The 113,858-nt window shown below is 65.3% G+C and carries 101 protein-coding genes and 2 pseudogenes (1 of these 103 running past the window's edge); 32 read left to right on the top strand and 71 right to left on the bottom strand.

From position 1 onward, the window contains the following. From QTI04_RS27980 to QTI04_RS27990, 3 genes are all read left to right on the top strand, one after another. A partial coding sequence (locus QTI04_RS27980; RefSeq protein ID WP_286618434.1) for an OmpA family protein occupies positions 1-232 on the top strand: 232 nt, incomplete at its 5' end. Positions 233-413: 181 nt separating this feature from the next. Then, positions 414-1,097, top strand: a complete 684-nt coding sequence (locus tag QTI04_RS27985; protein WP_286618436.1) for an ion channel — start codon at positions 414-416, stop codon at positions 1,095-1,097. 1,393 nt (positions 1,098-2,490) lie between these two features. Continuing rightward, positions 2,491-2,961 carry a cupin domain-containing protein gene (locus QTI04_RS27990; protein ID WP_286618438.1) on the top strand — a complete coding sequence of 157 codons (471 nt, stop codon included), beginning with the start codon at positions 2,491-2,493 and terminating at the stop codon, positions 2,959-2,961. A 217-nt stretch (positions 2,962-3,178) separates the two neighbouring features. Here the strand turns inward: QTI04_RS27990 and QTI04_RS27995 are convergent, their stop codons facing one another. The 6 genes from QTI04_RS27995 to QTI04_RS28020 all read right to left on the bottom strand — a co-directional run bounded on the left by QTI04_RS27995 (position 3,179) and on the right by QTI04_RS28020 (position 9,289). Continuing rightward, positions 3,179-4,333: a hypothetical protein gene (locus tag QTI04_RS27995; protein ID WP_286618439.1), complete on the bottom strand. Its 1,155-nt coding sequence runs from the start codon at positions 4,331-4,333 to the stop codon at positions 3,179-3,181. 486 nt (positions 4,334-4,819) lie between these two features. Next, the gene (locus tag QTI04_RS28000) at positions 4,820-5,788 is read right to left on the bottom strand and encodes a tripartite tricarboxylate transporter substrate binding protein (protein WP_286618440.1); all 969 of its coding nucleotides are present in this window, start codon (positions 5,786-5,788) and stop codon (positions 4,820-4,822) included. Beyond that, positions 5,785-6,741: an NAD(P)-dependent oxidoreductase gene (locus QTI04_RS28005; protein WP_286618442.1), complete on the bottom strand. Its 957-nt coding sequence runs from the start codon at positions 6,739-6,741 to the stop codon at positions 5,785-5,787. Before QTI04_RS28005 ends, QTI04_RS28000 begins: the two co-directional genes overlap by 4 nt. Further along, positions 6,738-7,118, bottom strand: a complete 381-nt coding sequence (locus QTI04_RS28010) for a VOC family protein (RefSeq protein ID WP_286618444.1) — start codon at positions 7,116-7,118, stop codon at positions 6,738-6,740. Before QTI04_RS28010 ends, QTI04_RS28005 begins: the two co-directional genes overlap by 4 nt. Further along, a complete protein-coding gene (locus tag QTI04_RS28015; protein ID WP_286618445.1) occupies positions 7,115-8,113 on the bottom strand; it encodes a hydroxymethylglutaryl-CoA lyase in 999 nt (332 codons plus the stop codon). The genes QTI04_RS28010 and QTI04_RS28015 overlap by 4 nt, the downstream gene beginning before the upstream one ends. Positions 8,114-8,131: 18 nt before the next feature. Next, entirely contained in the window at positions 8,132-9,289 is a 1,158-nt protein-coding gene (locus QTI04_RS28020) for a CaiB/BaiF CoA-transferase family protein (RefSeq protein ID WP_286618446.1), read from the bottom strand. Positions 9,290-9,405: 116 nt separating this feature from the next. Here QTI04_RS28020 and QTI04_RS28025 point away from each other — a divergent pair, with 116 nt between their 5' ends. After that, complete coding sequence (locus tag QTI04_RS28025; protein ID WP_286618448.1) at positions 9,406-10,347, top strand: LysR family transcriptional regulator; 942 nt, start codon at positions 9,406-9,408, stop codon at positions 10,345-10,347. Between the two features lie 105 nt (positions 10,348-10,452). On the opposite strand, the gene QTI04_RS28030 is transcribed toward QTI04_RS28025, so the two are convergent. Further along, positions 10,453-11,349: a LysR family transcriptional regulator gene (locus QTI04_RS28030; RefSeq protein ID WP_286602455.1), complete on the bottom strand. Its 897-nt coding sequence runs from the start codon at positions 11,347-11,349 to the stop codon at positions 10,453-10,455. Between QTI04_RS28030 and QTI04_RS28035 the strand changes: the two genes are divergently transcribed. From QTI04_RS28035 to QTI04_RS28045, 3 genes are all read left to right on the top strand, one after another. After that, a complete protein-coding gene (locus QTI04_RS28035) occupies positions 11,249-12,127 on the top strand; it encodes an RraA family protein (protein ID WP_336621910.1) in 879 nt (292 codons plus the stop codon). The genes QTI04_RS28030 and QTI04_RS28035 overlap by 101 nt on opposite strands. A 48-nt stretch (positions 12,128-12,175) precedes the next feature. Next, a complete protein-coding gene (locus tag QTI04_RS28040; protein WP_286618449.1) occupies positions 12,176-13,159 on the top strand; it encodes a tripartite tricarboxylate transporter substrate binding protein in 984 nt (327 codons plus the stop codon). A 75-nt stretch (positions 13,160-13,234) separates the two neighbouring features. Then, entirely contained in the window at positions 13,235-13,873 is a 639-nt protein-coding gene (locus QTI04_RS28045) for a 4-carboxy-4-hydroxy-2-oxoadipate aldolase/oxaloacetate decarboxylase (RefSeq protein WP_286618581.1), read from the top strand. A gap of 154 nt (positions 13,874-14,027) precedes the next feature. On the opposite strand, the gene QTI04_RS28050 is transcribed toward QTI04_RS28045, so the two are convergent. The 3 genes from QTI04_RS28050 to QTI04_RS28060 are packed head-to-tail and all read right to left on the bottom strand — an operon-like array spanning position 14,028 to position 14,826. Then, positions 14,028-14,219, bottom strand: a complete 192-nt coding sequence (locus QTI04_RS28050; protein ID WP_286602671.1) for a hypothetical protein — start codon at positions 14,217-14,219, stop codon at positions 14,028-14,030. A 17-nt stretch (positions 14,220-14,236) separates the two neighbouring features. Continuing rightward, a complete protein-coding gene (locus QTI04_RS28055) occupies positions 14,237-14,431 on the bottom strand; it encodes a DUF1289 domain-containing protein (protein ID WP_286602449.1) in 195 nt (64 codons plus the stop codon). Then, positions 14,428-14,826 (bottom strand): carboxymuconolactone decarboxylase family protein, encoded by a 399-nt coding sequence (locus QTI04_RS28060; protein ID WP_286618450.1) that lies wholly within the window; start codon positions 14,824-14,826, stop codon positions 14,428-14,430. Before QTI04_RS28060 ends, QTI04_RS28055 begins: the two co-directional genes overlap by 4 nt. 141 nt (positions 14,827-14,967) lie before the next feature. On the opposite strand from QTI04_RS28060, the gene QTI04_RS28065 reads away from it, so the two are divergent. Then, on the top strand, positions 14,968-15,975 hold the full coding sequence (locus tag QTI04_RS28065; RefSeq protein WP_286618451.1) for an AraC family transcriptional regulator: 1,008 nt from the start codon (positions 14,968-14,970) through the stop codon (positions 15,973-15,975). A 25-nt stretch (positions 15,976-16,000) separates the two neighbouring features. Here the strand turns inward: QTI04_RS28065 and QTI04_RS28070 are convergent, their stop codons facing one another. The 5 genes from QTI04_RS28070 to QTI04_RS28090 form a co-directional block, all read right to left on the bottom strand. Next, positions 16,001-17,035 carry a YeiH family protein gene (locus tag QTI04_RS28070; protein WP_286618452.1) on the bottom strand — a complete coding sequence of 345 codons (1,035 nt, stop codon included), beginning with the start codon at positions 17,033-17,035 and terminating at the stop codon, positions 16,001-16,003. 174 nt (positions 17,036-17,209) lie between these two features. After that, a complete protein-coding gene (locus QTI04_RS28075; RefSeq protein WP_286618453.1) occupies positions 17,210-18,205 on the bottom strand; it encodes a tripartite tricarboxylate transporter substrate binding protein in 996 nt (331 codons plus the stop codon). 28 nt (positions 18,206-18,233) lie between these two features. Beyond that, the gene (locus tag QTI04_RS28080; RefSeq protein WP_286618455.1) at positions 18,234-19,289 is read right to left on the bottom strand and encodes a 3-keto-5-aminohexanoate cleavage protein; all 1,056 of its coding nucleotides are present in this window, start codon (positions 19,287-19,289) and stop codon (positions 18,234-18,236) included. A gap of 165 nt (positions 19,290-19,454) precedes the next feature. Further along, positions 19,455-20,300 (bottom strand): tetratricopeptide repeat protein, encoded by an 846-nt coding sequence (locus QTI04_RS28085; RefSeq protein ID WP_286618456.1) that lies wholly within the window; start codon positions 20,298-20,300, stop codon positions 19,455-19,457. Further along, entirely contained in the window at positions 20,297-21,244 is a 948-nt protein-coding gene (locus QTI04_RS28090; RefSeq protein ID WP_286618458.1) for an MlaD family protein, read from the bottom strand. The genes QTI04_RS28085 and QTI04_RS28090 overlap by 4 nt, the downstream gene beginning before the upstream one ends. Positions 21,245-21,487: 243 nt before the next feature. Here QTI04_RS28090 and QTI04_RS28095 point away from each other — a divergent pair, with 243 nt between their 5' ends. The 6 genes from QTI04_RS28095 to cax all read left to right on the top strand — a co-directional run bounded on the left by QTI04_RS28095 (position 21,488) and on the right by cax (position 28,901). Then, positions 21,488-22,741, top strand: a complete 1,254-nt coding sequence (locus QTI04_RS28095) for an acyl-CoA dehydrogenase family protein (RefSeq protein WP_286618460.1) — start codon at positions 21,488-21,490, stop codon at positions 22,739-22,741. Between the two features lie 11 nt (positions 22,742-22,752). Beyond that, the gene (locus tag QTI04_RS28100) at positions 22,753-23,685 is read left to right on the top strand and encodes a 3-keto-5-aminohexanoate cleavage protein (protein ID WP_286618461.1); all 933 of its coding nucleotides are present in this window, start codon (positions 22,753-22,755) and stop codon (positions 23,683-23,685) included. Positions 23,686-23,727: 42 nt separating this feature from the next. Continuing rightward, the gene (locus QTI04_RS28105) at positions 23,728-24,579 is read left to right on the top strand and encodes an SDR family NAD(P)-dependent oxidoreductase (RefSeq protein WP_286618462.1); all 852 of its coding nucleotides are present in this window, start codon (positions 23,728-23,730) and stop codon (positions 24,577-24,579) included. Positions 24,580-25,078: 499 nt separating this feature from the next. Next, the gene (locus tag QTI04_RS28110) at positions 25,079-26,542 is read left to right on the top strand and encodes a DUF3300 domain-containing protein (protein WP_286618464.1); all 1,464 of its coding nucleotides are present in this window, start codon (positions 25,079-25,081) and stop codon (positions 26,540-26,542) included. A 15-nt stretch (positions 26,543-26,557) separates the two neighbouring features. Continuing rightward, positions 26,558-27,481, top strand: a complete 924-nt coding sequence (locus tag QTI04_RS28115; RefSeq protein ID WP_286618466.1) for a DUF2950 domain-containing protein — start codon at positions 26,558-26,560, stop codon at positions 27,479-27,481. Positions 27,482-27,809: 328 nt separating this feature from the next. Next, entirely contained in the window at positions 27,810-28,901 is a 1,092-nt protein-coding gene (gene cax, locus QTI04_RS28120; protein WP_286618467.1) for a calcium/proton exchanger, read from the top strand. Between the two features lie 61 nt (positions 28,902-28,962). Here cax and QTI04_RS28125 read toward each other — a convergent pair whose 3' ends face one another. The 7 genes from QTI04_RS28125 to QTI04_RS28155 form a co-directional block, all read right to left on the bottom strand. Beyond that, complete coding sequence (locus tag QTI04_RS28125; protein ID WP_286618468.1) at positions 28,963-30,228, bottom strand: porin; 1,266 nt, start codon at positions 30,226-30,228, stop codon at positions 28,963-28,965. A 56-nt stretch (positions 30,229-30,284) separates the two neighbouring features. After that, on the bottom strand, positions 30,285-31,292 hold the full coding sequence (locus QTI04_RS28130) for a YeiH family protein (RefSeq protein ID WP_286602424.1): 1,008 nt from the start codon (positions 31,290-31,292) through the stop codon (positions 30,285-30,287). 68 nt (positions 31,293-31,360) lie between these two features. Further along, entirely contained in the window at positions 31,361-32,074 is a 714-nt protein-coding gene (locus tag QTI04_RS28135; protein WP_336621911.1) for a DsbA family oxidoreductase, read from the bottom strand. Further along, entirely contained in the window at positions 32,022-33,329 is a 1,308-nt protein-coding gene (locus QTI04_RS28140; protein ID WP_286618583.1) for an MFS transporter, read from the bottom strand. Before QTI04_RS28140 ends, QTI04_RS28135 begins: the two co-directional genes overlap by 53 nt. 47 nt (positions 33,330-33,376) lie before the next feature. Further along, complete coding sequence (locus QTI04_RS28145) at positions 33,377-34,444, bottom strand: 3-keto-5-aminohexanoate cleavage protein (RefSeq protein WP_286602420.1); 1,068 nt, start codon at positions 34,442-34,444, stop codon at positions 33,377-33,379. Between the two features lie 55 nt (positions 34,445-34,499). Continuing rightward, complete coding sequence (locus tag QTI04_RS28150; RefSeq protein ID WP_286618470.1) at positions 34,500-35,348, bottom strand: TauD/TfdA family dioxygenase; 849 nt, start codon at positions 35,346-35,348, stop codon at positions 34,500-34,502. A 28-nt stretch (positions 35,349-35,376) separates the two neighbouring features. Then, positions 35,377-36,357 carry a quinone oxidoreductase gene (locus tag QTI04_RS28155; RefSeq protein WP_286618471.1) on the bottom strand — a complete coding sequence of 327 codons (981 nt, stop codon included), beginning with the start codon at positions 36,355-36,357 and terminating at the stop codon, positions 35,377-35,379. 113 nt (positions 36,358-36,470) lie between these two features. Between QTI04_RS28155 and QTI04_RS28160 the strand changes: the two genes are divergently transcribed. After that, positions 36,471-37,487, top strand: coding sequence for an AraC family transcriptional regulator (locus tag QTI04_RS28160; RefSeq protein ID WP_336621912.1), 1,017 nt, complete (start codon positions 36,471-36,473; stop codon positions 37,485-37,487). 48 nt (positions 37,488-37,535) lie between these two features. Here QTI04_RS28160 and QTI04_RS28165 read toward each other — a convergent pair whose 3' ends face one another. Next, entirely contained in the window at positions 37,536-39,170 is a 1,635-nt protein-coding gene (locus QTI04_RS28165) for an AMP-binding protein (RefSeq protein WP_286618473.1), read from the bottom strand. A gap of 279 nt (positions 39,171-39,449) precedes the next feature. On the opposite strand from QTI04_RS28165, the gene QTI04_RS28170 reads away from it, so the two are divergent. Next, a complete protein-coding gene (locus QTI04_RS28170; protein WP_286618475.1) occupies positions 39,450-41,270 on the top strand; it encodes an acyl-CoA dehydrogenase in 1,821 nt (606 codons plus the stop codon). A 180-nt stretch (positions 41,271-41,450) separates the two neighbouring features. On the opposite strand, the gene QTI04_RS28175 is transcribed toward QTI04_RS28170, so the two are convergent. From QTI04_RS28175 to QTI04_RS28190, 4 genes are all read right to left on the bottom strand, one after another. After that, a complete protein-coding gene (locus tag QTI04_RS28175) occupies positions 41,451-42,008 on the bottom strand; it encodes a dihydrofolate reductase family protein (protein WP_286618477.1) in 558 nt (185 codons plus the stop codon). Between the two features lie 711 nt (positions 42,009-42,719). Continuing rightward, a complete protein-coding gene (locus QTI04_RS28180; protein WP_286618478.1) occupies positions 42,720-43,172 on the bottom strand; it encodes a hypothetical protein in 453 nt (150 codons plus the stop codon). A 297-nt stretch (positions 43,173-43,469) separates the two neighbouring features. Further along, on the bottom strand, positions 43,470-44,594 hold the full coding sequence (locus QTI04_RS28185; protein WP_286602404.1) for a sensor histidine kinase KdpD: 1,125 nt from the start codon (positions 44,592-44,594) through the stop codon (positions 43,470-43,472). Between the two features lie 217 nt (positions 44,595-44,811). Continuing rightward, a complete protein-coding gene (locus tag QTI04_RS28190; RefSeq protein WP_286618480.1) occupies positions 44,812-44,937 on the bottom strand; it encodes a hypothetical protein in 126 nt (41 codons plus the stop codon). A gap of 355 nt (positions 44,938-45,292) precedes the next feature. Here QTI04_RS28190 and QTI04_RS28195 point away from each other — a divergent pair, with 355 nt between their 5' ends. Beyond that, complete coding sequence (locus QTI04_RS28195) at positions 45,293-45,619, top strand: hypothetical protein (protein ID WP_286618481.1); 327 nt, start codon at positions 45,293-45,295, stop codon at positions 45,617-45,619. Positions 45,620-45,651: 32 nt separating this feature from the next. Here QTI04_RS28195 and QTI04_RS28200 read toward each other — a convergent pair. From QTI04_RS28200 to QTI04_RS28280, 17 genes and pseudogenes are all read right to left on the bottom strand, one after another. Continuing rightward, a pseudogene (locus QTI04_RS28200) lies at positions 45,652-45,836 on the bottom strand (transposase); the annotation flags it as partial. Between the two features lie 737 nt (positions 45,837-46,573). After that, on the bottom strand, positions 46,574-47,215 hold the full coding sequence (locus tag QTI04_RS28205) for an EthD domain-containing protein (protein ID WP_336621913.1): 642 nt from the start codon (positions 47,213-47,215) through the stop codon (positions 46,574-46,576). A 16-nt stretch (positions 47,216-47,231) separates the two neighbouring features. Continuing rightward, a complete protein-coding gene (locus tag QTI04_RS28210) occupies positions 47,232-47,927 on the bottom strand; it encodes an EthD domain-containing protein (RefSeq protein ID WP_286618484.1) in 696 nt (231 codons plus the stop codon). A gap of 3 nt (positions 47,928-47,930) precedes the next feature. Continuing rightward, the gene (locus tag QTI04_RS28215; protein WP_336621914.1) at positions 47,931-49,112 is read right to left on the bottom strand and encodes an NADH:flavin oxidoreductase/NADH oxidase; all 1,182 of its coding nucleotides are present in this window, start codon (positions 49,110-49,112) and stop codon (positions 47,931-47,933) included. A 10-nt stretch (positions 49,113-49,122) separates the two neighbouring features. Next, positions 49,123-50,046, bottom strand: coding sequence for a DMT family transporter (locus QTI04_RS28220; protein ID WP_286618485.1), 924 nt, complete (start codon positions 50,044-50,046; stop codon positions 49,123-49,125). Positions 50,047-50,049: 3 nt separating this feature from the next. Continuing rightward, positions 50,050-51,234 (bottom strand): MFS transporter, encoded by a 1,185-nt coding sequence (locus QTI04_RS28225; protein WP_286618486.1) that lies wholly within the window; start codon positions 51,232-51,234, stop codon positions 50,050-50,052. A 23-nt stretch (positions 51,235-51,257) separates the two neighbouring features. Further along, on the bottom strand, positions 51,258-51,905 hold the full coding sequence (locus QTI04_RS28230; protein ID WP_286618487.1) for a 3-oxoacid CoA-transferase subunit B: 648 nt from the start codon (positions 51,903-51,905) through the stop codon (positions 51,258-51,260). Then, entirely contained in the window at positions 51,902-52,561 is a 660-nt protein-coding gene (locus tag QTI04_RS28235; RefSeq protein WP_286618489.1) for a CoA transferase subunit A, read from the bottom strand. Before QTI04_RS28235 ends, QTI04_RS28230 begins: the two co-directional genes overlap by 4 nt. Next, on the bottom strand, positions 52,558-53,826 hold the full coding sequence (gene fahA, locus QTI04_RS28240; RefSeq protein WP_286618490.1) for a fumarylacetoacetase: 1,269 nt from the start codon (positions 53,824-53,826) through the stop codon (positions 52,558-52,560). Before fahA ends, QTI04_RS28235 begins: the two co-directional genes overlap by 4 nt. Next, positions 53,823-55,127: a homogentisate 1,2-dioxygenase gene (gene hmgA, locus QTI04_RS28245; protein WP_286618491.1), complete on the bottom strand. Its 1,305-nt coding sequence runs from the start codon at positions 55,125-55,127 to the stop codon at positions 53,823-53,825. The genes fahA and hmgA overlap by 4 nt, the downstream gene beginning before the upstream one ends. A 139-nt stretch (positions 55,128-55,266) precedes the next feature. Continuing rightward, positions 55,267-56,226, bottom strand: coding sequence for an MBL fold metallo-hydrolase (locus QTI04_RS28250; RefSeq protein WP_286618492.1), 960 nt, complete (start codon positions 56,224-56,226; stop codon positions 55,267-55,269). 35 nt (positions 56,227-56,261) lie between these two features. Then, the gene (locus QTI04_RS28255) at positions 56,262-56,972 is read right to left on the bottom strand and encodes an ABC transporter ATP-binding protein (RefSeq protein WP_286618494.1); all 711 of its coding nucleotides are present in this window, start codon (positions 56,970-56,972) and stop codon (positions 56,262-56,264) included. A gap of 15 nt (positions 56,973-56,987) precedes the next feature. Further along, positions 56,988-58,766, bottom strand: a complete 1,779-nt coding sequence (locus QTI04_RS28260) for a branched-chain amino acid ABC transporter ATP-binding protein/permease (RefSeq protein ID WP_286618496.1) — start codon at positions 58,764-58,766, stop codon at positions 56,988-56,990. Then, the gene (locus QTI04_RS28265) at positions 58,763-59,686 is read right to left on the bottom strand and encodes a branched-chain amino acid ABC transporter permease (protein WP_028250709.1); all 924 of its coding nucleotides are present in this window, start codon (positions 59,684-59,686) and stop codon (positions 58,763-58,765) included. Before QTI04_RS28265 ends, QTI04_RS28260 begins: the two co-directional genes overlap by 4 nt. Positions 59,687-59,744: 58 nt before the next feature. Next, positions 59,745-60,941: an ABC transporter substrate-binding protein gene (locus QTI04_RS28270; RefSeq protein WP_286618498.1), complete on the bottom strand. Its 1,197-nt coding sequence runs from the start codon at positions 60,939-60,941 to the stop codon at positions 59,745-59,747. Between the two features lie 68 nt (positions 60,942-61,009). Further along, on the bottom strand, positions 61,010-61,786 hold the full coding sequence (locus tag QTI04_RS28275) for an SDR family NAD(P)-dependent oxidoreductase (protein ID WP_286618499.1): 777 nt from the start codon (positions 61,784-61,786) through the stop codon (positions 61,010-61,012). 27 nt (positions 61,787-61,813) lie between these two features. Further along, positions 61,814-63,574, bottom strand: coding sequence for an FAD-dependent oxidoreductase (locus tag QTI04_RS28280; protein ID WP_286618500.1), 1,761 nt, complete (start codon positions 63,572-63,574; stop codon positions 61,814-61,816). A gap of 133 nt (positions 63,575-63,707) precedes the next feature. On the opposite strand from QTI04_RS28280, the gene QTI04_RS28285 reads away from it, so the two are divergent. Beyond that, entirely contained in the window at positions 63,708-64,502 is a 795-nt protein-coding gene (locus QTI04_RS28285) for an IclR family transcriptional regulator (RefSeq protein WP_286618502.1), read from the top strand. A 216-nt stretch (positions 64,503-64,718) separates the two neighbouring features. Here the strand turns inward: QTI04_RS28285 and QTI04_RS28290 are convergent, their stop codons facing one another. The 3 genes from QTI04_RS28290 to QTI04_RS28300 all read right to left on the bottom strand — a co-directional run bounded on the left by QTI04_RS28290 (position 64,719) and on the right by QTI04_RS28300 (position 67,786). After that, the gene (locus QTI04_RS28290) at positions 64,719-66,059 is read right to left on the bottom strand and encodes an amidohydrolase family protein (protein ID WP_286618504.1); all 1,341 of its coding nucleotides are present in this window, start codon (positions 66,057-66,059) and stop codon (positions 64,719-64,721) included. Positions 66,060-66,122: 63 nt separating this feature from the next. Further along, the gene (locus QTI04_RS28295) at positions 66,123-66,905 is read right to left on the bottom strand and encodes an alpha/beta fold hydrolase (RefSeq protein WP_286618506.1); all 783 of its coding nucleotides are present in this window, start codon (positions 66,903-66,905) and stop codon (positions 66,123-66,125) included. An 11-nt stretch (positions 66,906-66,916) separates the two neighbouring features. Beyond that, the gene (locus QTI04_RS28300) at positions 66,917-67,786 is read right to left on the bottom strand and encodes a fumarylacetoacetate hydrolase family protein (RefSeq protein ID WP_286602393.1); all 870 of its coding nucleotides are present in this window, start codon (positions 67,784-67,786) and stop codon (positions 66,917-66,919) included. Between the two features lie 224 nt (positions 67,787-68,010). On the opposite strand from QTI04_RS28300, the gene QTI04_RS28305 reads away from it, so the two are divergent. Beyond that, positions 68,011-68,868 (top strand): AraC family transcriptional regulator, encoded by an 858-nt coding sequence (locus QTI04_RS28305; protein ID WP_286602391.1) that lies wholly within the window; start codon positions 68,011-68,013, stop codon positions 68,866-68,868. Between the two features lie 360 nt (positions 68,869-69,228). Here QTI04_RS28305 and QTI04_RS28310 read toward each other — a convergent pair whose 3' ends face one another. Then, positions 69,229-69,357: a hypothetical protein gene (locus QTI04_RS28310; protein ID WP_286618507.1), complete on the bottom strand. Its 129-nt coding sequence runs from the start codon at positions 69,355-69,357 to the stop codon at positions 69,229-69,231. Here QTI04_RS28310 and QTI04_RS28315 point away from each other — a divergent pair. After that, on the top strand, positions 69,356-70,324 hold the full coding sequence (locus QTI04_RS28315) for a tripartite tricarboxylate transporter substrate binding protein (RefSeq protein ID WP_286618509.1): 969 nt from the start codon (positions 69,356-69,358) through the stop codon (positions 70,322-70,324). The two genes, QTI04_RS28310 and QTI04_RS28315, sit on opposite strands and share 2 nt — an antisense overlap. Positions 70,325-70,352: 28 nt before the next feature. On the opposite strand, the gene QTI04_RS28320 is transcribed toward QTI04_RS28315, so the two are convergent. Then, the gene (locus tag QTI04_RS28320; RefSeq protein WP_286618510.1) at positions 70,353-71,552 is read right to left on the bottom strand and encodes an FAD-dependent monooxygenase; all 1,200 of its coding nucleotides are present in this window, start codon (positions 71,550-71,552) and stop codon (positions 70,353-70,355) included. Positions 71,553-72,148: 596 nt separating this feature from the next. Between QTI04_RS28320 and QTI04_RS28325 the strand changes: the two genes are divergently transcribed. Further along, entirely contained in the window at positions 72,149-72,610 is a 462-nt protein-coding gene (locus QTI04_RS28325) for a GAF domain-containing protein (protein ID WP_286602388.1), read from the top strand. A gap of 210 nt (positions 72,611-72,820) precedes the next feature. Here QTI04_RS28325 and QTI04_RS28330 read toward each other — a convergent pair whose 3' ends face one another. Continuing rightward, positions 72,821-73,246: a DUF3597 domain-containing protein gene (locus tag QTI04_RS28330; protein ID WP_286618512.1), complete on the bottom strand. Its 426-nt coding sequence runs from the start codon at positions 73,244-73,246 to the stop codon at positions 72,821-72,823. A 293-nt stretch (positions 73,247-73,539) separates the two neighbouring features. On the opposite strand from QTI04_RS28330, the gene QTI04_RS28335 reads away from it, so the two are divergent. After that, entirely contained in the window at positions 73,540-73,986 is a 447-nt protein-coding gene (locus QTI04_RS28335) for a hypothetical protein (protein ID WP_286618513.1), read from the top strand. A gap of 475 nt (positions 73,987-74,461) precedes the next feature. Here the strand turns inward: QTI04_RS28335 and QTI04_RS28340 are convergent, their stop codons facing one another. The 3 genes from QTI04_RS28340 to QTI04_RS28350 all read right to left on the bottom strand — a co-directional run bounded on the left by QTI04_RS28340 (position 74,462) and on the right by QTI04_RS28350 (position 76,608). Beyond that, a complete protein-coding gene (locus QTI04_RS28340) occupies positions 74,462-74,947 on the bottom strand; it encodes a DUF421 domain-containing protein (protein ID WP_286618514.1) in 486 nt (161 codons plus the stop codon). A 5-nt stretch (positions 74,948-74,952) separates the two neighbouring features. Further along, positions 74,953-75,663 (bottom strand): glycosyltransferase family 2 protein, encoded by a 711-nt coding sequence (locus QTI04_RS28345; RefSeq protein ID WP_286618515.1) that lies wholly within the window; start codon positions 75,661-75,663, stop codon positions 74,953-74,955. 108 nt (positions 75,664-75,771) lie between these two features. Next, positions 75,772-76,608 (bottom strand): PHB depolymerase family esterase, encoded by an 837-nt coding sequence (locus tag QTI04_RS28350; RefSeq protein WP_286618517.1) that lies wholly within the window; start codon positions 76,606-76,608, stop codon positions 75,772-75,774. A gap of 1,220 nt (positions 76,609-77,828) precedes the next feature. Here QTI04_RS28350 and QTI04_RS28355 point away from each other — a divergent pair. Next, positions 77,829-78,136, top strand: a pseudogene (locus tag QTI04_RS28355) (LysR family transcriptional regulator); the annotation flags it as partial. Positions 78,137-78,178: 42 nt separating this feature from the next. Here the strand turns inward: QTI04_RS28355 and QTI04_RS28360 are convergent. From QTI04_RS28360 to QTI04_RS28370, 3 genes are all read right to left on the bottom strand, one after another. Continuing rightward, complete coding sequence (locus QTI04_RS28360; RefSeq protein WP_286618518.1) at positions 78,179-78,580, bottom strand: hypothetical protein; 402 nt, start codon at positions 78,578-78,580, stop codon at positions 78,179-78,181. Continuing rightward, the gene (locus tag QTI04_RS28365; RefSeq protein WP_286618519.1) at positions 78,577-78,966 is read right to left on the bottom strand and encodes a hypothetical protein; all 390 of its coding nucleotides are present in this window, start codon (positions 78,964-78,966) and stop codon (positions 78,577-78,579) included. Before QTI04_RS28365 ends, QTI04_RS28360 begins: the two co-directional genes overlap by 4 nt. A gap of 68 nt (positions 78,967-79,034) precedes the next feature. Next, the gene (locus tag QTI04_RS28370) at positions 79,035-79,958 is read right to left on the bottom strand and encodes a LysR family transcriptional regulator (protein ID WP_286618520.1); all 924 of its coding nucleotides are present in this window, start codon (positions 79,956-79,958) and stop codon (positions 79,035-79,037) included. A 73-nt stretch (positions 79,959-80,031) separates the two neighbouring features. On the opposite strand from QTI04_RS28370, the gene metE reads away from it, so the two are divergent. Further along, positions 80,032-82,347, top strand: coding sequence for a 5-methyltetrahydropteroyltriglutamate--homocysteine S-methyltransferase (gene metE, locus QTI04_RS28375; protein ID WP_286618521.1), 2,316 nt, complete (start codon positions 80,032-80,034; stop codon positions 82,345-82,347). Positions 82,348-82,353: 6 nt separating this feature from the next. Here the strand turns inward: metE and QTI04_RS28380 are convergent, their stop codons facing one another. From QTI04_RS28380 to paoA, 4 genes are all read right to left on the bottom strand, one after another. Next, positions 82,354-82,761, bottom strand: a complete 408-nt coding sequence (locus tag QTI04_RS28380; protein ID WP_286618522.1) for an EF-hand domain-containing protein — start codon at positions 82,759-82,761, stop codon at positions 82,354-82,356. Positions 82,762-82,897: 136 nt separating this feature from the next. Continuing rightward, positions 82,898-85,090 carry an aldehyde oxidoreductase molybdenum-binding subunit PaoC gene (paoC, locus tag QTI04_RS28385; RefSeq protein ID WP_286618524.1) on the bottom strand — a complete coding sequence of 731 codons (2,193 nt, stop codon included), beginning with the start codon at positions 85,088-85,090 and terminating at the stop codon, positions 82,898-82,900. Between the two features lie 3 nt (positions 85,091-85,093). Further along, a complete protein-coding gene (locus QTI04_RS28390; protein WP_286618525.1) occupies positions 85,094-86,038 on the bottom strand; it encodes a xanthine dehydrogenase family protein subunit M in 945 nt (314 codons plus the stop codon). Further along, positions 86,035-86,694, bottom strand: a complete 660-nt coding sequence (paoA, locus tag QTI04_RS28395; RefSeq protein ID WP_286618527.1) for an aldehyde dehydrogenase iron-sulfur subunit PaoA — start codon at positions 86,692-86,694, stop codon at positions 86,035-86,037. The genes QTI04_RS28390 and paoA overlap by 4 nt, the downstream gene beginning before the upstream one ends. Positions 86,695-86,924: 230 nt before the next feature. Here paoA and QTI04_RS28400 point away from each other — a divergent pair, with 230 nt between their 5' ends. Both QTI04_RS28400 and QTI04_RS28405 read left to right on the top strand, forming a co-directional pair. Then, positions 86,925-87,731: an alpha/beta fold hydrolase gene (locus QTI04_RS28400; RefSeq protein WP_286618529.1), complete on the top strand. Its 807-nt coding sequence runs from the start codon at positions 86,925-86,927 to the stop codon at positions 87,729-87,731. Continuing rightward, complete coding sequence (locus tag QTI04_RS28405; RefSeq protein WP_286618531.1) at positions 87,732-89,249, top strand: PAS domain-containing sensor histidine kinase; 1,518 nt, start codon at positions 87,732-87,734, stop codon at positions 89,247-89,249. 18 nt (positions 89,250-89,267) lie between these two features. On the opposite strand, the gene QTI04_RS28410 is transcribed toward QTI04_RS28405, so the two are convergent. The 8 genes from QTI04_RS28410 to QTI04_RS28445 form a co-directional block, all read right to left on the bottom strand. Further along, on the bottom strand, positions 89,268-89,534 hold the full coding sequence (locus QTI04_RS28410) for a hypothetical protein (protein ID WP_286618532.1): 267 nt from the start codon (positions 89,532-89,534) through the stop codon (positions 89,268-89,270). Positions 89,535-89,764: 230 nt separating this feature from the next. Beyond that, positions 89,765-89,959, bottom strand: a complete 195-nt coding sequence (locus QTI04_RS28415; protein ID WP_286618534.1) for a hypothetical protein — start codon at positions 89,957-89,959, stop codon at positions 89,765-89,767. A 50-nt stretch (positions 89,960-90,009) separates the two neighbouring features. Then, positions 90,010-90,867 (bottom strand): DUF2272 domain-containing protein, encoded by an 858-nt coding sequence (locus QTI04_RS28420; protein ID WP_286618536.1) that lies wholly within the window; start codon positions 90,865-90,867, stop codon positions 90,010-90,012. Between the two features lie 253 nt (positions 90,868-91,120). After that, complete coding sequence (locus QTI04_RS28425; RefSeq protein WP_286602357.1) at positions 91,121-91,390, bottom strand: hypothetical protein; 270 nt, start codon at positions 91,388-91,390, stop codon at positions 91,121-91,123. 70 nt (positions 91,391-91,460) lie between these two features. Beyond that, positions 91,461-91,718 carry a hypothetical protein gene (locus tag QTI04_RS28430; RefSeq protein ID WP_286618537.1) on the bottom strand — a complete coding sequence of 86 codons (258 nt, stop codon included), beginning with the start codon at positions 91,716-91,718 and terminating at the stop codon, positions 91,461-91,463. Positions 91,719-91,843: 125 nt separating this feature from the next. Next, entirely contained in the window at positions 91,844-93,733 is a 1,890-nt protein-coding gene (locus QTI04_RS28435) for a phage integrase family protein (RefSeq protein WP_286618538.1), read from the bottom strand. 396 nt (positions 93,734-94,129) lie between these two features. Continuing rightward, positions 94,130-95,215 (bottom strand): ParB/RepB/Spo0J family partition protein, encoded by a 1,086-nt coding sequence (locus QTI04_RS28440; RefSeq protein ID WP_286618539.1) that lies wholly within the window; start codon positions 95,213-95,215, stop codon positions 94,130-94,132. A 372-nt stretch (positions 95,216-95,587) separates the two neighbouring features. After that, a complete protein-coding gene (locus QTI04_RS28445) occupies positions 95,588-96,823 on the bottom strand; it encodes an AAA family ATPase (protein WP_286602351.1) in 1,236 nt (411 codons plus the stop codon). Between the two features lie 539 nt (positions 96,824-97,362). Here QTI04_RS28445 and QTI04_RS28450 point away from each other — a divergent pair. Further along, a complete protein-coding gene (locus QTI04_RS28450; RefSeq protein WP_286602350.1) occupies positions 97,363-98,733 on the top strand; it encodes a replication initiation protein in 1,371 nt (456 codons plus the stop codon). Positions 98,734-99,087: 354 nt separating this feature from the next. Then, on the top strand, positions 99,088-107,337 hold the full coding sequence (locus QTI04_RS28455) for a non-ribosomal peptide synthetase (protein WP_286618541.1): 8,250 nt from the start codon (positions 99,088-99,090) through the stop codon (positions 107,335-107,337). A gap of 368 nt (positions 107,338-107,705) precedes the next feature. Here the strand turns inward: QTI04_RS28455 and QTI04_RS28460 are convergent, their stop codons facing one another. From QTI04_RS28460 to QTI04_RS28470, 3 genes are all read right to left on the bottom strand, one after another. After that, a complete protein-coding gene (locus tag QTI04_RS28460; protein WP_286618542.1) occupies positions 107,706-109,589 on the bottom strand; it encodes a hypothetical protein in 1,884 nt (627 codons plus the stop codon). A 130-nt stretch (positions 109,590-109,719) separates the two neighbouring features. Further along, positions 109,720-109,992 carry a hypothetical protein gene (locus tag QTI04_RS28465; RefSeq protein WP_286618544.1) on the bottom strand — a complete coding sequence of 91 codons (273 nt, stop codon included), beginning with the start codon at positions 109,990-109,992 and terminating at the stop codon, positions 109,720-109,722. Between the two features lie 81 nt (positions 109,993-110,073). Continuing rightward, positions 110,074-110,637, bottom strand: a complete 564-nt coding sequence (locus QTI04_RS28470; protein ID WP_286618545.1) for a phospholipase D family protein — start codon at positions 110,635-110,637, stop codon at positions 110,074-110,076. Positions 110,638-110,853: 216 nt separating this feature from the next. On the opposite strand from QTI04_RS28470, the gene QTI04_RS28475 reads away from it, so the two are divergent. The 4 genes from QTI04_RS28475 to QTI04_RS28490 form a co-directional block, all read left to right on the top strand. Next, a complete protein-coding gene (locus QTI04_RS28475) occupies positions 110,854-111,327 on the top strand; it encodes a hypothetical protein (RefSeq protein WP_286618548.1) in 474 nt (157 codons plus the stop codon). A 268-nt stretch (positions 111,328-111,595) separates the two neighbouring features. Next, positions 111,596-112,369 (top strand): exodeoxyribonuclease III, encoded by a 774-nt coding sequence (locus tag QTI04_RS28480; RefSeq protein WP_286618550.1) that lies wholly within the window; start codon positions 111,596-111,598, stop codon positions 112,367-112,369. 388 nt (positions 112,370-112,757) lie between these two features. Continuing rightward, positions 112,758-113,123 carry a DUF2958 domain-containing protein gene (locus tag QTI04_RS28485; RefSeq protein ID WP_286618552.1) on the top strand — a complete coding sequence of 122 codons (366 nt, stop codon included), beginning with the start codon at positions 112,758-112,760 and terminating at the stop codon, positions 113,121-113,123. Between the two features lie 598 nt (positions 113,124-113,721). After that, positions 113,722-113,858, top strand: partial view of an ArdC family protein gene (locus tag QTI04_RS28490; protein ID WP_286618553.1) — the start only. Its footprint extends 808 nt past the window's final position; 137 of the gene's 945 nt are visible here — the first part of the coding sequence; it begins with the start codon at positions 113,722-113,724; its stop codon lies off the right edge, out of view.

Consider the following 113,858-nt stretch of genomic DNA (forward strand, 5'->3'; position numbering starts at 1 on the left):
GTTCAACCAGCGCCTGTCCGTGGCACGGGCCAACTCCGTGCGCGACTACCTGGTCGCCCAAGGCGTGCCGGCCAACATCATCACGACCGAAGGCCGCGGTTTCTCGGAGCTGAAGATCACCGAAGCCGATTGCAGGGCCCAGGGCAAGGCCAGGAACCGCACTGCGCTCATTGCCTGCTTCGAGCCGAATCGCCGAGTGGACATCCGCGCCACGGGCGAGCAGCCGGGCTAAGGGTGCGCGAGCTTGAGTGATCTGCAGAGATGAGGATCACTCGACAGCGACCGACGTGAATCTGTTGGCTTGATCGGCTGGCGATCAGCTGGAGCCGCCACGGAGACGGCTGCTATGGCTTGGGGAGGGCGCCGCGGCGAAACGCGTTCGCCCTCTGTCATGGGCTCCTAGGGGCAGGGAAATGACAATCGGCCGGGCGCGCACGACTCTCGCGCAGGTGTTCTACCAGCGCTGCTTCTATCTCTTCGTCGCGATGCTCGCGCTCATCATGGCGATGCTGCTGCTCGAGCCCACGCCGCGCGGACGGATCATGCTGAACGGCGGCAACCTCCTCGTCGTGATCGCAGCGGTCGCCGCGATAGGGCGCACCCAGCTGTCGTTCGTGATCGCGCTTCTCCTGGCGACGCCGGCCCTGGTATTTCAGCTGCTCGCAATAGACGGAAGCGACTCGCGGTTTCTCCTGCACTCCTGGATGTTCGGCGCCGCGCTCTACGCGGCAACGATCGGATACCTGCTGCGCTACGTCTTTCAGCATGACGTCATGACGGCAGACAAGCTCTACGGCGCCGCGGCGGCCTACCTCATGCTCGGCGCGCTGTGGGCGTATCTCTACGCGATGGCGAACCATATTCAGCCGGGGTCGTTCGCGTTCGGCGGTGCCGTCATTTCGCCGCCGATCGGCGACTTGCTCTATTTCAGTTTCACCGTGCTGACCAGCACCGGCTTCGGGGACGCCGTACCGGTACAGCGGTACGCGCGCGGGCTGTGCGTGCTCGAGCAGCTTGTAGGGGGCCTCTTCCTTGCGATCCTGATCGCCCGCCTGGCCGGCGTCTACCCTCCGCGCAGAGAGGATTCCGGGACGTAGTGGCGGTCCAAGAATGGTGTTCCCGATTCACCTCTGAGCCCAGGGCCATGGATCCCGTGGCAAGATGTGTACTCCGCGCACACGACCACTTTTCGGTGCCTTCGGCTGCTTGGCAGTGGCGAGCCGTCAAGAAGATGCGATCAACATAATCGAGTCGAGCCAGAATTCCAGCGAGTTTTTCAACAGAATGCAGCGGCTGCGGACAACGGCCCGCCATGATGGACATTCGACAGGCCGCTTTGTGAAGCAGCTGCGAACTCGCGGTCCCGGCCATGAACGGAAGTACACGACCGTCGGCTTCGGGGTAGTCCACCTTGAATGTCAACCACTCGACTGGCGTCTACTGCGACAAGCAATGGCAAGCGGGCTTGGAACTGCGCTTGCACCCCTGTCGTGAAGCAAACAGGCCTCACAAGGGGCCGAGCCGGGTCACTGGTCATTCGAGTCTCCATGCCGGTGTGCACGACATCCTCCAGCCGAGCACCCTTTGCGGACGACCGCGCGCGAATACGAAGCCCGCCTTCGTCGCCGACCACACGACATCGCGGAAACACCCGCCTCGGCGAAGTGGCGTCCCCGAAAGATGCAGAGCGTCGAACCGAAGTTCAGCGAAGGTTCTCGGTGAACACCTGGGCCCGCACGCATCCTCATTTTCCCAACCCAAATACTTCAATCTCCACTCTCCGGTTCTTTGGCTGACCTTCCTTCGTGCCGTTGTCAGCGACCGGGTTCGCGTGGGCCGCCCCAATGGCCCGCCTCCATCTTCTTGGCATCGACTCCCGCGCTCCCGAGCTTCATTTCAATGCTCCTTTAGATGGCTGGCACAGCACTCACACGACGCATCGTCCAAGGCACCAAGGTTCCGGGATGTCCAGCTACTCGCCGGGTTCATTGCTATGGATGACCAGATTTCGGGACCGACGGGGCTCACATGTAGCGGGACCCGGTCGACCCCAAGAAATACCTTTTCGAACAGATTTCCGGTCGCGACCCGGATAAAGTGAAATGGCGAGTTGGAACTCCTCCCCGGGCCCCTTGGTCGGGTTCAGATCCGGCGCGGTGTGAGCTGCGTCGGATTTTCTTTACGCCCCAGGCTCGAAGCACCACGGCAAAGTATGCGAGGCCGACCGTTGTTCAAGTTGTGTGGCGAGCAGCGCGCCGATCTTCGACGGCGCGAGGTATCGTGTGCGAATGGCGGCAATGTTTTACGCGCATTGGCCGATGGCGCCATCCGCACTGACCGCAGGACCGCGGAAACTTACTGCCGAGCCTGTGCCACTAGGGGCTGGTCGTACGAGCGCAGCCGAGCCGCTTGGCGGTTGCTGGCCTGGAACGAAGACGTCGAACGCTGTCTCGTTTGCGTAAACGTACTGAATCACGGCCGTCTCTCTCCATGCGCTACACCGCGACCACCCTCGGCTTTGCCATCATCACTTCCTTCGTTGCCGGCGTCGCCATGTCGCCGCTGGCGCGCCACGCGATGTCGCAGGCGCACGCTCAATCGACTCCGCTGGCGCCGGTCGTGATCGACCTGATGGCGCTGAATCACGGCGATCTTCCTACCACGCCAAATGCCGAGATGAACGCCAAGGGCTTGGTCGCCACGGACAACGCCACGGTCGGCATCCAGTCCGGCAATGTGGGAAAGCACATGCACCCGAAGACGGACGAGCTTCAGTACATCATCGAGGGAAGCGGAGCGATGTGGCTGGGCGGCGAGCGCAAGGATTTCAAGCCGGGGACCTTGATCGTCATCCCCAAGGGCACGGCGCACGGCGACAGCGTGGTGACCAGCGGTCCGGTCAAGGCCATCGCCATAAAAATCCCGCCACAGCCAGCGGGCGACACGGTGTTTCTCAACTGAACGGCCGCAGCTCAGCGCCGCGCCCAGCAGCATCCGCATCACCCCGGTAGCAATCGCGCGTACGGCCCAAAGTGGTCGATCTCGGCGCTTCAGTTCGAGCCGTCGGCCACATCGTGCGGTTGTTGGCCAGCACCGGACGTTCGACCTGCTCGCCGATTTGCGACCGCCGTCCGTACATACTCGCGGTGAGATGGAGTTGAGCGCGCGCCGCGCGCGCTCAGTCGGCCGGACGCAGATGGTCGATCGCCAGCGGGCACTGCGGCAGCCGGCCCAGGTTGTTGCTCGGGTCGTTGTCGGCCACCGTGGTGACAGACGGGAATTGCGGATTGAACGGGTCGGGCTGGATGATTACGTCGGCCTCTGCGCCCGACTCGCCGCGCACGAAGAAGGTGTGCGTTTTCGCGCTCAGCATGTTCATCACCTGACCGCGGGTCAACAGCCAGGGCGATCCGTCCGCAAAGCGCCCGCCCAGGTGCGCGATGAAGAGCCTGGGCGGGCGTCCCTGGCGGTTGATGCCGGTGACCTGCCGGCGCCCCGGCGGCACCTGGTCGGTGATCGGCGTCGTGAACTTCTCGACGCGGCGCCAAGCCTCGCCATGGATGTTGTAGTTGAAGTCCGAGGCCTCGGGGTGGACCTCGGGCTGCGTGATGCGGTCGGCGATCTCGCGACGTCGGCTATGCGTGGTCTGGTCGAGATCGGCTAGGTTGAAGATGTTGACGCTCACGCCCAGGAACTCGTCCGGGTCTGCGCCTTCGACGATCGCGCCGGGGAAACTGAGCTTGGAGACGATCGCGTCGACCGCGGTGGAGCGCGCATAGCGCTGGATGCGCTGGACCAGTCGGTCGACGCGCCCCTCGAAGATCGCGCTCGCGGCGGCCTCGGGCGATTTGCCGGCGGCCATGGCCTGCAGGACCTCTGCACCGACGCCGGCCATGCTGATGTCGTCGAGGGCCTCCTGCATCTCGATGCGCACGAGCTCGTTGATCGCCGCATGGGCGGCATCGGCGCCTTCATCGGACGTGGCGTCCTCCTCGAGCAGGATGCCGATGAGGCCCACCGTGCCCGGCACCTCGATCGTGCGGCCCGCCGCGTTGAGCACGATAGGCTCCAGCGTCGTGTTGAAGCGCCCCACCGAGGGGGGGATGATGCGGTTCGCGCCGATGCCGATCGGGCCGCCGATGCTGCCGTGGCTGCCGGGCGAGAAGAAGAATTCGGGCGAGCCGCTGAGCCGCGGCGCGTCTGGCGCGTGGGTGATGGTGCGCCCGCCCAGCGAGAAGCCGATGCACCACAGATATGGTTCGGAATCGCTCTCGTCAGAGCCGTGGAAGCAGAAGAGGCTGTGGAACGCGACGGCGATGGGGACGGCGGACATGGTCACCTAGTGCCCCTGCTGCAAAGCGACGCCCAACTCAGCGCCGCCGCGAGATGCTGCGTCGCCACGCCGGCGAGTCTGGCGCCGGAATACTGCGCAACCTGCAGCGGCGCGCTTGCTGTGGCGCACCTGGCGCACGGTGCTCGGGAAGCGGTGCCGCAGGGGGACAAGCTGCCGCTGCGACAAAGACGCGTGTAGGCCATGGATCGGATCCCCTTGCGGTAGACGTCTGAGCGACTCAAGCGGGCAATCTAGCATCACTGCTGCGAATCGCGCATCCCAAGGAGTGGGGAGCTTCATCGCTCGACCAGCGCCACCTTTGGACTCGCAACCGTGTGCGTGAACTGCCCGGGAGCTGCCGTTCGCCAAGGGCCGCTCGTGGCCGATCAAAGTCGTAGGTCAGCGCGAAGCGAAGGACCGCTCGGTTGGCGATTCCGAAGCAAGATTATTTACCTCTTCATCTTTCGGGTCTCGTCAAAGTGTGGCTCAGTCCGGCTTGATGTTTCCGTCCTTAATCACCTTCGCCCAAAGGGCTGTTTCCTGGTCGACGAACTTGCCGAGCGCCGGCGGGTCCATGTAGGCAGCAAAGGCGCCCTGGTCTTCGACCTTCTTCCTGAAGGCCTCGCTTTCAACGATGGTCTTGACCTGAGCGGTCAGGCGCGCGACGACTTCAGGAGGCGTCTTCGCAGGGGCAAACAAGGCGAACCACGACTCGACCTCGTACCCGGGCAGGCCCGCTTCGGCCGTCGTAGGAACCGTCGGCATCGATGGATGGCGCTTGGGTCCGGCATAGGCCATCGCCTTGATCTTGCCGGCCTGCACCTGCCCGATGACCGAAGGCGGTGTGGTGATGAACATGTCGACCTGCCCGCTGATCAGGTCGGTCACGACCGGACCGGCACCCTTGTAGGGAACATGCGTAGCCTGCACCTTGGCCTGGCGCGCGAACATCTCGCCGGCGATGTGCTGGATCGAGCCATTGCCTGACGACGCAAAGAAGAGCCCCTTGCCGTTCTTCTGACCGTTGGAGATCAACTCCTTGAGGTTCGTGGCCGGCAGCGTGCCGCTCACTGCGATCACGTGTGGCGCCCGCATGACCAGCGCGATCGGCGCGAAGTCGCTCGTCTTCCAGCGGATCTGCGGGAACAGCGCCGGGTTGCCGACGTGATAGCCGGAGTACTGCATGAGCAGTGTGTAGCCGTCAGGTGCGGCGCGCGCGACCGCCTCGGTGCCGATGTTGCCGCTTGCGCCGGGCTTGTTATCGACGATGACCGACTGGCCCAGCGCCTTGCCCAACTGATCGCCAATCATGCGGGCCATGATGTCCGTCGAACCGGCCGCAGCACTAGGAACGACAATGGTGATCGGCTTGGATGGATAGGTGTCGGCTTGTGCTGGAGAGGCGCAGATCGATGAGGCGATTGCGGCAAGCGAAGCGAGGTAAGCGGTATTCATGGGTTTGTCTCCGGTGGATGTCGTGTTGAGGAAAGGCGGGCCTGTTGCGTCACGAGTTCCTGCAGGCGAGTGGCCAGCCGGGCCTGAGCGCTGTCGCTGGCCCAGGCGACGTGCGGTGTGAGCAGGAGGTGGGGAACGTTGCCGTCGATCAGTGGGTGCCCCGATGCCGGCGGCTCCACTTCCAGCACGTCGATGGCCGCACCCGCAATCGAGCCACTGCGAAGCGCGTCGGCCAGCGCGGCGGGGTCGACCAGCGCGCCGCGGCCGGTGTTGATGAGCACCGCGTCGGGTTTCATCCGCGCCAGCGATTCGGCGTTGATCAACCCCTTCGTGCCTGGCGTCAAAGGCACGTGAAGCGTGATTGCATCGGACTGCGACAGGATGTCGTCGAGCGGGAGTTCGTCGTCCTCGCACGCCGTGCCGGGTGTCTGTGCAAAGTGCACGGTCATGCCGACGCCACGCGCGAGTCTTGCAGCCGCCTCGCCGATGCGGCCGCGGCCGACGATGCCGAAGCGCGAGCCGCCGAGGTCACGGATGCGAGGTCCAGTCCAGCAGAAGTGGCGGGATGCCGTCCATCGGCCGTCCCGCGCCGCGGCGGCGTACGTCACGATCTCGCGGCGCAAGGCGAACAGCGTGGCAATCGCGTGCTCGGCGACGGACTCGCTTCCATAGTCGGGGACGTTCTGGACGCGGATACCCAGCGCTTCGGCCGCCTCGACATCGATGTTGTCCGTGCCGGCTGCAGCGACGGCCACGAGTCGCAAGCCCCGCGCGGCCCGAAGCGGCCCGCCGTCGAGCCGGATCTTGTTGGTGATGACCACCGTCGCGCCGGCGATGCGCTCGCCGACTTCCGCGGGCGAAGTCGTGTCGTAGGGGTGGTAGTCGATGCCCAGGCCGTCATCGAAGGCGAGGGCCTGAGGCAGCGTCGCCGCGTCCAGAAAGACCACCTTCATGACGCCACCTCGGAGATCTCGATCAGGTTCAGGTCCGGATCGCGCAAGTACACGGAGCGAATGCGCGACACCGCACCGGTGCGCATCACAGGGCCTTCGATGATCGCCAGGCCCTTGCGCTTCAGGGTGGCGATCACGTCGTCCAGCGGCAGGCTGGCGATGAAGCACAGGTCCAGCGCACCCGGCACCGGCAGGTGCGCCTTCGGCTCGAACTCCTTGCCTTTGACGTGCAGGTTGATCTTCTGGTTGCCGAAGCGAAACGCCTTGCGTCCCTCGCCGAATGATTCGAGCGTCATGCCCAACCCTTCGACGTAAAAGGCGACGCATGCCTGCTCGTCGGTGGTGGTAAGCACCAGGTGGTCGAGATGGTCGATCATGCGACGGCCTCCTTTGCGTTGCCTTTTGCGCTTTGCCTTGCAGCCGCGCGGGCGACGATCTCGGGGAAGTCGGCTGGGGGCTGATGCTTTGTCAGGCGGTGGCCGGCTCTCGGCAACTGGCTCGGCAGGTCGTGCCGCACGAGGTGACTGACCTGCGCCGCGGCGCTGATCAGGCCGTCGAGATCCATTCCGGTGTCGTAGCCCATGCACTGGAGCATGTGCACGACGTCCTCGGTCGCCACGTTGCCTGTAGCGCCAGGCGCGTAAGGGCATCCGCCGATGCCACCCAGCGACATGTCGAAGCGCCGGATGCCAGCTTCCACAGCTGCCACGCTGTTGACCAGGCCCATCGCCCGCGTGTTGTGGAAGTGCGCCGTGAATTCCAGTTGAGGATGGCGCGTCATCGCCGCCTGGCACAGTGTTTGAACCTGGGTGGGGTAGGCCATGCCCGTCGTGTCGCACAGGGTGATGCCTTTGACGGCCAGTTCGGCGAACCGGTCGATCCAGCCGAGCACCGTCTCTTGCGGCACTTCGCCTTCCATCGGGCAGCCGAACACACACGACAGCGACACGTTCACCGGCACGACCGCGCTGCGCGCCAACGCGATCACTTCGCCCAATTGTGCGAACGACTGCTCGCGCGTCATTCGCAGGTTACTCAGGTTGTGTGTCTCGCTGGTCGACATGACGATGTTGAACTCGTCGATGTGGACGTCGAGCGCTCGCTCCGCGCCGCGCAAGTTCGGCACCAGCGCGGTGTAGACCACGCCCGGCTTGCGGGCAATGCGCGCCATGACTTCCTCGCCGTCGCGCAGCGCCGGGATGGCCCTGGGCGACGTGAAGGAGGTCACCTCGATCTTCGAGTAGCCCAGCGTGCAGAGCCGGTCGATCAACGCGATCTTGTCGTCGGTCGGGATGAAGTGAGGCTCCATCTGGAAGCCGTCCCGGGTGGCGACTTCGTTGATGAAGAGCCGCTGGTTGTTGCCGTGGTTCATGGTTCTTGCTCCTTGGGTTCAGGCTGAGCGCGCCGGCCAGCCGCCGCGCTGCAGGTCTACGGTGTGCTGCCCCAGGCGGGGCGCCGCATGGGCGATGGCGCCCGGGGTCGCACTGAGCTTGGGCACGACGCCCGGCACCTTGAGCGTCCGCCCGTCAGAGGTCGACGACTCGACGATCATTTCGCGGGCCAGATACTGCGGGTCGGTGGCGATGTCGGCGACCGAGTAGATGCGACCGACCGGAACGCCGGCGCCATCGAGCACGGCCAGCACCTCGTCGCGGCTGCGTTCCCGCGTCCACGCTTCGATCGCGACGTCGATCTCTTCCACGCGGCGCACGCGGCCGTCGTTGTGGGTCAGGTCCGGGTCGGTCTCGAGGTCCTCGCGGTCGATGGCGCGCATCAGCCTGCGAAAGATGCTGTCGCCGTTGCCGGCCACCAGCACGTATTGACCATCGTTGCACTGATAGGCGTTGGTGGGCGCGATGCCCGGCAATGCGCTGCCGGCGCGTTCACGCACGGCGCCGAAAGCGTCGTGCTCGGGCACCAGGCTTTCCATGACGTTGAAGACCGACTCGTAGAGCGCCACGTCGATGAACTGGCCCTCGCCGCCGTGGGCCGTGCGGTGGTGCAGGGCCGTCAGCACGCCGATCACGCCATGCAGCGCCGCGAGCGTGTCGCCGATCGAAACCCCGACGCGCACCGGCACGCGGCCGGGCTCCCCGGTCAGATGGCGCAGGCCGCCCATCGCTTCGCCGAGCACGCCGAATCCGGGCTTGTCGCGGTAGGGGCCAGTCTGGCCGTAGCCGGAGATGCGCAGCATGATCAGCCGCGGGTTGAACGCATGAAGCTGCTCCCAGCCCAGTCCCCACCCTTCCAGCGTGCCGGGCTTGAAGTTCTCGATGAGGACGTCGGCCTCGATCGCCAGCGCTCGCACGGCGTCCTGACCCTCCGGACTTCGGAGGTCCAGGCATACCGAGCGCTTGTTGCGCGACTGCACCTCCCACCACACCGAGGTGCCGTCACGCAGCAGGCGCCACTTGCGCAGCGGATCGCCGACGCCGGACGGCTCGACCTTGATGACGTCGGCACCGAACTCGGCCAGCGTCTTGCCGGCGAAGGGTCCGGCGATGAGTTGTCCCAGTTCGAGGACTTTGAGGCCTTGCAGCGCTTTCATGTCTCTTTGCTTTCGTGAGCTGTCGAGACCTGAATTTAGAGTTCAAGGGCGCCCAGGAGGAATTGCCATGTCGGCACGTATCCTTCGCGTTCTGCGAAGCCCACAAGGAGACCGGAATGGTGAAGAGCTCAATCAACCCCGCGCGGGTCGACTTCGTGACGCTGCGGCTGTTCTGTGCCGTGGTGCAAACCGGCAGCATCACCAAGGGCGCCGCGCAATGCCATCTTGCGTTGTCGGCCGCGAGCAGGCGCCTCAGCGACTTCGAGGCGGCCACTGGCGCACAGCTGCTGGAGCGAAGCGTGCAGGGCGTGAGCGTGACGCCAGCGGGTCATGCGGCCGGACAACATGCGATGCGGCTGTTCCAGGGCTTCGAGCTGTTCAGCAGCGAGCTGGCGGACTACGCCGAGGGCTATCGCGGGCACGTGCGACTGTGGGCCAACATGTCTGCGCTGACCGAGTTCCTGCCGGAGGCGTTGTCAGATTTCATGGCGCATCAGCCGGGGATACGTGTCGACGTCGAAGAGCAGTTGAGCGGGGACATCGTTCGCGCTCTGCTGGACGGCCTGGCCGACATCGGCGTGTTTGCCGAAGGCACGCCGGCCGATGGCCTCACGCTCGCGCCGTTTCGCAACGATGAACTGGTGTTGCTGTGCCCCCGCGCGCATCCGTTGGCCAAGGCCAGGAAAGTGGCTTTCGCCGATTGCCTGGACCACGATTTCGTCGGGCTGAACCGTGGAAGCTCGCTCCTGGAACTGACATCCCGCGCCGCCGCGGAGTCTGGAAGGCCGCTGCGAATGCGCGTGCAGGTGCGCAGCTTCGACGCGATGTGCCAGATGATTGCCGCCCAGCTCGGGGTGGGCGTACTCCCGTTGGCAGCGTGCAAGGAAACGCCGGGCCCGCGCGGGCTCAAGGCAGTGCGCCTGATCGATTCTTGGGCGCAGCGCCAACTGCTGCTGGGCTACAGTGCTTCAAGGCAGTTGTCGGCTGCAGCTCGGATGATCGCGGATCACCTGCTGATGCCAGCCAACAGCATCGGCCGACCTGGCTTGCAACCCTGAAACCTGCTAGTCAACGCAGAAGCGCAACATCAAACGCCCGCGATCGCTGCAAAAGACTGCGGCGTTGCACGCTCTTGCTTCGTCCATCTGGCGCTACAGCCGCTGCTACCTTGCCAGCGACTGCAGCAGCACGATGTCGAGAAATGCATCGACTAGTTGGTGCCGGGCACCTTTCAGGTGAATCGCGAAGACGTTCGCTGTCGTCTTGACACCGCTGAGGGGAAGAAAGCGGACATCGCTCCGATTGTTGTCCGCCACCGACTTGCCGACCAGCGCAAACCCCAGTCCGGCAGCCACGAGGCACAACGCCGTGTGGATCTCCTTCGCTTCATAGGCCACGCGAGGTTTGACACCGCCCTGTTCCAGCGCCTGAATTGTGTGCCTTGCAAACCTGCTGTTGGGGTCCTTGGGGTAGCTTATGAAGGGCATCTGGCCTAGGTCCCTCGGCTTGAGGATCTTGCGTCGAGCGAGCGTGTTCTCTGATGGCAACGCCACCAGCAACTGGTCGGTGAACAAGGGAACGCACTCCAGGTCTTCCTCGCCGCTGAAGGGGCCAATCGTACGGGCCAGCCCGACGTGGATCAATCCACTACGCAATGCTTCGCCCTGATGTTCCGTGAGGATTTCGGTGAGATCGATTCGCACTTTCGGCGCGCTCGCGCTCAAGCTGCGCACGGCATTTGGCAACACCGAAAAGATCGTGGAGCGCGTGAAGCCGATGCTCAGCCATCCGGATCGGCCCAGCGATAGGTCTTTCGCCTCTTCCAGCATGCGCTGCGAGTCCGACAGCAGAAGCCTGGCTTTCGGATAAAGAAATCGCCCGAGTGGCGTCAGCTTCATTGGGCGCGTAGATCGGTCGAACAGCTTGCCTCCAAGCAGGCCCTCAAGCTGCGCGATCTGCATGCTCACCGCCGTGGGCACCACGTGCAGTCGACTGGCAGCCAAGTTCGCACTGTTGGCATCGACCACCTCGCAAAAGTACCGCAACGACTTCAAGTTCATAAATATTGATCTTAATGTCAAAAGAGGTTGGTTGTGTTACTGCTTTCGTTCACTGAACATCGGGTTTGTTCCTTCCCAACCCTTGGAGACAAACTTGACTTCCGATGTGAACGAGCCGCAATGGCTCTCCCAGGCCCGATCGCTGTCGACAGCTGAGGTATCCGATGCTCTCGACTTCTTCAATTTGCCCGGTAGCGCCTTGGGCATTCGGCCGGTCGCGGGACCGGCCAAGATCTTTGGTCAGGCCTTCACGGTTCGCTTCGCTGCGATCGACCACTCTCAACCAGGCACCGTGGGCGATTTCATCGACCGGCTGGAGCCAGGCAGTGTCGCAGTGCTGGACAACGGAGGCAGGCTGGATTGCACAGTTTGGGGTGGCATCCTGAGCCAGTTGGCCGCGCAGAATCGCATCGGTGGCACCGTCGTGAATGGAGTCTGCCGCGACACAGCAGAGGCCGACGAAGCGGGCTACCCGCTTTATGCCTGCGGCAAGTTCATGCGTACCGGCAAGGATCGCGTCCAGGTCGAGGACTACGAGCGACCCGTGATGCTGGGTGACGTTCGCGTGTGCCAGGGCGATCTGGTGATCGGCGACGCTGACGGCGTCGTGGTGGTGCCTCGTCTGCGCATGCAGGAAGTGCTGACCAAAGCCCTCGAAACGCGTGTCGTGGAGGCACAGATCTTGGAAGCCGCGCTAGATGGCATGCCATTGGTCGAAGCTCGGAAGAAGTATGGCTATCACACGCTGCAGCGGTCGGCGACGACCCTCGCGGCCTGAGCGGCTGGCGCTCACGGCGACATCAATCAAACGAACCGGAGACAACTTGTGAACACGACAATCAAACACTTCCGCTCAGCCGCACTAGGATTGGTGGCGGCTGCGGCCGCCTGCGGCGCCCTGGCGCAAGACGCGTACCCCTGCAAGGTGGTGAAGCTCGTCTCGCCCTATCCGCCCGGCGGCACAACAGACATCCTTGCGCGGCTGCTCGCGCCCGGCTTGGCGAAGGAACTCGCCACCACAGTCATCGTGGACAACAAGGGCGGCGCGAGCAGCAACATTGGCACCGAGTTCGTTTCAGGCGCTGCGCCGGACGGTTGCACACTGCTGCTGGGCAACAACACCGGGATCGTCATCAATCGCAACCTTTACAAGCTGCGTCTCGATCCGGTGAAGTCGCTCACGCCAATCGTCGAGGTCGCTTCGGTGCCATTGGTGCTCTATGTCAATGCGGCCGAATCCGCAAAGACGGTTGACCAGCTCAGTGCGGCGATCAAGGCTGCGCCCGGCAAGTACAGCTTTGCCTCCGGCGGCAGCGGAAGCCCGCAACACCTGATGGGAGAAATGCTGAAGCTCGAGATAAAGGTGGACATGACCCACATTCCCTACCGCGGCCAGGGGCCAGCGCTTCAGGACGTGATTGCCGGACAAGTGCCGGTTGCGTTTGAAACGACCACTGCAATCGCTTCGCAGTTGAGCGGCGGCGGGCGCATCCGGGCGCTTGCGACGACCGGCAGCGCGCGCTCGAAGAATCTTCCGAACGTGCCCACGATGAAGGAGCTCGGTTATGACAACTTCGTGGTCGAGAACTGGTACGGCATCTTCGCGCCTGCCAAGACACCGGCGGCGCTGACCGAGCGCTTGAACCGCGACCTGGTCAAAGTCCTGAAGAGCCCGGAAGTGTCGAAGAGTCTCGCCGACATGGGCTCCCGAGACGTCGCGGGAAGTGCCGAGCAGTTCAACCAGTTCATCGCCAAGGAACTTCCTTACTGGGAATCGCTGGTGAAACGATCTGGTGCAAAGGTCGACTGATCGGTACCCACTTTGCACCGGCTGCGCTTGCGCAGCCGGTGCGCCCATCCATCCCAATACTTTGCTGGAGATCGCTTGGCTACGTCCGAACAAATCACTCAGCTGCGCGACCTCGGCGCAGCGACCGTCTATGAGGCGCAAGGCGCCAAGGGCGCGCTCGACCACGGCATGAAGCCCATCGATCCGACGATGCGACTCGCCGGCCCCGCCTTCACCGTCGACTGCCGGCCAGCGGATAACCTGATGCTGCACTATGCGGTGCAGAAGGCGAAGCCGGGCGACGTGCTCGTGGTCGATGCCAAGGGGTTCATGGAAGCCGGGCCCTGGGGCGACGTCCTCACGATCCAGGCCCAGAAGGTTGGCATCGCCGGCCTTGTCATCAATGGCTGCGTGCGCGACGCCAACCTCATCATCGAACTGGGTTTTCCCGTGTTTTGCCGCGGCTTGTCGATCAAGGGAACCGGCAAGAATCAACCCGGAAAGATCAACGTTCCCATCACTATCGGCGACGTGCTCATCCATTCCGGCGACATCATCGTCGGCGACCGCGACGGTCTGGTGGTGGTCCCGAAAGACGAAGTCGAATCGGCGGTCGCAAGCAGCTTGGCGCGCGAGGATAAAGAGGCTGGGCAGCGCCGGGCCATCGAAGAAGGAGCCATGACGGCCGACTTGCTCAACCTGACGGAAACGCTCAAGCGTTATGGGCTCGTATGACGGCAAGCGGGATGTCTGGCGCCGCAACACGCGCGAGACCTTCGCCAGGATCTGCGTCATTGGATCTGGGCGTGGGCCTTGTCGGTCAAGTACCGCTTTGCGAGAGAGACCGGCCGTAACAGACGCGCCAGCGACTGACTGATGATGGCCGGGACTACCTGTTCGTCAAACTCGCCGATAGCCGTCGTTGGCCGACCGGGCGAAAGTCGCGGAAGCTGTAGCGCATGTCGCCGCGATAGGTGATCTCCTGATCGCCGTGCAGGCTCAGAGAGTTGGCCAGCAATTGCTTGATGAGCAACGGGTAGGTGTACGCCGACGGCGTAGCGGTGATGAGGTTCGGGTGCAATCTTGTCTCCGTCTTTTTCAGGGTGTTGGCTGTCGTTCAAATGGCATGCGCAGTTCGATCGAAGCGAGCGCTTCGGTCTTCTGCCGCTCGGTCATCCGCGGCCAGGCGCCGATCTCCAGCGCGGTCCTCTTGCATCCCTGGCAAAACTTCCCGTCCTGATCCATTCGGCAGATGCTGATGCAGGGGTCTGCAATGGAATCGGTCTGGCTCATCGCGGTGTGCCGTTGCGCTTCGCGTGTGAGGCAATTTCTTCGAGCAGGATCGGTGCGCCCAGGCTCATCGTGTGGATGCCCAGTACGCTCACGCACTGCAGCACCGCGTTGATCTCTTCCTTCGTGGCACCCAGTTCGAGCGCCCTGCGGATGTGGCGGCGCACGCCCGGCCCGTACATGTGGGTGCATGACGCGTCGACGGCGATCGCGAGGAATTCGACGGTCTTGGCGTCGAGCACGCCCGACACCATGGGCGCGACGCCCATGGCCATGAATTTCTCGGTCCATTGCGCATCGAGCATGGCAAAGGCATCCCAGTCGGGATTCCAGTTGCCGGTGCTGCGCATGTGATCGCAGACCGGGGTGGTCGACGGGGCGTTTTGGTGCTGTTGCATAAGTCTTGTCTCCTGATGTTGTGCCGCGGCGGCGCTCACGCCTGTGGCTGGTTCGAGTACTGATTGTTCCGGCAGAGGACTTGTGCCGATTGACCAGCGGTGACACACGTTTAACCTTTGGGGACGCCACGTACCCTAGCCATGACGATGAATCTCGTTCGCAGCGCCAGCCTGACCAATTACGCTGAGATTGCGCGTGAGGCTGGCCTCGATCCGCTGGCCCTGCTCGCCGAGGTGGGCCTCAACCCCGCCTGCCTGCACGATCCCGATCTGAAGATTCCGAGCGATGCAGTGCGGCGCCTGCTGGAGACTTCGGCGAACGCCAGCGGAATGGACAACTTCGGACTGCGCATGGTTGAGAAACGCCAGCTGTCGAACCTCGGAGTCGTGGCGCTGGTGGCGCGGGAAGAGCCCACGGTGCGGCGCGTGGTACGGGCGATGCTGCGCTACAGCCATTTGCTCAATGAGTCGGTCTACGCGAAGCTCGAAGAGGCCGAAGGCGTCGCGGTGATCCGCGAAGAGTTGCTCATTGGCCAGGAGGGCTCCTCGCGGCAGGCGACCGAGCTTCTCATCGGCGTCATGTTCCGCAACCTCAAGTACTTCCTGGGCCCTGACTGGAGTCCGATTCGGGTGTGTTTCACCCACGCACCGCCGCGGGACCCCGGCCTGCACATTCGCCTTTTCGGCTACGTCGTCGCCTTCGGGCAGGACTTCAACGGGCTGGTCTGCACCACGCGCGACATGGATGCAGCGAACCCGATGGCCGACCCCGTGATGGCGCGCTATGCCCGGCAGTTACTCGATGCCACCACCGGATCGGGTCGAATGGACATGGTCGACAGCGTTCGCCACATCCTGCTCGTGCTGCTGTCCTCGGGGGAGTGCTCGATCGACCAGGTGGCGCAGCAACTCGGCGTCGACCGGCGCACCGTGCATCGGCGTCTGGTGCGCGAGGGCACGACGTTTACCGAGGTGGTGACCACGGTCCGACGCGAGATGGCCGCGCACTACCTGGAGGACGGCACGCGCCCGCTGTCGCAGGTGGCGGAGTTGCTGGGTTTCTCGGCGCTCAGCGCTTTCTCGCGCTGGTACAAGCAGCAGTTCGGAGAGGTTGCCGGACGGCGGCGCCGTTCGGACGCCCGGACCTGACCATGACCATTGTCCTCCAGGGAACTCAGCGGGCCAGGACAAGGACAAGGAACATGGCGACCAGGATCGCCAGGAATGCCGTCTCGCTCACCATCAGCACGATCGGCTTGAGGCCCACGGTGGCAAGATCCTTCAGGTGCGATTTCATTCCGATCGCGGCCATCGAGACCACCAGCAGCCAGGTCGAGAGCGTCTGCAACGCCTGCTGCAGGACCGCGGAGATCAGGCCGACGCTGTTGAGGACGACGATCACTGCGAAGGCCACCACGAACCACGGAAGAAGCGGCGGCTTGGGTGCGCCGCCCGGCCCGGCGACGTGCTGCTTGCGGTAGGACAAGGTGATCACCAGGATTACCGGCAGCAGCATCGCAACGCGCAACAGCTTGACGATGGTCGCGACATCGCCGGTCTCCTTGGACATTCCGTAGCCAGCGCCGACCACCTGCGCCACATCGTGGATCGTGCCGCCCAGGAAGACTCCCGCCTCCTGGCCGCCCAGGCCGAGCAGGCTGGTGATCATCGGATAGAGCACCATCGCCAGCGTCGAGAGCGTGCTCACGCCGATGACCGTGAAGATGGTGGCGCGCTCCTTCAGCTTGTCGTCCGCACGAACGGGGATGACCGCGGCGATTGCCATCGCCGCCGAGGCGCCGCAGATGCCTACCGCGCCGCCCGTCAGCACGCCGAACCGGCTCCGGTAGCCCATCAGGCGCGCCAGCCCGACGCCGAAGCAGATCGTCAGCGCCACCGAGAGCACCGCCATCGCGACCGGCATTGCGCCGAGCGCCGTGATCTGCCCGAACGTGATGCGCACGCCCAGGAGCGCCACGCCGATGCGCAGCAGCGTGCTTGCGGAGAACTGGATGCCCGGCACACAGCGGCCTTCGGTCGACAGAAAGTTCAGTGCCATGCCCAGCAGCAAGGCGAACAGCATCGACGAGACGTGATAGTGCTCGGCCAGCGAGATGGCGGCCACCGCCACCACCACCGACACCAGGATGCCGTTGAAGTTCGTGCGGGCGGGCTTGCGCCAGCCCGTCAGGGTCAGAGATGCATTCATGGGATTGGCTCTCGGCAGGAAGTCGGGTGGAAGAACTTTTGTCGAGCGCGCTCAGGCACGAAGCTCGGAACATCGCGTGAAGGCAGTGTCCGCGCGCTGGGCAAACGCTGATTGACGGATGGGGGCACCGAATTTCCCTCTCGAGACAATGCGGTGCGGCATTCCGAAGGCCGCTCACTCCGGCTTGTAGTTGACCGAGCGCAGCACCTCGCCAACGCGCGCGGAATCGCTGCGCAAGCCTGCAGACATCTCACTGGACGTCAGCGGCTGGCCGGTCTCCTGACCGAGGTCCTTGAAGCGCTCGCGCAGTTGGGGCTGCTGCAGCACCTTGAGCGTCGCTTCCCGAATCCTCTGCTGCGCTGCCGGAGGTATGTCGGACGCTGCAAACAGCCCGATCCATCCGGTCGCCTCGAGCTGCGGGAAACCCAGTTCGGTGAAGGTCGGAACGTCAGGCAGGACGCTCAAGCGCTTTGGCGTGCTGACCGCATAGGCCTTGAGCTTGCCACTCTTGATCATCGGCAGGGAAGTTGCGACGCCATCGAACATGAGCGGCACATGTCCGCCCATCACGTCCACCAAGGCGGGCGGCGACCCCTTGTAGCCCACATGGGTCATGTCGAGGTTCGCAACCTTGGCCATCTGCAGGCCCAGGACATGCGACAGCGTGCCGGCGCTGTATGACGCATAGCTGATCTTGCCGGGGCTGGTCTTCACATAGGCGATGAGTTCGTTCAGGTTCTTCGCGGGCAGCGACGGGTTGCTGACCAGCACGAGGCCACTGCGCGCCAGTTCGGCGAGGGGCTGGATGTCCTTGAACGGGTCGTACTTGGGCTTGAGTGTGTGCGGCACCTCGCTGACCAGGGCGTTGGGTGCGACGATCAGGGTGTGTCCATCGTGCGGCGACGACAGCAGATCTTGCATCGCGATGCCGCCCAGGGCACCAGGCTTGTTCTCGACGATCACCGGCTGGCCCAGCAACGGCGTCAGCCCCTCGGCGACCATGCGTGCCACCATGTCGGAGGTGCCACCTGCCGGCGCAGTAACGAGCAGGCGCACGGTCTTCTGTGGAAAGGCCTGCGCCCATGCACAGGGTGCGGCGAGTGCCAGCGTGGCGCCAGCCAGCAATGAGCCATGGCGCAGCGCGCGGCCCAGATGTGTGATCAGGGTCACGTTATCTCCTAGGTTCGAGGGGGGCGGTTCAGGCCGTGACGCGCACGGGCACGCCGCGCTGGCCCGGGGCGCGGTTGGGCGGCATGCCTAGGCGGGCCAGCGTCTCGTCGACGCTGCCCCAGTTCTGGCCGATGCCAAAGATGCTGCGCGCCTCCGCGCCATTCGCCACTTCACGGCGCAACTCACGCGCCTGACGCACCACCATCTCGATCTGCTGCACGGAGGTCATGCGCTCGGCGTGGGGCCCGAACAGCGTGTCCTCAATGCCCACGCGCACATGCATGCCCAGCGCGATGGCCATCGTGTTCATCGGGTAGATGTGGCGGTTCAGCGTCTCCAGCGTGAGCACCGCGCCGTCGGGCGTGCGCCGTGCGAACTCCAGCATGTCGGCCGGATGCAGCCCGGCCGAGCCACCGCCAATGGCCACGTAGTTGATGTTCAACGGGCCGCTGTAGACGCCGCGGCGCACCATGCGCAGAAGGCTTTCCAGGCCCGTCAGGTTGCCCAGCATGAAGTGCGGCTGGATGCCCTTGGCCACCAGGCGGCGGATGTGCTCCTCGTGCCAGGACGGGTTGGATGGCACGATCATGTCGCGGTAGGCCGCCTGCACCACCGGGTTGGCGAGCGAAGTGCCTTCGACGTCGGCCGCGGTCATCAGCTCCATCACGTTCATCTGCTGGGTGTTGATCGCCACCGTGACCTGCTCGGGCCTCGGGTCGAGCTCGGCCAGCATGTGGCGCGTGTCGTCGCTCATCCACTTGGCCGCCTGGCCTTCGCTCTCGGGGGCGAAGGAGATCGAGCCGCCGACCTGAAGGATCATCTGGGGCACCGCTTCTCGCAGGCGCGCCAGCATCTCGTTGAACTTGGACAGGCGCTTGCTGCCCTTGCCGTCGTCTTCGCGAACGTGCACGTGCAGCACAGTGGCGCCGGCGTTCCAGCAGTCCACTGCCTTTTGCACCTGCTGGTCCATCGTGACAGGGATGTCGTCGGAGTCGCCGGCGGCCCATTGGGGTCCATAGGGGGCGACCTGGATCACCAGCTTTTGCTGGTTTTCAGGCAGAAGGGAGTCGTCGAAGAAGTGCATGTGTGTCTCCAGGGAAGTTCAGATCAGGCGCTCATTGTTCCGAGGAGAGGCGCGAGCCAATTGACCAGGGGTGACATGCATTTACCCCGTTGGGACACCCGGTACGAACCCCAGGCTTTGCACTCGGGGTTGAAAGAACGCGGCCGCTAGGCCGCGCCCCTTGGGCTAGGGCGTGGGGGCTGCCAGCAATCTCGCGGTGCGCCGGGATCCCGCTTCGTTCTTCGCCGCCACCGCCACGTCGTGAGCCCGCATCCAGTAGTCCTTGGCAAGCTCTGGCTTGTCCATGGACGCGTGGCCCAGGAGCAGCAGATCCTGATAGATCTTCTCGCTCGCCCCCGCGGCCTTGTCGATCTTCAAAGCTTCGTGAAGCAGGGGCATCGCGGCAGTTGGCGTCTTCAAGGCGATGTAGGCGCTCGACTGCAACCGCAGCGCGTTGGCCCTTTCCAGCGAATCCTGTTTGTCCAACGCGCCATGGGCTTGCTGCGCGAGTCGCAATGCTTCCTCGGCACGTCCCGCGTCCAGCGCCACATAGGCCTTCAGATTGAGGATCTTTCCCCTCACGCTGCAATGGCCACCGCAAAGCTCGACAGCCCGGTCGAGCGATCGTTCTGCGCTTTCACGATCGCTTGCCTGGACAGCCAAGGCGCGCCGCAATGCGGCTTCGGCGCGTCGGTCTGCGCTGAACGCGAGGCGGCGCTCGTCCATCACCAGATCCAGTTGCTTCAGGGCCTCGTCCTGTCGACCCATGCCGAGATAGACCATGGCCAGGTTCAGACGCGTGGCTGCGATGGCATCGTCGTCCTCGATCGACTGGCCGACTTCGAGCGCTTGCTGGAACAACACCAGCGCTCGTGGCAGGTCGGCCGCCTTGAAGCGGTCCATTCCCTGCGTGTTGTAGCCCTGGGCCCGGACGTCCGCCGCGGAGCGCACGACCGGCGTCGAGCAAGCCCCGAGCAGACCCGCTCCCACGACCCACAGGCCGCAGGCGATCCATCGGCGCGCGCGGCTCATTGCGCCTCTCCCGGCAGCGGCAACCCGCCGATGCTGTCGATCGGCAGCGACTGCGGCGTGGTGGAAGTGCCGGTCAACATGCTGATCGGCCAGGTCTGGCGCGCATTGCTCACCATCTGGTTGGTCTGCGTCGCCGCGGCCTGTACCTGGTCGAGCACGCCGGGCAGTCTTTCGGCTGCCAGCGCCACCATGGCCTGCACGTCGGCGCTGGCCTCTTGCGAGGTTGCCGCCGCCTGTTGCATCTTCTCCATCACCGCCGGCGCGGCCTCCTGCACGACCCCAATCGCGCGGCCGGCCTTGTCCAGCGTCGCCACGGCGCCGCTCTCGACGGTCTTGACGGTCTCTCGCGTCTGCTCGATCACCTGGTCGGTCTTCTCGACGATGGCGGGCATCTTCGATGCAAGGTCCTGGCCCGCCTTCAGCGTCTGCTGGAAGGGGCCCTGCGGGTCCTTCAGGCTCTCTGTTAGCTCGCGCGCATCGGCGATCACCGGCATGAGCGCGGTCTGAAGTTCCTGTGCGATCTGGTCGCCAAGCTTGACGCGCTCGAGCGCCAGCACTTCGCCCGAATCCACCGGTTGCGCGCCGCCGGGCGGGGGCACCAGGTCGATCGCTGGCTTGCCGATCAGGTGCTCGCGAACCAGTCTCGCTTGCGTTCCCTTCGGTATCTGCGCCATGTGTTCCAGGCGGATGCTCAATTCGATCCGTGCGCCCTCGTCACTGGACTGCGCCGGGGGCAGTGCGATGCTGCGAACGCGCCCGATCACCACGCCACGGGTCGTCACCCGCATGCCCTCAAAGATTCCGGCTGCGTCGGGCGCCGCCACGTAGAGGTGGTCCCGGCGGCTGAACACTCCCTGCTGGTAGGCGTAGATCAGCAAGCCGGCAACGATGACGATGAGAGCGACTGCGGCAAGGGCCGAGCGTCTCGAAGGGGTAGTTGACATCGACATCCTCCTGCAAACGACGTGGTGAGAGAGGTGTAGCAAATCGCGCTTTGCACTGTACCCGCGCCACGGATGACGCCATCCAGCAGCTTTTCTGGACGGCGTAGCAGGTGCGGGGTTTCCCGAGATGTCCCGAGATGGCAACTCGATGTCCCGACAGGTCAATCGTCAAAACCCTCGGCGCGGACACTGGCTGTCGTGCGAATCACAGCGCCCACCACCCTCCACCAGGAATCACGAGACATGAACGCCAGAGACAACACCAATGCACTGACACAGCAGGCGCCCGAGCGCCATCAGCCCAAGCTCTATCACGACCTGCTCACGCCCGCGGAAACGCTGGCCATCCGCGAGGAGGTGCGCCGCTTCGCCGACGAACATGTTGCGCCGGTGGCGTGGGAAATCGGGCATCGCGAGGAGTCGGTCGAGAACTTCCCGCGCGAGCTCTTTCGCAAGATGGCCGATGCCGGGCTGTTTCGCATTCCCTTCGCGGCCGAGGTCGGCGGGCGCGGGCTGGAGTACCCGGCCTGCGCCACCGCTGCGCTCATCGAGGAACTGGCCTACCACTCGAACTCCGTCGCGGCCGTGGTCGACGTGCATTGCATCCTGGCCGGCCATGCGCTGGAACATGCATCGCCTGCGCTGCAGCAGCGCTACCTGGCGCCCCTGCTGGCTGGCGAGAAGATCGGCAGCTTTGCCACCACCGAGCCCGATGCCAGCACCGACCTGAGCATCAAGACGATGCAGACCTTCGCGAACCGCGAGGGCGGGGGCTATGTGGTCAACGGCCGCAAGCGCTTCATCACCAATGCGCCGGTCGCCGATTTCGTTGTGCTGCTATGCGCCGAGGAAGGACGCATGACGGAGATCGTGATCGACCTGGATTCACCGGGCGTGCGCGTCGGCGCGCCTGATCGGAAGATGGGAAATCACGGCCAGTTGACCGCAGACATCTATTTCGACAACGTGCAGGTTCCGGCGGAGAACGTTGTCGGCGCCGTCGGCGGCGGTCTCAAGATCGCCTTGCAGACCTTGACCTACGGGCGCATCGGCATTGCCGCGAGCGGAGTCGGCATGGCGCAGGCCACTTTCGACCACAGCGTCGAACGGCTGATGACGCGGCAGGCATTCGGCAGGAAGATCGCGCAGTTCCAGCACTGGCAGTTCAAGCTGGCCGAGCGCGCCACCGAGATCGAGAATGCGCGCAACCTGTACATGAAGGCCGCCCTGCGCATGGATTCGGGCGAGGCCTTTCCGGAGCCCGAGGCCGCCATGGCCAAGTGGTATGCGACCAACCTCGCTGCTGAGTTCGCGCGCGACGGCGTCCAGATCTTCGGCGGCTATGGCTTCATGGCGGAGCTGGCGGCCGACGGCTCGCACTATCGCGTGGAGGAAATCTACCGCGATTGCAAGATCGCAGAGATCTATGAAGGCACCAACGAGATCCAGAAGCTGGTGATCGCCCGGGCGATCTTCGGCAAGGAAATCACGGGGTGAGGGAGCAACACATGTACCAACAGAATGTCGTCATCATCAGCTGCGCCATCACCGGCGCGATCCACACGCCTTCGATGTCGCCGTACCTGCCGGTGACGCCAGAAGAAATCGCGGAGTCTTCGATCGCGGCGGCAAAGGCAGGCGCCGCCATCATCCACCTGCATGCCCGTGACCCGGTGACCGGCAAACCGGACCAGCGCCCTGAGGCTTTCACGCCCTTTCTGGGGCGCATCAAGGGCGAGTGCGATGCAGTGGTCAACCTGACCACCGGCGGCTCGCCGTACATGTCGGTGCAGGAACGCATCCGCCCGGCCACCGTCCTGCAGCCCGAGGTCGCCTCGATGAATATGGGTTCGATGGGGTTCGGCCTGTTCCCAATGCTGGATCGCTTCAAGGAATTCAAGCACGACTGGGAGCGCTCGTACCTGGAGGGCAGCAAGGACCTGGTCTTTCGCAACACCTACGGCGACATCGAGACCTCGCTGCGGGAACTGTCGGCCAGCGGCACGCGCTTCGAGTTCGAGTGCTACGACACCTCGCATCTCTACAACCTGGCCCACTTCATCGATCGCGGGCTCATCAAGCCGCCCTTCTTCGTCCAGACCGTGTTCGGCATCCTGGGCGGCATCGGCGCACACCCGGACGACGTCATGCACATGAAGCGCACTGCGGATCGCCTGTTCGGCAACGACTACCGATGGTCGGTGCTCGGCGCGGGCCGCAATCAGATGAAGGTGGCGGCCATGGCTGCGTCGATGGGGGGCGATGTGCGCGTCGGACTGGAAGACAGCCTGTGGATCGCTCCAGGAAAGCTGGCCGAGTCGAACGCACAGCAGGTGCGCAAGGTCCGCGAGATCCTGGAAGGGCTTGGCCTGCAGATCGCGACGCCAGCGCAGGCGCGCGAGATTCTTTCGCTCAAGGGCGCTGAGAACGTCGGGTTCTGAGCCGGCCCGCCCGACAGGTCTTACCTACTCACGAGGTACCGGATGAACGAAGAGAAGAGACTGCGTGCGGCCCGCCTGGCCGGCAAGGTCGCCCTGGTCACCGGCGCCGGCCCTGGCCTGGGCGGCGTGATCGCAGAGGCGATGGCCGACGAGGGCGCGCAGCTGGTGCTGTGCAACATCGACCAGGGGGCGCTGCAATACACGCAGTCTCGGCTCGAGGCACAGGGTGTGCAATGCCTCGCGCTGCGCTGCGATGTCTCCGATAGCGCCGCCGTCGACGCGATGTTCGCGCAGGCTGTGCAGCGCTTCGGCACGGTCGACATCCTGGTCAACAACGCCGCGCGCGTGCCCAATGCGCCCGCCGAGGAGGCACGGCGCAATCTACACCAGCAATACGTGACGACGCCGATGCCGCGCCAGTCGCTGGGCATCGTGTCTTCGCTGTCCGACGACGATTGGCTCAAATGGTGGGGAGTCAACATGCACGGCGTGTTCTTTTGCACCCGGGCAGCGCTGCGTCTCATGGAGCCACGGCGCTCGGGCAAGATCATCAACATCGCCTCGATCGCCGGGCTGGGCGCTGGCAGCACGCACAGCCCCGGCTACTCGGCGACCAAGGCCGGCGTCGTCAGCCTGACCAAGACCAGCGCGCTGGATGTCGCCGGCGCCAACATCTACGTGAATGCCATCGCCTGCGGCGGCATCCTGACGCCGCCGTTGGAGGACTATCTCGCGCGTGCCAGCGAAGAGCAGAGGAACCGCGTGAACCAGTTGATCCCGCTCGGGCGAGTCGGACGGCCTGAGGAATACGCCTCGCTCGCGGTGTACCTTGCCTCGGACGAACACTACCTGGTCGGGCAGGTGATCAGCCCCAACGGCGGCATGATCATCTGATTTCCTCAGGCGAACGGAACATTTTCATGAGAGCGCTGACGGTTGCAGCCGCCGCTGCCGATCTAGCCATCTTGGAGTGGATCGCACAGGCCGTATCGCTATCCGCGCGCGAGAGGCAACGTCAGAATGTCGCCCTGAAGCAGTCATGAGTTTTAGATGCGCGAGCGGCAGCTGAGGGCCCCATCACGGTACGTCAGCAGCGACCGCTGTCCGACGGGTCCGCAGCAGCGTTTGCCGCCCTTCCCTACCGCTAGACGAACTCCCGCTGTGATGCCGATTCCGGTCATCAAGTTGCCAAGGAAATCCCGTATCAACGACCGGTCCCAAGTTATTTGAGACATCGCCCGAGTCCCACCCTCTCACCGACTGCACCAACTCTGTTTACTCTCGAGGACCGCTTCGGGCCCTACCCATCCAACTTTGGTGCGATGGTCGAAGCGCTCGCGGCTTTCTATGCTGGCGCTGCAGCGATGCCGCTGGTCCCGTGAAAGGCTGCTCCGTGAGCACTCAAACTCGAACTCGACACCTGGCCGTAGCGATGTGCCTGTGCACCGTGCGGACGGCACGCGCCTGGTTCGGCATCCTCGCGTTGGCCTGTTCCGCTCTCGCCGCCGCGCAGGAGGCGCCCGCCTTCACGCGCGAGCAGCTCGATCAGATGATGGCGCCGATCGCGCTGTATCCCGATTCGCTGCTGTCGCAGGTGCTGATGGCCGCGACCTACCCGGCCGACGTGGCCGCTGCCGCGAAATGGTCGAAGGCCAACCCCAGCCAGAAGGGCGACGCCGCCGTGAAGGCGGTGCAGAGCCAGTCCTGGGACCCGAGCGTGCAATCGCTGGTTGCCTTCCCCCAGGTGCTCCAGACGATGGGCGACCAGCCCGACTGGGTTCAGAAACTCGGCGATGCCTTCCTCGCCTCGTCGAAGGATGTCCTCGACGCGGCCCAGCGGCTTCGCACCCAGGCCCAGCGCACGGGGAATCTCAAGAGCACGCCGGAGCAGAGGGTGTCGGTGGAACAGGAGCCGCAGACCCAGCAGACCGTGATCAAGATCGAGCCGGCGAACCCGCAGACCGTCTACGTGCCGGCCTACAACCCCGCCGTCGTGTACGGCACATGGCCCTACCCCGCCTACCCGCCCTACTACTACCCGCCGCCGGTCGGCTGGTACCCGGGCTCCGCCCTAGCCACGGGCATCGCCTTCGGCGTCGGCGTCGCGGCGGTGGGCGCGCTCTGGGGCAATTGCAACTGGGGCGGCGGCAACGTCAATATCAACACCAACCGCTACAACAGCATCAATACCAATCGGCAGATCGCGGCCAATCAGAGCAACTGGCAGCACAACGCGGCCAATCGCAAGGGCGTGCCCTACCGTGACGCGCGCAGCCAGCAGCAGTTCGAACGCGGCGTGGGCGGCGCGGATCAACGCGCGGACTTCCGTGGCCGCGACGGCGAGCGTGATGCGCAGCGCCAACAGGCCCAGTCATCGTTGCAGCAACGCGGCATGGACCCGGGCGCGGGACGCGAGAACCTGCGCAACGACCCGGCCACGCGAGACCGCGCACAGCGGGCCGCGGAGGGCGCCGGCCGCGACCGTGCGGGCGCTGGGGATCGTGGCGGCGCGGGCGGCAATGTCGGCGGCGGTGATCGTGGCGGCGCAGGCAGCAACTTCGCCGGTGGCGACCGCGGCGGTAGCGATCGCGGCGGCGGTGTTCGCGGCGGCGCAGGCGGCAATTTCGGCCAGACCGACCGCGGATCGGCACAACCGGTGCAGCACCGCGGTGCCAGCGACAACGCGCTGCGCGGAGCGGGCACTGCCTCGGACACCCGCCAGCAGATGGACCGCGGCGCAGCGAGCCGGCAATCGGCGGGCGCGGGAGGTGGCCACGCCCGCAGCGGTGGGGGTGGGGGTGGCGGCGCCCGAGCGGGCGGCGGTGGTGGTGGTCGTGGCGGCGGTGGTCGCCGCTAGCACGAGGAGCACGCCATGCCCCTCTCATCGTTCACCGGAATCCACACCATGCCCTATGCACTTCGGCTTCTTGCCGCGATGGCCATCACCGCCGCGGCGCTCGCTTGCGCGCCCGCTTGGGCCCAGCGCGTCTACCCGACCCCGGAGGCCGCGGCGCAGGCATTCACCGATGCCATCGCGAGCAACGACCTTGCCGCGCTGCACATCGTGCTCGGCCCGGAATGGCGGCGCTTCGTGCCGCCCGGGGAACTCGATCGCGAAGACATCTACGCCTTCCTCGAAGCCTCGTCGCGCAAGCACGGCATCGTTGCGGAAGGCAATGGCAGGGCCCTGCTGGCCGCAGGCGAAGGCGACTGGACGCTGCCCATCCCCATCGTGAAGGGCGGCGGCGGATGGCGCTTCGATCCGCGCGCCGGCGCCGACATGATGCAAACCCGCCGCATCGGCCGCAACGAGTTCGCGGCCATGCAGGCGGCGCTGGCGTATTTCGATGCGCAGCGGGAGTATGCGCGGACCGATCACGACGGCAACGGCGTGCTCGAATATGCGCAGAAGATCGCCAGCACACCCGGCCGGCGCGACGGCCTCTACTGGCCCGACGAGGCGGGCCAGCCACTGAGCCCGCTGGGCCCGATCTACGGCGGTTCGAAGCCCGGGCTGGGCTACCACGGCTACCTGTTCAAGATCCTCAAGGCGCAAGGGCCGAACGCTCCCGGGGGCACGTACGACTACATGATCGGCAACCGCATGCGAAGCGGCTTCGCGCTGGTCGCCTGGCCCGCGCGCTACGGTGAGTCGGGCGTGATGACCTTCATGGTGAACCACGAGGGCATCGTGTACGAGAAGGATCTCGGAGCCGGAACCGACGCAACAGCGCGTGCGATGAAGCGATTCGATCCTGATGCGAGTTGGCGAAAGGCGCCGGTGCCGGGAATTTGACGAGTTGGGGTTGGGCGTCGTTGATGATGGATCCGGGGGACGATGACAATCAACACTCCCGGGAATGCACCGCCGCCCTCGACCGCTGAAACTGGCACCATCCACATCAAGGAATCGGATGTGTTGCTCCCCTGCCTCGACTCAAGGCGTCATGGAACAACCTCCTGACTCTTCGCACCGAGCCAACAGCGATGTCAACAACAGACCGAAACAATCATTCACAGGCTTCGGCAGGAATCGGACGCTCACCGCCGATGAGGCGATCATCCCCATAGCACGACGACTTCCCAGTAGCACGACAGTGGCGACCAATCGGTTGATTTCGGCCATGAAACCCCTTCTCCAGGAAATCCGTCGAAGCCCGCTGCTCTGGCTCCTGGTCTTTGTCCCGGTGGTGTTCGTGACCGCGAAGCTCAAGCCCGAAGCGCACACAGTGCTCTTCGTGCTGTCCGTGCTCGCCATCGTGCCGCTCGCTGCGCTGCTGAGCCACGCCACCGAATCCGTCGCGGCCAAGACCGGCGACGCCGCGGGCGGACTGCTCAACGCCACACTGGGAAACCTGACCGAACTGGTCATTGCGCTTACTGCCTTGAGGGCAGGACAGATCATGTTGGTGAAGGCGTCCATTGCCGGCGCGATCGTGACCAATACGCTCTTCATGCTGGGCGCGTCGTTCCTGCTCGGCGGACTCAAGCACCACGTTCAGGAATTCAACCGGGTCAGCGCCCGCATGCAGGCAGGCCTGCTCTTCCTGGCCACGGTCGCATTGCTGATCCCTTCAGCGATGATCACGGTCGACTCGGCGCCTGCGTTTACGCAGACGCTGAGCGCGGGTCTGGCGGTGCTGCTCATGGTGGCCTACGCACTGGGCATGCTCTTCTCCCTGAAGACGCACCGCGAGTTGTTCGCCAGCGCGAAGCATGGTGATGATGGCGAACCGCCCTGGCCCATCGGGCTGGCCCTGGCCACCCTGGCCGGCGTGACCGTGCTCGTGGCGCTGGTCAGCGAAGTGTTCGTCGAGTCGGTTCAGAAGGCGGCCGAAGAATTCGGGATGACCCCGGCGTTTGTGGGTTTCATTGTTGTGTCGCTGGTCGGCGGTGCGGCGGAAATGAGTTCGGCCTTCTCCGGCGCGCGCAAGAACCGGCTGGACCTGAGCGTCGGCATCGCCTTGGGTAGCGCGTCGCAGATCGCGCTGTTCGTGGCGCCGGCGCTGATACTCCTGAGCTATTTCATCGCGCCGACGCCCATGGACCTTCAGTTCTGGCCGGGCGCCGTGGTGATGGTGATCATCGCCACCCTCACGGCGGTGCTGGTCACGAACAGTGGGCGCTCGGCGTGGTTCGTCGGCGTGCTGATACTGATGGTTTATGTGATCTTCGCGATGACGCTCTACCTGATGCCACCCAGGGCGATGGCATGAGTGAGCAGTCGGGCAACTTCGTCCAGGTGCCAGCGAGGCACGACACTACCTGCCTGGAAGATCAGAAGGCATGTCGGATTCCCACGTCGTACCCGATTGACTTGCTCGGCACCGCGGCGCCGGGGCCGCCGGGGATCGTGCCCGTGTAGAAGGCGGGTGCGCCGGTGACCGCCAGCCCGGCGCCATCCTTGTTGCTCACGTAGGCGACGGTGGAATACAGCGCGGTGCGCCTTGACAGGTTGTACACGTAGCCGAGGGCGAACTGATCGGATTTCGGATCGGGGTTCAGCCCGGCGATGTTCAGGTGCACGTTGTTGTACCTGACCAGCGAGTAGGCCGCACGGATCAGGCCGGCATCGACTGGAATGGTCACGCCCACCAGGCCGCCATTGGCACCAGGCTTCGTGACCCCGAACGGGGCGAACGTGTTGGTCGCCAGGTCGGTCTTCTGCTTGTTGTTCGAATACTCGCCGAACACTTTCACGGGCCCGAAGTCGTACGAAGCACCCAGGTTCCAGATATTCAGGGTGGTCGTGCTGCCCAGAAAGAAGTTGGAGCCGATGGTGCTCTTGCCGTAGGCCAGCGCGACGTCCAGGGGGCCGGTGGCGTAGCCGAAGCGACCGCCGATGTAGCAGCCGGCACGTGCGTCGTCGGCTACGGTCGCGAGCGCCGGGTTGGCGACGATCGCGGGGACGCCCGGAGGGGTCAGGCCGCCCGGATCGTAGCTGACCTTCTCATTCAAGGCGTACATGAACTGGCCGTAGAAGCCACCCAGGCTCGGAGGCAGGAAATAGCCGATCGAGTTCGAGGCACGAACGTAGTTGCGGTTCGACTGAAAGCCGCTGTTGGGCACGCCGAGGGCCGTGCCCCCGCTGGCGGTCGCGATCAGGCTGGTGCCCGCGCCGTTCGTGTTGAATGGATCGAAGACGCCGTCATTCCAGAATGTCGGGACATAGTCGCGCCCCAGACGCAGTTCACCGAGGATGCCGGACAGGCTCACCGTCGAACGACGATTGAAGTTCAGGCCCCCGCCGGTCGCCGCGCCACCGCCGTTGTCATTGGTCATGCCCGCTTCGAGCCAGAAGCTGGCGGCGATTCCGCCGCCGAGATCTTCGGTGCCACGGAAGCCCAGGCGGCTGGAGTTGTAGCCCCCGCTCGACAGCACCGTCTGGCTCTTGGTGATCGTCGTGCCGAGCGGCGTTTCGGACTGGCTCTTGTACCCGCTGACTGCGGCGTCGACGACTCCGAAGAGGGTGACCGATGACTGTGCCGAGGCCATGCCGGCAGCGGTCAGAGCCGCCAGGGCGATGAGGGTTTGCTTTTTCATATGAGATGTCTCCATCGAGAATTTGCTGAGGTGTGCTCGCTTTGTGTGTGCTGTCTTCACAGGCCCCAGCGCAGCAGGCCCAGCACGAGCGCTGCCAGGAAGACCGTCTCGCCCACCATCAGGACGATCGGCTTGAGGCCGACGGAGGCCAGCTCCTTGAGCTGTGTCTTCATTCCCAGAGCGCTGATGGCGATGACCAGGCACCAGCGCGAAAGGTCATTGGCGAATGTCTGCACCGACGGCGCGATCCAGCCGGTGCTGTTGAGGGCCGCAAGCACGATGAAGCCGACCGCGAACCAGGGCAGCAGGGGCGGGCGCTTGCCTCCCTGTTCACCGCCACGGCCACGACTGATCATCACCGCGCACACGATGACCGGCAACAGCATGGCCACCCGCATCAGCTTCACCACCGTGGCGGTATCTCCGGTCTGCTGCGACATCCCATAGCCGGCGCCCACGACCTGGGCCACGTCATGGATGGTTCCCCCCAGGAACATGCCGGCCTGCGTCGGGTCGAGGCCGAACAGCTGGACCACCATCGGGTACACGATCATGGCCATCGTCGACAAGGCCGAAACGCCAATGACCGTGAAGAGGGTCGCCCGTTCCTTCCCCGGGTGCGCCGGCAAGGCCGCCGCCAGGGCAAGTGCCGCCGAGGCCCCGCAAATGGCGGTCGCGCCGCCGGTGAGCAGCCCGAACAAGGTCTGGAATCCCATGGCGCGGGCGGCCAGCATGGCCACGAGAATGGTCAGGATGACCGAACCCACCACGAGCACCACCGGGTGCCATCCCAGCGCCGCGATCTGGGAGAACGTGAGGCGCATGCCCAGCAGCGCGACGCCGACGCGCAGCACCTCCCGCGATGTGAACTCGATGCCGGGCTTGCATTTGCCATCCGCGGAAAGGAAGTTCACGGCCATGCCGAGCAACAGCGCGAAAAGCATGACCGGTGCGTGGTAGTGATCGGCCAGGAAGGTGGCCGCCGCGGCCACCACGATGCTCATCAGGAGGCCCGGAACGAGCAGGTTGCTGCGTGCGCGCACGGAAGTGGCGAGTGTTGTCATGGCAAGAGTCTTCAGGAATGGCGGCGCGGATGCCGATTCGGATGTGCGTGGGTGTCGAACGGCCAGCTTCAGATCGTTGAGGCGGCCGCGGCCTCGCACGCCTCGCCCATGGCTTCGAGCAGCACACCTTGCGGCTGTGCACCGCGGAGTGAAATCTGTCGGTTGAAAACGAGGAGTGGCACGCTCGAGACGCGGTTCTGTTCGGGAAAGCGATGTTCGTGATCCAGCCACGCCCTCCACGCGGCCGGGTCAATCTCGTGGCGACTGCCGATGGCCAGCAGGCTGTCTTCGTCACCAAGGTCCGCGCCTTGTTGGAAATACCCCTCCAGGAGCGCGTCCAGGAGGGCGTTCAGCATCTCGGGCGACAGTTTCTCTGTGCCGTAGGCCAGCATCTGGTGCGCGAGTCGCGTGTTCGGAAAGCGGCGAATCCGCTCGAAGTGCACCTCGGTGCCTGCGCGCCTGGCGGCGGCCCGAACCTGTGCCTGCCGGGCATGCACGGCGTCGATGCTTCCCAGGCGCTGCCGATAGAACGCTTCGAAGTCCAAGCCCTCCACGGGCAGGTCCGGGAACAGTTGCACAGAGCGCCAGTGCACTTGCACCGCAGGGTTGCCAGGGACATTGGTGAACTCCGCCACTGCCCGATCCAGTTGTCTCTTGCCGATCAGGCACCAGGGACAGACCAGGTCAAGGTAGAAGTCGATGTGGAGCGCGTGTGTCATATGCGGCTTTTCAGGGTGCGACGGCGAGCGCCACGTTGGAAACTTTGGCAACGTCGGCGTCATAGCTGCGCGCGGACCAGATGAAAGCCGCGGCGGCCAGCACGCTGAAGCAGGGCACGATCGCCATCGCCTGCTGAAGGCCCCATTGGTCCGACAGCACGCCCACCAGGAAGGGGCCGACAGCCAGGCCGAACAGGTTCTGGAACAGCGACAGCACGGCCGAGCCCGTGGAACGCACGCCAGGGTGAATCACGTCGATGACTACACCCGACACCACGCCCACGGTGCAGGTCATGAAGAAGCCGCCCAGCAGCACCAGCTTGAATTGCGTCTCTCCGGGCTCGGTACCCGCGAAGGCCACGAGGAAAATCGCCAGGGTGACCAGGCACAGGACGGCCAGGGCAGGAAGCTTGTTGCGGGGACGGCGCAGCGCCAACCGGTCCACCACGTAGCCCCAGAACACGGAGCCCACCGCGCCGACGAGCACCACCATCGCGGCCTGCTTGCCCGCAGCGTCTGGCGCGATGCCCTGGAAGCGGTTGAGGTAGCTCGGCAGCCACGACCACACGGCGGAGACCACGATGAGCTGCATGGCAGAGCCCACGCAGACCCACAGCATGGTGCGCGTTCGCGCCAGGGCGCCGAAGATGTGCTTGAGCGTGGCGCCGAGCGACTGGGTAACCTTGTCCAGCCGAGGTGTGAGGGCCACGGTCTTGTAGTCCCGCACGAGCAGGTACAGCAGTGCCATCACGAGGCCTGGCACGCCGACCACGCCGAACGCAGCCCGCCAACCCCACTTGGCCGCAATCATGCCCCCGAGCACCACGCCGAGCACGGAGCCCAGCGATGCCGCCGCGAAGAAGGCGCCCAGCAGCGCCCCGCGCAGGCGCTTGGGAAACAGCGTCGAGATCAATGCCGCGCCGACCGAGCCGTAGCCGGTCTCGCCGGCACCCACCACCGCACGCGCCGCAAACAGCTGGCCGAAATTGTTGGTGAACATGCAGGAGATGCTGGCCAGGCTCCAGACGCTCGCCATCACGAAGATGCTCTTCACGCGGCTCACCCGGTCGGCCAGCAGCGCCACGGGGATCCCGCCGATCGCCACCACGATCGAGATGATGGAAACCAGCGCGCCAAGCTGCTTGTCGCTCAGATTCCATTCGCTCTTGATATGCGGAAAGAGCGAGACGATGACCTGCCGGTCGATGTAGTCGAACAGCATCAGGCCGAAGGTCATCGCGAAGGCGAACCAGGCCTGTCGCCTGCTGGTGAGGTAGTCGTCCTTGCGCGAGGGCAAGGCGACTCCTGCCATTGTCATGGTCATGGCTTGTCTCTTGGATCGTTTTTTGAGTGTCTCGGCGACGGCTAGGCGTGCGACGCCGCCTTGCGCAGGAAGCCCTGCTGGCCGCCGTTGCGGTTGGGCGCAAAGCCGTTGGCCAGCAGGCTTTCTTCCACCGTGTCGTAGAAGACGCCGATCCTGCTGATCTCGCGCGCCTGTTGGGCGGTCGCGATCGGGCGGCCGAACTCGCGCGAGATGCGCACCAACTGCTCGACCTGCGCGACCGTGCCGATCTTCGCGGTGCGCGACTGGTTCCAGAGGTTGTCCTCGGTGCCCGTGCGCACGTGCAGGCCCATGGCAATGCCCATCATGTTGACCGGCAGCACGTTGAGCACCGAGCTTTCCACGGTCAGTACCGCGCCGTCCGGCGCTGCACGCACGAAGTTCGCCAGGTTGTAGATGTTCGGTGCGTCCATGCCGCCGCCGATCGCCACCCAGTTCATGACCAGCGGGCCCTTGTAGATGCCGCGCCGCATCAAGCGCTCGACCGACTCGAAGCTGTTGATGTTGTAGCACTGGAAGGCGCTCTGGATGCCGGCCTTGGTGAGGCGGCGGATGTGCTCCTCGGCCCACCCGGGCTGGGCCGGCACCGTCATCTCCTTGTAGGCATTGAAGACGTCCGGGTCTTCCATCGAGGTGCCCTTGATGTCCCGGATGTCGAACTGCTCGAGGATGTTCATTTGCGACGTGTTGATCGTCACCGTGACCTGGTCGGGCTTGGGATCGAGCTCGGCCAGCATGTGGCGCGTGTCGTCGGAGAGCCACTTCGCTGCCGCACCGTCGGTCTCGGGCGCGAAGCTGATGGAGCCGCCCACCTGGATGATCATTTCGGGCACGCGGGCACGCACGCCGGCGATCAGTTCGTTGAACTTGGACAGGCGCTTGCTGCCCTTGCCGTCGAGTTCGCGCACGTGCAGGTGCAGCACCGTCGCGCCGGCGTTGTAGCAATCCACGGCCTTCTGGATCTGCGCTTCCATCGTGACCGGGATGTCCTCGGGAAAGTCGGAGGGCATCCAAGACGGTGCATAGGGCGCCGCGGTGATGATCAGCGGCTGCTGGTTTTCGGGGAACAGGGATCCATCGAGGAAGTTCATGGTGTGTCTCGCTGAAAAGTTGTGGAAAGGTGATGAGGGCGGGTGCGAAGTGGCTTCAGAAGGGCTTGTCGCCCACGATGGCAGCGCGTTCCATCTTGCGGTGGCAAGGCGGGTAGTCCATGACCGCGTAGTGCTGGGTGCTGCGGTTGTCCCAGATCGCGATGCTGTTGGGCTTCCAGCGCCAGCGCACCTGGTATTCGGGGATGTTCGCCTGGGCGATCAGATACTTCAGCAGGTCGACGCCGGTCTGGTTGTAGTCCTGGCCGTAGCGCACGTTCTTCTTGTTGTGGAAGTTGACGAAGTGCGTCGTGAAGGCGTTGACGAAAAGCACCTTCTCCTTCGTCTCGGGGTGCGTGCGCACCACGGGGTGTTCGGCGTCCGGGTACTGGGCCCTCATGGCCAGGCGCTTCTCCCGCGGCATTGCCGCGGCGAAGGAACTGTTGAAACTGTGATTGGCCCACAGGTCGGCGATCTGCGCCTTGACGTCGTCGGGCAGCTTCTCGTAGGCCATGACCATGTTGGCCCACATCGTGTCGCCGCCGACCGGCGGGCATTCGACGCAGCGCAGCACGGCGCCCAGCGAGGGCGCCTCGCGCCATGTGCCGTCGGTGTGCCAGGCATTCTCATACCGGTCGGCCGGGCTGTCCGGGTCCTTGTAGATCTGGACCAGGCCCGGCGCATCCGGATGGGTGGGCACCATCGGATGGGTTTCCAGTTGCCCGAGCCGCGATGCGAAGTCCACGTGGGCCTGGCGCGAGATGTCCTGGTCGCGCAGGAAGAGCACACGGTGCTTCAGCAGGGCTTCGTAGACCTCGTTGAACAGGCCGTTGTCGTAGGCGGCATCCTCCAGGCTCACATCGAGCAATTCGGCGCCGATGCTGCAGGTCAGTTGTTCGATTCTCATGAAATTGTCTCCAGTGGGTTTGTGCTTCTCAGACGACGAAGATCGAGGAACCCGTCGTCTTGCGCGATTCCAGGTCTCGGTGGGCTTGCACGGCGTCTTGCAGGGCGTAGTGCTGATTGATCTCGATCCTGATGCGGCCCGCCGCCACGTGACCGAAGACCTCGTCCGCCAGTTGCGCCTTCTCGACAGGGTCCGCGATGTAGTCGGCCAGCGCCGGCCGGGTCAGGTGCAGGGATCCCTTCACGGCCAGCAGCTGCGGCCCGAAGGGTGCAACCGGGCCGCTGGCCGTGCCGACGCAGACCATCAGGCCGCGGCGCTTGAGCGAATCGAGCGAGGCCATGAACGTGCTCTGGCCGACGCTGTCGAACACCACGTTCACGCCCACGCCATCGGTGATCTCGCGCACGCGCCGGGCCACGTCTTCATGGCTGTAGTTGATGGTGTATGCGCAGCCGTGCGAACGGGCCATCTCTGCCTTTTCTTCGGTCGAAACCGTGCCGATGACCGTGATGCCCAGCAGCCTGGCCCATTGCGCGACGATCAGGCCGACACCCCCCGCCGCGGCGTGCAGCAGCAGGGTGTCGCCCTGCTTGAACGGGTAGATGCGGCGCATCAGGTAGGCGCTGGTCAGGCCGCGCATCGTCATGGCGGCGGCGGTTTCGAACGCGATGGTCTCCGGCAGACGGATCAGGGGCGCAGCCGAGATCAGCCTTTCGGTGCTGTACGCACCCAACGTGTCGATGAACCCCGTGTAGGTGACGCGATCGCCGACCGCCAGATGGGCCACGCCCTCGCCCACTTCCTGCACGACCCCGGCCGCCTCGACGCCGAGGCCGCTGGGCATGGGCACGGGATAGGTGCCGTCGCGAAAATAGGTGTCGGCGTAGTTGAGGCCGACAGCCACATGGCGCAGCCGCACCTGGCCCGGGCCGGGGCGGCCCACCTCGATGTCCTCGCAACGAAGGACTTCCGGTCCACCGGTCTGCGCGAGTCGTATTGCCTTTGCCATTCATGTCTCCTGCTTGGATTGCGTGGGATCAACTTTAGGGATCGCGAGGCCAAGACGCCGTGCAACTTGCGCCATCGATTTCGCATTCCGTGCCAGAATTTGCCGAGGCCGTATTGCCCCGTCCCACCATGGTTCCGCTCGTTCGTGCCGCAGCCCTGACCAACTATCTGGAGGTCGCCAACAGCCTCGGTTTCAACCCCACGGAGGCACTTCGGCGTGCGGGCCTGAGCCAGGCCATGCTCAAGGACCCCGAGCAACGGATCCCGACGGATGCGGCGGTCGCCTTGCTGGAAGAGTCGGCCGCGTCTTGCGGATGCATGGACTTCGGTCTGCGCATGGCAGAGTCGCGGCAGCTGTCGCACTTCGGAGCCATCAGCCTGCTGATCAGTCATCAGCCCACGTTGCGGGATGCCCTGGTCACCACCATCGACTACCGGCACCTTCTCAACGAAAGCCTGGCAACGCAGATCGAGGAGGCGGGGAGGATCGTGATCGTTCGGCTCGAGGTGGTGGCCCACGTGCCCGCGCGTCAGGCCACGGAACTGGCCATCGGCGTGTTGTTCCGAATGTGTGCGGCCCTCATGGGGGCGCGGTGGCAACCTGACAGCGTGAACTTCACCCATGCGGCCCCGAGTGATCTGCGATTGCATCGCCGCGTGTTCGCCTGCAGATTGGAATTCGACAGCGACTTCAGTGGCATCGTCATTCCTGCCGCGGACCTGGATGCACCCAACCCGTCTGCCGATCCGGCCATGGCCCGCTATGCAAGGCAGTTCATCGAAACCCTGCCTCGGGCAAGCGGCAACAAGATCATGGTGGAGGTGCGTCGAGCGATCTACCTGACACTGCCCATGGGGCGCGCCACCAGCGAGTGCGTGGCGCAAGGTCTCGGGCTGAGCGTGCGTTCGATGCAGCGCCAGCTGGACGAAGCAGGAGCAACCTTCACCTCACTGGTCAATGAAGTGCGCTGCGAACTGGCTCCCCGGTACATCGACAACTCCAGGTACAGCCTGCATCAGGTATCGGAGTTGCTTGGCTACAGCACGCAGGGCTCTTTCACGCGCTGGTTCACCACCCAGTTTCACCAGGTTCCATCGGCATGGCGTGAGAGCCACGCGGCGAAGGCGTGAACCCCTGCCCCGTCTCGAAGCGATCGAGAGGGGGGTGGTCCAGGTTCCTCAAACGATGTTTCGCAGCTCGCGCCTGAGGATCTTGCCCACCGTGGACTTGGGAAGGGCTTCGACGATGGAAACGGCCTTGGGCACCTTGTAGCCCGTCAGGGATTCTCTGCAGTGCTTGATGACGGCCTGCTCGGTCGGCCCGGCACCAGGTGCCTTCACCACGAACAGACGCAGCGCCTCGCCGGTCTTCTCGTCGGGTACGCCCACGCAGGCGCACTCGGCGACGCCAGGGCACGCAGTCGCCACAGCTTCGATCTCGTTCGGGTAGACGTTGAATCCCGAGACGATGATCATGTCCTTGATGCGGTCCACGATCTTGAGGAATCCGCGCGCGTCGAACACGCCGACGTCGCCTGTGCGGAAGTACCCATCCGGCGTGAAGGCTGCGTCGTTGGCGTCGGGCTTCTGCCAATAGCCGCTCATGACCTGCGGGCCCTTGGCGCAGATCTCTCCGGAATGGCCGAGGGGCACCTCGTTGCCCTTGTCGTCGATGAGCTTGATGTCCGTCGATGGCAGAGGCAGCCCCGTCGTGCCGGTGAATTCGGCGACGAACGGAGGATTGATGGACAGGATCGGGCTGGTTTCCGACAGTCCGTAGCCCTCCAGAATGAAGCATCCGGTGACTTCCTTCCAGCGCTCGGACGTGGCGCCGACCACGGCGGCTCCTCCGCCAACTGACAGGCGCAGCTGCGAGAAATCCACCTCCTTGAGGCGCGGATGCGCGGCCAGGCCGGCATAGAGCGTGTTGACGCCGGTGAAGACCGTCGGACGCGACTGCTTGAAGGTGTCGATCAATCCGTCCATGTCACGCGGATTCGCGACCAGCCAGTTCTCCGCCCCGATCGAGAAGTAGCTGATCAGGTTCACCATCAACGCGAAGATGTGATACAGCGGCAAGGCCGTCACCACCACCTCCTCGCCGGGCCGGGTGGTCTCCCGCATGAAGGCCTTGTACTGCTCGGTGTTGGCCACCAGGTTGCGATGCGAGAGACACGCACCCTTGGACACGCCGGTGGTGCCACCGGTGTACTGCAGGAACAGGAGATCGTCGCCGGTCAACGACGGGGCGCGGTAGTCCGTGGGCTTGTCTTCGGCCAGGATGTCCGCCAGGGCCAGCGTGCGGGTCAGGCGCGAATCGGCCGCAGGCCCCGGAACCGCCCCCGCCAGTGCGTCGCCCGGACTCACCGTGATGACCTGGGTGACGGCCGTTTGCGCGATCACTTCGGCCAGTGTCGAAGTGGACCCGTTGAACACGACGACGGTCTTCACGCCCGCATCATTGAGCTGATGGGCGAGCTCCCGGGGCGTGTACAGCGGGTTCACATTGACCTGCACCGCACCCACACGGGCAATCCCCATGAACACCACCGGGAAGGCCGCCAGATTGGGCATCATGACCGCGATGCGATCGCCCTTGGACGCGCCGAGTTCACGCTGCAGAAAGCTGGCGAAGCGTGCCGACAGCCGGTCGACGTCACCGTAGCTCAGTCCTTGTCCGAACGAGTGGAACGCCGTCTTGTCGGCATATCGGTCCATGGCCTCTTCCAGCAACGCAACGATCGAGCTGTAGGCGTCGGGGTTGATCTGCGGCGGTACTTCGCCGTACGCGTGAAGCCAGGGTCGTTGGGTCATCTGTCTTGTCTCCGTAAATGTCATCGGGGGAAGTTGGGATGCAGGCGGGCGCCTGCGGCCTCGGGGCGGAAGCGAGCGCCACGACGAAGCAATCCTCGCGCAGGCGCGCGCGACGCGCTTCCCAATTGGCGACATCGACTTCGCTTTTGGCGCCACGACAGAAGGGCACGGCATGAAATGCGAAGGACCTGGCGCCGATTGCAAAGCACCCTGGCGCCCGCACTCCTACAGTCGAGTGAGGCCACCAACGGCCATACGCACTGATTCAAGGAGACTTCGTTGAGCTATCAAGCCCCTCTCAAGGACATGCTGTTCTGCATGACCGAACTCGCCGGCCTCGCCCAGGTCGCGACACTGCCCGGCTTCGAGGAAGCAGGCGTCGACACCGCGCAAGCGGTGCTGGAAGAATGCGCCCGCTTCAACGAAGGCGTCATCGCACCACTGAATCACGAGGGCGACAGGAACCCGTCAACATGGAAGGACGGCGCCGTGACGACCACGCCCGGCTTCCCGGACGCCTACCGCCAATACGCCGAGGGCGGCTGGCAAGGGCTCCAGCACCCCGTCGTCCACGGCGGCCAGGACCTGCCGAAGACGATCGGGGCTGCGTGCATCGAAATCAACAACAGCGCCAATCTCAGTTTCGCGCTATGCCCGTTGCTGACCGACGGCGCGATCGAGGCGCTGCTGACCGCCGGCTCCGATGAGCTGAAACAGACCTACCTGCCTGCGATGATCGAAGGCCGCTGGACCGGCACCATGAACCTGACCGAGCCGCAGGCTGGCAGCGATCTGGCCCTGGTGCGCAGCCGCGCCGAACCGCAGCCCGACGGCAGCTACAAGGTGTTCGGCACCAAGATCTTCATCACCTACGGCGAGCACGACATGGCGGAGAACATCGTGCACCTCGTGCTGGCGCGCGTCAGCGGTGCGCCCGAGGGCGTGAAGGGCATCAGCCTGTTCGTGGTGCCGAAGTTCCTCGTCAACAAGGACGGTTCGCTGGGTGAGCGCAACGACGTCGAGTGCGTCAGCATCGAGCACAAGCTCGGCATCAAGGCCAGTCCGACGGCCGTGCTGCAGTTCGGCGACGGCACGGCGGCGAGCATTGCGGACAGCGCCGGACCCGGCGCAGTGGGCTACCTGGTCGGCGAGGAGAACCGCGGCCTCGAATACATGTTCATCATGATGAACGCCGCACGCTATGCCGTGGGCGTGCAAGGCATTGCGGTGGCCGAGCGTGCGTACCAGAAGGCCGCTGCATACGCCAAGGATCGGGTGCAGGGTCGACCGATGGACGGCTCGCTGCCCGGCGCTGCAGCCATCATCCACCACCCCGACGTGCGTCGGATGCTGTTGACGATGCGCGCGCTGACCGAGGGATGCCGCGCAATGGCTCTCACCGCTGCGGCGGCCTACGACACTGCGCACGCGCATCCTGACGGCGAAACACGCCAAGGTGCCCGGGCCTTCTACGAATTCATGGTGCCGCTGATCAAGGGCTACAGCACGGAGATGAGCCTGGAGGTGACGTCGCTGGGGGTGCAGGTGCACGGCGGCATGGGGTTCATCGAGGAGACAGGTGCGGCGCAGTACTACCGTGACGCCAAGATCCTGACGATCTACGAAGGCACCACGGCGATCCAGGCCAACGACCTCGTCGGCCGCAAGACCGTGCGCGACGGGGGCGCCGTCGCGAAGGTGATCGCCAGCGAGATCGAGGCCACCGAAGCAACGCTGCGACAGAGCGACAGCGCGGCTGCGCATTCGGTGGCCGGCCGCCTAGCCTTGGCCCGGAAGGCCTTCCTCGACGTGGTCGAGTTCATCGTCGCCCGCGGCAGGACCGACCCCAACGCCGTGTACGCCGGGTCGGTGCCCTACCTGATGCTCGCCGGCAACCTGATGGCGGGCTGGCAACTCGGCCGCGCACTGCTGGCGGCCCAGTCCCGGCGCGACGCCGGAGACGACGTCGAGTTCATGCGCCAGAAGATCGCTGTCGCACACTTCTACGCCGAGCATCTGCTGACGCGAGTGCCGGGGTTGCGCGACAGCATCGTCGAGGGAGCGATTTCGGCAAACGCGCTGGGGTCGGACGCGTTCTGATGATCGTTCGCACGCGATTTAGTCCTGACTATCCGTTTCCACGCGCGATCTGTCCGCCGTTGCCGAGTTCGGATTTCCTCGTCGATGTCGGCCCAGGCAACGCCGCGCTCACCGGCGGGCCGAGCAATGCGAGGCCCGGCCGAGTGCAGCGCGTTGTTAGCGACATGACCCACCTCCGAGTCAGCGCGCGCGCCGGTAGTGCATGGCGACCGCGCCGCTGCGGAGCGCCTTCGCCGAGATCAACTCGAGCCGTCGAGTGCTGGGCAGCCCGCTCTCGTACAGGGTCGGGCCGTGGCCGGCAATCCTGGGGTGGAGGAGCAACTTGTACTCGTCGATCAGCTCCAGCCGGTCCAACTCGGTCGCGAGCTTGCCACTACCGAGGAGCACGCCGTCCGGGGTCGCGTCCTTGAGCTTCTGTATGCCCGTGCGCAGGTCGCCGGCGATGTGGTGGCTGTTGGTCCACGGGAAGTCCTTTCGCGTCGAGGACACCACGTACTTCGGCTTGGCCTCCAGCTTGACCGCCCACTCGCGCATCGCGGGCGGTGCCTCCGCGTCGCCGCGGGCGACCGCTGGCCAGTAGCTCTCCATCATCTCGTAGGTGACGCGGCCCCACAGCATCGCCCCGCCCTCGTCCATGAGGCGGGTGAAGAAGGCGTGCGTCTCGTCGTCGGCGATTCCTTCCTGGTGGTCGACGCAGCCGTCCAGGGTGACGTTGATACTGAAGGTCAAGAGACCCATGGTGTCCTCCGATCGAGATACGCGACGAGCCGCTCGCCGCCTGGCTCCAAGGGCACGAGCCCAATTCGCGAGGTGCTCACCCTGTGTCGCCTAACTACCAGTTTATCCAGCACGTCGTGCCGCATAACTCCGCCGACTGTTGCTTAACCAAGTCGGCGCAATTCACGATAAGGCCTTGTGCGGCAAAGAAAATCCGCCCGGCAGGCCGGAACTCAGCGCCATCAAATTGATGCAGAAAGCGGCGTCTATCGGGGCGACTCTGCCAGCAGCTCGAATCCGGCGCAACGATAGATATTCCCGGACAGCTACGTCGCAACCGCCTTGCTGGCTGCCGATACACGGCCGCTCGCGGGCGACGGCTCCTGGCCCGAGACCCGACGTTTGGCGCAGGCGTGCTGACCGGCAGCAACCGCTTCTATGAGGGCTGGAATGTCAAGGCCCTTCACGGCGGCCGATTGTCAAAACTGAGCGATCGAAGGTCGGGAACCGATGGAAGTCCGAGTGCGTGCCCGGACGAGCTATCCGTGCGGGTCCGTGAACCCGGCACCTCATGCTGCATGCGCGCCAGGCGCGCTGGCAGGTTCCCGCTTGGCGAGGCGCCCCATCTGCAGAACCGGTCACGACAGAGACGTGACCCTGCGTTTGCACGGGCGCTTCGATCTTCGATCATGATGTTCTTTTAGGCTCAATACGTGATGCGACGCCAGGGCATCAAGCTTGGACGACCTTCAGTTGCTGAATCAGCCGTTCGAGTTCACGATGCTCCCGGCGCTCGTCCTCGTCGCCCTTGCTGGGCTCGCGCAACACCGACCATACCCGCTCCCCGCGGTGGTGGCGCACCAGCATCGTCTGCAGCTTGTCGGCGTCGAGTCGATCGGTCTTGGCGCGTCGGGCTCGCCGGTTGACCTCGATACTCGCGGCGTCAACCACGATGTTGTCTACACCCAGTTGGCCAAGCCAGCGATGCAGCCACCAGCCGTCGCGGCCGGCCTCGTAGCACGTGTGCACGTGAGCCATGCGGGCGTCTTGAATCGCATGCCGGCTCGCACGATGCAGTCGGTCACTGCAACCCTGGTCGCCCGCAGCGATCCTGAATCGACTCACCGTATTGCGACCGTCGCCGACACCCAGCTTGCACTGCTTGTCGCCGAGTTCTAAGCTCATGTACAGGCATCGGGCTTGGCCATCTCCTGGCGCCGTAGCGCTGTCCGAGTGGTAGTCATTTCCATGCTCCTTGAAAGAGAACTGGAACTACTGTTCTACGCTTCCTCCAGCCCTCATAGCATCTGCCTAGGAGCCGCACGACGGCGGTTGTGGAGGACAGGGTAGGGCTCAAAGCTGAAGTTCGCCTTGCTCCGGAGCAGGCACTCATCGGCCACACCGGAGCCTGATCGATCGCCGTGGTGCAAGTCAAACCTGTCGTTTTGAATGGAGCGATGGAGCGATGGAGCGACCCAACTGCTATGGAAGCGTCCTGCGCGGAAGCTTGATGGTGAACACGCATCCCGTGCCAGGCACGTCCCGCACGGTCAAAAGACCCGCGTCCGCCTCGACATTGCGCCGTGCGATGGAAAGACCAAGCCCCAACCCGCTCTTGTCGTCACCGACCTGCTTGAAGGGCCGAAAGATGTTCGCGGTAGCTCCTGGTGGAAGCCCTCCGCAGTTGTCCCTTACATCGACCAGAACATGATCCCCCTTGGCGTAAGCGCTCAGCGTCACTTCCGAGCCAGGGTGGGTGAATTTGAATGCGTTCTGGAGCAGGTTCACCAAAGCCGCTAAGAGAAGCTCCCGATCCCCAGAAATGCCCAACGTGTCGTCGACATCTAGGACCGTAAAAGTGCAATGCTTGGCGCTCGCGTCGAGCGAAGCGGCATTCTTGGCGTCCGCCACAAACGATGCGAGCGAAAAAGCCTCCGCGTGCGGCGTTGCAGCTGCGCCTCTGACCTGCGATAGCGACATGTCGAGCAAGGCGGCCAGAGAAGCCAGGCTCCTTTTCAAGACGGCGCCGGTCGCACCACCGATTGGAACTTTCCCCGATTCCAGTGCCGCAAACGCAAGCGTTGCGGTGTGCAGGTAATTTCGGAACTCGTGAACCAGCACGCCGAGACGCTCGTTCTCATCAGAGGACTGCTGCAAAGCGACGCTCGCGTCACGCCAGACGCCGAACTCGGTAACCGCATCGGCAATGGCGTTGTCGAGACAACGATTCAAGGTGCGGAATTCATCAACGGAGAATGGGGCATCGCGCTCGACCGCAAGGTCTGTAATGGCTTGGCAAAGGTCGCCGTAGTCGTGCACCACCTGGTCGACGGTATAGCCAAGCCCCAAAAGCTCCTTTCCATGCGCAGCGGCGCTCAGGCCCATTTCGGACAACGCGGAATCACCACCAGCGGCACCGGAGATCCTGAAGCTCTTGTCAATTTCGCCGTTCTCCTGCGCTTCCAGCGTTCTCATCAACTGATCCAGGAAGATCGGAACGCCGTTGGCAAGCTGCTCTGCTGTCGCTGCCCGCCTGGGTCGCTGCGCGACCTTCTCCTTGCACCGCGCAATCAACTCTTCACGGTTGTTGAATAGGAATCGATGCATGTGGTCCTCCTACGCTGGCTGCCCCGGTCCGAGCTGGGGGGCAAAACTAGTGTTCACGAAACCTGGCAGTCCACCACATTTCGCGGCGTTCGCTACCGAACGTAACACGGTCGGGGAGTCTCGGTAAGGGGCGGACGATCGATTTCCTCATCGTAAGACCCCTGGGAAGGAAGATAAGTTCTGCAGCTGGCGCTGCATGCGCTGCTCTTCGGCACCGCTATGCACGGAACCAAATCTTGAAAGTCACATACATCGCATAGCCAAGGCCGAGCACCATCCACGCAATGTAAAACACGTTGGCCCAGTACTCGCCGGCATGCGCCGCCAGGGTGTAAATCTGCATCTTGCAGCCCTGCCCAAACAGGACACCTCACCCCAGAGCAGCGCGCGCAACAAGGCAAATAGGAGGCCGCACGCTACGACGGCGGAGACGAGGAATCCCACCGGACCCACAATTCCTTGGGTGAGTTCGCCGTTCTCGTCGCGATACCCCTTCCGGAGCAGGCTCTGCCCGAACTTGTACCAGGCAAATCCGAGCAAGAGCATCAGAGAGTAGTAGACGGCGGTACGCATTCGTCGAATTGAAGTGCTGTGTGAGGGAGAAAGTGCGTCGACATGATGGTATCGGGCAACGAGCGCCCGTTGGCCGCGGGAATAAGACCTCATCGCAGGCGCCAATCCGGCCCGCAGGAGACGGGTTGGAAGGTTCGGCCTTTGCCGGCCCAGTCATCGATCGGGACACGCCAGGCGCCATGGAATCGCTGCGGCGATCGAACGCCAATCACTTTGAGCGCATTCAAGGCGTTGTCGCGGGCTTGTCAAGTTCAAGCGCCGACTTCGCACCGGTTTGGCTGCGAACCTGGTACCGAGCGGACGACCTGGTAGTGGGTTCGATGACGCTGACAAGCTATCCGCCTCAACGAAAGCTGGCGCTGACGTTGGACGAAACGCGCTACCAGCCGACTTGGACCCTTCGCGACGCGAATCCGCAGGTGCTTAAGGTCCCATCGCTTGGAAGCCGCTGATGGGTGACGCCACCGGAGGTCTGGGCCTTCTAAAGGTAGAAGATTTCGATCTCGTGCTTGTGCTCGCACAGCCACGCCTTCACGGGCTTGCTGTGGTGCACTCCAGGTTGTCCAGGATCAGGTAGACCTCGCAGCCCGCGTCCTTGATGAGGCGGTGCAGGAAATCGATCAGGATGTCGAAGTTGAGCGCGCCGTCGAAGGCCTTCCAGCGCATGCGGCAGCAATGAGCACGGAGGCTCGGAAGATAGCGGCCTACTTGCGCATGAATGAGCAACATCGACTTGATTCGAGTCCATTCGAATACCGCCTGCCGTGAAAGCACGAACCGCTTTTCTAACTGCACGGTGCTTGCCCGATTGTCCACGGAGGGCAGTTTGCGTGCATGCACTTCAAGGCGGGCCTCAACCGGACTTCAGAGGTTGTCCGATGCGCGCCGCGAAGGTCGGCTTCGGAGCGAACTGGACCAGGTCAGCGAACGTCGGGTTGTGGCCAATTCTGTTGAAAAACTCGACTGGGCGACAAAGCTTGCCGACGCCCAAACGTCAGCCACAGAGCGCACGACTTGCATCGATGCTCATCAGAGCTGCGTTGAGGCACTCAGGCGAGTTTCGTGCTGCGGTGGGTCGCGCGGTACGTCGAGCGCACCTTCGATGCCCCATACGTAGAAATCGAGTGGGTCGCCACGCCAAAATCGAGTTTTTCAACAGAATTGGCCGGGACTACCTGTTCGCCAAACTCGCCAATAGCAGCCCTTGGCCAACAGCGCGAACATGCGAAGGTCAGCTACCAAGCGCGGCCGCGAAATGGTACTCGCGGCCATCAGCGGCCCTTCGCGGGGCGCGGCCGACCGTCCGCTTGCGACCGAAGCAAAGCGAAGTTCACGTCGGGCCATGGGCATTGCCGCGGCCGGCCTTCACATCCGCGCCGACGCAGTTGAACGCGTGGGTTGCGGAACTACCTGATGTGAAGTTGGTCGATGAGATAAGCGACGCCGTCACTTGTGTGCGTCTCAATGACGCGGCGCAGCACAGACGAAGGTTCGAAAGCCTCATGGGCCTTTGCGACGCTGTCGAACCAGACGCAGATGAACCCGGTCGGGGGGGACGGCTCCGCCCACAGTCGCTCGCGACGAGCCGTCGAGACCGTCCAGTTCAACGCGATTTTGTTCCCGGTGGTTGCCGCCGCTCGCCGCAGTTCACGCCAGAGCGTGTCGCGCGTCTTCGCTTGCGCATGAAACGGGATGAGGACCTTCACAGACCGCTCAGCAGGCTCATCTCCAACGGTCTCGACCACGCACAAGGTCCAGCCCTTCAGAAAGTTGGGCTCATCGGCAGGTATGTATTTCTGACCGACCGCGGACGCCTGGGCCTGGCGCATGGCGTCCGCATCGGCAAAGAAAAGCTCCACGACCCCGTCCACGTTGAAGACAGGCTCGCCACTGCTCGCCCAAAGGACCTTGTCGATGCGGTTGTGGGTGTACTTGGCGATGCCGTCCATGCCCAATGCAAGCTGAGCATGAGGTCCCGCCCAATACGCCCTGAAGTCGCACGTGGCCCACCCTTCCTTCCTTGCAAGGAGCGTCATTCGCTTCATCATCTCGGGCCTTTCGGAACTACAGCACCTGTCGCTCGGCTACTACGAAAGCCGTGATCTCGGCCAGGAACGTCTTTGCGTGGGCCATCGTCACCTTCCCGGCTTCGGAGCCGAATGCCGCCTCCAGCGTCGCAGCATCCTCGAACCAGAGCTCGACGATGCCGTCGATCTGGAAATCGTCGTAGCCACAGGATTGCCCCTTCACCAATTCACGGGCGATCACGACGTTCTGCCTGTAGGCGCTGACGCCTGGCATCTTGCGGACCAAATCGCCGTGGACCTTCCATTCGCGGCGAAACTCTTCCTCGCTGAGATCAGGGCGACGCTTCAGGACCGACATCCGCTTCAGCAGGCGAGCACGGGCTTGCGGCTCGGGCAATTCGATGACCACACGTTGCTCGGCGGTCACGATGTGAAGGCCACCAAGGAAGTAGTTCTCGTCCGCTATGAGTTCTGCGGCGACCTCACTGTCCTTGAACGCGTGGTCCGCCTTGCCGACGTCGTCGAACCAAAGCTGAGAGAACCCGTCGAAGTCCCACGGTCCGCGCGGAAAATCTATGCCCCGTTGCAAGCGCTCGGTCACCGGGTTCTGCCAGTACCCCCGCAAACCGGGCGCTTTCTTGGCAAGCTCTGCATGGTGGCCGCGCCAGTATTCGTTGAATTTTTCCGCAGACCAATCGGACTTCTTGCGGATCAGGCCCATTCTTACGTTCATCTGTTACTCCTGGTTGGCGGTGGGTTCGATGAGTTCGGCCGCAGCCTGCGCGCGGGCACGGGCGAGTCCCGGAGCGCGTTTGGCAAGCCAGACGCCGTGCCGCACCGGCCAGCGCTTGTATGCGGGATCGACCCCCAAGGTGATGGCAGCATGGTGCGGCCAGTACGGATCAAAGAGAGCTTCGCGACCCAGGGCAATCAGATCGGCCTTTCCGTCGGCCAGAACCGCTTCAGCTTGGCGCGCATCAACGATCATCCCAACGGCTTGCGTCTTGATCTCCGCCTCTTGACGAATCCGCTGTGAAAACGGCACCTGAAAGCCGAGTCCCCGCGGCACCGGCAGCGCGCGAGTTTCTTCGGTGAGGCCGCCGGAGGAGCAGTCGATGACGTCGACGCCGCACCGTGCGAGTTCGCGCGACAGGACGATCGAGTCTTCGAGACTCCAGCCATCCACGCTGCCGTCCACCGCCGACAGCCGGCAGAAGAGAGGCTTGCCTTCGGGCCAGGCAGCACGAACCTTGCGCGCTATTTCGAGGGCGAGACGCATGCGTCCCTCGAGGCTGCCGCCCCATTCGTCATTGCGGTGGTTCGAGTTGGGCGACAGGAAGCTTGCGACCAGATAGCCATGGCCGAAATGGAGCTCCACCACATCGAAGCCGGCCTGATCGGCGCGCAAGGTCGCATCCACGAAGGACTGCACCACATCTGCGAGGCCAGCAGCGTCCAACGCAACCGGCACAGACCAGCCGGGTCCTGCGGGCAACGCACTCGGTCCGAGGCGTTGCCAGGGCTGCGGATCCGACGCGAGGCGTTGCTCGGACAGCGCTGCGCCCCCTTCCCACAGCGGCTGGCTTCCCGCCTTGCGACCCGCGTGGGCCAGTTGAACGCCGATGGCACCGCCGTTGGAATGGACGAAGTCGACCACGCCCTTCAACGGTTCGATCTGGTTGTCCTCCCAGAGGCCCAGATCCGCCGTTCCAATACGGCCCCGAGGATCGACGGCTGTACTTTCGGTGAGGATCAGTCCGGCACCGCCGAGCGCGAACTTGCCGAGGTGCACCATGTGCCACGGCGTCGCGCGTCCGGATTCGGCCGCATGCTGGCACATGGGCGAGATGACGATTCGATTGTTCAGAACGAGCTCGCGAAGCTGAAGTGGCTGGAAGAGAAGTGGGTCATTGGTCATACGAAGCCTGTCAGTTAGGTGCGACGACCGGAGCGGTCGCGGGTTGCCGTGTGCCTAGATAGGTGCCGCCCATCACGGCAAGAAAGCCAACGAGATGCCAAAGGTTTAGTCGCTCACCGAGCAACATGGCTGCGAAACCGACGCCGAAAACTGGAACCCAGTACAGGAAGACGGCGGTACGAGCTACACCGATGCGCGCGATCGCGCGGTTCCAGACCAGGTTGGACAGCGCGGTCGCCATGACGCCCGAGAACAGGATGAACGCCCAGGGGCGCCAGCCTGGAAAGATCCCATCGAATCCAATCGTGGGCGACTCGAGAGTCGCGTGGACCGCCAGAAGGAGCGAACCAACTACATAGATCGCCCAGCTGATCGTCAATGGGTGGAGCTGCTTGGCCAGGCGCTGGACGATGGCGCCGCCTGCGGCAAAGCTGACCACGGCGGCCACCAACATCAAATCTCCGGCGCCTGCGCTAGAAAGACCGGCTCCTGGATGGCTCAACACCACTGCCGCCACGCCGGCGAAACCGAGAAGAACGCCCACCAGGCGCATCAGAGTCAGACGCTCTCGGAAAGCAATCGCTGCGAGCAGTGCGGATACGAGCGGGCTCAACGCCATGATGAGCGCGCCATTGGTTGCCGTGGATCGTTGCAGGCCCTCCGCAAAAAAAATCTGATTGAGATGCACCATCAAGATCGCGCAGACCACGATCGCCACGCGCTGCCTCCATGACAGCAAGGGAAGACGGCAGCGCTTCCACAGCACGATCAGGCTCAATGCAGCGCATGCCACGAGGATTCGGAGCGCAGCGACTGTGGTCGGATCGAAGACTCCTGTCAGAACCTTCACCGCGGCTACGTTCAGACCCCAGATGGCCATCGCCCCTATCAAGGTCGCCTGCACGGCAGCTGGACTGACTTGTCGATCAGACATGGATCAGGCCTCCTGCACATGGCGGTTGCGCTGCCGAATCGAGGATGCGAACGCACTTCCGAGCAGCAGGAGACCCAAGGCCGAGAATGCAAAGACCGTGGTCGACGAGAAGGTGTCAACCACCCACGCGGCGAGCAGAACTCCCAGCGACTGCCCGAAGAACAGGACGCATGCAAAGAGTGAGACTGCCGTACCGCGCACGGCCGGGGCCATTTGGGTTGCATGGGTCTGCAGGGTGTTGTGCAGGGCGTAGAAGCCGAACCCAGCAAGCAAGCAGGCGGGAAGCGTCCACTGCCACGATGGTGCCGACGCAATCGTGGCGAGCGCAATGCCCAGGCAGACGCCCCCGGTGGTCGCCAGACCGGTTTCGCCGAATCGGCGCAGCATCATCCGTGCACATCCGCTGTAGAGAAGGCCCCCGACACCATAAAGGGCGACGACTCCTCCTGCCGTTGGCATCGACAGGTTGAACATGGCATGCAGGTGCGAGGGAATGAAGGCAAGCGCGCTGAACGCCAGCGCCCCTTCGATGCAAGTGACGAGCAATACGGTCCGCGCCCATGGTTGGGCGAGCACGATCAGAACCCGGCGAGCCACGCTTCCCATTTCGCCTGGCGCCGGTGACGCAAGGCCGCGAGCACGCTGGACCAGCATCGCTCCGCTGACCAGAAAGACCACGGCGAGCACGACGAACGCCGCTCGCCAGCTCACCATCTCAGCGACAAGCCCGCCCAACCACTGGCCGCAGATCATTCCGAACACGGTCGCGCCGAGCAACCTGGCCAACACTTCCTGGCGGCCCTCGTAGGCCACGCTGTCGCCGATCCACGCCATCGTCAACGGAATGATTCCTGCCGCCGCGATGCCGGACAGGACGCGGCTGACGACCAGCCAGTCCAAGGTGGGCGAAAGCGCCGCCGCCGCGCTCCCGACCGTGCAGGCCAGCGTCGCAAAACCGATGACGCGCACTTTCCCGTGGCGATCCCCGAGCGGCCCATAGAACAACTGGAGAACTCCGTAGGCCAGCGCGAAGCCGGAAATGGTCAGGGCGGCCTGGCCCGTCGTGACCGAGAAATCCGCGGCCAATGATGGGAGCATGGCGTCGCAGACCCGCATCGAAGCCATGCTTGCGAATGCGCAGGTGCCAAGCAGCCACAAAGTTCGGGTGTCGAGGGAATGGATGCTCATGGACGCATCGCTCTGTGCGGCGCTCACTCGCATGCCGTCAGACCCGATCCGAGGATCAGGCTCGCTTCGGTCGCCTCGATCACCTCCTGGACTGACACCCCAGGGGCGGTCTCCTGAAGCACGAGGCCGTTCCCGGTCGGCCGGAACACCGCGAGTTCCGTGACGATCAACTCGACACGGCGCACCGAAGTGATCGGAAGGCTGCAACGCGGAACGATCTTGGAACCGGTCTTGGAACGGTGCGTCATCGCGACGATGACCCGGCGAGCGCCCGTCACCAGGTCCATCGCTCCACCCATGCCCGGAATCATGGACCCAGGCACCATCCAATTCGCCAGTCGGCCAAGTTCATCGACCTCGAGGCCTCCGAGCACAGTGACGTCGAGGTGACCGCCCCGGATCATTCCGAAGGAAAAAGCGGAGTCGAAAGCGCAGGCGCCGGGCAAAGCGCCGACGGGTCGTCCGCCTGCATCCGTGAGATTGATGTCTTCGAATCCCTCGCCGGGCAACGGGCTCATGCCGATGATGCCGTTCTCGGAATGGAAGAAGACGTGAAGCGAGGGAGCCAGGTACTGCGCGACCAGGGTTGGCAAGCCGATGCCAAGGTTGACCCGATCACCGTCCTTGAGCTCCTTGGCAACACGCCGTGCAATGACTTCTTTCTCGTTCATGCGGCACGCTCCTTTCCCACGAGCACATGAACCAACACGCCCGGCGTGATCACGGAGTCCGGGCTGATCATTCCGACGGGAACGATGCTTTCCGCCTCGGCGATGGTCGTCGTAGCCGCCATCGCCATCAGTGGGTTGAAGTTCCTGGCGGTGAGCGAGTACTCCAGATTGCCGTAGTAGTCGGCCTTCCTTGCGCTGATGAAGGAGAAGTCCGCCTTCAAGGCGGTTTCCAGAAGGTACGGAAAACCATCAACTTCCAAGGTGCGCTTGCCCTGTGCGACGAGCGTGCCAACACCCGTAGGCGTGAGGATGCCGCCGAGCCCGAAGCCACCGGCGCGAATCCGTTCGGCCAGCGTGCCCTGAGGCACCAGTTCCACCTCGAGCCTGCCGTCCAGCATGAGTTGTTGTGTCGTCGCGTTCGTCCCGATGTGACTCGCGATGAGCCTCTTCACGAGTCCCGCATCGATGAGCCGGCCGACGCCGACCCCTGGCCTGGCCGAGTCGTTGCTGATCAGCGTCAGGTCACCCCTGCGTTGACGAACCATTTCGTCGATGAGGCGCAGCGGACTGCCGACCCCCATGAACCCACCGATCATCACCACGGCTCCCGCGGGAACCATGGCGACCGCCTGATCGAGCGGGACCGGTTTTTTCACGATGCCACCACGGTCCCGGAGCACTCGCCCAAGCCGATGCGCACTGTGCCAGGGCTTTCGCACCAGCCTCTCAGGATCAACGTATCGCCGTCTTCCAGGAAGGCGCGCTGTTCACCGTTGGCCAGCACGACGGGCTGCTTGCCGCTACCCGTCAGTTCCATCAGCGAGCCGGCCTCGTCGGCGTTCGGACCCGACAGCGTGCCGGAACCGAGCAGATCGCCAGGTTGCAGGTTGCAGCCGTTGACCGTGTGGTGCGCCACCAGTTGCGCAGGCGTCCAGTACGCGGCGCGGGTGGTGTTGGTGCCCGACAGTCGCACCGGTGCTTCGCCGGCATCGCGCATCTTTGCGGTCTGCAGCAGCACCTCGAGAGTGATGGAAAGAGCTCCTTGCGCGCGGTTGGCAGGCGAGTCGAGGTACGGCAGCGGTTGCGGGTCGTCGCTGACTCGCTCGAAGGGCGCACGAAAAGGCGCCAGCGCTTCCATCGTGACCATCCACGGCGACAGGGTGCTGGCGAAGTTTTTCGAGAGGAACGGGCCAAGGGGCTGGTATTCCCAGCCTTGGATGTCACGCGCGGACCAGTCGTTGAACAACGCGACGCCAAACAGGTGCGATTCGGCCCCTTCCATGTCGATGGGTTCGCCTTGCGGGTTGCCCTCGCCGATGAACCATCCGAGCTCCAGTTCGAAGTCGAGTCGCTTCGAAGGACCGAAGCTTGGAATGTCGGCATCGACCGCCTTGGTCTGGCCGCGCGGTCGCTTGAAGCTGCCTCCACTGACCCCGATCGAGGAGGCGCGACCGTGATAGCCGATCGGCACCCACTTGTAGTTGGGAAGCAGCGGGTTGTCGGGGCGAAACTGCTTACCGACCGTGGTGGCGTGATGCACGCTGGTGTAAAAGTCGGTGTAGTCGCCGATGCGGCAGGGCACATGCATCGTGGCCGCCGACTGGCTGACCAATGCCGCCTCCCACTCCGACTGCCTGGCACTGCCTTCGGCCAGCCCTTGGGAGATCAGCGCACGCAGTGCCGCCCGCTTCCCGGGCGAGGCGGCCATCAATGCGTTCATGTCATCGGTATCGATCAGCCCGGCCTTGCGCAAATCGAGGATGCGATCGCCGATCGCGACGCCAATGCGCGGCGTGGAATCGGGCGAGTGGCTGAAGCGCCCGAACGGCAGGTTCTGGATCGGAAAGTCGCTGCCGGCCTCGTTGGCCGAGGCCACCCAGCTGCGCAGCTTCGGGTCGTGGGTTGCGTTCAATGTGTTCATGGCTTGTATTGATCCTTGAGGCCGGCCCAGCAGTCGGCGTAGTCCTGGTCGAGCGCGGGGCTTTGCATCGCGAACTCGGTGGGAATGAAGCGGTAGCGGCTCTCGAACATGAAGGCCAGCGTGTTGTCGAGCTTCTGCGGCTTGAGGTCGCTGTGGCTCGCTTTCTCGAAGGCTTCCTCGTCGGGGCCGTGCGGCACCATGCAGTTGTGCAGGCTCGCACCGCCCGGCTTGAAGCCGCCGGGCTTGGCGTCGTACTCGCCGTAGACCAGGCCCATGAACTCGCTCATGAGGTTGCGGTGGTACCACGGCGGACGGAAGGTGTCCTCCATGACCAGCCAGCGCGGCGGGAAGATCACGAAGTCGCAGTTGGCCGTGCCGGGCGTGTCGCTCGGCGAGGTGAGCACGGTGAAGATCGACGGGTCCGGATGGTCGAAGCTGATCGACCCGATGGTCATGAAGTGCGCCGTGTCGTACTTCACCGGCGAGAGGTTGCCGTGCCACGCAACGACGTTGAAGGGCGATTGCCTCGTCGGCGCGGACCAGAAGCGCCCGCCCGATTTCTTGACGAGTTCGTAGCCGACGCTCGCATTCTCGAAGGCGGCGACCGGCGCCTGGAAATCACGCGCGTTCGCCAGGCCGTTCGAGCCGATCGGGCCCAACTCCGGCAGGCGGAACTGCGCACCGTAGTTCTCGCAGAGGTAGCCGCGCGAGACGCCGTCGGGCAGCGCCACCTTGAAGACGACGCCACGCGGTACCAGCGCGATCTCGCCGGGCTTGACTTCGAGGACGCCCATCTCGGTGGTGATGACCAGTCGGCCTTGCTGCGGCACGAAGAGCATCTCGCCATCGGCATTGACGAGGGCGCGGCGCTCCATCGAGCGGCTCGCGAGATAGACGTGCGCGGCAATGCCGGTCTGCGCTTCGGCATCGCCGTTGGCCGCCAGCGTGTGGACGCCATCGATGAAATCGACGTCGGCGTTGTCCAGCGGAATCGGTGCCCAGCGCAACGGTTCGGGCGGCAGCGCGATCTCGCGGTTCGCGCCCGTCGTCCATTGCGCCTGCGCGTACGGCTTGTAGCGGCCGGACACCACGGAGGGCTGGCGGCGGTACATCCACGTGCGCCGGTTCTCGTGACGCGGCGCGGTGAAGGCGGTGCCCGAGATCAGTTCCGGATACAGGTCGAAGGGTGCGCGCTGCGGGCTGTTGCGGCCCTGCGGCAAGGCGCCGGGGACGGCCTCGGTGGCGTATTCGTTGCCGAAGCCGCTCTGGTAGCGACGTTCCGTGGTCAGGCGATCGTTCACGATGGGCTCCTTGACGTGATGCGTGGCTGGGATCGTCGACCGCCGCGAAGCGCTTGGGCGTGACGATCCCCGCCGCGCCGACCTGGCGTCGGCGCGAGACAACTGCAGATTTCGTTGATTGCTCTTGCGAGCGAAGGCGTCAGCCTTCCAGGGTCTTCCACATCTCGACGTCCCGCTCGGCGGTCCAGATGCGCGGGTCGGTGTACTGGGTCACCTCGTCGTAGCACCGCGTGACGTCGAACGGCATGCAATGGTCAAAGATCACCCAGTGGCCATATTTGGGCTTCATGGCAGCAAACGTGTCCTTGTAGACGGCGTTCAGGTCCTTGCCGGCATCGACGCCCTTCTGGACATTGGCGTACACGTCCGAAATGAACTCGCGTGTTTCGCTGAGGCCCTTGGAAACTTCCTCGGGCGTGGTCAGCGCGGCACCGCGGCCAGGCACCAGCGCCTTGGGCTTGAGTGCAGCAACATTCTCGAGCGTCTTGGGCCAATCCTTGAAGTAGGCATCGCCAGCGTAGGGTGTCGCACCGAACTCGACCAAATCGCCCGACAGCAGAGCGCCCTCGCCAGGAAGCCACACGACCGTGTCGCCCTTTGTGTGGCCGCGGCCGAGCTGCAGCAGCTGCACTTCGAGCTTGCCCAGCCACAGCGTCATCTTGCCGGTGAAGGTGATGGTGGGCCAGGTCATGCCAGGTGGCACGGTCTCGACCCCCGCGAACAGTCGTGGGAAGCGGCCGATCTCGCTGGCCTTGTCCTGCTCGCCACGCTCCACGATGAGGTCGTACGTGTCCTGGCTCGCGAGGATGTGTTCCGCACCGTACGCGCTGGCACCGAGCACACGCACCGCGTGGTAGTGGGTCAGCACGACGTACTTGATCGGCTTGTCGGTCACTTCGCGAATGCGACGGATGACATCGGCCGCCATGGCCGGCGTGGCCTGAGTGTCAGCAACCAGCACAGCGTCGTCGCCGATGATGATGCCGGTATTCGGGTCGCCTTCGGCCGTGTACGCCCAGGCGTGCTCGGAGATCTGGCTGAAGGTGACATTCTTCTCTTCCAGGTCGGCCTGGCTCGCAAACTTTTTCGTTTCGGTCATGGGGTACTCCTTGTGTAGACGGGATGAATGGGGGGTCAGTGCGTGCCGAGATAGGCCGCCTTGACCTTGGGATCGTTGAGGAGTGCACGACCTGTGCCCTCCGCGGTGATGTGCCCTGTTTCGAGCACGTAGGCCCGATCGGCGACGCCGAGCGCCTGCTTGGCCATCTGTTCGACCAGCAAGATGGTCAGGCCAGCCTCGCGCAGTTGGCGGATCGCATTGAAGATGTCCTTGATGATCAAGGGCGCCAGGCCGAGCGAGGGTTCATCCAGCAGCAACAGGCGTGGGTCGCTCATCAATGCGCGGGAAATCGCCAGCATCTGCTGCTCGCCGCCGGACAAGGTTCCCGACAACTGGTCCTGGCGCTCCCGCAGTCGCGGGAACCGCTTGAACTCCCGCTCGATGGCCGCTGCGGTGGCGGCTGGGTCGCTCTTTCGCGAGTAAGCACCGAGCATCAGGTTTTCGCGCACCGTCTGATCGGCGAATACGCCGCGGCCTTCCGGGGACATCGCCACGCCAAGGCCCACGCGCTGATGCGATGCAACGTTCGTGATGTCCTTGCCATCGAGCAGGATGCGACCTTCAGTGACGGGCTCCAGCCCGCAAATGCTCTTGAGCAAGGTGCTCTTGCCAGCCCCGTTGGCGCCAATGATGGTGACCACTTCGCCCTTGCGGACTTCGATGCTCACGCCCTTGACCGCCTGGATCGCGCCGTAGGCCACCTTGACTGATTCGAGTTTCAGCATGATTGACTTTCTGATTCAGGCTGCGCAAAGGACTTCTTCGGGCTCGTCGACGCCCAGATAGGCTTCGACGACACGGGGGTTGGCCTGCACCTCGGCGGGCTTGCCCTCGGCGATCTTGATGCCGTAGTCGAGCACGATGACGTGGTCCGAGATCGACATGACAAGATCCATGTGATGCTCGACCATCAAGATGCTCACACCGCACTTGCCGATGCGAAGCAACAGCTGACCCAGCTCGGCCGTCTCCTGCGGGTTGAGTCCTGCGGCAGGTTCATCCAGCAGAAGGAGTTGAGGTTCGGTCGCCAGCGCGCGTGCGAGTTCGACGCGCCGCTGCAGGCCGTAGGGCAGGCTGCCCGCCGGGTGGTGCGCCAGATGCAGCAGGCCCACCAGATCCAGCAGTTGCAGGGCGCGGGCCCGTGTTGCGGCCTCTTGTTTCTTCGCGCTCGGCAGATGGAACAGGGAGGCGAAGAAGCCGTTCGTCATCCGGCTGTGACGACCCAGCATGACGTTGTCGAGCACCGAAAGTTCGGCGAAGAGACGCAGGTTCTGGAAGGTGCGGCCCATGCCCATGCAGCAGATCGAGTGCACCGGCCGACCGGAGACTTCCTGGCCAAGGAACTGGATGGAACCTTCGGTCGGATCGATCAGGCCCGTCAGCATGTTGATCATCGTGCTTTTGCCCGCGCCGTTCGGTCCGATCAGCGCGTGGATGTGACCGCGTTGCAGTCGGAACGAGACGTTCTGGGCTGGCTTCACGCCGCCGAAGTTCTTGGTGACTCCCTGCACCACCAGCAACTCGCCTTGGCCCTCGGGTCCGATGCGTGTGGGTGCGGCGTCAGTGTTCGATACTTCGGGCGCCTCGGTCGACCGCCGGAACCATTTCGAGAACAGCCCGGTCACGCCGCCCGGCATCACATAGAGCGCAAACAGCAGCAGGAAGCCGTACAGGAAATGCTGCGCCGAAGGCCAACGTGCCAAGGCGGCATCAACCGCCGTCAGGATGACGGTGCCGACCAGGGGCCCGTACTGCGATCCGGCTCCACCGAACAGCACCAGCAACAGGATGAAGATCGACAGGTGGAACGTGATGAAGTCGGAGTTGATGTACTGGTTCTGCTGGGCGACCAGCGCGCCGGCGATGCCGCAGGTGACAGCCGCAACGACGAACGCGATGACCTTGGCGCGATAGACGCGAACGCCCACCGAGGACGAGGCAATCTCGTCGGCCTGCAGCGAGAGCAGCGCGCGACCGAAGCGACCCTGCAGCAGATTGCGCAACAAGAGGTGAGTCAAAGCGCACAGTCCAATGCCAAGCCAGACCCATTGCAGCGACGTCAATGGTTGCCCGTCCCAGGTCAAGGCCTTGATGCCATAGATCCCCTGCGCGCCGCCGAACACGTCGGTCCATTCGCCCACGAGCTTTTCAACGACGATGCCAAACGCGAGCGTCACCATGGCGAGGTACGGGCCCTTCACTCGCAGTGATGGCAAGGCGATGAGGACTCCGCAAACCGCAGAGATCCCGGCCGCAACCACAAGCGCGAGCCATGGGTTCATTTCGGTACGCGTCGTCAGCAGTGCAACCGCATAGGCTCCTGCAGCGAAGAGCCCTGCCTGGCCCAGCGACTTCTGCCCCGCGTAGCCCACCAGCACGTTCATGCCCGCAGCGCAGAGGTAGTAAACGCACATCATGAAGACGATGCGCAGGTAGTAGTCGTTTCCGAACAGGGACGTGATGCCGATCAGCGCGGCGGCAGCGAGCACGACGCCCACGAGATGTTGACTGCGCTTCATACCTTCTCCACTAGCTTCTTGCCGAACAAGCCTGTCGGGCGGAACGCCAGAACCAGGATCACGAGACCGAAGACGGCCACCTCGCGCCACTGGGCCTGCCACAGGTTCACCAGCGACTCGAACACACCGAGAACGAAACCACCGATGACACAGCCACGCGGATTGCTCAGGCCGCCAATCATTGCGCCGGAGAAACCTTTGAGGCCCACGGTCAGTCCCATGAACAGCGATGCTTGGGCGATCGGCGCGAGAAGAAAGCCGGACAGGCCTGCGAGCGCCGAACTGATCACGAAGGCGCCGATCATCACGGCGTTGGTGTTGATGCCCATGAGGCTGGCCACGTTGCCGTTCGCGGCCACTGCACGCATGGCTTTGCCTACCATGGTTCGATTCATGACGAAGTCGAAGCCGATCATGATGACCACGGCGACAGCCAACGTCAGAAGCTCCTGGGGGCGGACGCCAATTCCGAGCAGTCGGATCACTTCGTCGCCCACGGGCCCGGGTACCACCACGGGCTTCGGTCCCCAGATGGCCAATCCGATGCTTTGCAAAATGACTCCAAAACCGAGCGTGCTCATGACCCACGCCATGCCGGGCCGACCCGCGAAGGGGCGCACACCAATCGCGTAGAGAAGCCAACCCAGAAGGCCCATGACACCAAGCGCTGCTGCAAGAGCAAGAAGCTGGGCGCCAGCGCCGGGCAGTGCCTGACCAAAGGTTGTCGAGGTCACAGGAAGTCCCAAGACCAGGAAGAGCGCGCTCATGCCGATGAATGCACCCGCCGACACGAACTCGCCATGCGAGAAGTTCAGTGTCTTGGTCGTCGTGAAAGTAATGCTGAAACCCAGGGCGACCAGCGCGTAGGCACCGCCCACGGCCAAGCCACTGAGAATCGCTTGTAAGAGCGCCTCAACCATAGTTGCCTCCGAGATGATTGCCCGGGCCGCGGGATGCGGCCCGGATACGCAAAGCGCGTTACTGCTTGAAGTCCGCGCCAGCCAGTGAGCCGACGATCGAGTCCGTGTAGGGCATCAGCTTGCCGTCCTTCCAGCGGATCCACACCAGGTCCTTGGCCGTCAGGGCTTCGTGGTTGGTCTTGCTGAACGGTTTGTCATAGGTCTTGAGAACGCCTTGAACCGGGGCCTTCAAGTCCTCCAGCGCGAGACGAACGGTCGATCCGTCGAAGCTGTTGGCTTGCTTCGCTGCGGCGGCATAAAGCATGACCGAGTCGTAGCCGTGCAGTGCGAAGGAGAAGGAGCCCGGCGCCTTGAGCTTGGGGCCGACGCGGTCGAACAGCTTCTGCTGCGCCGGTGTGCGCGACTCGCTGACCGTGCGCATGAAGATCGGCTTTTCCGCCAACGTCTTGCCTGCGGCGTCATAGAAAGTGATGTTGTCTGCAGCCCACGAGGTCAGTACCAGGGGGAAGTAGTTGATCTTTTCCATGCTGCGCACGAGTTGCGCGATCGGGGTTCCCTGCGCCCAGACCACCACCGTGTCGACGCCGGCAGACTTCATCTTGCTCAGCTGAGAAGTCATGTCCGTATCGCCCACGCCGAATCGCTCCGTCGCTGCGATCTTGATGTTCTGAGATTTGGCAATCTCTTCCATGTCCTTCAGGCCACCCTGGCCGTAGCCGGTGGTCTCGGCCATCAAGCCGACGACCTTTGACTTGTCTGTGTTCTTCTTGACGTAAGCCATCAAGGCGGCGACCTGCTCGCGGTCCACCATCGAGACGCGGAACATGTAATTGTCTGCACCTGGGCTCATCGGCTTGGTGATGTCTGTGCCCGAACCCACGTTGCCGATGACCGGGATCTTCTTCTGGTTGGCGATGTGCTTCCAGGCCATGGCATTGCCGGAATTGGTCGGACCGAACACGGCGGCGACCTTTTCGTTGTCGACCAGCTCGCTCATGTTCTGAATCGACTTCGGAGGTGCCGAAGTGTCATCCCGAGTGACAAGCGCCAGCTTCTTGCCAAGGACGCCGCCGGCAGCATTGATGTCGGCAATCGCCGCCTCCATGCCGAGCACTGCCGCCTGGCCGCTTTGCGCGGAGGGAGAGGCCGACAGATCGCCGTTGTAGCCCAACTTGATGTCTTGGGCACTTGCGGCCGTTGCAGCAACAAGGCTCGCGGCAAGTACGGCTCGCTTCAGGAACTTAGGAATGCTCATAGCTGTCTCCGGTTTTTTAGAACTCAGTGAGTTCAGGGTTGCGAACAAGGAAGGAATAAGCCTGCGAATCAGGAGGCAAGGAAGCCGCCGTCAACGGGAAGAGTCACGCCCGTCACGTAGGAGGCCATGCTTGATGCAAGGAACACCACGGGGCCGACCAGTTCCTCGGGCTGCCCGACGCGACCCATCGGCGTGCGCAGCATGAACTTGTCGAGGCGATCCGGCGCTTCCCTCGTGTATGACGTCATCGGCGTCTCGATGACACCTGGCGCAATCGCGTTCACACGGACGCCGTCTTTCGCCAGTTCGACGGCGAGCGCCTGTGTCATGAGCTTGACCGCGCCCTTGGACGGGGAGTACCCCACGACATTGGGAATTCCGGTGCTCGAGGCGATGGACCCGACGTTGATGATCACGCCCTTGGTTTCCTTCAGCGCATCCAACCACGCGTGCGTTGGGAGGAAGGTACCCATCACGTTCACAGTCAGCGTGCGCTCGAGGTTCGAAGCCACCCTCGGACTGTCCAGCCCTTCGCGGATGATGATGCCGGCGTTGTTCACCAGGATGTCGATGTTTCCGACTTCGCTCGCCACGGTGAGCGCCAGTGCTTGGCAAGCATCTCGCGAAGTCACGTCCAGCTTGTATGCGACTGCCTTGCCGCCTGCGGCATTGATCTCGGCAGCAACTGCGGTGGCGTTTTCGTCGTTCAGATCGGTCACGACGACTTCGGCGCCCGCTTTCGCGAGACCCTTTGCGATCGCTTTGCCATTGCCCTGACCCGCGCCGGTCACAAGAGCGATGCGCCCGGTCAAGACCTGCGGCGCCATGAGTTCAGAGATTTCCATTTGTCTGTCCTGCTTCGTTTGTGGGGATCAGGCGGCGCGGACACGCTGGCGCGGAGTGGCCAACTGGACTACATCAGCGGCCGCAGGTCGCTTCGTTTGGTTCGCAAGCACGTTACCGACGACATAGCCAAAGGTCAGCGCCGGGCCGAGCGTGATGCCGGCCCCGGGGTAGTTGCCACCCATGATGCTGGCCGCGTCGTTGCCAACGGCATAGAGACCGTTGACCGGTTGCCGAGCCTGTGTGAGGACTTGGCAAGACTCATCCGTGAGGAGGCCGGCGAATGTGCCGATCTCGCCGACGACGATCTTGATCGCGTAGTAGGGGCCCTGGCGGATCGGAGCCATGCACGGGTTCGGCGTCACCAAAGAGTCGCCCTGGAAGCGGTTGTAGGCGGTGCTGCCCTTGCCGAACTTCGTGTCGATGCCCTTGGCGGCGTCACGGTTGAAGGACTCGACCTCCTCCTGCAGCGCCACGTAGGGCACGCCGATCACCTTGGCCAACTCCTGCAGGCTATTGCCCTTCTTGAGATAACCGCTCTTCAGATGCTTGCCGATAGGCAATGGGAACGGAGCCACCGCGCCCAGCCCATACTCGCGCAGGTGCTTGTGATCACAGATGAGCCAGCAAGTGACCTCAGGCGTCCCCTTGCAGGCCTTCACCAGGTCTTGAATGAAATCGTGATAGGACAGCGCCTCGTTCGTGAAGCGGCGCCCCTTCGGGGTGACCGCAATCGCGCCTGGTTTGGCACGGTCGATGAAGTGAGGCATGACGCCCTCGGAACCATCCTTGCGCTTGGTCACCGAGGTTGGGCACCATGCCGCAGCATTCGGAATCGTGGGGTCGACCCAGCCTCCGACGGATTCACCCAGACGCAGGCCGTCGCCGGTATTCAGCGCGGGCGACGGGGTGAAGTGTTCGTGGCCGGTCGGCGCATGCGGGAACAGCTGCTTGCGACGCTCCACGTCATAGGGGAAGCCACCGCATGCCAGGACCACGCCACGGCGCACGCGGATCTCGAGCGGCTTGCCGTCCTGAACGACGGTCGCTCCGACGACGGCATCACCTTCCACGATGAGCGACTTCACCGTCGAGTTCAGCCAGACCGGGACGTTAAGGTCCATAGCAGCCTTGGCGAGTCGGCCAGCCAAGGCGTTGCCATTGGTCAGCGTCATCCCGCGGCCATACCTCACGACGTCGAGCAAATGGCCGCCGAAGCGCTTGGCGACGTACCAGAAGGACTCGAAAGATTTGAAGGCACGCAGGAAGTGCCACAGTTCCTTGCCGGAGCCGAGCATCATCCCGAACACGGTCAGCTCGGGCACGGGCGGCGCCAGCTTGTCGATGCGGCTGCCCAGTTCTCGCCCGTCGAACGGGCGGGTCACCATGGACCGGCCGGCCGGCTGTCCGCCAGGTGCTTCGGCGTGGTAGTCGGGGAACACCGGCGGCATGTCGAACTGCACGCATGTGTTCTCGGTGAAGAAGTCGAAGGCTTTGGGTCCGTTTTCGATGAAGGCGTCGACCCGCGCGGCATCGAAATGGGTGGTGGCCTCGTGCTGCAGATAAGCGCGCGCCGCCCCCGCCGGCTCGACGATGCCCTGCTCCTTGGCGAGCTTGGTGCCTGGAATCCACAGCCATCCGCCCGAGCGTGCGGTGGTGCCGCCATAGACCGGCGCCTTGTCGACGACCAGAACCTTGAGGCCCTGGTGGGCGGCGGTGACTGCCGCCGACATGCCAGACGCACCAGTGCCGACCACCAGAACGTCGTACTCAGTTTCCTGCTTGCTCATTGCCCATTGCTCCTTGAGGTAGGGGCCTCATCTGTGACCCGATGACGTTAGTATGGTGCTAACGCATCTTTCCTATGCTAATGGTTTACCCTCAACTAATGAAGTTGTTAGAATCAGATTGTTAGGAGACGCTATGGCCGCACTTGAAAACGAAGGCAGTTCCGAAAAGGAACGTAGAGGCATCCAATCCATTGAGGCTGGAGGCCAACTGTTGCTTGCGCTCGGCGCGCAGGGTCGCCCGATGCCTTTGAGGGAACTCGCCAAGGCTGCAGACATGGCGCCTGGGAAGGCTCACCCGTACCTGGTGAGCTTCGCCAAGCTGGGGTTGGTCACCCAGGAGGCGTCGACGGGCTATTACTGGCTCGGGCCGACCGCCATGCAACTTGGCTTGGTCACTCTTCGGATGCTCAATCCCGTTCGCGAGGCCACGCCGTTCGCGGAGGACTTAGCGAGGGAGACGGGGCACAGCGTCGCTCTTTCGGTCTGGGGCAATCAAGGTCCGACCGTCGTGTATCTCTTCGACGCAATCTATCCTCTTCACACCAACATTCGAACGGGGACGGTCATGTCGTTGGCCGGCACGGCCACGGGCCGCCTGTTTGCTGCCTATCTCCCCCCCAAGCTGATCGAAGAATCGCTGCTGGAGGACGAACGGCGACTCGGCCCCGACATCGCAAAGCCTATCGACGCGGACGATTTGCACGGCATGCTGAACGATGTGCGCAAACACGGGGTGTCTCGCTCGATCAACAACCCCACACCCGGCGTCTGCTCCTTTGCTGCACCCGTCTTCGACTACTCGGGAAACATCGTGCTGGGGATCACTCTCATGGGACGCTCGCGATCTTTCGATACGGAGTGGACGGGCACCCAGGCGAAAGCGGTGAGAGCTTGCGGCGTCGAAGTTTCTAGACGCCTCGGTCGTTGAGCGCTGCGCTTCGGCGGCCCGCCGCCACCGCCACCGCGCGGCGATCCGCTACGTAACTCCCCTGCGAGCCAAAGGGCGTCACGCCGTGGGCCGGCGAGCCGAGTTGTTACTCGAGGCTGATGTCTGCTTGCAACTGCAAAACCGACGTTTGGGGAGCGAGGTTGAAAGTCGCCGCTTGAGGGGGCGTTGCCGCCGCCCCGTTCGCTCGTCTCTCACTCAATGCATTTCAGCAAGCGCCTCCTTGACGCCTTCCTCACGAAGCGGGAAGTCGGCCCCTTCCAGATGCAGCGCAGCCTCCGCAGGCACGGGGGTCGCGCAATCCTTGTAGATCACGCCGTCCTTCATCACGAGCTGGATCTTCGCCGGATCGGTCAGGAGCGAAAGGTCCTCCAGCGGATCGCCATCCACCAGCACGATGTCCGCCAGGTAGCCCGCCTTCAACTGGCCCAGTTCGTCTGGGCGCAGCATGATCTGGCCGCCCAGCTTCGTCGCCGCCAGTAGTGCCTCCTTGGGCGTCATGCCGATGTAATCGACGAAGTATTGAAGGTCGTTGGCATTGGTGCCATGGGGCATCCACGCAAAACCATAGTCGCCCCCAGGCAGGATGCGGATGCCGCGCTTATGCATCTTGCGCAGCGATGCCGAGGCGATCTCCAGTTCGCGCTTGTAGCCCATCTGCGTCGCGACAGCCTCGGTGATGCCGTACTCGGCGGCGTGGAAGGTGGTGCGGATGAGCCAGCCGATGCCAGGTGCGACAAAGTGCTTGTCCTTGGCCGCCTCGAGCATGTCCAGAGCTTCCTCGTCCGCAAAACTCGCGTGATAGACCATCTCGATGCCGTGGCGGACGCACTGCTTGACCGATTCGCTCGACCGCGCGTGAGCGGCCATGCGCTTGCCGTAGCGCTTGGCTTCCTGCGAAAGCATTGCCACTTCTTCCTCCGAGAATGGCGACATCTCGGCCGGCAGGCCGGCGATGTACTCACCGGACAAGTTGATCTTGAGGTGGTCGACGCCGTACTTGATGAACTTACGCGCAGAGCGACGAATCTCCTCCGGCCCGCTGCATACGCTTCCGAAGCTCAATTCCTCGAAGTCCATGTGAGGCAGCGTGTTGTCACCCAATGCCCCGATCGTTGTGATCTCCTGGCTGCCGGCGAGGTAGCGCGGGCCCGGAAACTCGCCCGCCTCAACTGCGTTGCGAAGCACAACGTCCAAGCGCGGCTTGGCAGCAGCCGCGCCGATCGCGGACGTCCAGCCCATGTCAAGGTAGCGCTTGGCCACCCGTACGCACCAAAGAATGTGCTCTTCCGGCGGCATGAACTGAATAGCCGCCAGGCTGGGCTGGTCGTTCCACGAGAAATGCGTGTGGGCCTCGGTCATGCCGGGCATGAGAAAGCGGCCTTTGCCGTCGATGACGCGGGCGTCGTCGGTGCTCACGCGATTGGGCGCGCGGGCCACCTCGACGATGCGCCTGCCTTCGACGAGCACGTCGCCGGTGTAGGTGTCTTCGCCCGTGCCGTCGAAGATGCGGACGTTGGTGAATGCGATGCGGGTCATGGCTTGTCTCCTCCGGCCCGTGGTGCCGGAAATGGGTTGATGAAAGAAGCGGAGAAAAAGAGATCAGCGCAGCGATGCGTAGAACTGCTCAAGTTCCTGCGTGCAGCGTTGCGGCTTCTCGAAGGTCGTCCAGTGGCCGCAGCCATCGAAGACCACTTGCCGCGATCCGGTGATGCGCGCCGCCATGGCGGCCACGTTGGCGGGCGGAGCAACGCCGTCCTGGTCGCCTGTCACGAGCAGGGTCGGCACGCCGATGCGCTCGATCTCGGCCGACTGTGCCTTGGCCAGTGCCTCGCAGCTTTGCGCATAGCCTTCGGGCGATTGGCGCATCACGCTTTCGCGAACGAGTGCCAGTACGGCGGGTTGCTCGGCCTTCGTCTCCGGGCTGGTGGCGCCCTTGACGATGGCGTCGGCAATCTCCTGCATGGCCGCCGCACCGCCACGCGCGGCCGCCGCACGCGCCACGATGTTCGGCCGAGCCGCTTCGGGTGGTGCGACCAGCGGGCCGAACAGGGCCAGCGACTTGATCTTGCCGGGGTTGCGCACGGCGAGATGCTGCGCAACGACGGTGCCGAGTGAGTGCGCCAGCACGTGTACCGATTCGACGCCCAAGTCGGCGAGCAGGACTTCGAGTGAAGCGGCATAGCCTTCGATCGTCAGCGGCTCCGCGAGCAGCGGCGAACGTGCGCTTCCGGGGAGATCCGGGCGGATCACCTTGAAGTCCGACAAAGCAGCCAGCAATGGCGTCCAGGTGTTCGACGAACCGCCGAGTCCGTGAATGCACAGCAGCGCCTCGCCGTTGCCGTCGATCTCGACGGCCAGTCCGTTGATGATTTGAGTCGTCATCGCGTTGCGCTTCAGACGAACTTGTTCTCGATCGCACCCAGGCGATCAATCTCAACGCGCACTACGTCGCCCGCCTTCAGGTACCGCGGCGGCGACATGCCCATGCCCACCCCGGCCGGCGTTCCCGTGGCGATGACATCGCCCGGATACAGCGTGATGCCGCGCGAAATTGTCTCGATCAGCGTCGGGATGTCGAAGATCATGTTCTCGGTCGGGCCGTCCTGCCGCAGCTCGCCGTTGACCCAGCAGCGCACGCGCGTCTTCGTGCCGTCGAACTCGTCGGCCGTCACGATCCACGGGCCCATCGGGCAGAAGGTGTCGAAGGACTTGCCCATGTCCCACTGGCCGTGCCGAATCTGCACGTCGCGCGCCGTCACGTCGTTGAGGACCGTGTAGCCGAACACGTGGTCCATGGCCGCAGCGCGGGTGATGTTCTTGCCGCCCTTTCCGATGACGACGGCGAGTTCGGCTTCGTAGTCGATCTGTGTCGAGATCTCGCTGGGAACCAGCACGTCGTCGTGCGGGCCGACCACGCACTCGGGCACCTTGGTGAAGACGATGGGCCATTCGTCGGTCTTGGCGCCGCTATCCTTGAAGACGGAGGCCGAGAGTTCCTTGGCGTGAGCGTGGTAGTTGCGGCCGACACACCAAAGGTTGCGCCGGGGCTTGGGCAGCGGCGCGTCCAGCGCGACATCCGCCACCTTGACGGCTGCACCGATCGCGACTGGCGCCGCTCCGCCTTGGGCCATGGATTCGATGATGCTCAGGGCACCCACGGCCGCTTGCTGCGGCGTCAGGTCGAGCGGTTGGATGGTCAGGCCGTCGTCGGAAACAAGTCCCACGCGGCGGGTGCCGTCGGCGATGTAAGTTGCGATGCGCATTTCAGTCTGCTCCTGTGATTTCTCTCTGCAGTTTTGCGGTTCCGATCAAGGCACCGCGGGGATGGAGCAACTTTAAAAACGCAGCTCTTTTGGCGCTTATCGACGAATCCGACGACGTATCAGGGAGTCCGGTGCAGTGCTAGGTACTTACCCGGGTGGCCGTCAAATCAGGGCTCGCCAAGGCGAACAATTGCACCGTCAACCCACCTTGGAGGAGCTGAAAGATGGCGGAGGCGTACGCGCTGCACGAGGGAGCTTTTGGCACGGCGATCGTTCTCGAATCCCGAGCCAACCTGGTGTCGCACGCCCATTCCGAATCGCAACTGGCGATGTGGCTCGGCGGCAGTCGTGCAGTCGCCAACGTCGGCGCTGAGGTCGTGCCCTACGGCGAGAACGTCGCACTCGGCGTCAACGCCTTCGAGGCGCACGACATGGTGATGGAGGGCAGCGGCTCCTGCCTCTTCCTCGTCTTCATGATTTCCAAGCAGTGGCTGGACGCGCTGGGCAACGCAACGGGACGCAACTTCCGATTTCCCTCCCCGCGCGTTCCCATCAACTCCGCAATGCGCCGCTCGTGCTGGCGGGTGCTCGACCTGATCATCTCCGCCGACAAGTCGCGCCCGGCCATCGACGACGAAGTGGAGCGGCTTCTGGAGGCGGCCATTGCGGCTTCGACCACCGGCGGCGCCGAATCGCCTGCGAGTTCCGTGGGCGTGATGCTTGACCATCGTCTGCGCAGCGCCATTGCCCACATGCGTGAACACGTTTCCGAAATCACGACGATCGATGAGATCGCGGCGAAGGTCGGGTTGTCGCGCGCGCACTTCTTCGCTCTTTTTCGCGACCAACTCAACACGACGCCTCAGGTGTTCTGGAGCGGCGTGCGGGTCGAGGAAGCCATGCGCCGCGTTGCCGAAGGCGGCGCACTGACCGAGGTCGCCATGGATCTCGGATTTTCAGCGCCAGGCAATTTTTCGCGCTTTTTCAAGGAGCACACTGGCGTTTCGCCGTCGATCTTCAAGCGGGCGGCGCGCGATCCGTCACCTGTGACCGTTACCGGCGTCCCCAGGGAGCAGTTCTAGGCTGGCGGCTTCGATGCAGTCAGGGCGCAATGCCAAGTCTTGCTTCGGTGCGAATCGGACCAACCGATGGGGCTGCTTTCGCCGGCATACCGGCCATGCGACAGTCGATGGCGAGCGGCAGCACCGGGCCCTGTGCCGTCCGTCGCCGCCCATCGACCTACGTTAGGTATGTCGTGCGAAGCTGCCTTTCGCCGCTGCGCCGGGAGCTCACCAATCCGGCGAGGAGCGGTCCTTCGAGGCGCGACGAAGGCAGGCGCCGATGAACAATGACCGTGCCGACTCACGGCTGGAGCCAGAAGCGGCGGTTGGTCCACCTGCTCTAGCACGGTCGGTGAACGGGTACCTGGCCACTCAATGTGGTCACCACAGAGCGGCCGTCACCAAGATCAGCAGCGCATGGCCGACTTTAAATGCCGCATCACCGTTCCGTTCACTGTTACGCTCCGGAACCGGCAGGAAACTCGCTGTTCCATAGGGGATCTTGGTCATGAGATGGTTGGCGGGGCTCATTCTTCTGTTCTCTGCGCTCATCTGGCTTTTCCCGGCCTCCGGCCAAGCCCTGCCGTTTCCCAGTGCGCCAATCAATCTCGTGGTTCCGCTTGCCCCGGGTGACGCTGCGGACATCGCCGCGCGCACCTTGGGCGAAGAGATCTCGAGGCTGCTGCAGACGCCGGTGCTGTCGATCAATCGACCCGGCGCAGGGGGCGCTGTAGGTACCCACAGCGTGGTCCAAGCCAAGAAAGACGGGTACACGATTCTGTTTGCGCAAAACAGCGCGCTGACCTTTCGTGCCGTTCTCGACCCGCAGTCGGTCACCTACGACGCGCTTCGGGATCTGGTGCCACTCGGTACCGCCTCACGCACGCCAACGCTCCTGGTCGTGCGCAGCGACTCACCGCATAGGAGCTTCGCGGAGCTGATCGAATACTCGAAGAGCAGACCGGGCCAGGTGCGCATTGGTCACCCCGGCTCCGGCTCCGTCGGTGATTTCTGCGTGCAGTTGATCAACGCGCTCACGGGTGCGGAACTCGTGGGGATTCCGTATGCCGGCGCCGCGCCGGGCATCGTTGCATTGCACGGAGAACACATCGAAGGTGTCGTGCTGGCGCTGGGTGCGCTGAGCGCTCACATCAAGTCAGGGGCGTTCCGGGGCCTTGTCGCTTCGAGCAGATCTCCCGAGTTTGTCGACATCCCCACGATGCGCGAGCTCGGCTATCAAGAGGAACTGTTCGGCATCTGGTTCAGCTTTCTCGCGCCCGCAGGCATCCCCGAAGACGCGAGGAAGGCCCTCGTTCGCGCGATCGAGCAGGCGGTGAACGCTCCCGCAGTGACGGCAAGGCTGGCGCCGCTCGGCATTTTGCAGAGCTATGCCACACCCGAGCAGACTACGGCCGAGATCCGCGCGGAGTTCAAGCGAGTGGGGGACATGGCCCGGAAGACCGGTTTGATCAGATGAGGCTGGTCCTGCAGGCGCCGAAGGAGACCTATTGCAGCGCTGCCGCGGCGCGCGCATCCGGCACCACGTCGTAGGCATAGAGGCGCTTGCGAAATTCGGCGTGCGCGGCGAGCGCCGCGTCTCGGGCACTGAGATCGATGTCGGTAGAGTCGAGACGCAGTCCATTCTGTCGGGCACCAAGCTGAATCTCCGCCACGCGCGTGCGACGCAAGCGATCGTAGGCAAGCAGCGACTTTCCTACTCCCGATGTGTCCACCTGGCCCAGAATCGTGGCGAGCGCCATGCCGTCCTCGATGGCCTGGTTGGCCCCCTGACCCAGATGCGGAAGCATCGGATGTGCCGCGTCGCCGAGCAGCGTCAACCGGCCCTTGGTCCAGGTCGGTAACGGCTCGCGGTCGTAGAGTGCCCAGCGAAATGTCTCGTCGACCTGCTGAAGGACACTGGCGATGCGGGGATCCCAGCCTTCGAACTCGCGGACCAGCACCGCTGGATCGCCGGGTGCGGACCAGGATTCCTTCATTTCCTCATCGGTCGGGACAAACCCGACGTAGTTGACCATCGTTGCGTGACGAACAGGGAAGACCAGGAAATGCCTGGACGGTCCGGCCCACATTTGCCAGCGGTCCATCGGCCAGTTCGGCAGGCGCTCCCGTGCAATGAGACCTCGATAACAAATGGTGCCGTGAAAGACCGGCTTGGAGAGCGGAAAGACGTAGGAACGCAGTTCGGAATGTATTCCGTCGGCAGCAACCACAACGTCGGCCTCGGCCATGGTGCCGTTGCCAAATTTGACGCGGGCTAGGTCGTCGGTCTGCTCGAAGGCGATGGCACGATGGTTGGTATGGACGATCCCGGCGGGCAGGTGGGCAGCGAGGAAATCGACAAAGTCGGCGCGGTGCATGCCAAAGGTCGCGTTCCAACCGGAGGCATCCGACACCTGCACCGGGGCGATCGGGGTACCGTCGTGGCGAAAGTAGTAGGAGCCGGGACCCACTCGCGCACCCCATCTCTCGACGGCGGGCCCGAGGCCCACACGCTCCAAGTGGCGCACAGCATTCGGTGTCACAAACACACCAGCGCCGATCTCGCCCAATGCGGACGCCTGTTCATAAACCGAAACACGCAGCCCCTGTCGGATCAGCGCATTGGCGGCAAACAAGCCGCCAATGCCGCCTCCGATGATCAGCACGTTTGGTCGAGATGCCATTTCAACCCGATCGATCATCATTCAACAGGGCATTGTGAGAGCGCAACCTGCGGAGGGCAACGGCAATTGACGAGGAGCTGCTTCTCGCTATGCCGGGCGAACGCGCCTGAGGCTTCTGGAAGATCGCGAATGGTCTCTCTGATCGGCCGCCCTTGACTGTGGGGCTCGGACGACCACCCAGTTGTTTGGGTAGCGGCCACTGGATTGCCTTCGACATCGGAAACTCGCCGGCCGCGTGAGCGTCGGCGATCGGAATCCCCACAGCGGCCGCGCGCGGACCAATGATGGCGCCTTGCTGGTCCTGGAGCACGAAAGCAAGGTCAGGGGCCTGCTGGCCCATGAGGTCGAACCACTGAGGCGTCAAATCACCAGGGCGGTGAGCCACCGTGTTTGCTTGAGGCGGCAGCGGGAACCCGCGGGTCGTGTCCCTGGTTGCTCATCGCTTCATTGTCCCCAAGGGCTGCCGAGTTTCCACGGCACGGTGACCGGGATCGCGTCACCCAAACTTCAACGTGGGGCCTTCGACAAGCTGAAGCGGGATGACGGATACAACAAGTGACCGTGGGTAAGTCTCGTAATGCCCGCGCCACCCGGGACCTGGGTTGCTAGCATGCGCCATGACCAGCATTCGAACTCTGGATGCGATGTCAGCGGTATTGGCAACAAGCGGACCTGCTGCGGCCTTGGCGTACCTCAACGAGGGCGTCCCGCACCGCTTCACCGCCGTTTATCGATTTGCAGGGCCGCTCCTTCACAACGTTTTCCTTCACGACAAGGCCGGCCGGATGCGGCCCGACTTCTTGGCCGTGGTTCCGTTCAGTCGCAGTTTCTGCCAGTTCGTGGTGAAGGATCGTGCGTTTCGTACCGACAATTCCGTCGCCGACCCTCGCCTCTTCGGGCACGCGTTGCGGGGAATCGTTATCTCCTATCACAGCGTGCCGGTGCTCGATCATGTGTCGGGAGAACTCTGGGGCACGCTTTCCCATTTCGACATGCGGCACCTGCACCTGCCTGATGAAGAGTTCGAACTTTTGCAAGGTACGGCTTCGCTGCTTCCCCGACATCTGGCCGACATCTGATCGGGGCAGCTTCCAAGCCTTCTTCGATCGCTCGCTGAAGCCTTCGGTGCACGCAACGCGTCGTTCGCCCTCACACCGGTGGTGCAGCCTCGTTTTTCACCGGACCCTCATGATTGCGAGAGCTTGCGCCTTGCGGGCGCCAAGCCCTCTAGGCGGTCCAGTTGCGTGGCACGGCTGCCCGACGGAATGGGATGCTGGACGGCGCCGCCTTCAGTCCTTGAGGTCTGCGGGCACCTTGCCCCCGTTGGCCGCAACCTTCGTCATCACCTGCCGGTGAAGCCACACGTTCATAGCGGCCGAATCGTTCACGTCGCCGGCGAAGTGAAGTTCCTGCGCGAGTTCTTTCCTGGCGGCGAGGGAGCTGTCGAGGCCAAGCAACTTCATCAGGTCCACGATCGACGTTTTCCAGTTGAGCTTTTCACTCGACTTCGCAGCCAAGCCGTCCAGCATCCCTTCGACGTCGACTTCACTCATCGCGACGGGCGCTGCGGGAGACGTGGGTGCGTTGCCGGCAGGCGCGGTTGCGCTCGCTCCTGTGGACGTTGGCGCCGTTGACGCTGCGGAGCCTGATGCCGGGGCGTTTGCCGCGTGCGAGGACGGGAAGATCTTGCCAAGGATGTTGCTGAGGATGCCCATGAGTTTTCTCCTGAAAGAAGCGACAGTGCACCCTGTTGCCGTTCCCTGGTGTGGGACTTCGCCGCCATGACGGGGGTGAAGATCCCCAGGGCCTTTGAGATCCGCCGTTACTTCGTCGGTGCACGCGACGCACCTGCTCCACCTGAACCTGGCAGCAGCGTCCCCGCCCGCTGTCTAGCCTCCCGATTCGGTTGCCAGATCCGTCCAGCCATCCACCTCGTCGGCTTCTGCCGGGATGCTGGTCGGGCAACGCCAAGCTGCCGACCGTCACACGCCCGTCTCGAGCGCACACGATGAACCCACTCCTCCTTTCCAACCGATTCGTTCAAGCCGGTGCCGATCAGGTACGGAACGGCCTGGCGCGCCCGCGCATTGAACCTTGGCTCGAGCTCTCCAACACGCCGAACCGCTACCTGCCGACCGACGTCAATCTGAACGGGATCGTGGCCTCGCCTGACGGCCGACAGTGCCTGACGATCCAACTCGTGGCGGGCCAGCTCTGGTGCATCGACACGCAGACCCGCGCCGTGGCCGAAGTGCGCATGGAAAGCGGAGACCTCAAGAATAGAGGTGGCCTGGTGCTCACAGGTGCCGCCGAACGCAACATCATGCGCACCGCAGCCCACGACGTCGCACGCGTGCGACTCGCTCCGGGGTGGGCCGCGGGGCCGGATCGAAAGGCGCCTCACCGACCCGCACCTGCACCCATCCGACCACAGCGGCGGTCCCGGGCGGATTGATGGCCGTGAACAGCCAGCTCGGCAAGAAGAAGGCCCCGCGCCCCCTCTCCCTTTCGATGTGGTCAGCGTCGCACCCGCACCCTGACGCCCCCGCCATGGAGGCGCGCAGGTCCAACCATGTTCGACGTCCAAGGAAGTGCCTGTTCGTTGGGCATCGCAATGAAATCCAAGCCGCATGCGGCTTCGGCGCGATTCGCACCGTGTTATCCACAGGGTCATTCACCGACTCCGGGGACAAGAGCGCTCTGACTTTCCCACGACGAGCGAGTTGAAAGCGACCCACTCTGCCTGCTGCGCCACGCCCTCGGCGTTGTACGGCGTTTCCCTGGTTCTCCACAGCCCGCTCGCCGCGGCCTCAGCCCATGGCGCGCGTCCCCCGATCGGATCCATCGGCATGGCGGTGGTGACCCGATCGCGCCGTGGATCGGGCGCGGCTCCTTGTGGGGCGTCGTCCTCTCGCGGCGAGGTCGGCCGGCTATCGGCCGAATCGATCAACCTTGAAAACACTCAACTTGCCGTCGCCCTCCAAGCGTGCGATGCGAACTTCCGATAGCGCCTCCACGCCGGCTTCGCGCAGCTTGCCCTCGAGCTCTTCCATGGTGATCATCTCCCGCTTCATGGCCTTGCGCACGACGCGTCCATGCCGCACCAGGACCTCCGGCTGGGGCTCGAGAAACCTGGCCACGGCCGCGAATCGATAACTCAACCAGTCAAGCCCGAAGTTCCATGCGACAAGGGTGGCCAGCAAGACAAGTCCATCGTTGATCGACTTGTACTCGCCCTGCATCGCGTTGCTGGCGGCATCGGCCACGAGCACGACGAAAAGCAGGTCTGCCACCCCCATCGAGCCGACGTCACGGCGCAGCACAAAGCGAAAGACCAGCAGCAGGAACCAATACACCACGGTGCCCCGGACAACCATGTGCCAGACAGGAAACTCGCGCGCGAAGAGTTCGGCCATCTCCCTCACGATGCTGTTCCGAGTGATGGCAGATGCGGGGTACCGGCCGCGAGCCGCTGCGCGACCGCAGTGAGCAAGGCATCCGCGAATCCGCCCGGCGCTCTCGCGACCCGTCTCGCGCTCGTGATTACACGGGGTCGGCAGCTCCAGGCGATGCGGGCCCCGCAGGCCTCGAGGGCGCTCACCAGTTCGACGTCCTCGCTGCATGAGAGGTGGCGAAAGCCGCCCGCGCGACGGTAGGCTGCTGCCGAAACACCAAGGTTGGCGCCATGGACATGACGATGTGCATCGCAGTCGAAATAGGTTTGCGCGAAGTGCGAACGCAAGAGGTCGGCATGTACGCCATGGGGAGACCAGTCCTGGACGTCAACGGTACCGCACACGGCGTCTGCCTCCAACGCGAGCTGTTCGGCGAGCCATCCCGGCGAAACCAGCGTGTCGGCGTCCGTGAACGCCAGCCATCTGGCGCCTCTTGCGAGCAGGTGCTCAGCGCCGGCAGCGCGCGCTGCGCCCACGTTGCGTGCATGAAGGGTCAACACCGTGGCGCCAGCCTGCGCCGCCAGCACGGCCGTGCCGTCGGTGCAGGAGTCCGTCACAACCACCAGCTCGACGGGCTCGGCGTCGAGCAGATTGTGTCCCGCTGCCCGAGAAATGCAGCGAATGCATTGCACGATGACGTCTTGTTCATTGTGCGCAGGAACGACGACGCCGATCATGGGCTTGAATGGATAGGGTATTGAACGAGGCGAGGCCCGCTGCAGGCGCCGGAAACAACAAAGCCGACCTCGCATCGTCTGTCGCGATCCTGGTCGTCACGGCACATGTCAAAAGCGATCGGCAGCACGGCTCCCGTGCGATGGAATACGTCGCTGTGTCTCGAAGAAGCGCAGCATCTCCTCGCTGGCATCCGGGCCCAGGGGATCGGCAAAGGACCCTCCGAGGCTTCCACCCGACCACGCGTGCGCCGCATCGTGCAGAGTCCAGTGCTCGCCGCGCACGCCCGAGCCCTCATGAAGGTAGTTGCGACGGGTAAACCGCCGGCCATCGGGCCCGGTGTGCTCGCAGGATTTGAAGGCGCAGTCGGCTCCCAGCGAAGCTTCGATGACCTGAGTTCCATTGAGAGGGTGCACGACGGCATCTCTGTCGCCGTGAAAGACGATCGTCGGCATCTCGCGCGGCACGCTGGCTTCGCGCGGGGCGCCCCGCAGCGCGGCCAAGCCAGACGACAGGTCTGTCCCGGCGCGTGCCGCCAGACCCGAGTGCACGCCGACAGCGGCGTACACGTCAGGGAAAAGGTCCCCCAGCAAGGCTGCCATGGCACCGCCGGCTGACAAGCCGGCGACGTAGATGCGATCGATATCCACGCCTTGCTCGCGCGCGACTTGCAAGGTGAGTGCGGCGATGCGCGCAGGATCGCCCGCGCTGCGCGTCTGGTGCGCCGGTTCGAACCAGTTCCAGCACTGGTGCGCGTTGGCGCTACTGGGTTGCGCGGGATAGAGAACGACGAAGCCATGCCGCTCGGCGGCCAAGTTCATCGTGGTGCCCGCCGCGAAGTCCCCCGGATCCTGGCCTGCGCCGTGGAGCATCACGGCCAGCGGAGCGCCGTGACGCGGCGCTGTCGCCGGCACATACAGGCTGTGATCGTCGTGGATCGCCGTCATCGGCGCGGAGCGAATTGTTGCAGAACCTGAAGATGCCGAGGGGAAGAATGAGGCGCTCGCCTCCGAGGCCATCTGAAACCAGGAGAGAAATGGATTGAATGTCGTGAGGCTGCTTTGCATGCACGCACTTTGCGTGCCGCGGCCGGCAGCGACCCGTGAGCCGACGACCTGCGCGAAAGTAGGCCGAAATGCCGGTGGCTGCGATCCGCGAAGGCAAGTACAAATAGCCCGGCTCGTCATTGGTGACACGCTGTGCGCACAGGCGGGGGCAGAGACGTCGCAGCATCCTGCGTTGGCACTGGTGCTCGATCGCACGAGGTGCGCGATGGTCGACGACGATCTGAGCTTGCAAGGGCGAGGCGTTGTGGCTCGATTGGCAGCCGGACCGGCTCCTGTCGAACCTCAATCTTTCCGCGGGCGCTTCGCTGACCAACGTTCCTGTGGCAAGTCAGCGGCGGAGCATCGGACCACCGTGCGATGTCCTACAAGCATGGCCTCGCGCCACCTGTCGACATCGTGGAGACAGGTTCGTTCCTCGTGACGCTGACGTTCGTGCGTGAGCGTCTGCGGGCGGTTTCCTGGCACGTGGCGTGGCGCGCCACTTCGAGCGCGAGGGCCTTTTCAAGATCCTGAAGCCGCAGGTCGGAATGATCACGTTGCGCGGAAGAAGTCGAACGCCTGCAACCGAACAACTGATGGCATGTCTGCGCTCGACGGCAGCCGACGCGCGCGTTCGCAAGACCATCGGACTTTGACGGTCTCAAGCAGGTGCACGTCCCGCGCTATCGACGGCAGCATCGCGGCCGGGCTACAGTCTGCGGACGACGTCCGCTCGCAGTCTTGGCGCGACATCGCGCTGGGCGCGCAACGTGCGTCTTCACGACCCTGGCGAGCGCCAGGGGCACCATACGCCCCCGGACGAGAACTAAAGTGATCCCCAAAATGGGGTAGACACTGACGTTGCGGTCCGAATGCGTGACTTAATGCCGCGATTTCTGGTGGCCGCAGGAACACACTGCCCTTGTTTCTTCAAGGGATTGTTCAAGGCAATCTTTCGACCCGCCCAGCGCGGGTCTTTTTTTGGCCTGGAGCATCCTGCCGCTCGAGACCCGCAGTGGAAATGGCGCACAGACGTTTGCTCGGGATCCGCCTTTGCCCTTGGTCCGATGCGGCGACGATCCGAAGGGCGGTGCCCGCCCAGTCCGAAACTACCCGCGCAGGCCAGCCTGGGTCGAAGAAGCGCAATCCATTCACTTGCGCTCCCGGGGCGTCCCGACAAGGTTGTCTACAACAGCTCCAGCCTGGCCGGGCAGATTGCCGCCGTCGAAAGCGGACTGGCCGTCGCCGCGCTGACCCAGTGCAGCGCTCCGGCGCACCTGCAGGTGCTCGGGATCGAGCACGGGCTCGGGCCGCTCGAACCGATGCAGGTGGCCCTCTCCGCAGTTCGGCCTCGCGCGGATCGAAGGCCGTCGACAGTCTCCACCGCATGCTGCTGCAGACGTTGCGCCAGACGTCGAGCGCACCCTGAAGCCGGCCGAGCATGGCATCCAGGGCGCCCATCTGTCAGCGCTCAGTTGCGCACGATCGCGTAGGCCGCCATGCCTGCGAGCACACCGGTGCGGCGCGCGCGCTCGCGGGCGCGCATCTCATCGTCCCAGCGGCGGCGGTCGCACTCCCAACTGTTGCCGGTGACCCAGAGGCAGTCGGCATGCCGCTGGTCGGCGCGATTGCGCTCCGCCGAGCCGGCCACACCGCCGGCCACCACGCCCGTCACCACACCGGCGCGCTGCGCGTCACGGCGGTTGTGCCAGTCGTTGTTCCAGTGGTTGTTGCGTTGCCACTGGTTGTTGTTCCAGCCACTGTTGTTCCAGTGGCTCGGCGGCGGGCGGTGGCGCGAGCCGTGGCGCTGCGCATCGGCCGCGCCGGCCCCCACCACCAGCGCCGCGATGACCAGCGTGCGCAGGACGTTCATGGCTTTTGCACCAGATCGACGATGCGGGTCGCCGTCGGGTTGGCCGCAGCAGCGCACTCCTTGCCGAGCTTGGTGACGCTGGTGCTGATCCAATCGCGCGTGAGCCGACCGACCGACGGGCCGTTGCGCCCGGTGAGGTAGCCATGCAGCCAGACCATGCCATTGGCGAGATAGTCCTGCGCCTCGACGGCGCGGCGTCGCTGCAGCTCGCTCGCGTTCGGGGGCGGCAGCACCTGCGAGGCCGCGGCGTTGAAGTCGGCGCAGGAGAGGGTCGAGGCATCATCCGCCGCCGCGCTCGCCGATGCGGCGGCCCGAGGCGCCTGCGCCATGGCCGCCTGCCCGATGAAGATCGATCCGATCGCTGCCAAAGTCTTGAGTCGATGCATCTGCGCTCCTTGGACGGCGCCTTGCCGCCTCTCGACCATCCTAGAAAGTTCGGCCCCCGGCGTCCACCTCAGAGCAACTCGATGCCCGGCAGGGTCTTGAAGCAGGTCTCGCGCGTGATCCGCACGAAATCGTCCAGCCATGGCCGGCCTGAGGTGGCTGGAGCGCACGCCATGTGCAGTTCGCCCGTCAGGCCTTTTCGGCCCACCGGTCTGGCCGTGACGTAGCCGCGCTCCAGGTAGCCCTGCACCGCCCACATCGGCAGGGTGGCGACACCTCGGCCACTCGCCACGAGCTGCAGCATGGCCACCGTGAGTTCGGTCGTGCGCCGGTGCGCCGGCTCGATGCCCGCCGGTCCCAACACCTGGCGCACGATGTCGAGCATGTCGTCGGGCACCGGATAGGTGATCAGCGTCTGGTCGGCGAAGTGCCGGGCAGTGAGATGCTCCCTTGCAGCGAGCGGATGGTCGTTGGCCAGCAGTGCCACGATCTCAAAGCGGAACAGCGGGTGGTAGTCGACCGCCTCGTCCGCGTCCTGTTCAGACACGATCGCGACCTCGGCCCGGTCCTGCAGCACCAGCGCAATCGGGTCCGGGTGGAAGCCCGACACGATGTCCAGTTCGATCTCGGGCCAGCGGTTGCGAAACTCGTCCATCGCCGGCATCAGCCAGTCGAAGCAGGTGTGGCACTCGACCACGATACGCAGTTGCCCATCGCCCCCCTGCCCCAGGCGGGCGACGTCACGCTCGGCCTCGTCGACCAGCGCCAGCGCCGCGTCGGCCAGTTCAAGGATGCGCTGGCCCGCGCCGCTGAACCGCGGCGGCACCGACTTGCGCTCGAACAAGGGGGTGCCGAAGTGCTCCTCCAGCACCTTGACCTGGTGCGACAACGCCGACTGGGTCAGATTGAGCATCTGCGCCGCGCGCACCAGGCTGCCGGTATCCCGCAGCGCGGCCAGGGTGCGCAGGTGGCGAATCTCGAGAAGCGAAGCCATCTTGAAACACTTTCACGTTATCCGATAAAAAGTTTCGTTTGAATCATACAAGGTGCCACGGGATGATCGGCGCATGACACGTATGCACACCCTCGGTTTCCCACGCATGGGCGCCCAACGCGAACTGAAGTTCGCCCTCGAAAAGCACTGGCGCGGCGAGATCGACGCCAACGAACTCGAAACGATCGGCGCTGAATTGCGCGCGCGCCACTGGCAGGCGCAGCGTGACGCGGGCCTCGACTTCGTGACCGTCGGCGACTTCGCGTTCTACGACCATGTCGCCAACCACATCCAGTTGCTGGGCTGCGAGCCCTCGCGATTCGCGTTTCAAGGCGATGAGCCCGAGATGGCGCGCTACTTCACGATGGCGCGGGGCGTCGCCGACGCGGCGTGCGACCAAGGCTGCCCGCACGGCAGCCACACCCACTTCGCCTTGGGGATGACCAAGTGGTTCGACACCAACTACCACTATCTGGTCCCTGAGTTCTCGGCGAACACGCACTTCGGCCTGTCTTCCGTGCGTCTCTTCAACGAGGTCGCACAGGCCCAGAAGCTCGGGCACCCGGTCAAGGCGGTGTTGCTCGGGCCGCTGAGCTTCCTGTGGCTGGGCAAGGAAAAGCAACCCGGGTTCGACCGCTTCACGCTGCTGGATTCGCTGCTGCCTGTCTACGAACAGGTCCTGGCCAGGCTCAAGTCCCTGGGTGCCGAATGGGTGCAGATCGACGAGCCGGTCCTGGGCCTCGACCTTCCCGAGGCCTGGCGCCACGCGTTTGAGCGCAGCTACTGGCAGCTCGCCCGTAGCGCACCGAAGCTGATGCTGGCGACCTACTTCTCCCCTCTGTCCGAGAACCTGCGCCTGGCCTGCCAGCTTCCGGTGGCCGGCCTGCACGTGGACGCGGTGCGTGCACCGGCCGAGCTCACCGGCGTGGCCGACTGGCTCCCCGCGCACAAGGTGCTCTCGATCGGGATCGTGGACGGCCGCAACATCTGGCGCACCGATCCGGACACCGCGCTCGCGCGCCTGAAGCCCGTGGCCGACAAGCACCAGGGCGAACTCTGGATCGCGCCCTCGTGCTCGCTGCTGCACGTCCCGTTCAGCCTGGCGGACGAGACCCGACTCGATCACGAGTTGAAATCCTGGCTCGCCTTCGCCATCGAAAAGCTCGATGAGTTGCGCGTGCTGCGCGCGGCACTCGATGGCGAGGACAGCGTCGTGGAAGCCGAACTGCTCGCCGCCCGCAAGGCCGTGGCGGCGCGCCGCGGCAGCCCGCGAGTGCATCGTGCCGATGTTGCCTTGCGCCTGGCGCGCAGTGTCGCCAGCGATGACCGACGCGCTTCCAGGTTCACCGAGCGCCAGGCGCAGCAGCGTGCCCGGTTCGCATTGCCGCCGCTGCCCACGACCACCATCGGATCGTTCCCACAGACCGCGGCCATCCGCGCGGCCCGCGCCGCCTTCAGGCGCGGCGAACTCGACGCCGCTGCCTATGGCGAAAAGATGAAGGCCGAGATCGCACTGGCCGTGCGCAAGCAAGAGGAACTGGGCATCGACGTCCTCGTGCACGGCGAGGCCGAACGCAACGACATGGTCGAGTACTTCGGCGAGCAACTCGACGGCTTCACCTTCACCGCCAACGGCTGGGTGCAATCCTACGGTTCGCGCTGCGTGAAGCCGCCGATCATCTATGGCGACGTGGCCCGTCCCGCGCCGATGACGGTCGAGTGGACGGCCTATGCACAGAGCCTGACGAAGCTGCCGATGAAGGGCATGCTCACCGGCCCGGTCACCATCCTGCAGTGGTCCTTCGTGCGCGACGACCAGCCACGCAGCGTCACCACCGAGCAGATCGCCTGGGCGATCCGCGACGAGGTGGTGGATCTGGAGCAGGCCGGCATCGGGATGGTCCAGATCGACGAGCCAGCGATCCGCGAAGGCCTGCCGCTGCGGCGCGCGGGATGGAAGGCCTACCTGGAGGGCGCGACGCGGTCGTTTCGCATCAGCGCCTGCGGCGTGGCCGATTGCACGCAGATCCATACGCACATGTGCTATTCGGAGTTCAACGACATCCTGCCGGAGATTGCCGCGATGGACGCCGACGTGATCACCATCGAAACCAGCCGCTCCGACATGGAACTGCTGCGCGGGTTCGGCGACTTCCGCTACCCCAACGAGATCGGCCCCGGCGTCTACGACATCCACTCGCCGCGCGTGCCGACGACCGACGAGATGGTGCGGCTGATGCGCAAGGCGGCCGCCGTCGTGCCGCCGGCCAACCTGTGGATCAATCCCGACTGCGGCCTCAAGACGCGCGGCTGGCCGGAAACCGAAGCGGCGCTGTCGAACATGGTCGCGGCAGCCAAGGTGCTGCGCGCAGACCTGTGCGCAGGGTGACGGCGACTACCTCGCCTTCAGCGCGAGCGCTCGGAGATACTCGGCCAGATCCAGTGTGCCGTCATGGTCGGGATTCGCCGCATCGAAGGTGGCCTTGCTCCGGATGCCGGCCCTGGCCGCTTCCTTGCGATCGAGGGTGCCGTCGTTGTCGGGGTTGGCCTCGTTGAACTGATACGTGATCGCGGCAACGAACTCCTTCCTATCGAGGGTGCCGTCCTTGTCGGGATTCGCATGCTCGAAGTCCCGCCTGGTGATGCCGAACTTCCTGGCCTCGGCCCAGCTGACGGTGCCGTCGTGGTCCGGATCGGCCTTCTCAAATGCCGCGGCAACGTCCATGTCCGTGGGTTGGTCGTCTGCGGCGAGCGCGGTCATCGAGATCATGGACACGGCGACGGCCGTCATGAGGACATTCATAGAGGCCCCTTCATGTCGAGAGCAAGGAGCGCGCCCTTGCGCTGCAGGAAGGTCCAGCGTAAGCACTGGCGAGCCGCGTCGCTGTCGGCCATTCGCCATTGCACGACGTCAGACGAGTGCGCGGGCGCCTTCGTGCCTACGCCAGCGAACGCAAGATCTTGTCGAGCGTGATCGGATAGTCCCGAACCCGAGCGCCGCAAGCGTTGTAGACGGCGTTGGCGATGGCCGCCGCGCTGCCGCACAGTCCCAGTTCCCCGACGCCCTTGGCCTTCATCGGCGACGACATGTCGTCCACCTCGTCGAGGAAGAAAACGTCCTGCGGCGGCACGTCCGCGTGCACCGGCACGTGATACTCGGCCAGATCACGATTGACGAAGTAGCCGTGGCGCGTGTCGACGATGGACTCTTCCATCAACGCCGCACCTAGGCCCATGGTCATGGCGCCAATGACCTGGCTGCGAGCCGTCTTGGGGTTCAGGATCCGGCCCGCGGCAAACGTGCCGCTCATGCGGCGTACGCGCACTTCGCCGGTCGCGGCGTCGACCCCCACTTCAGCGAAGTGCGCGCCGAACGTGGCCTGGGCATAGGTCTTGGTCAGCTCGCCGAACTTGATGCCGTCTTCCACCGACACGCCGGCGCGCCCGGCCACTTCGCCCAGGGTGAAGCTGCGCGTGCCGGCGATGACCCGTCCGTCCGCGAAGCGCGCGTCCGCAGGCATCAGGCCCGCCTTGCGCGCGATCGCTTCGCGCAGCTTCATGCACGCCGCGAAAACGCCCGCCGTCGCACTGTTGCCGCCCCACTGACCTCCCGAACCGCAGGACACCGGAAAGTCCGAGTCGCCCAGTCGGACCTCGACCTGCGACAGCGGCACACCCAGCAGTTCGGCCGCGGTCTGCGCAATGACCGTGTAGCTGCCGGTGCCGATGTCCGTCATGTCGGTGGAAATCGTGACCTTGCCGCGCGCATCGACCGCCGCGCGCGCCGCCGAGTCCATGGTGAGGTTGCCGCGGAACGCGCTGGCCATGCCCATGCCGACCAACCAGCGCCCGTCGCGCACCTGGCCAGGCGTCGCCGCGCGGCGCTCCCAGCCGAAACGCTGCGCTCCGGTGCGCAGGCAGCCGACCAGGTCACGCTGCGAAAACCTGCGTTCCGGCTTCTCGGGATCGGTCTGCGTGTCGTTGGCGATGCGCAGTGCGACCGGATCCATCTTCAGCGCCTCCGCGAGTTCGTCCATGGCGATCTCGAGCGCCATGAGGCCGGGCGCCTCGCCCGGCGCGCGCATGGCGTTGCCCTCGGGCAGGTCGAGCGTCGCGAGGCGATGCGAGGTCAGGCGGTTGGCTCCCGCATACAAAAGACGCGTCTGCATCGCGGCGGTCTCGGGCTGGCCGCCCGGCAGGTCGCCCGACCAGCTTTCATGCGCGATCGCAGTGATCCTGCCGTCGCGGCCTGCGCCGATGCGGATGCGCTGGATGGTGGCCGGCCGGTGGGTCGTGTTGTTAGTGATCTGCGGGCGCGCGAGTGCCACCTTGACCGGCCGACCCGCTGCGCGCGAGGCCAGCGCCGCCATGACGACGTCACTGCGAACCCACAGCTTGGAGCCGAAGCCGCCGCCAATGTAGCTGGACACCACGCGCAAGTTGCCGCGCGGCATGCCGAAGATCTCGGACAGATCGCGGCGCGCCCAGTCGATCATCTGGTTCGACGTCCAGACCGTGAGCTTGTCGCCCTGCCAGGAGGCGATGGTCGCGAACGGCTCCATCGCCATGTGACTCTGGTCTGGCGTCGTGTAGGTCTGATCGACCTTGACCGCGGCCTGCGCAAACGCGCCGGCGAAATTGAGGACCTCCGTGTCGGCCGGATCCTCCATCTTCGGCTTGACCGCCGATTCGCGTTCGCGCGCGAGATCGAAACGCCCGGGCTCGCGTTGGTAGTCGACGCGAACCAAGTGCGCCGCCGAGCGCGCCTGCTCGAAGGTGCCGGCCACGACGATCGCCACGGCCTGGTCGAAATGGTCGACCTCGGGTCCCGCCAGCAGCCTGGCCGTGATGGCCTTCGCCTTGCCGACCGGGCCGGCGTTCTCATGGGTGACGACCGCGATCACGCCCGGCGCAGCGCGCGCCGCGCTCGCGTCGATGCGCGTGATGCGGCCCTTGGGAATCGCGGCACCGAGGATCACGCCGTAGGCCTGGTTGGCGACGACATCGTGACGCTCGTAGGCATAGGGCGCGGTGCCCGTGGTCTTCAGCGGACCGTCGATGCGGTCGTGCGGCTGGCCGACCACCAGGAGCCGGTCGACCGGATTGCGCGCGGCGGGTTGATCGAAATTCATGGGTCAGCCCTTCGCTTCTGCCAGCACGGAAGCCAGCGTGCGTTCGACCAGCATCGGCTTGAACGCGTTGTGCTCGCTGGTGCGCGCGCCGGCGAGCGTGGCTTGCGCGATCGCGTTCGCTCCGGATCGCTGCTCCGCGGCCTCGACGCGCCAGGGCTTCGGCGCGAGGCCGCCATAGGCGAAGCGCCCGCGGCCGTCGGGCTGGACCACGGCCGCCACCGACACCAGCGCGAAGGCATAGGACGCGCGGTCACGCACCTTGCGATAGAAATGCTTGCCGCCCAGCGGCGGCGGCAAGGTCACCGCCGTGATGACCTCGTCGCGCAAAAGGGCCGTTTCGACGTCCGGCGTACTGCCGGGGGCGCGATGAAAGTCCGCGATCGGGATCGTGCGCTGCGTGCCATCGGCCCGAACCGCATGCACCGTGGCATCGAGTACGCGCATCGCCACCGCCATGTCGCTCGGATGCGTGGCGATGCACTGGTCGCTGGTGGCGAGGATCGCCAGGTTGCGGTCGAAGCCGCCCAGGGCGGCGCAACCGCTGCCCGGCTGGCGCTTGTTGCAAGGCTTGGTGGTGTCATAGAAGTACGGGCAGCGCGTGCGTTGCAGCAGGTTGCCCGCGGTGGTCGCCTTGTTGCGCAGCTGCCCGGAAGCGCCTGCCAGCAGCGCTCGAGCGAGGACCGCATAGTCGCGCCGCACACGCGGGCTGGCTGCCAGGTCGGTGTTGCGCACGAGCGCACCGATGCGCACGCCGCCGTCCGACGCCTCCTCGATCTGGTCGAGCCCCAGGCGGTTGATGTCGATCAGGTGGGTCGGCGTCTCCACCTGCAGCTTCATCAGGTCGAGCAGGTTGGTCCCGCCGGCAATCAGCTTGGCGCCCGGCGTGCTGGCCAGCGATGAGGCCGCGCCCGCAGGCGTCTGGGCACGTTCGTAGGTGAAGGCCTTCATGACTTGACCTCGGCCACTTCCTGGATCGCCTGGAGCATGTTCGCGTAGGCGCCGCAACGGCAGATGTTGCCGCTCATGCGCTCACGGATCTCGTCGGGGGTCGCCGCCTGGCTCGCCGTGATGTCGGCGCTCACGTGGCTCGGAACTCCGGCCCTGATCTCGGCCAGCGTCCCCACCGCCGAGCAGATCTGCCCCGGCGTGCAGTAGCCGCACTGGAATGCGTCGTGCGTGACGAATGCGGCTTGCATCGGATGCAGCCTGCCGGGCGTTCCCAGGCCTTCGATCGTCGTGATCTCCTCGCCCTCGTGCATCACGGCGAGCGTGAGGCAACTGTTGATGCGCCGCCCGTTCACGATCACGGTGCAGGCGCCGCACTGCCCATGATCGCATCCCTTCTTGGAGCCGGTGAGCCGAAGATGCTCGCGCAAGGCATCGAGCAGTGTGGTGCGCGTGTCGAGTGACAGCGTCTGCATGCTGCCGTTGACCTTGAAAGCGACTTGCATGGTGGGCCCCTTCGCGGCCGGCTCGGCCGCAGACCGGGCGACCGTCTGGGCCAGACTTCCAGATGCAGGAACGAGGGCGCCGGCGGCCGACGCCAGGCTCCCGGCGAGCACCCCTCGCCTGCGCACAAGAGGAAAGTTGACGTCGACTGTCATTGTGGGACCTCTGAATGTTGCGCGGCTGAAGAAAAAACTTCGGTCAGCCTAGGCACATCGCGCGGCGCGCCGGCATCCCAGATGGCGCGCGTTCCTGTAGGCGGTTGTCCATCGCGCCGGTTGTTGCTGGCAGCGAGAGTCTCCGAGCAAGGTCGTGTAGTGAATAATGCTTCTTTCACCCGCTGTGCCGTCTTGTCGGGCGGGCCCGCCACCCCAGACAAAGGACAGTCATGTCGGTCGAGCAGCGCAACAACGTCAAGGTGCTTGGCAGCGGGCCCACCACGATGGTCTTCTCGCATGGCTTCGGCTGCGACCAGAACATGTGGCGTTTCCTGGCGCCCCAGTACGCCGAACGCTTCCGTACCGTGACGTTCGACCTCGTCGGTGCCGGCCTGTCCGACCTGGGCGCCTATGACCCGGTCAAGTACAACCACTTGTCCGGGTACGCCGACGACCTGCTCGAGGTCATCGAGGAATTTGCCCAGGGGCCCGTCATCTTCGTCGGGCACTCCGTGAGTGCCATGATCGGCCTGCTGGCCGGCCTTCGTGCGCCCGAGCGCTTCGCGGGCCACGTGATGGTCGGCCCGTCGCCCTGCTACATCAACGACGGCGACTACGTCGGCGGCTTCACCCGTGAGGACATCGACTCCCTGCTGGACACGCTCGAATCGAACTACCTGGGCTGGGCGAGCAGCATGGCGCCGGCGATCATGGGCGCGCCGGAACAGCCCGAACTCGGCGTCGAGCTCACCCAGAGCTTCTGCCGAACAGACCCCGACATCGCCAAGCAATTCGCGCGCGTCACCTTCCTGTCGGACAACCGGGGCGACGTTCCCAGGCTCGACGCACCGACGCTCGTGGTCCAGTCCAGCGACGACCTCATCGCGCCCGTGGTGGTTGGCGAATACCTGCAGCGCACCCTGCCGAACTGCATGCTTCGCGTGGTGGAGAACGTGGGCCACTGCCCGCACCTGAGCGCGCCGTGCGCCAGCGCCGACGCCATGGACGAGTTTCTCGCGACGCTGGGCCATCGATGAATGCAGGAAGACGTCCCTGAGCTCCCCGACACCGAGAGACTGTTCGACGAGTTTCCGACGGGCCTGCTCGTGACCAGCGTCAGCGGCACGATCCTGAAGGTCAACGCCACGTTTTGCACGTGGCTCGGCATCGAGCGCGACGAGCTGGTCGGAAAGAAGCGCCTGCAGGAGCTCTTCACGATGGGCGGTCGCATCTTCCACCAGACCCACTGGCTGCCGACCCTGCAGATGCAAGGCTCGCTGTCGGAGGTGAAACTCGATGTGCGCCATCGGGACGGGCACACGATTCCCATGATGCTCAACGCCATCCGGCGCGCCACCCAGGGCGGCAGCTACGACGAGATCTCGATGGTGGTCGCCGAGGAGCGCAACAAGTACGAGCGCGAACTCCTTGCCGCGCGCAAGCGCGCGGACGAACTGGTGGCCAAGGAGCGCGAGGTCCAGGCCACCCTGCAGGTGACGCAGGCCCGGCTGCGCGAGGCCCTGCGGCTCGGCAACCTCTTCCTGTGGGACGTCGACGCCGCGACGGGGCTTCGCCGCTACGAAGACGATGTCGCGCGACTGCTCGGCTACCCGACGCCACGTCCGGTCGACGACACGCTCTACGCCGCGGCGGTCGAGCCCGCGGACCGGGACAGCGAACGACGCGCGATGGACTGCGCGCAGAGCCCGACCGACGAGGTCTCGAACTGCAGCTACCGACTCAACGGCGTCGACGGTCTCCAACGCACCGTCGTTTCATCGGGACATGGCTTCTTCAACGCGGACGGCACGCTGGCCTATTTCATCGGCGTGCTCAGCGACGTCACGGAGGCCACCCGGGAGCACGCGCGGGCGCAGGACCGGGCCCTGTTCGCCGAGCAGATGGTGGGCATCGTGAGCCACGACTTGCGCAACCCGCTGTCCGCCATCCTGACGGGCGCCAAGGTGCTCGCGCATGGAGAGACTGTCCCCGGCAAGCAGCGCGTGCTCGGCCATGTCACAAACTCCGCCCAACGCGCCCATCGCCTCATCGAGGAACTGCTCGATTTCACGCTCGCCCGCGTGGGCCGCGGCCTCGCGGTCTCACCCGCACGCCTGGACCTGCACGCCCTGGTCGCGGGCATCGTGGACGAGCTGAGACTGGCCTTTCCCGAACGCACCATCGTCCACCACGCCGAAGGCGAAGGGGAATGCACGGCCGACTCGGACCGCGTGGCCCAGCTGCTCGGGAATCTGGTGGGCAACGCGATGGCCTATGGGGAGCCGGGCAGCGTGACCACGGTGGTGTCGACGCTTCAGGCCCAGACCGCCAGCCTGTCAGTCCACAACTGGGGCGAGCCCATTGCGCAAGACATGCGGTCTGCGCTGTTCGAGCCGATGGTGCGGGGCGACCCCGGAGAGGGTGCCGGGCGCAGCGTCGGGCTGGGCCTGTTCATCGTGCGGGCCATCGCCCTCGCGCACGGCGGCGACGTCAGCGTGAGCTCGTCGCGCGCCACCGGCACGACCTTCAGCTTTCACTTCCCCAACGCCGGGTGAGGCCTGCGCACCAGGCGCTCACAGGGCCTCCAGTTCCTTCTCGACCGCAACGGCGTTGCCTGACCAGGCGTGCGCTGCGCGCGCCTGCACGAAAGGCATCGCGTATTCGCGGCCGATCATGCCCCGCGCGAACAGGTAGTTGTTGCGGGCCTTCTCGCCCATCGCGTCCAGATCGACCTCGCCGCGGCTGTCGCACGGGAAGGCCAACGCGCGGCCCTCATGAAACAGCGACTGGAAACGGATCTCGAACGCCGACGGGGTGTGCATCGAAAGACCTTTCAGCATGGGTTTCTCCGGAACTTGTCTTGCATCAATCGTGCCCGCGCTCGCACGGTTGACGCATCCTGCGCGTTGTTGAGGGATGCACGCAGGCAGGGCGGCCGACCGTGAAGAACTGCACGTTGCGAGGCCCCTGACGCGCGAAGCGGCCTGGGCGAAGTTCCCTTCGGGGTTGTCCCTGCTCGACGCGGAGGTCGGGCGCCGGATGGCCCGCGTCGGCGCGGCAGTTCCGGGCGCTAGGCCGCGCCGCTCGAAGGAGGATGGCGCGAGGAGCGCCCCTCCGCCAGCGGTATCGCTTCGGTGATGGCCCACACGAGCACCCCGAGCGCCAGGCAGATCGCCGCCCAGCGCAGCACCGGGGCGTTCCACGACGCATACACGAGCAGGAAGGCGGCGCTCAGGATCACGCCAGCCGCGATGGGATCTTCCATGTGCCGTGGCGTCCAGACGGCGAACGGATGCGCTGCCGGCCGACGGCGCCTCACAGGCGATTGGCCATCAGCACGATCGCTTCGCCCACGACCTTGCCGTTCGCGTCGACGCGCTTGTTGGAGGTCAGGAAGCCGTCGGCGCCGACCTGGTAGCCCGTCGCATAGACGCTGTTCTTGATGTTGCCCCCGATCGCCAGGACCAGGTCGGGCCCCACCGCCACCACGATGTCCGAATGGCACGGCGTCTCCGGGTTCTTGGTCGCGGTCAGGAACCGGTCGAAGCTGAACGGCGTGTTGCGCCAACTGCCGATGATGTCGCCCACCTGCGGCTTGGCCTTCGAAAGCGTCACACCCCAGAATGGCGCCGCCGTATCGCCGCTCGCGGCCTTCCGGATGGAATCCCACATGTAGCGCGAATGGCCGATGGATTCGGGAAAGGACTTGTAGCCCTCGACGGACTTCGCGGCATTGCGCACCATGAGGGAGATGGCCACCGCGGACCACGGCACTTCCTGGTTCTTGCCCGTCAGGTTCTTGCCAAAGGCCTTCCACATCTTGCCGATCATGGTGCTGAACGGCTCGACGTTTTCCCTGCCCTCGCCCTTCCTGAACAGGAGCCATTGCTCGGCGGCGGCGGCCACCAGCGCCTCTCGCGCCGGCGAGGCCGGGTCGCGCAAGGTCGGCTGCTTCTTGTCCGTCCACCGGATCCTGGCGTCGACGAGCCCGTCCACGCAGAAGCCCTCGACCTCCTCGGCACCCACGTGCGCGCGGATGTGATGCCATCCCGGCGGGCCATCGCCGATGTCGACGACAGCATCTCCGAGCGAGAGGGCCGTCAATGGATCGTTCCCCTCCGTGCTTGGGACACCCCGAAAGTTGACGGTCTGGACGTTGACGAACTTCTGCATCGAACACTCCTCGATGTGAGAGTGAGAGAACGAACGGCCCACCGATGCCGCTTGGCGGCGGCATCCCTCCTCCCGCGTGGAGCCCCTCGGGACCCAGCGCGCCCGTCCTCAGCCGTCTGCCTTGTTCTTGCATTGGCGGCCGGGCCATCCATTCTCTCGCGCTGGAGTGTCAGCGCGCGCCACGCCGATGTCAAACTTTCTTCTACATATTGCTCGCGATGCGGCGCAACTCCCGCTGCGTCTCACGCTCTGGCTAGCGTCCGAACTCCTCGTCAGAGCGCGGAGCGTCCGCAGCCTGTTCGTCCAGGGATTGACGGTAGCGAACGCAGCCGCGCATGAACTGGGGCCAGGCCGGCACGCTCAAGGCGGGCTCGACCCGCTCCGGCAGCACCGACCACAGGTCGGGGTGATGCCAGCAAAGCTCCTGACCCGAGGCGTCACGGTGCCGCCGGATGGCCGCCCTCAGCCTCCTGACTTCCTCGGCCAGCGCATCACGCGACAGGGCCTGCAGGTCTTCATCCATCTTCGTCTCCGTCATCTCCGTTCGGACCGAAGTGCCGCGAGCGCCGCGTCGACCGCCGCCCAGCAGGCGGTCACACGTGGTGCGGGCGCCGGGTTCGCTTTCGGGGTTGGCGGGTCATGATCCGCACCACCAGGTCCCCCGCCAGCGTCCTGAACGTGTCGTAGCGGTCCACGCACTCCAGCCTGTCGCCGTTGCCCAGGTAGAAGCGCGGCTCGCGCTGCTTCTCGACCATGCCCAACGCGGTCCTCACCCAGTAGGTCTGGGTCCGGCGGAAGACGATGTGCGCCCGTCCGTCGGTTCCCAGCGCTCGAAATAGGTCAGTTCGCATCTGCCACCCCACAGGGATCCAGTCTCGCGCGCGAAGCGCGCGCGCGGCGTCGGAAGTCGGACCCCCTGCATGCCCGGCGGTGTCTGACAGGATGCGATTCGCGCCGGTTGCGGCTTCGCGCTCGATCAGCTCCTCAGGTACATCGCCGTCGTCGCGACCGATGCGTGCCCGACGTTCTTCTGGACCACCTCGATCGGGAGCGGGGGCTGTCCCGCCCTGCCCTGCAGCGAATGCACCACGTGCGAGTGCCGCAGCCAGTGCGTGCTCGCCTCCCGCAGCTGCCGCGCTGCGGCGTCATCGAGTTCCCGGGCGGCGTGGTCGACCGCGGCCTTGATGGCCTGGTACAAGCCCGATGCCGACCAGGGCGGCGGCGCGCCACGGTGCTGCGGACCGAAGCGCGCGAGCAGCGGGATGCGCCGGTTGGCGGGCGCATCGACGCTGCGGTCGTGGCCCTGCCGGGCGAGTTCGTCCTCGAGCTCCTCGACGAGCGCCGAGGGCACCGGCACCGCGCGGCAGCGCCCGCCCCTGCCCACGACGTTCAGCTGCCAGACCCCGACCGACGCCATGCCGGCTTCGGACGGCGCGACCTGGAGGAGGTCGCCGCAGGTGGCCCGGGTGACTTCATCGAGACGCAGCCCGGTCTCGTAGAGCCAGCGCACCGCCCGGTCCAGCCGCCGGCCGACGTCAGCTTCCCGGCGCCGCGCCAGCCAGGCGTCGAGATGGGCCCACTGCCCGGCGCTCAGCGTGCGGCCCGCGCCCAGTGCCTTGCGGCCCCCGGAAGGCAACTCGAGCTCGGCGAACGGGTTGCCGCGCACGTAGTGCGCCGAGCACAGGAACGCGAAGAGACCCTTCACGATGGTCAGCGCCTGCTTGCGCGCGCTTGGCGACAACGCGCCTTCCATCGGGCGCCAGCGCGGCGACCAGCGCTGCTGGTGGCGGGGCCCGCACCAGCTCGGCGGCGGATCGGCCAGGAAATCGGTGTAAGCCCTCGCATCCTCCACGGACAGCGACGACACGGCCTTGCCGCGTTCGAGAATGGCCCACAACAGCAGGCGTTCGGCTTCCTTGCGGTACGAGCGCTGCGTCGGTGACAGCGCCCTGCCGGCCCGGTCCGGCTCCTTGGCGAAGAGCCAGGCGTCCAGGGCCTCCCGGTCCGTGACGGCGGCCAGGCGACAGGCCTCCAGCGGCGCCCGACCGTGTCCGTCGCGTCCGTCGAGCTCCCGCGGCACCATGAACTTCTCGTAGGGCACGAGCGAGGTCGCCGGTGGCACCACGCTCGTGAGGACCCCCGGGGCCAGTTGCGCCCGGGGCTGCGCCGCATGGCGCCCCACCCGCAGCCCGCCCAGGACCTCCTCGTTGGCCTGCAGCCAGTCGAGAATCCGCGCCGCCTTGCGCTCCCCGATGCCCGGCACCTGCGCCCACCAGCGTGCGCCGACACCGTTGATGCGCTCGACCAGCGTGAACAGCGTGCCCAGCCCCGCCCGTTCGAGGCGCACGGCCACGGCCGGATTGAGCCACGCCGAGACGCCGTCGAGCGGCCGCGGGTCCTGCGCGACCAGCCCCTCGAGCCAGCGCAACGCCTCGAGCTGCCGCTCGATCACGCGCGCGCGCCGCGACGACTGCCCTCCGTTGCCGGAGCGACCGCCCTGCCCTTGTCCACCGGCCCCCGCGTGTGCCGCCTCGTAGGCCTCGATCTGCTCGGCCTCCGAAAAGTCCTCCAGGCCTTGGGCTTGCGCAAACTCCTCCAGGCTCGGCAACGCCGGCGCCTGGTCCGAGTAGCCGGACGGGTCGAGCAGGATCAGGCGCGCCGTCCCCGGCTTCTGCTCGCGGCGCGCGGCGGCCGCGAAGGCGTCCCGGATCCAGGCGATCGTGCGCCGCACGGTGCGCAGGTCGGCATGCTCGCCCTCCAGCCGCAGATAGCGATCCCAGCTGGCGCGCTCGTCCAGCCCCTGGGCCAGCGCCCGCATGAAGGCAAAGTGCCCGCGGTGCAGCTTGCGCGGCGGTCGATTCGTCACCGAGACCGCCCGCCCAGGGTTGACGGGCCGGCCGGCGCCGGCGCGGCGATCCGGGCCTGCCGAAGGCGCGCCGCCGAGCGGGCAGTCGGTCCGTCCCAACGGGGCCCAAAGCCACGGCGGTGAAGGTGCCACACCCCGGCTTGGGGCTTCGCCTCGCTGCCGGCCCGCCCGAGACCACTCCTCCAGCGATGAGGAAAAAATTCATTCATATCAACGACTTAAGAAACTCAGGTGAAGACAAGGCACCATTGACACTCGAATTCAGTATTGATGATTATTCCATTAAAGGGGGTTAGAGCGCAAAGTTCCAGCACTGTCGAGCACTCATCCTGAATCCCAACGACCCTCACATTCGGGTGGGACGACCGGCGCCTGGCCGGTGTCCCACCCTCCCCGTCAACCCTGATGTCGAACCTTGCGCAGCGCGGCCACGACGGCCGATTCGACCGCCTCGGGGTTCGGATCCAGCGCCGCCTGCGCGGCGATCGTGATCGTGATCTCCCCCGACTTGGCGCGCACGAGCGAGCCGAGCTTGTGGCCCGCAACGTCGATGTCGACGCGCTCGGTGCGTTCGAAGCCCGGTTTCGCGTCGAGCAGGCGCGCCACCACGATCGGTGCGGACAGGCTGTGGCCGCGCAGCTTCTCCGCGCGCTTCAGCACCGCACGGCGGTCCTGCTCCATCGCGGTGGTGATCTGCTCGGCGTGCCGGAAGCTGATCTCGAGCGGGCTGCGGAAGCACTCCACCACGGCCTCGGGCAACTGCGCCACCAGCAAGGCCTTGCGGACCCAGGTGTGGCTCACACCGATGGCCTCGGCGAGCTGGCGCTGCGTCGGGAACAGCTGCTCCTCCAGCGCGCGCTGGTACATGATCCCCTGCTCGTACGCCGAGAGATCGGCCCGCTCGCGGTTCTCGCGATCCATGATCTCGAACAAGGCGCGGTCGCCCAGTTCATCGAGCCACACGGAGGCCAGCACGTCGATGCCGAGTTCCAGGCAGGCCTGGTGGCGACGATGGCCAAACACGAGCTCGAACTGACCCGGCTCGTCCTTCAGGGGACGCACGAGGATGGGCTGGACGTTGCCGCCCGCGTGCTCGATGTCGGCCTTGAGGCCCGCAAATTCGCTGGTGCCGAAGGAGGACTGGTGGCGGTTCGCGTAGCGGCTCGGCCGGATCGTCTTCGGGTCCATCTTGCGCGTCGGCAGCGCGCCGTCGTACTGGCGCAGCTTCTCGCGCAAGGCGGCCATCTCGCCTTCGACCTGCTGGATCTGGCCGCGGAACGCCATCATCTGGCCCGGGCCCGTGCGCGGCGGCATTCCACCCGCAGAGGCCGGTGGAAACCTGGTTTCCACGCCGTTCACCGGCGCGGGGGCCGGACCGTCCGGCGCCTCGGGAATCGACGCCGGCGCCACGGGCCTGACCGGCTCCATCGGCAGCGACAGCCCGGCGGTCAGCGCTTCGAGTCGTTTTCGTGTGCTCGCCATGTCAGGACTCCTCTTGATGGTGAACGGGAGCCGCGGCACGGCCCGGTTTCAAGGACGCGCGCGGGTGTCCTCCTGCGCCTTGCGTGGCCCGTATCGGGCAGCCGGCTGCGGCGGGCGTTGACCGGACCGAGGCTCCGGGGCGGCCCCGCAGCGAATGGGACACGCGCGTGGAAACCTGGTTTCCAGCGGCGCGGATCGTGTGCCCGCGCACGGCCGCGAGGACGCGAGGCGTCGTCATGGCGTCGGAGCGTACGGAGCCCGCGTCAGGGGCCAAAGTGGAAACCAGGTTTCCAGCCGCGGGGGACCGGTCCAGAGTCCCGGTGGAAACCAGGTTTCCACGGCGCAGCGATTCACAGTGCCTGGGGTTCGTGCTCATCGCTGGGCCCTGCCCTGCGCCTGCCAGGCGCCGACCACCGACTGCTCGACCAGTTCGACGAACGAGTCATAGGCGTCCACCGCGCGCTTGTAGGTCTTCGCGGCGCCCTCGTACTTCTGGACGTCGTAGACGGTCGCGAACTCCGCGGCCTTGTTGCTCGTCACGCTGGTCTTCGGAATCTCGACCGGCAGGGTGTACTCGCCGTAGGTCGCCTGGATCCACTGCCGCACCGCGGGCATGGCGGGATCGGCCGCGTCGACCCGGCTCAGCAGCACGTGCAGGAAGTCGAAGGCCTTGCCCTCGCGATCCTTGCTCTGGCCGTCGAGGTTGCCCCCGAGGTCGGCGAGCAGCGACCAGAACTGGGCCGAGGACGCGAAGTCCAGGCCCGACGGCGGCACCGGCACGACGATGCCGTTGGCGGCCCACAGCGCATTGATCGTCACATAAGAAAGCGAAGGGGGCGTGTCGATCACGATCACGTCATAGAGATCGCGCACGCTCTCCAGACCCACGTTCAACACATCCCAGAACTTCGCACCCGGCTCCTGCATCTGGCGCGCCGGCAGCGCGAACTCGGCCGAAAAGAGGAACGGGGCGGCCGCCACCAGATCGATGCCGTCCCAATAGGTCGAACGGATCGCATAGCGGATGTCGTTCTCCGTGCCATCGCACAGCGGGCCGATCGTCATGTCCTCGGTCACCTCGGCCTCGGGCAGCAGGCCGTGCAAAGTCGTCAGCGATCCCTGGGGGTCGGTGTCGATCGCGAGCACCCGGTGGCCGCGCAGGCTCAGGCCCTGGGCCAGGATCATCGCCGTCGTGGTCTTCGCGACCCCGCCCTTGAAGTTGCCCACAGCGATCGTGACCGCCTTGCGGCCCGCGGGGCGCATCTTCTCGCCACGGTAGGTGCGGGTCCAGCGACGCAACTCGTCGAGCCCGAAGATCCGCTTGCCGCCCGAAGGCGAGAGCTGCCCCGCAGGCAGATCCTCCTTGGTGATCCGATAGGCCACGTGCGCCTTGTCGACACCACACAACGCGGCCAGCTGGGCGGTGGAGTAGGTGGGGGCGATCTTCCGGGCCTCCGGGGCCAGCAGCATGCCGCGGATCTGCTCCACCATCGAGCCGGCGCGCGTGGCCAAGGCCGCGATGCGCTCCATATTGATGGTGGGACGGGCCTGGGCGTGGACGTCGGTGGAAACCTGGTTTCCACCGACCGGCGGGACGGTAACGGACATAGGGGACTACCTTATTCGACAGAATTCAGCGATTCTATGAGAATCTGTCGAATGAACAAGTTCCACCGAGCCCGAGCACAATTCCCTGGTGCGTATTGTGAGTTCGTTTGGGGATCTGGTGGCAATCCCGCCACGGAGTGGGCCCCCAGCGCCCGGAAAAACAGCCGAAATGGCCGATTGGATGCCTCCACCAGCGGCAGGGCCGCGCTCCAGCCCCTGCGCCACGTGCTGCAGTGCAGCGGGGCAGGGCGGTTGCCCCTATCCACTCACACCAAACCCCATCGGTCCTCACGTTGGAATGCGCCGGAGCCCAAATTTGCTCACATCAAATCCCAACGCCGCTCACATTCAACCCCAAGAACACTCACAGTTTGCCCTGTAAGCCTTTGTCGTCATTGGTAAAAATGGATCCTCAACTCTTCAACCTCCCAAGTGTTCCTTATCAAAGAGAACAAGAGCACCGGTTGCGTGTCTTTGTGAATTGACCGAATCACAATACCTCGGCATGATGTGCAGCCCTTTCACCACCACAGTGTTCCATGGCCGAGGATGACTCATCACACAGCGCGCCTCGCCAGCCGCCGACGGCCGAGGAGCAAAGCATCGCGAAGGCCAACGAGGCCATCGCGATCCGTCCCAAGCGCGGGCGCCTGACCCTGCTGTCGCGGCGCATCTACAACGCGCTGCTCTATCACTCGCAGCGCCAGGGCGTCGACGAGCCGGTCTACCGGCTCGCCCTGAGCGAGCTGATCGGCGACGCCCGCTTCAATTCGAACAACACCGAGCTGCTCAAGTCGCATCTGCGCGACATGCAGGCCACCACCATCGAATGGTCGACCAGCAGCAGCTCGCTCAAGCGCTGGGTGTCGTCACAGCTGCTCGGCACCGTGACCATCGAGGAGCAGGGCAGGGGCCGCCCCTGCATGGTGACCTGGCGCTATCCCGACGAGATCAAGGAGCGGCTGGTCAAGCCGCACCAGTACACGCGCGTCCTGCTCGAGATGAGCAGCCAGATGCGCAGCTATTCGGCCGCCGTCCTCTACGAGATCGGCGCGCGCTACCTGACATCGCCGGGCCGGCTCTCGATGCGCGAGGACGTGATGTGGTGGGCGGCCGTGCTGACCGGGCGCAGCGACATCAAGGAGGTCGACTACCGCTTCCTCAAGCGCGACGTGATCACCAAGGCGATCGCCGAGATCGACGCGCTCTGCGAGGAATTCGGCCTCGAGCTGATCGAGCACAAGCGCGGCCGCAAGATCGAGGAAATCCAGTTCAGGGTCGTGCCGAAAATCCAGCAGCGCCTGGGTGACATCGACGCGTCGAATCGCAATGTGTTCGACCTCGAACTCGTCGCACGCCTGGTCGCGCTCGGGATCAAGCAGGACGAAGCCCAGGATCTCTACGCGACCACGGACGAAGGACAGATCCGGGCCACGCTCGACCACGTCGATGCACGGCTGCGCAACGCGACGATGCCCGGGCTCAAGTCGCCGGCGGCCTATTTCAAGGACGCGCTGAAGAAGGGCTATGCCGGCCTCACCGCCAGCGTGCCGGCCCTGCCGCCCGCCGGCGCCGCGCCCGCGCTCGCTGCGCCGGCCCGCGCACTGTCGGAGGCGGACCGCCTGCGCCGCATTCGAGAGCTCTGGGAAAACGACCGCACCGGCCAGGCCCGCGCCCTGTTCGCCGAAATGCCCGAGCCGCAACAGACCGAAGTACGCACTCGCTTCGAATCCAACCGGCTTGAACAGGTGGCCACCCCCATCGCCCGGGCCTGGCGGCGGGACGGGCCGGCCAGCCGGATTGCCGGGACCACCTTCTTCAAGTGGCTCGCCGCGGACACCTGGCCCGGCGAACCGACGGACAAGGTGCTGCTCGAATTCGCGCTGCAACAAGGCGTGGCCGGCATGTGAGCAGCGCCCCCGTGCGCAAGAGGTCGTCTTCGCCTCAGCCTGGCGCGGCTCGAGAACGGAGTGAGCGCCAACCTATGCCGTTCTGCCAATCTTGCGTTGGAGCCATCCTCCATAGGACCCAGGCCACGTTGATGCTCGGCAACAACCGCCCTGGATTCGCGCACACGAGTCGCGCCCAAGCCCTGTTTTGCGTCTCAGGGTGGCGCGTTTTGTGGCCTAAAGTTCACACTTACTCGTGGGCCAGCCCCTTTGCCGGCCGCGAAGGCAAGGCTGCCTTTACATGCACCATGTCTGGGCGTCACCATCGGAGTCCCGTCTGAAAAACTGATCTCGAGACAACGCGAAAGGATCTGCGTGACTGATCTGGAAGGACCGACCCTGCGTCGGGTGCTCGAATTTCACGCGCGGACCCGGCCTTCGGCTCCCGCCCTGCTATCGACGGGGCATCCCTCCCTCAGCTACTTGCAGCTGGTTGCCGCCGCGGACCACACGCGGAACTGGCTGGCGTCCCTTGGCCTGGACGCTGTCCCCCGAATCGCCGTCGTGCTGCCGACCGGCCTGCCGCTGGCCCTGGCGACCGTGGTACTGGCCTGCAACGCGACGGCCTTGCCGCTGCATCCGGGACTGACGCCCCTCGAGCTGGAGGCGCTGCTGCGCGAGGCGCGCGCCGACGCCGTCCTTGGCCTGCCCGGCGATCCGGTGGTGACAGGCTTGGCGCAGCAACTCGGTGTGCCGGCGCTCCCGTTCGACCTGTCACGGCTCCTGCAGGCGCAGGCCGATCCGTCGGGGGACCGGGAAGCGCAGGGTGCCGCGCCGGCACCGGGGGACACCGCCTTCGTCCTCTTCACCTCGGGCACCAGCGGAAAACCCAAGCGCGTGCCGCTCACCCAACAACAGGTCCTGGCCTCAGCGCGCAACATCGCACGCCACCTGGCCGTGAGCCCGGACGACGATCGTGGCTTGCTCGTGATGCCGACCTATCACGGCCACGGGCTGATCGGCGGTCTGTTGACGCCCCTGGTGGCGGGTTCGTCCGTGGTGTGCACGCCGGGTTTCGAGGCATCGGAATTTGCGCAGTGGATCACCGAGTTCGCCCCCACCTGGTACACCGCCGCGCCTTCCATCCACCAGGCCATCGCCGACCTGGCTGCCAGGCTGGGGCCGGCGTGGCCGGAACATCGCCTGCGCTTCGCTCGCTCGGCGTCTTCGGCGCTCTCTCCGGCGTTGATGCGCGATCTGGAGGCCCTTTGGCAGGTGCCCGTGATCGAGGCCTACGCCATGACCGAGGCGGCCACGCAAATGGCCAGCAACCCCTTGCCTCCCGGCATCCGAAGACCTGGCTCGGTCGGTCCCGCGGCAGGCGCCGGGATTCGCGTGATCGACCCGCAGGGGCACGACCAGCCTTGCAACATCGAGGGGCGCATCGTGGTTCGCGGACCGGCCGTATTTTCCGGGTATGAGGACGCGCCCGAGGTGAACAAGGTGGCCTTCCAGAACGGCTGGTTCATCACCGGCGACCTGGGCTGGCTCGGGACCGATGGCTATCTCTGCATCACCGGCCGAACGTCCGAACTCATCAATCGGGGCGGCGAAAAGATCGCCCCCTACGAGGTCGAACAGGCGCTGCTGGCCTTGCCGGGCGTTGCCCAGGCCGTGGCCTATGCCGCACCCCATCCCACACTGGGCGAGGACGTGCATGCGGCAGTGGTCCTGGCGCGCAACGAGGTGACCGATCCGCGTGCCCTGCGCCGGGCACTGTTCGGCGCGCTCGCCGACTTCAAGATCCCCGCCTGCATTCACGTGCTCGACAAGCTGCCGACCGGCACCGCCGGAAAGCTGCAGCGCCGCCGGATGCACGAGCAGATTCAATCCATCGCCCGGACATCGACGGCGGCGCCTGACGTGCGCGAGCCGCCGACGCCGCTGCAAGCCCGCGTCGCCGCGCTCTTCGAGGAGATCCTTCGCCAGCGCGTCGGCGAAGGCGATGCGAATTTTCTGGCGATGGGCGGCGACTCGCTGTCGGCCGCGCGATTGGCGCTGGCGGTCAGCCGGGATTGCGGTGTGGAAATCACGGTGGCCCAGGTGCTCGCGGCACCGTCCGTCACGGAGATGGCAGCGCTGGTCCAGGCGACCATGGATGAAGTCGCCCGGCGCGACAACGGGGCCCCCGTCGCACCCGACACAGCATCCCTGCATGACGCCGACGGCACCGCGCCCTTGCTGCTGGCGCAGGAAGGCCTCTGGTTCGTCGATCAGCTGGGCAGCGGCAGCGCGGCCTACCACATTCACTCGGCGACCCGGCTGAAGGGGCGACTCGATGTCGAACGCCTCCAGCGCGGCCTGCATGCCCTGCTCGTGCGACATGCCAGTCTACGCACTGGATTCCACGCAACGGACACCGAACCCGAGCAGCGCGTGATCCCGGCAGCGCAGGCGACGCAGCGCTTCAGGCTGCAGCAGGTGGCGCTACCCGAGGGGGCGGACGAGACCCCACGCATCGCCGCCGTCATCGCCGAGCCCTTCGAGCTGTCGCGCGCGCCCCTGCTGCGCGCTGTTCTCCTGCGGATTTCGAGCGACCATCACGTGCTCGTTCTGGTCGCTCACCACATCGTGGTGGACCGATGGTCGATGACCCTCCTTCATCGCGATCTGGGGCAGCTCTATGCTTTCGACGATCCGGCGCTCCCCTCGTTGCCGCTGGCGCCGAGCGAGCATGCCCGGTTGAAGCGCCAGCACTTCGAGCGCGGTGACATGCACGCGGCGCTGGACTACTGGCGCGCCAAGCTGAGCGCTGTGCAAACACTGGAACTGCCCACGGACAGCCCCCGCGCTTCCAGGGCCGGCGGAAGCGCCGGGAAGACGCACGACTTCCGCATCGAAGCCGCACTCGCCACGGCCCTGAGGACGCTCGCACGACAGCATCAGGTCACGCTGTTCACGGCCGTGCTCGCCGCATTCCAGGCGCTGCTGCTGCGCTACACCGGCCAGACGGACATCGCCATCGGCGTGCCCGTCGCCGGGCGCGACGATCCGCGGCTGCTCGAGGCGGTGGGCCAATTCGTCAACACGGTGGTGGTGCGCGCCGACCTGCAAGGCGAGCCCGGATTCGCCGAGTTGATGCGGCGCGATCGCACGACCCTCGTCGAAGCGCTGACCCACCAGCAAATGCCCTTCGAGCGCCTGGTGGCCGAGCTCCGCCCGCAACGCGACGCGGGCCGCAACCCGCTCTACCAGGTCTCCTTTTCCCTGGAAAACTTCGGCCACCGCGTGCTGGAGCTCGACGGGCTGGAGAGCGAGCGACTGGGCGTGCACTCGGAATGCGCCAAGTTCGACTTGTCGCTCACCGTGATCGAGACGGGCCCCGACGCGCACCTCGATGCCGAGATCGAGTACCGCACGGACCTCTTCACGGCCCGGTCGATCGAACGCATGGCGGCGCATTTCGGCAATCTCCTGGCGGCGATGGTGGCCGAGCCGGAGCGCGCCGTCACTCGCCTGCCGCTGATGGACGCGGCAGAGCAGCAACGCATGCTCGTGACGTGGAACGGGCCGTCGCGGCCCGGTTCGCGCGATCTGCAAAGCGTGCACGCGCTCTTTCGCGCGCAGGCCCGCCTGACGCCCGCAGCGGTCGCGCTGCGCTTCGGCCGGCAAGGCATGCGCTATGCCCAGCTCGACGCGCTGTCGGATCGGCTCGCGCACGACCTGCGCCGCCGGGGCGTCGTCCCCGGATGCGTGGTCGGCCTGTGCATGCCGCGCTGCTTCGGGCTGGTCGTCGGCCTGCTCGCCTTGTTCAAGGCCGGCGGCACCTACCTGCCGCTGGACTCGGAGCATCCGCCCGAGCGGCTGCAGGCCATGCTGGAGGATGCGGCGCCGCGCTTCGTGCTGGCCGATGCGCCCATGTCCGGGCCGCTGCATCACCTGGCGGCCGCGGCGAGCTTCGAGATCATTGAAGTGCCGCCCGACGGCGGGCCCGCGCCGGCCGATGCCGTGCCCGCGGTGAGGGACTTGTCGCGGCCCGAGCACATCGCCTACCTGATCTTCACCTCCGGTTCCACCGGCATGCCCAAGGCCGCCCAGCTGATGCATGGCGGCCTCGTCAATCACGTGCAGTGGATGAAGGACACGCTCGGGCTGAGTGCGAAGGACCGCGTGCTGCACAAGACCTCCATCAGCTTCGACGCCTCGATCTGGGAGTTCTTCTCAACGCTGGCGTGCGGTGCCCAGGTCGTCCTGGCGCCGCCCGAAGTCCATCGCGACATGCATCGGCTTGCGGCAACGCTGCATGCCAACGCCATCAGCGTCGTGCAGTTCGTGCCCTCCGAGATGCGCGTGATCCTCGACGAGGCGCAGATGGCGCAGTGCACGAGCCTGCGCTACGTGCTGTGCGGCGGCGAGCCCCTGGACCGTGACCTGGCGCTGGCCTTCAGGCGCTGCCTGCCGGCCGCGCGGCTGGGCAACTTCTACGGCCCGACCGAGGCCACGGTCGACAGTGCCTGGTACGAGGTGGGCGAACAGGTGCCCGAGCGCGCCATCGTGCCCATCGGCCGTCCGGTGGACAACGCGCAGCTCTATGTGCTGGACGCGCACATGCAGCCCCAACCGGTGAACGTGGCCGGCGAGCTGTACGTGGGCGGCCTGGGCGTGGGGCGTGGCTATCTCAACCGGCCCGAACTCACGGCGCAACGTTTCCTGCCCAACCCCTTCCTGCCCGGTGAACGCCTCTATCGCACCGGGGATCTTGCGCGGTGGCTGGATGCGGGCGTTGTCGAATTCATCGGGCGCGACGACCAGCAGGTCAAGCTGCGGGGGTTCCGGATCGAACTGGGCGAGGTCGAGGCCGCCGTCAATGCCTGTCGCGGCGTGAGCCTGTGCGCGGTGCTTCTTCGCGAGGATGTTCCGGGGCAACGCGAACTCGTCGCCTACGTTGCTCTCGACAGCATGGCCGGCGCCGATGCGCAGGGTCTTCGAACGCAGTTGCGTGCAAGGCTGCCAGAGCACATGGTCCCCGCGGCCTTCGTGTTCCTGCCGCAGTTGCCGCGCCTGGCCAACGGCAAGGTCGATCGGCGCCAGCTTCCGCGGCCCGAGGGCCCATCCGTCGGGTCGGACCGGACCGGCCCCCGGTCCCCCCTGGAAGAAGGCCTGCAGGACATCTGGCAGCGCGTCCTCGGGCGATCGGGCTTCGGGATTCGCACGAATTTCTTCGACCTGGGCGGCCATTCGCTGCTTGCGACGCAGATCGTTTCGCGGGTCCGCGCCGTCTTCCAGGTCGACCTGCCTTTGCGCAGCCTGTTCGAGCATCCGACCATCGAAGGGCTGGCGCGGCTCTTGAACGGCCATCCCGGCGGCCGACCCCTTGATGGAAGCGCGGCACTCGCGCCCATCGAGGTGGTTTCGCGAGCGCAGCCATCGATGGTGTCCTTCTCCCAGCGGCGCATCTGGCTGCTGCACGAAATGGACCCGCGCGGCGCGGCCTACAACATGTGCGAAGCGCTGCGCCTTCGCGGCCCCTTGCAGCACGCCGCATTGCGCTCGGCGCTCGACCAGATGGTCATGCGGCACGAAGCCTTTCGCACCACCTTCGAGCTGGGCGAATCCGAGCCCATGGCCCGCGTCGGCGAGCCGCAGCCAGCCGTGGTGATCGAACTCGACGGGCGCCACTGGGCCGACCAGGAGGCAGAGTTCGAGCGCCAAGCCGCGCGCCTTGCGGCACAAGCCTTCGACCTCGCACGCGGCCCGCTGCATCGCTTCGTCCTCGTGCGCCTGGACGAGCAGAACCATGCGCTCGTGATGGTGATGCACCACATGATCGGCGACGGCTGGGCGTGGAGCGTGCTACTGCGCGAATTGCAGGCGCTCTACGGCGCGGCCGTGCAGGGCCAGGCGGCCTGCCTGCCGGCACGCGCCATCGACTTCATCGACTTTGCCCGCTGGCAACGCGAGCACATCGACGACGATGTGCTCGCCGTCCAGACCCGCTACTGGATGGAGCAGCTCGCCGGATGGAGTCCGCTGAACCTGCCGGCCGACACCGCGGTGGCCCAACGCGTCTCCAGCCAGGGAGCGCGGGCGCGGCTTGACCTGTCCGAAGCGTGGATCGATCGCATGCAACGCTTCAGCGCGCAGCACAGCGTCTCGCCTTTCATGAGCCTGCTGGCGGCCTTCCAGTTCCTCCTGTCGCGCTACTGCGGACAGGACGACGTCGCGGTCGGCACGCCCATCGCGGGCCGCACGCGGGTCGAGGCAGAGGAAGTGGTGGGCTCGCTCATCAACACCCTGGTGCTGCGCTGTCAGCTTCAACCCGAGCAGGACTTTCACGCGCTGCTGGCGCAGGTGCGCGAGACCTGCCTGTCGGCTTTCGCGCACCAGGACGTTCCGCTGGACTACCTCGTGGGACGCCTGCGCGCCCAGGAGCACGGCGCCAGGGTGCCCGAGCTTCGCGTGATGTTCAACGTGCTCAATGCACGCCGCGAACCCGTGCGGATGGAGGGCCTGGAGGTCCGCTTCCTCTCGTTGAGCCTGGGCGCGACCCAGTTCGACCTGGGGCTGACCATTGACATCGAGGGCGAGGGCGCCATGTTCCTGAACTATTCGACCGAGCTCTTCTCGGCCGAGACGGCGCAGGCCATCCTGGACAACTACGCGCACTTGCTGGAGCGGCTGATCGAATCACCGGGCTCGCCCTTGCAAGGTGTTGCCGTGCCGGGTCCCCGGCAACTCGCCCTGCTCGCATCCTGGAACCGGACCGACGTCGAGTCTCCGCGCGGGCACACCGTGCACGGCCTGCTGTCCCGGCACAGCGCGTGCAGCGCGGTCGCACTGCGCCAGTTGCCCGGCGCTTCAGTGCCCTACGCGCAGCTCTGGTCGAGCGTGCACCGGCTTGCCCATGCGTTGCGAGCCCGGGGCGTGCAACGCGGCACACGGGTCGGCCTTTGCCTGGAGCGTGACCCCACCATGGTCGTCGCGCAACTGGCCGTGCTGACGGCAGGCGCCGCCTATGTGCCGCTGGACCCCGCCTATCCGCGGCAACGCCTGCAGGACATGGCACTGGACGCCGGCCTCGCGTTGCTGCTGACCCGGCAGGAGCAGGCATCGCACTGGAAGGGTCTGGCGCTGCCGACGATGCTGCTGGATTCGCCTGTGGACCCCATGGAACACCCGGCGTCCGCGCCGACCCGCGACGCCGCGCGCGACGCCGGCCCGGACGATCCGGCCTATGTGATCTACACCTCCGGCTCCACCGGCAAGCCCAAGGGAGTTGCCGTGCCGCACCGGGCGGTGGTGAACTTCCTGCTGTCGATGCAGCGCGAGCCGGGGCTGTGCGCCGAGGACGTGCTGCTGGCGGTCACCACCTTGAGCTTCGACATCTCGGTGCTCGAACTCTTGCTGCCGCTGTCCGTGGGCGCCACGGTCATCCTGGCCACCCGCGAGCAAGCCAGCGACGGCTTGGCATTGAGCGCCCTGCTGGAGCGCTCGCAAGCCACAGTGATGCAGGCGACGCCCTCCACCTGGCGGCTGCTGATCGACACCGGCTGGATGGGAGGGCCGCGGTTCAAGGCGCTCATCGGCGGGGAAAGCCTCAGCACGCACATGGCACAGGCCCTGTCGGCTCGTGCGGGTGAGCTTTGGAACCTGTACGGCCCTACCGAAACCACCGTGTGGTCCACCTGCTGGAAGGTGCCGCGGGCGGTGCAGGCCATGTCGATCGGTCGCCCGATCGCCAACACACGCGTGCACGTGCTGGACGCGCACGGCCATCCTTGCCCGGTCGGCGTTTCGGGCGAGATCTTCATTGGCGGCGACGGCGTGGCGCTGGGCTATCTGGGGCGACCCGAGTTGACGGCCGACCGATTCGTTCCGGAGCCCTTCGGCCCGGCGCCCGGTTCGCGCATGTACAAGACAGGGGACCGGGGCCGCTGGCGCCACGATGGCACGCTCGAGCACCAAGGCCGGCTCGATTTCCAGGTGAAGCTGCGCGGCCATCGCATCGAGCCCGGCGAGATCGAAGCGCAGTTGCAGGCGCATCCCGCGGTATCACAGTGCCTGGTGATGGCGCGAGAGGACCGGCCGGGCGACCCTCGCCTGGTGGCCTACGTGGTCACGGGCGATGGCACCTGCGATGCCTCGGCGCTCAAGGATCATCTGCGCGCGACCTTGCCCGACTACATGCTGCCGCAGCACTTCGTCGGGCTGGAGGCGCTCCCGCTCCTGCCCAACGGCAAGATCAACCGCCATGCGCTTGCACCGCCCGGCCGCGAAGCGCGCACGGTGCCAGGAACCCGGCAAGGGCATCGCTCGCCGGCGGAAGGCGCGCTCGCCAGGATCTGGGCCGACGTGCTGGACATGGCGATCGACGACATCGATCCGCGCGACAACTTCTTCGACCTGGGTGGCGACTCGCTGAAGGTCGGTCGCATCGTCATCCGGTTCGAACGTGAATGGGGCGTTCGCATGGAGTCCAGGCGGTTCATCTTTGAAACGTTGTCGCAGTTGGCGGGCGGGATCGAGCTGGACTCGCAACGCGAACACGCGCAGCAGGCCACGCCGTCTGCGAAAGGCAAAGACGGGACGCGCTGGTGGAAGCGACTGGCCAAGACCTGGTGGTGAGCGGCAGGGGTCCTGCCCCGGACAGGCGGACAGCAGCGCTCACAGCCAGCAGACGCCGGCCGCCGCCGCCGTGGCCCGAACCTGCGGAGGCCCGTTGATGGTGCCGGGATCGCGGCCGCCGGCTGTGCGCAGGCGATAGCCCGGCTCGGAAGCGATCTTCCTGAGACCGCGGGACCCGCCCGGAGGCATCGCAATGGCGTCCCCCGGCCTCACCCCGTTGTGCGCTCCCGTCGGGCTCCAGAAGACTCGCTGTGGGCGTTGATCAACGGCGGCTCGGTTCTTCCCTGACCCGAGGCGCGCCGATGCCCCGCGCGTCCGACCGGTCTCGGGCCCGGCGTGGCGACAGGGCGCGGGTGCGCCGCGGACGCTCAGGGAGTGGCCAGACTGCCCGACAGCCCCGTGACCACGAACTGTCGCCAGTCAGCGTCCGTCGTCGTCACGCTGTAGTTCTGCCAGACGCTCGAGCTGATGGTGGGGAGGGTGAATGCGTGGGAGGCAGTGCCGTCCCGGCGGGGCGCGACGTCGACTTCGTCCGAGTAGCTGGTCTGGTACATCGCGTCGGCGATGCCCAGGACCAGATGCGTCGAAAAGTCCGGGTTCACCCCCGCGACCGACAGCGTCAACGGCCCGCCCTTGTAGTCGGTGAAAGGCACGGACGGCGTCATCACGGGGGGCCGCAGCGCCAGGGCCTCGGTCATCGTCAGAGGCCGACGGGGCACGCGCAGCGTGTAGACCATCGCGGCACCGTTGTACTGCACCGGCTGACCGCTTGCGTCGACTGCCTTGAAGACGTAGGCGGCGTTGTCGGGAATGGCCTTGATCACGGCTTCCTTCTGCTCGTCGATCAGCCCGATGCAGTTGCCCTGCATCTGGTAGCCTGGATTCGGCATCTGCGGAAGGGCAGGGTCGACCCAGTACCAAGCGAGGTCACGCACGGCCGGCACATACTTCACGCCGGCCTGCGGAAAGCCCGGACCGGTCACGATGACGCCCGCCACGGCGCCGCTGTTGCCGGCGTTGTGGTCCTTGATGATCACGTCGAAGCCGGTGCCCCCGCAGGTCCCGTTCCCCCACGAACGCGCCAGCGGATGGATTTCGATTTCCATCGCGTGCCCGTCACCGGCCAGGCGCCAGGCACCGTCGGACCCCTTCGCGACGCGGACGTTCTGCTGCCGGCTGAAGGCGACGCCGTCCTTGTCCCGGTGGGTGAAATCGACCAGAACGCTCGACTTGCCGGGCTCGAAACCCACCGGTGTGACATCGGTGAAGCTGCCGCCCACGAGGTTGGGGTCGGCTGCGACTTCAGCGCTGAACTCGGCAGCGTCCATGTCCTGGAAGAGGAAGTCGTCGGTCAACAACGGCCGCAATGCAGCGGCCACCGGTGCGCCGTCGGCGAACCTGGAGGAGAAGTCCGCGAACACCTTGCGCACCTGCGAGATGTCGTCGCCCGCCGAAGCCATGCCGGCGCCGTCCATGGGCGCCACGCCGGTCTCGGCCGCGGCCCGCGTCGCCAGGTCGTCGGCCAGCTGCTGCTGCGTGACCAGGTTGCGGATCGTGGCCACGTTGCTGGCCGGGTCCACGCTGACGCGCAGCACGTCCAGCGCGGTGTCCAAGGCACTCGCCAGGGGCGTGAACGCGGTGCGCAGCAAGTCGACGCTTGCGTCGACGCCCAGCGCGAGGAGGGCTGGCAGGAGCTTCGCCTTGAGGCCGCTCAGTTCCGAATCCAGGGCATCCTTCGTCAGCGCGCTGTAGTCGCCGCTCTCGAAAAACTTCGAAGCCAGCTGCCCTGCAATGTTGGCCACGACCAGGTCGGTGAAGGGGGTGATGTTGATGTTGCCGTTGACATCGGCCGAGGTGGCCGCCGAGACGAGCGTGTACTGCGAACTGCCGGCCGTGCCCTGGGCGATGAAAAGGAACGGCCCGGTCATGCCCGTGACGTCGACCGAGTAGCCGCCGATGGACGACAGCGGGACCGTCTTGGTCGCGCCCTTCGCGTCCCGAACGGTGACGGTGCCGCGCAGCGGCAGACCCGCGGCGGCAGTGCCCGAAATGATGCCTGCCGAGGCCTGTTGCGTGCCGGCGCCAGTGTCCGCACCGCCGCCTTGCGCCGCAGGGTGGCCCGTCACGGGAAAGGAACTGCCGCCTCCACCGCCGCAGCCGGCGAGTGCAAGCGCGATCACCACGGCAGAGGCGATGCCTGAGCGATGGAAAAGTCGCGCGGAGGGGAGGACGAAACTGGAGGTTGCCTTCATCGGTCTTTGGTTGGAATTGAGGTATGGACTCGAGGTCCGGATTCCCCAGAACCCGTGCGCAGGCACGGAGTCGAGGCCCGGCGGCTCTATCGGCAGCGCAGGCCCTTTCTTGAAGGGTGGTAGCATTTAGTTACATTCCTAGACGGCCGTCGCCACGGCGATCGAGGCGGTCGAGAAGTGCGCGGCCGCGCCGCTGGTCCATGACAAGCACATCGACCCGGATCCCATGGCCAGCCATCAAGAGGCCCTGGCCGAGGGTGCGCGTGCATTCGAACCGAGTCTCTCCGGCACGGCGGTCAAGCCGCTCATCGTTTGCTCCGGAGCCCATCGAAACCAAGATCCCCTGCATGTTCAGCGCATCGAGGACGTGGCCCTGGGCGTCAAGGCCTTCGAGTTCACGCACGCCGAAGGCCCAGCCCTCGAACCGGCGGAGGCAGGCGCACACATCGAGCTGCAGTGGTCCGCGCAGCGAGGACTCCTGCGCCTAGTAGGTCATCTCGATGGCCATGCCCTGGGCCCACCGGTTCTCCCAATGCGCGAGGTAGCTTGCGGCCAGCTTCGGATTGCTCCACACCACCAGCACGTTTTCAGAGTTGGACTTCGCTGCCGCCTGGCTGTAGTTGAAGGAGCCCGTCTGGGTGTGCTTGCCGTCCACCACGATGTACTTGTCGTGGTGGATCGCATAGGTCGAGATCACCTTGGTCGGGATGTTGGCGCCGACCAGCAGGTTCATCGCAGCGATGTTCGCCTTGCCGCGGTTGCCCTTGTCATCGATCAACACGCGCACATCGACGCCACGTCGCTTCGCATCGGTCAGTGCGCGAACTACGGAAGGCGAAGTGAAGGAATAGCCGGCCAGCCGGATCGAACCGCGGGCGCTGTCAATGACCTTGAGCACGAGCGCTTCGGAGCCTGCCTCGGGCGAGAAGGCCACCTCGATCTTCGAGTCGGAGGGCAGGGGGCCAAGTGAACTGGCACAGCCAGCGAGGAGGGCAAAGGCAATGCCCAGCAGGGCACGGCGCGAGGCAGAAAGAAAATTGGATCGCATGCAGTGTTCAGGTTGGGCGGCGACTGTAGTTTGTACGCGCCCCTTCGGCGAAGCGGCCAGACGCGACCGCACGCATCAAATGGCTGAGATTCCTGCCGGGCTGGTCCAGCGCGAGTTCGCCGTGCTCGACGGCGGCATCCTGAAGATCGAGCAGCAGGACGCCCGCTCTCCTTGGCGTACTTGCAACCGGGCTTGAAGAAGGCGTGGACGCCGGGAATGGCCGACGCCGCGACCAGGCCGGGCACGACGACGTCCGGCGTCAAAGCCGCGAGCAAGGCGGTCGAATACTGTTCATTCATCCAGTATAAATTGAAGTCCGAGCGGCGACGAGATTTGCGCAGAAAGCCGGCGATTTGCGGCTGGCAGCGCCCGTGCATGGGGGCGCATGACCGGTGCTTGATCGGAGGTCCGCCGGGCTTCCTCCCGCGGGAGGAAAATACGCCCATGACGCCGCCGACCCCCGACATCCATGCCACGCTTCGCAAGGTCAAGCGCTACCAGATGAGCCAATGGGTCGGCCATCTGACGCCGTCGGAAGCTAGGTCGCTTGTCCAGGCCGGGGCCACAGCCAGCCCTCACGACCTCGCCTGGATCGAGTCGGGGCTTCAGGCCGGCAGCGATGCTGCGCGCTGGTTCTACTTCTCCGCCAAGCCGGCGTTGCGTGCGCTATTGCGCGCGCCGCTCTCCTGACGCGCCGCCCTTGCGAGGAACGGCATCGACCTACGCCAATTGGGCGCCAGTGATTCATGCTGCACGCATGCGCAAACCTCCTCGCCAGACCGCCCTCGATATACCCCCGCCGACGCGGGCTGCCGCGAAGCGATCCACCCGATCGCGCAGATCGACGGCATCGCGTCGAGGTCTGCTGCTGCTGGACTATCAGACGTGGCTGGCGGTCACGGCTGCGATCGCAGACGGCGTGCCCCGAACCCGGAACCCGACGTAAGCCGCAGCCGCCATGCGCATCGCCACCTACAACGTCAACGATGTCCGCAAGCGCATCGGCCCCCTGAGAGCCTGGCTCGACGTCACGGCGCCGGACGTCGTGTGCCTGCAGGAGCTCAAGTGCCAGACCGGTGAGTTTCCCCGCGACGCGGTCCGGGCCATGGGGTACGAGTCGCTGGTACTCGGCCAACGAAGCTGGAATGGCGTGGCCATCCTCGCCAAGGGCGTCGAACCGCTCGAGATCCGAAGAGGCCTCCCCGGCGACCCCGGGGACAGGGAAGCGCGCTACCTGGAGGCGGCCGTCCATGGCGTGGTGATCGGTTGCTGCTACATGCCCAACGGCAATCCTCAGCCGGGTCCGAAATTCAACTACAAGCTCGACTGGTTCCGGCGGTTCAATGCCCATGCGGCATCCTTGCTGGCCTCGGGCCATCCCACGGTGCTCGCCGGCGACTACAACGTCGTTCCGAGCGACGCCGACATCTATTCGACGCGCTCGTTCCTCGACAACGCATTGCTGCAGCCCGCGCCGCGCGCAGCCTATCAGTCGCTGCTGGATGCCGGTTGGACGGACGCGCTGAAGCGCCAGTCGCCCGACGCGCCGCTCTACACGTTCTGGAGCTATCTGCGCAACCGGTGGCCCCGAGGCGCGGGCCTGCGCATCGACCATCTTCTCCTCAGCCCGAAAGTCGCCAAGCGCATGCGCAGCGCAGGCGTCGACCAGGCCGTCCGTGGCCTCGAAGGCGCCAGCGACCATGCGCCGGCGTGGGTGGAACTCGAGAACTGAAGCAAAACGCAGAACCCACCCGCCAGGTTGTCCCTTCGCGTCGCTGCCACGCGCCTCTCGGAAGCTCGCTGCGGCAACGTTCTGGATTCCGTCCACATGGGGCCCGCGCGCCCCATTTCGTTTCGCATTGACGGCGCCATCGCCAGCGCATCAACCGATCCAATTTGACCGCTCGCGTTGGCGGGGAGGGCGCGCAAGGGCCGTGCAGGAACGGGGCAGGGAGCGCTTGCTGTTCCCTTGAGGGTGCCATGCCGTTCTCGCCGTCAAGGTCTGCGCGCCTCGCGGCGCTGGCGGCCCGCGGCCGTCTTCGAACCTTGACCGCTTGCGCTGCGGCGTGCCGTCGACGGTCACGGGCAATCCCGCCCGCTACCGTTCAAGGAGATGCGTCATGGCCTCCCACTTTCCTTTCATCACCGACGCGCAATTCGAACTGCTGCTTCGCAATGGCCGCATGGCGCTGGCCTACCAGGCGCAGGGCCAGGACTTCGATCCGCGGCCGGTGGTCAAGCTCTTCACGCCCGATGCGGGCGCGACCTGGCTGCTGACGGAGATCGAGCCCCAAGCGCAGATCGCTTTCGGCCTGTGTGATCTGGGCATGGGCTATCCGGAACTGGGCCATGTGAGCCTGGCTGGGCTTTCCGTCGTGCGCGGGATGATGAACCTGCCGATCGAGCAGGACCTGCACTTCCGGGCCACGCAAGCGCTGAGCGCCTACGCGCGTGAGGCGCGACTCGCCGGGCGGATCCAGGCCTGAGCGCCTGCCGCCGGCCTGCGCCGGCGGCATTGCCTTCGACTTGACCCGGCGTGGCGCGCGGCAGCGAACTGTCGCGCGCTGTCCACGATCAGGCCACGCGGTGCGCGGCAGATCCAAGTCTTGAATGCGTGACTCGCGCCTGTGCGTCGCAGAGGAAGACCGAACGGCCTGCGGCCCCGCGCTGCCGGGCGGTGTGCCCGCGTGAGTCACCGGTGCGTGCCGCGGCACCTCTGCCTTCAGAGCCACCTCTTGATCGACGCATAGCTCGCTCGGTCCGCTGTCCAGGGCTTCGGGCAACGCCTCCGTCCTCACCCGGTCCTCGCTGCGCTCGGCTGCGGCCTCCGGGCGGTCCCTGGACATCGGCCCTTGCTGCTCGCTCTTCATGCGTCGAGGCGGCTCCGAAAGCAGATGTTCAACCCCCGCGGCACACCCCCCGCAGAAAGGCTTCGCCATGCATGCAACTCCCTCCCCCGGTCAGCGCAAGGCGCGCACCGCCAACAGCCCAACAGCCCCGGGCGTTCCCCCCGTACCCCCCGAGGACTCACCCAAAGCAGGTGCTGTCCAACTTCAAGGTGCAGCGCCGCCGCGCGGCGGCCGCATGGATGTCCGGCAGTCTGTCACCGACCGGATCATTGCGATGCTCGAGAAGGGCGGCAATGTGTTCCGGGAGCGCTGGACACGGGCCGCCTCACGCGGCATCCCTCGCAACGCGAAGACGGGTGCGCCGTATCACGG

It is taken from the genome of Variovorax sp. J22R115 (assembly GCF_030317005.1).
Lineage (GTDB): Bacteria > Pseudomonadota > Gammaproteobacteria > Burkholderiales > Burkholderiaceae_C > Variovorax.

Bases quoted from the DNA above. Each gene is read 5' to 3' on its own strand.
- QTI04_RS27985 (WP_286618436.1), top strand. From the start codon at position 414: ATGACAATCGGCCGGGCGCGCACGACTCTCGCGCAGGTGTTCTACCAG.
- QTI04_RS27990 (WP_286618438.1), top strand. From the start codon at position 2,491: ATGCGCTACACCGCGACCACCCTCGGCTTTGCCATCATCACTTCCTTC.
- QTI04_RS27995 (WP_286618439.1), bottom strand. From the start codon at position 4,333: ATGTCCGCCGTCCCCATCGCCGTCGCGTTCCACAGCCTCTTCTGCTTC.
- QTI04_RS28000 (WP_286618440.1), bottom strand. From the start codon at position 5,788: ATGAATACCGCTTACCTCGCTTCGCTTGCCGCAATCGCCTCATCGATC.
- QTI04_RS28005 (WP_286618442.1), bottom strand. From the start codon at position 6,741: ATGAAGGTGGTCTTTCTGGACGCGGCGACGCTGCCTCAGGCCCTCGCC.
- QTI04_RS28010 (WP_286618444.1), bottom strand. From the start codon at position 7,118: ATGATCGACCATCTCGACCACCTGGTGCTTACCACCACCGACGAGCAG.
- QTI04_RS28015 (WP_286618445.1), bottom strand. From the start codon at position 8,113: ATGAACCACGGCAACAACCAGCGGCTCTTCATCAACGAAGTCGCCACC.
- QTI04_RS28020 (WP_286618446.1), bottom strand. From the start codon at position 9,289: ATGAAAGCGCTGCAAGGCCTCAAAGTCCTCGAACTGGGACAACTCATC.
- QTI04_RS28025 (WP_286618448.1), top strand. From the start codon at position 9,406: ATGGTGAAGAGCTCAATCAACCCCGCGCGGGTCGACTTCGTGACGCTG.
- QTI04_RS28035 (WP_336621910.1), top strand. From the start codon at position 11,249: ATGCTCACCGCCGTGGGCACCACGTGCAGTCGACTGGCAGCCAAGTTC.
- QTI04_RS28030 (WP_286602455.1), bottom strand. From the start codon at position 11,349: ATGAACTTGAAGTCGTTGCGGTACTTTTGCGAGGTGGTCGATGCCAAC.
- QTI04_RS28055 (WP_286602449.1), bottom strand. From the start codon at position 14,431: ATGAGCCAGACCGATTCCATTGCAGACCCCTGCATCAGCATCTGCCGA.
- QTI04_RS28060 (WP_286618450.1), bottom strand. From the start codon at position 14,826: ATGCAACAGCACCAAAACGCCCCGTCGACCACCCCGGTCTGCGATCAC.
- QTI04_RS28065 (WP_286618451.1), top strand. From the start codon at position 14,968: ATGACGATGAATCTCGTTCGCAGCGCCAGCCTGACCAATTACGCTGAG.
- QTI04_RS28070 (WP_286618452.1), bottom strand. From the start codon at position 17,035: ATGAATGCATCTCTGACCCTGACGGGCTGGCGCAAGCCCGCCCGCACG.
- QTI04_RS28080 (WP_286618455.1), bottom strand. From the start codon at position 19,289: ATGCACTTCTTCGACGACTCCCTTCTGCCTGAAAACCAGCAAAAGCTG.
- QTI04_RS28085 (WP_286618456.1), bottom strand. From the start codon at position 20,300: ATGAGCCGCGCGCGCCGATGGATCGCCTGCGGCCTGTGGGTCGTGGGA.
- QTI04_RS28090 (WP_286618458.1), bottom strand. From the start codon at position 21,244: ATGTCAACTACCCCTTCGAGACGCTCGGCCCTTGCCGCAGTCGCTCTC.
- QTI04_RS28095 (WP_286618460.1), top strand. From the start codon at position 21,488: ATGAACGCCAGAGACAACACCAATGCACTGACACAGCAGGCGCCCGAG.
- QTI04_RS28100 (WP_286618461.1), top strand. From the start codon at position 22,753: ATGTACCAACAGAATGTCGTCATCATCAGCTGCGCCATCACCGGCGCG.
- QTI04_RS28105 (WP_286618462.1), top strand. From the start codon at position 23,728: ATGAACGAAGAGAAGAGACTGCGTGCGGCCCGCCTGGCCGGCAAGGTC.
- QTI04_RS28115 (WP_286618466.1), top strand. From the start codon at position 26,558: ATGCCCCTCTCATCGTTCACCGGAATCCACACCATGCCCTATGCACTT.
- cax (WP_286618467.1), top strand. From the start codon at position 27,810: ATGAAACCCCTTCTCCAGGAAATCCGTCGAAGCCCGCTGCTCTGGCTC.
- QTI04_RS28125 (WP_286618468.1), bottom strand. From the start codon at position 30,228: ATGAAAAAGCAAACCCTCATCGCCCTGGCGGCTCTGACCGCTGCCGGC.
- QTI04_RS28130 (WP_286602424.1), bottom strand. From the start codon at position 31,292: ATGACAACACTCGCCACTTCCGTGCGCGCACGCAGCAACCTGCTCGTT.
- QTI04_RS28135 (WP_336621911.1), bottom strand. From the start codon at position 32,074: ATGACGCCGACGTTGCCAAAGTTTCCAACGTGGCGCTCGCCGTCGCAC.
- QTI04_RS28140 (WP_286618583.1), bottom strand. From the start codon at position 33,329: ATGACAATGGCAGGAGTCGCCTTGCCCTCGCGCAAGGACGACTACCTC.
- QTI04_RS28145 (WP_286602420.1), bottom strand. From the start codon at position 34,444: ATGAACTTCCTCGATGGATCCCTGTTCCCCGAAAACCAGCAGCCGCTG.
- QTI04_RS28150 (WP_286618470.1), bottom strand. From the start codon at position 35,348: ATGAGAATCGAACAACTGACCTGCAGCATCGGCGCCGAATTGCTCGAT.
- QTI04_RS28155 (WP_286618471.1), bottom strand. From the start codon at position 36,357: ATGGCAAAGGCAATACGACTCGCGCAGACCGGTGGACCGGAAGTCCTT.
- QTI04_RS28165 (WP_286618473.1), bottom strand. From the start codon at position 39,170: ATGACCCAACGACCCTGGCTTCACGCGTACGGCGAAGTACCGCCGCAG.
- QTI04_RS28175 (WP_286618477.1), bottom strand. From the start codon at position 42,008: ATGGGTCTCTTGACCTTCAGTATCAACGTCACCCTGGACGGCTGCGTC.
- QTI04_RS28180 (WP_286618478.1), bottom strand. From the start codon at position 43,172: ATGAGCTTAGAACTCGGCGACAAGCAGTGCAAGCTGGGTGTCGGCGAC.
- QTI04_RS28185 (WP_286602404.1), bottom strand. From the start codon at position 44,594: ATGCATCGATTCCTATTCAACAACCGTGAAGAGTTGATTGCGCGGTGC.
- QTI04_RS28190 (WP_286618480.1), bottom strand. From the start codon at position 44,937: ATGCAGATTTACACCCTGGCGGCGCATGCCGGCGAGTACTGGGCCAAC.
- QTI04_RS28205 (WP_336621913.1), bottom strand. From the start codon at position 47,215: ATGATGAAGCGAATGACGCTCCTTGCAAGGAAGGAAGGGTGGGCCACG.
- QTI04_RS28210 (WP_286618484.1), bottom strand. From the start codon at position 47,927: ATGAACGTAAGAATGGGCCTGATCCGCAAGAAGTCCGATTGGTCTGCG.
- QTI04_RS28215 (WP_336621914.1), bottom strand. From the start codon at position 49,112: ATGACCAATGACCCACTTCTCTTCCAGCCACTTCAGCTTCGCGAGCTC.
- QTI04_RS28220 (WP_286618485.1), bottom strand. From the start codon at position 50,046: ATGTCTGATCGACAAGTCAGTCCAGCTGCCGTGCAGGCGACCTTGATA.
- QTI04_RS28225 (WP_286618486.1), bottom strand. From the start codon at position 51,234: ATGAGCATCCATTCCCTCGACACCCGAACTTTGTGGCTGCTTGGCACC.
- QTI04_RS28230 (WP_286618487.1), bottom strand. From the start codon at position 51,905: ATGAACGAGAAAGAAGTCATTGCACGGCGTGTTGCCAAGGAGCTCAAG.
- fahA (WP_286618490.1), bottom strand. From the start codon at position 53,826: ATGAACACATTGAACGCAACCCACGACCCGAAGCTGCGCAGCTGGGTG.
- QTI04_RS28250 (WP_286618492.1), bottom strand. From the start codon at position 56,226: ATGACCGAAACGAAAAAGTTTGCGAGCCAGGCCGACCTGGAAGAGAAG.
- QTI04_RS28255 (WP_286618494.1), bottom strand. From the start codon at position 56,972: ATGCTGAAACTCGAATCAGTCAAGGTGGCCTACGGCGCGATCCAGGCG.
- QTI04_RS28260 (WP_286618496.1), bottom strand. From the start codon at position 58,766: ATGAAGCGCAGTCAACATCTCGTGGGCGTCGTGCTCGCTGCCGCCGCG.
- QTI04_RS28265 (WP_028250709.1), bottom strand. From the start codon at position 59,686: ATGGTTGAGGCGCTCTTACAAGCGATTCTCAGTGGCTTGGCCGTGGGC.
- QTI04_RS28270 (WP_286618498.1), bottom strand. From the start codon at position 60,941: ATGAGCATTCCTAAGTTCCTGAAGCGAGCCGTACTTGCCGCGAGCCTT.
- QTI04_RS28275 (WP_286618499.1), bottom strand. From the start codon at position 61,786: ATGGAAATCTCTGAACTCATGGCGCCGCAGGTCTTGACCGGGCGCATC.
- QTI04_RS28280 (WP_286618500.1), bottom strand. From the start codon at position 63,574: ATGAGCAAGCAGGAAACTGAGTACGACGTTCTGGTGGTCGGCACTGGT.
- QTI04_RS28285 (WP_286618502.1), top strand. From the start codon at position 63,708: ATGGCCGCACTTGAAAACGAAGGCAGTTCCGAAAAGGAACGTAGAGGC.
- QTI04_RS28290 (WP_286618504.1), bottom strand. From the start codon at position 66,059: ATGACCCGCATCGCATTCACCAACGTCCGCATCTTCGACGGCACGGGC.
- QTI04_RS28295 (WP_286618506.1), bottom strand. From the start codon at position 66,905: ATGACGACTCAAATCATCAACGGACTGGCCGTCGAGATCGACGGCAAC.
- QTI04_RS28300 (WP_286602393.1), bottom strand. From the start codon at position 67,786: ATGCGCATCGCAACTTACATCGCCGACGGCACCCGCCGCGTGGGACTT.
- QTI04_RS28305 (WP_286602391.1), top strand. From the start codon at position 68,011: ATGGCGGAGGCGTACGCGCTGCACGAGGGAGCTTTTGGCACGGCGATC.
- QTI04_RS28315 (WP_286618509.1), top strand. From the start codon at position 69,356: ATGAGATGGTTGGCGGGGCTCATTCTTCTGTTCTCTGCGCTCATCTGG.
- QTI04_RS28310 (WP_286618507.1), bottom strand. From the start codon at position 69,357: ATGACCAAGATCCCCTATGGAACAGCGAGTTTCCTGCCGGTTCCGGAG.
- QTI04_RS28320 (WP_286618510.1), bottom strand. From the start codon at position 71,552: ATGATGATCGATCGGGTTGAAATGGCATCTCGACCAAACGTGCTGATC.
- QTI04_RS28325 (WP_286602388.1), top strand. From the start codon at position 72,149: ATGACCAGCATTCGAACTCTGGATGCGATGTCAGCGGTATTGGCAACA.
- QTI04_RS28330 (WP_286618512.1), bottom strand. From the start codon at position 73,246: ATGGGCATCCTCAGCAACATCCTTGGCAAGATCTTCCCGTCCTCGCAC.
- QTI04_RS28335 (WP_286618513.1), top strand. From the start codon at position 73,540: ATGAACCCACTCCTCCTTTCCAACCGATTCGTTCAAGCCGGTGCCGAT.
- QTI04_RS28340 (WP_286618514.1), bottom strand. From the start codon at position 74,947: ATGGCCGAACTCTTCGCGCGCGAGTTTCCTGTCTGGCACATGGTTGTC.
- QTI04_RS28345 (WP_286618515.1), bottom strand. From the start codon at position 75,663: ATGATCGGCGTCGTCGTTCCTGCGCACAATGAACAAGACGTCATCGTG.
- QTI04_RS28350 (WP_286618517.1), bottom strand. From the start codon at position 76,608: ATGACGGCGATCCACGACGATCACAGCCTGTATGTGCCGGCGACAGCG.
- QTI04_RS28360 (WP_286618518.1), bottom strand. From the start codon at position 78,580: ATGAACGTCCTGCGCACGCTGGTCATCGCGGCGCTGGTGGTGGGGGCC.
- QTI04_RS28365 (WP_286618519.1), bottom strand. From the start codon at position 78,966: ATGCATCGACTCAAGACTTTGGCAGCGATCGGATCGATCTTCATCGGG.
- QTI04_RS28370 (WP_286618520.1), bottom strand. From the start codon at position 79,958: ATGGCTTCGCTTCTCGAGATTCGCCACCTGCGCACCCTGGCCGCGCTG.
- metE (WP_286618521.1), top strand. From the start codon at position 80,032: ATGACACGTATGCACACCCTCGGTTTCCCACGCATGGGCGCCCAACGC.
- QTI04_RS28380 (WP_286618522.1), bottom strand. From the start codon at position 82,761: ATGAATGTCCTCATGACGGCCGTCGCCGTGTCCATGATCTCGATGACC.
- paoC (WP_286618524.1), bottom strand. From the start codon at position 85,090: ATGAATTTCGATCAACCCGCCGCGCGCAATCCGGTCGACCGGCTCCTG.
- QTI04_RS28390 (WP_286618525.1), bottom strand. From the start codon at position 86,038: ATGAAGGCCTTCACCTACGAACGTGCCCAGACGCCTGCGGGCGCGGCC.
- paoA (WP_286618527.1), bottom strand. From the start codon at position 86,694: ATGACAGTCGACGTCAACTTTCCTCTTGTGCGCAGGCGAGGGGTGCTC.
- QTI04_RS28400 (WP_286618529.1), top strand. From the start codon at position 86,925: ATGTCGGTCGAGCAGCGCAACAACGTCAAGGTGCTTGGCAGCGGGCCC.
- QTI04_RS28405 (WP_286618531.1), top strand. From the start codon at position 87,732: ATGCAGGAAGACGTCCCTGAGCTCCCCGACACCGAGAGACTGTTCGAC.
- QTI04_RS28410 (WP_286618532.1), bottom strand. From the start codon at position 89,534: ATGCTGAAAGGTCTTTCGATGCACACCCCGTCGGCGTTCGAGATCCGT.
- QTI04_RS28415 (WP_286618534.1), bottom strand. From the start codon at position 89,959: ATGGAAGATCCCATCGCGGCTGGCGTGATCCTGAGCGCCGCCTTCCTG.
- QTI04_RS28420 (WP_286618536.1), bottom strand. From the start codon at position 90,867: ATGCAGAAGTTCGTCAACGTCCAGACCGTCAACTTTCGGGGTGTCCCA.
- QTI04_RS28425 (WP_286602357.1), bottom strand. From the start codon at position 91,390: ATGGATGAAGACCTGCAGGCCCTGTCGCGTGATGCGCTGGCCGAGGAA.
- QTI04_RS28430 (WP_286618537.1), bottom strand. From the start codon at position 91,718: ATGCGAACTGACCTATTTCGAGCGCTGGGAACCGACGGACGGGCGCAC.
- QTI04_RS28440 (WP_286618539.1), bottom strand. From the start codon at position 95,215: ATGGCGAGCACACGAAAACGACTCGAAGCGCTGACCGCCGGGCTGTCG.
- QTI04_RS28445 (WP_286602351.1), bottom strand. From the start codon at position 96,823: ATGTCCGTTACCGTCCCGCCGGTCGGTGGAAACCAGGTTTCCACCGAC.
- QTI04_RS28450 (WP_286602350.1), top strand. From the start codon at position 97,363: ATGGCCGAGGATGACTCATCACACAGCGCGCCTCGCCAGCCGCCGACG.
- QTI04_RS28460 (WP_286618542.1), bottom strand. From the start codon at position 109,589: ATGAAGGCAACCTCCAGTTTCGTCCTCCCCTCCGCGCGACTTTTCCAT.
- QTI04_RS28470 (WP_286618545.1), bottom strand. From the start codon at position 110,637: ATGCGATCCAATTTTCTTTCTGCCTCGCGCCGTGCCCTGCTGGGCATT.
- QTI04_RS28475 (WP_286618548.1), top strand. From the start codon at position 110,854: ATGGCCGACGCCGCGACCAGGCCGGGCACGACGACGTCCGGCGTCAAA.
- QTI04_RS28480 (WP_286618550.1), top strand. From the start codon at position 111,596: ATGCGCATCGCCACCTACAACGTCAACGATGTCCGCAAGCGCATCGGC.
- QTI04_RS28485 (WP_286618552.1), top strand. From the start codon at position 112,758: ATGGCCTCCCACTTTCCTTTCATCACCGACGCGCAATTCGAACTGCTG.